The organism is Stenotrophomonas sp. TWI377 (assembly GCF_039674525.1).
Lineage (GTDB): Bacteria > Pseudomonadota > Gammaproteobacteria > Xanthomonadales > Xanthomonadaceae > Stenotrophomonas.
In genome coordinates this window covers 1-113,474 of sequence record NZ_JBDJNT010000005.1, presented here as the reverse complement: position 1 = coordinate 113,474, position 113,474 = coordinate 1, and the positions used below count along the sequence as shown (strand labels likewise).

The window sequence follows — 113,474 nt, the reverse complement described above, 5'->3', positions numbered from 1 at the left end:
AGCAGCCAGTCGTCGATCGGCCCGAGCGTGTCGACCTCCGCCTCCAGTGGTGAGGCCAGGAAGAACGGATAGGGCTGCTGGCGATCTTCCGGCCGCTCTTCCGGGGACAGCAGCGCCGCCAGCAGCCCGGGCGTGGGTACCCAGCTGCCGAGCATGCGCTGGGCGATGCGCGCGATATCCAGGCCCGACCATTCGGCCAGTGCCTGTTGCACCAGCCGCTGCGATACGCCCACGCGCAGCGCGCCGGTCAGCAGCTTGTTGAACACCAGCCGCTCGTCGAAGGCAAGCTGTTGCCACGCCTGCGTGATCGCGGCGTGGCGCACCGGTTCGGGTTGATTGGCGACCGGCAGCAGCTTCTGCTCGATCCAGTCGGCGAGCGCGATATCCGCTCCGGCCTGCACCGGGTCGTCCATCAGCAGGGTGAGGGTCTCGGCCAGATCGCCGACCTGGTCATAGCTGTCGTCCACCAGCCACGCCGGTGTGTCGGACATCTCGGCCACCCACGTGCGCAGTTCGGCGTTGCCGGCGATCTTCTGCCGCGCACTGGTGACCTTGCCGCCGGCCAGCAGGAACAGTGCCCATGCCGCGTCGTGCGGTGGCGCCTGCTGGAAGTAGCGCACCAGCGCAGCGCGCTTGTCGCCGGTAGCGGTGCTGCGGTCGAGTTCGCTGTAGAGCGCGGCGAAGCGTTTCATTCTTCGTCCCCGTAGCCGGTGGCGAACGCTTCGGCGGCGACACCGCGCTCGCGCAGGAACCGGATCAGCGCATCGGTATTGCCGTGGGTGGCGATGACGCGGCGGGCACCGGTCTCGGCGATGGTGCGCAGCAGGTCGGGCCAGTCAGCATGATCGGAGACGACGAAGCCACGGTCGTAGTTACGGCGGCGGCGGTTGCCGCGCACCCGCATCCAGCCGGAGGCAAAGCCCAGCTGCGCACGCTTGAAGCGGCGCATCCACGCGCTGCCCGCGGCCGAGGGCGGGGCAAGAATCAACTTGCCGGCGAACTCGGCACCGCGCGCCTGTTCGCTGACCGGCTCGGTCGCCAGCATCGGAATCCCGGCTTCGCGGTACACCGCCACGCCGGTGGCGATGGCGCCATGCAGCAGTGCAGGCTGGTCATCCAGTGGCAGCAGCTCGGCGAGGATCCGCTGCGCCTTGCCGAGCGCGTAGCACAGCAGCACGGCCGCCTCGCCGCGCGCTTCGCACTCGCGCCGCCAGGCCACGATGTCGGCGGCGACCTGCGAGGTGTCCGGCCAGCGGTAGACCGGCAGGCCGAAGGTCGCTTCGGTGATGAAGGTGTCGCAGGGCACCACCTCGAACGGGTCGCAGCTCGGATCGGGCTGGCGCTTGTAGTCGCCCGAGGCCACCCATACCCGGCCTGCATGGGCGATACGCACCTGGGCCGAGCCGAGCACATGCCCGGCCGAATGCAGCGAGACCTCGGTGTCGCCCAGGGCGAAGCGCTCGCCGTACGCGTGCGCGGTGCAGTCCACATCGCCCAGGCGCCAGCGCAGGATCGGCAGGGTCTGCGTGGTGCAGTGGTAATGGCCCATGCCGTTGCGCGCGTGATCGCCATGGCCGTGTGTGATCACCGCACGCGGCACCGGCCGCCACGGGTCGATGTGGAAATCACCGGCCGGGCAGTACAGCCCCTCGGGCCGGAGCACCACCAGATCGTCGTTGTCGGCATCGGTGTTCATGCCTGCACTGTGCCGCCGCGCTCGTGCAGGAGGTGAGAATCCGCATGAACGGCGGCCTGCAGGGGGATGCGGCAGAATCGGTGCATCTGTCTGCAAGGAGGTCGCCGTGATGACGTCTGCATTGCCCGCGTTCGAAACACACCAGGTGAGCAACCAGCCGCCACCTTTCGGGGGGCGCAATCTGTGGGCCGACGACGTCGCGCTGGCCGAGGCAGTACAGCGCGAAGGCGGCGCCGCGTTCGCGGGCCAGTTGGCGCGCTATGGCGGTCTCGCCGGCGATGAGCTCTATCGGATCGGCTTCGATGCCAATCGCGATCGCCCGCGTCTGCGCACCCACGATGCACAGGGCCATCGCATCGATACCGTCGAGTTCCATCCGGCATACCACCAGCTGATGACGGCGGCGAAAACGCATGGCGTGGCCGGGCTGTCCTGGCACGATGGTCGCCCCGGCGCGCACGTGGCACGTGCGGCGTTGAGCTACCTGCATCACCAGGCCGAGGCGGGCACCAGTTGCCCGTTGACGATGACCCACGCTGCGGTCGCCGTGTTGCGCCAGGATCCGTCGCTCGCCGCCTGGGCGGACAAGGCGGCAGCGCCTCACTACGACCCGCGTGACGTACCGATTGCCGACAAGGCCGGGATCACCCTGGGCATGGGCATGACCGAGAAGCAGGGCGGTTCGGACGTACGCAGCAACACCACGCGGGCCGAGCCCCAGGCCGATGGCAGCTATGCGTTGGTGGGTCATAAGTGGTTCTTCTCCGCGCCGATGTCCGATGGCTTCCTGGTGCTGGCGCAGGCGCCGGGCGGCCTGAGCTGTTTCCTCATGCCGCGGCGCCTGGCCGATGGCCACCGCAACGCGTTCCGTCTGATGCGCTTGAAAGACAAGCTTGGCGACTGGTCCAACGCTTCCAGCGAGGTGGAGTTGTGCGGGGCCTGGGCGCAGCGGGTGGGCGAGGAGGGGCGCGGGGTGGCGACCATCATCGGCATGGTCATGATGACGCGGCTGGACTGCATGCTCGGTGCCGCCGCCGAGATGCGCATGGCGCTGGCGCAGGCGCTGCATCACACCCGGCATCGCAGCAGTTTCGGCACGCGGCTGAGCGAGCATCCGCTGATGGCCAACGTACTGGCGGACCTGGCGATCGAATCCGAAGCGGCCACGGTGTTCGCCATGCGCGTGGCACGGGCGGTGGATCAGGCCGGGACGGATCCGCAGCAGGCGGCATTCGCGCGCATCACGACGGCAGTGGGCAAGTACTGGGTGTGCAAGCGCGCGGCCGTGTTCGTCAATGAAGCGCAGGAGTGCCTCGGCGGTGCCGGCTATGTGGAAGAGTCGATGCTGCCACGGCTGTATCGTCAAGCGCCGTTGAATTCCATCTGGGAAGGCAGCGGCAACATCCAGTGCCTGGATGTGCTGCGTGCGCTGTCGCGCGAACCACAGGTGCTGCAGGCGCTGGACGCCGAGCTGGATGCGGTGGCCGGTGTGGATGCGATCTATGACGCCGCCCTGCGGGCGTTGCGCATGCAGCTCGCGGCAACGCCGGAACAAGCACAGGCCCGCCGTATCACCGAACGCCTGGCGCTGGTGTTGCAGGCCGCGGTACTGCTGCGCGCGCAGAGCCCGAACGCATCGGCCTTCATCCGCTCGCGGCTGGGTGCCGAGCATGGGATGGCGTTCGGGACGTTGCCGGCCGACGTGGACTTCGCGGCCGTGCTGAGCCGCGCGCTGCCGTGAACGCGCCCCAATGAAAACGCCCCCTCAGGAGAGGGGGCGTTGGTCACACCCGAAGGCGGCGTGAGGGACGCCGGACTCAGCGCTTGGCTTCGTTGGCGTTCTTCTTGGCATCGTCGGCAACGTCGCGCGCCTTGTCGGCGACCTTCTGCGCGGCATCGGCAGTGGAATCGCTGGCGTGGGCAGCCGCATCCTTGGCGGCGACCTTGGCCTCGCCAGCGGCCTCGGAGGTCGCTGCGGCAGCGCGGTCGAGCGCCTGCTGGGTGTCGGCGGCGGCGCGCTCGGAGGCGGCAGCGGCATCGTCGGCGGCAGTGCGGGTGGCGGCCGCGGCCTTGTCGACCGCTTCGCGCGCGGCGGCATTGGTGCTGTCGGCGGCCTGGGCGGCATCACGGCGGGCCTGTTCGGCCTCCGGGCCCTTGCACGCGGCCAGGCCGAGCAGCAGGGAAGCAGCCAGCAGGGAGGTGGTCAGCGGACGGATCTTCATGTGGCGCTCCAGAACGGCGATGGATGGGAGGCCAGCCTATTCATGCGCCTGTGAAGAACCGGTGCGCGGCAGGACATGCACAACACGCGCCCAAAGAAAAAGCCGCTGGCGAACCAGCGGCTTCTTCAGACTTGCTTGAAGAAAGAAGTTATTACTTCTTGGCTTCTTCAGCAGCGTCCTTGGCCTTCTCGGCGGTGCCTTCGGCAGCCTTGGCAGCGTCAGCAGCCTGGTCGGCAGCAGCGTCGGTGGCAGCGCCAGCAGCCTGGGCAGCGGCATCGGCCGAAGCGTCAGCAGCGGTGGTGGCGGTGTCGGCAGCAGCCTGGGCAGCGTCAGCAGCCGGGGCGCCAGCAGCAGCGGCCTGGTCAGCAGCGGCCTGGGCGTCAGCGGCAGCTTCGTTGGCCGAAGCGGCGGCGTCAGCAGCCTGCTCCTGCTTCGAGCAGGCGGTCAGAGCCAGGCCCAGGGCCATTGCGATCAGCAGCTTGTTGATGCTCATTGTTGTGAATCCTCGTCGTTAGATTAGGCAACGCGCTATTGCGCGCCCGGCAACATGATGACAAGCCACGATTGGCTGTCAAGCGATCGCGCATTCAGTTTTGAGAAATGCGCGTTAAATCAAATCAAATCAATTCGATAGCGATGGCGGTTGCTTCGCCGCCGCCGATGCACAGGGTAGCAATTCCGCGCTTGGCGTCACGCTTGCGCAATGCGTTCACCAGCGTGACCACCAGCCGTGCACCGGAGGCACCGATGGGATGACCCAATGCGCAGGCGCCGCCATTGACATTGACCTTGTCGTGCGGAATGCCCAGCTCGCGGATCGGCGCCATCGCGACCACGGCGAAGGCTTCGTTGATCTCGAACAGATCCACCTGGTCCAGCGTCCAGCCGGTCTTCTCCAGCAGCTTCTGGATCGCACCGATGGGGGCGGTGGTGAACCATTCCGGCGCCTGCGAGTGCGTCGCATGGCCGACGATGCGGGCCAGCGGCTGCAGCCCGCGGGCGGCGGCATCTTCTTCGGACAGCAGCACCACGGCGGCAGCGCCGTCGGAGATGCTCGACGAGCTGGCGGCGGTGACCGTGCCGTCCTTCTTGAACGCCGGGCGCAGGGTCGGGATCTTGGCGATGTCCGAGCGGCTCGGCTGCTCGTCCTGTGCGTATTCGACCTCACCCTTGCGCGTGCTGACCTTCACCGGAACGATTTCACCATCGAAAGCGCCATTGGCCTGGGCGGCTTGCGCACGGCGCACCGATTCGATGGCGAAGGCATCCTGGTCCTCGCGGCTGACCTGGTACTTCTCCACGGTGCACTCGGCGAACTCGCCCATGGCTTTGCCGTCATACGCATTGACCAGACCGTCGTGGGCCATGTGGTCGATCACCTGGAAGTTGCCGAAGCGGTTGCCGGTGCGCGAGTTGGGGATCATGTGCGGGGCGTTGGACATCGACTCCATGCCGCCGGCGACCACGATGCTGGCCGAGCCGGCCTTGATCAGGTCATGCCCCAGCATGATGGCCTTCATGCCCGAGCCGCACACCTTGTTGAGGGTGGTGGCGCCGGTGGAGACCGGAATCCCGGCGGCGATCGCGGCCTGGCGGGCCGGCGCCTGACCGAGGTTGGCCGGCAGCACGCAGCCCATGATCACTTCGGAAACGTCCGCAGCCGGTACTCCGGACTGCTCCAGGGCCGCGGCGATCACGGTGGACCCCAGGGTCGGGGACGGCACGCCGTTGAACTGGCCCAGGAAGGAGCCGATGGCGGTGCGCTTGGCGGCGGCGATGACGATGTTGGACATGTGCAATCTCTTTGGTGCGTGAGCGAAGAGCGGAATGGGAACGCGGGCGTTGGAAGCCGACGCATTTCCCGGCAGACTGCGTGGGGGTCGGTCCAGTATAGAGGGTCGGCATTGACTGCCGGTGTCTGCCCGGGGGCAGGCAGGTGGGGAAGGTCCATTCACAAGGGGAGCAGGGATGAAGCAGGTTGTGATCGGCAGGTCGGCCTTGGCCGCGGCATTGGCGCTGGCACTGAGTGCGTGCGGAGGCGGGGGCAGCAATGTCCGCGGGGACCTGGAGCCGTCGCCTCCCCCGACCACGCCCCCGTCGCCGCCGCCCACCACACCGCCTTCTCCGCCGCCGACCACGGCCCCGCCGCCGCAGCCGTCCATCGATGCGCACCTGAGCATCGTCCAGGCGGGCCCGGCGCAGTCTGCCGGCTGGACCGGGTCCGGCGTGCGCATCGGCGTGGTCGATTCGGGCGTGAACCGCGAGCACCCGGCACTGAACGGGCGGGTGCTGGCCAATTACACCTATGTCGATCCCCGCGTGAACAATGTCAATGTGGATGACGTGGTCGGTCACGGCACCGTGGTGGCCCAGCTGGCGGCCGGCGCCAGGGTCGGCAGCTGGCCGGGTGGTGTGGCCAGCGAAGCGCAGATCGTCTCGGCGCGCATCATTGCTGACAAGCGCCCCGTCGATGACGGTTCGGGCAGTGGCAACGAGATCACCGGTGCAGTCGGTCTGGACGGTGTGCATCAGGATCTGATCGCCGCCGGCGTCAAGATCATGAACAACTCGTGGGGCGGCCTGTACTGGACCAACCCCTCCGCCACCGCGCCGATCGCCCAGGAATACCGCCCCTTCATCCTCAGCAACGGCGGCCTGGTGGTGTTCGCCACCGGCAACGAGAGCAAGCCCAATCCGTCCAGCATGGCGGCGCTGCCCAGCCAGGTCGGCCCGGGCGGCAGCCTGCCCGCTGCGGATCTGGAACGCGGCTGGCTGAGCGTGACCGCAGTGGACACCGCCGACCCGAGCAAGCTGGCTTCGTATGCCAACGCCTGTGGCGTGGCGGCACGCTATTGCCTGGCCGCCCCGGGCACGGTGGCCTACGTCGATCCCGCCAGCAAAGGGGGCACGCCAACGTACTTTTACGGTTCGGGCACGTCTTACGCGGCGCCGCTGGTCTCCGGCGCGGCCGCCCTGGTGTGGCAGAAGTACCCGTATTTCACCAATGATCTGGTGCGCCAGACGCTGCTCGGCACGGCCACCGATCTCGGTGCGGCCGGCGTGGACAGAACGTTCGGCTATGGCCTGCTCAACATCGCCAAGGCGATCAACGGTCCGGCCAGGCTGGACTGGGGCGATACGACGGTCAATGTCAGCACGCCGGGGCTGAATTCGGTATGGAGCAACGACATCAGCGGCAGCGGCGGACTGACCAAGCAGGGTACGGGTGCGTTGACCCTGGCCGGCGCCAATACCTACACCGGTGACACGTTCATCGAGCGCGGCACCCTCGCGCTGCGCGGCGGTGCGTCGCTGCGTTCCAACGTGCTCATCGTGCCGCAGGCCGGTGACCCCAACGGCGCGGCGCTGCAGTTCATGAACGGCACCACGCGGGTGAGTGGCAACGTGGACAACGGCGCCAGCGTGATGCTGCGCAGCGACAACATCGATGCGGTCATCGAAGGCAACTACATCCAGCGTGCCGGCGCGCAACTGGTCGTGGCACTGGGGGCCAACCCGCTCATGGTGAACGGCACCGCCACGCTGGCCGGCACGGTCCGTGTGGACAGCATCATCGCCGGCTACGTGCCCCGTGACGGACGCACGCAGCCACTGCTGCACGCCGATGGTGGGGTGGCCGGCACGTTCGCCAGCGTCACCAACGGACTGGCACCCGGCAGCCTGCTCCAGGCCAGCCTGCTGCACGCCAACAACGACGTCACCATGGTCATCGATCGCATCAGCGTCACCAGCGCCAGCCTCCAGGCCGGCCTGGGCGGCACGGCGCTGGCCTCGGCAGCGCGGGTCGAATCCGCGTTTGAAGTGCTGGATCGCAACGGTGCGGCACTGGACGGGTTTGCCGACGGGGCCGGGAAGCTGCAGCAGGTGGATGGCGCCAGCGCCTTGCAGGCCAGCCTGGACAGCCTCTCCGGCAAGGCGCATGCCCTGGCCACGGCAGCGACCTTCGACAGCATCGACATGAACCGTCGTGCGCTGTCGGCACGGCTCGGTGAGGTGCAGGCCGTGCCACGCCTGCGCGGTGCCTGGCAGAGCACGCTGGGCGAGGCGGGCCAAGGCAGTTTCGCCGGCAACGGCGTGGCGACCCGCGGCTGGATGATGGGCCAGGACATGGCGTTGGGCAGCCACGGCATGCTCGGTGTCGCGTTCGGTGAAACGCGCAGCTACGGCAGCCGCGAGTGGGGCAGTGACCGCGGCCGCGACCGTCAGTCGCAGGCGCAGGTGTATGCCGGCTGGGGCACCGGCCGCGCCTATGCGATGGGCCAGGTCGGCGCGGGCCAGTTCACCCGTGAGATCGATCGCCAGTTGCTGCTCGGTGCGGGGCAGTACGGCGTCAATGCGCGCTATGGCGGCAGCTTCAGTGCGGCCAGCGTGGAGTCGGGCTACCGTTTCGGCAGTGCCACCGCCTCGCTGACGCCTTACCTGGGCGCCGAGTACGCCCGGGTGGACAGCGATGGTTTCAGTGAAACAGGCGGCATGGGTTTCGGTCTGCGCGCGCGCGATGCCGTGAGTACGCGCAGCCAGGCGTTGGCCGGCCTGCGCGCCGAGCGGCGCTGGGGCGGCTGGTCGCTGCGCGGCTATGCCGAATGGCAGCAGCATCTGTCCAGCGACGGCCTTTCGCTGGATGCCAGCTTCGTCGGTGTCGAGGCCTGGGCGCCGGTGGCCGGGGTGCAGCCGGCCCGCTCGGGCGGGTTGTTCGGGCTTTCGCTGGAGTCATGGTTGAGCCGCAACAGCCGCCTGGCATTCGGGTACGACCAGCGCTTTGGGCCACGCGGCGATCTGCGTCAGGCGCAGCTGCGGTATTCGGCTGGGTTCTAGACGCGGGCCTGGCCGCGACGCACGAAAAAAGAGGGCGCGATCGATGATCGCGCCCTCTTCGTTTGTCAGCGCAGCGGCTCAGTTGCCGCGCAGGCTGCCCCGGCGCGGCGTGCTGCGGCCCAGCGGCATCTTCAGTTTGCCGATCGACAGGATGCGCGATTCGGCGATCTGGTCGGCGGCGCGCTGCGGGGCGATGCCCTCGCTCTGCGACAGCGCGAAGATGCGGCCGAGGTTGTGGTAGATGCTGCGGATCAGGCGCATCGCGCGCTCACGGTTGTAGCCGTCGATCTCCAGCGAGACGTTCATGACGCCACCGGCGTTGACCGCGTAATCCGGTGCGTAGAGGATGCCGCGCGCGTGCAGTTCATCGCCGACCTCCAGGCTGGAGAGCTGGTTGTTGGCGGTACCACAGACGATCTTGCACTTCAGGCGCGGCAGCGTGTCTGGATTGATCGCGCCTTCCAGCGCGCAGGGCGCGAAGATGTCGGCGTTGACGTCGTAGATGTCTTCCGGCTTGACCGCCTCTGCACCGTATTCGGTGACAGCGCGATCCACGCGCGTGCTGTCCAGGTCGCTGACGTACAGCTTGGCGCCACGATCGCGCAGCAGCTTCACCAGCTCCATGCCGATATGGCCCAGGCCCTGCACCGCGATGCTGGCCTTGCCCACTTCCTCATGGCCCAGCTTGTGCTGCATCGACGCCATCAGCGCCTGCAGCGCGCCGTATGCGGTGAACGGTGCCGGGTCACCGGAGCCGCCATGCACCTGGTGGACGCCGGTGACGTACTCGCTCTCCAGGTAGATGTTCTCCATATCGTTGACATCGGTGCCGACGTCCTCGGCGGTGATGTAGCGGCCACCCAGCGAATCGACATAGCGGCCGAAGGCGCGGAACAGCACTTCGGTCTTGTCGCGCTTCGGGTCGCCGATGATCACCGCCTTGCCGCCACCCACGTTGAGGCCGGCCAGGGCGTTCTTGTAGGTCATGGTGCGGCTCAGGCGCAGCGCATCGGCCAGGGCCTCGTCGGTACTGGCGTAGGGACGCATGCGCACACCGCCCAAGGCCGGGCCGAGGGTGGTGTTGTGGATGGCGATGATCGCCCTCAGACCGGCGTCGCGGCTGTGGCAGAACACCACTTGTTCGTGACCGGTGGTTTCGAGGGTTTCAAATAACATGGTGGCTCCGATGGTGCGAACGGTGGCGAACAGCGGCGAACGCGCCAGCAAAAGGTGGGTTGTAAAACAAAAAAAGCGACGTCGTCGGGTCTCGGACGGGTCGCGCGGCGCCATTCTAGTGCATTCCGACGGACGGTGTTGTCAGGGGTCTTGCGCCCCACGGCCATTAAAGTTGCTGAAGCGCAGGCCGATGCCGTGGCAACGGTGTGGATGGCCGGTCATCGCAGGAAGGATCACGTGGGCGCAGTCGCAACAAGGCAAGTGCGGGACCCGGCGCGTCCAGGGCCATGGGCATGATCGGCGCTGTAGTTGTCGGCGCCGCCGTGCTGGCGCTGCTTGGCATGGCCGCTGTGCTCCGTCACCGGCGTGCCGTGGTGGCGCCGTCGATGGCCCGTGGCACTGCCACGCACGGGCGAGCCGCGGCGTTGCCGGTTGCCCCGGTAGCGCCGGGTACCGATCCGGTGGGGGTGCTGCAGGCCGGGCTGCATACCCTGGCACTGGTGCCGCGCAGTGGCGATGCCGCCGACGCCGCGGCCCCGCGCACCGTTGAACTGCGTGATGCCGTCACCGCCTCGCTGCTGGCGCGGGACTGGTCGGCCAAACACCTGCCCCGCCGCCCGCAGCTGCTGCCGCAGCTGATCCAGACCGTCAACGACAGCGACGCCTCGGCGCGCGCCATGGCCGGGATCATCGGCCAGGACCCGGTGTTGACCGGCAATCTGCTGCGCATCGCCAACAGCCCGGTCTACCGGGTGCAGGCGCGCCCGGTGGAGACCCTGCAGCGTGCGGTCACCCTGGTCGGTACCGATGGCATCCGCCAGATCATCAGCGCGGTGCTGGTGCAGCCGGTGATGCAGCTGCAGTGCGATGCCTTTCCCCAGTTCAGTGCGGTGATCTGGGAGCATGCGCTGCTGGCCTCGCGTGCTGCCGCCGACCACGCACGCACGGTGACCCATGAAGATGGCTTCGCCGCGCAGTGGCTGGGCCTGACCCAGGGCCTGGGCGCGGCGCTGGTGATGCGCCATCTGCTCGATGCCTGCGCGCAACAGGCGCTCGCCGCCCCGCCGCGCGCGCTGGCGGCGGATCTTCTCGACAGTTGGACCCTGCCGGTGGCCAGCCGCATCGCCGCGGCATGGGAGCTGCCCAAGGCCGTGCACGATGCCTTGATCCGCCAGAGTGGCAGTGGGCTGGCGGCCAGCCTGCGCTTTGCCCGTGCGGCGGCGGCGGCCAGCCTGCTGTGCCGCCATGGCCAGATCGGTCAGGTCCAGGCCCTGGCGTTGCTGGAGCAACTGGACGACACACCGCCGCACGCACTGCAGTGGATCTGGCGGCGCGTGCACGGGCGCGCCGTGGAAACGCTGGAGGGCGACGAGGCCGAGCGCGACGTGGCCCAGGCCGGCTGAGCTAGAGCTGCGACTCCAGCGGCAGCCAGCTGATCGCGCGTGCGCTGGCCCGCAGCCAGAACCCGGTGTCCGGTTCGGTATACAGCCAGTGCGGCGGCTGCGCATCGCGCTCCAGCCACCGCACGTCGCCGTCCGGTCCCAGGGCCACCCAGTAGCTCTGGCGTGGGCTGGCCAGGCGCAGGTACTCCTCGCGCAGCTGCGCGGCGAGCACCGGATCGTTGAACAGCACGCCCATCTCGGTGTTCAGATACGCCGAGCGCGGGTCCAGATTGAATGAGCCGACGAAGCCGCGCTGGTCGTCGATCATGAACGCCTTGGTGTGCAGGCTGGCGCCACTGCTGCCGAACAGACCGCCGCCATCGACGTTGCCGCGCGATTTGAGCTCGTACAGCTGCACGCCACTGCGCAGCAACGGTGCCCGGTAGTGCATGTAACCGCTGTGCACGGCGGCCACATCATTGGCAGCCAGGGAGTTGGTGATGACCGCGACCTGGGCCCCGCGCGCGACCATCGCGCCCAAGCCCTCGGTGCCGTCCTCGCCAGGAACGAAGTAGGGCGAGATCAGCAAGGCTTTGTGCTGTGCGCTTTCCAGCTCCTGCACCAGGCGCGTCACCAGCCAGTCGGCCTGATCGTCGCGGCGGTGCTTCATCGGCGGGTCCGAGGCGATCTCCACGTGGTGTGACCAGTGCAGATCCAGCGCATCGCGGTAATACGATTTCGCCGCCTGCGAGCGCGCCACGCGTTCGAGATAGGGCTTGGCACTGTCCAGGCGCGCTTCGTGCTCGCTTTCGCGGATCAGCAGGCGCAGCTGCGGTTCGGTGTAGAACGCCAGCGCACGGATCGGCACAGCGGTATCGCTGTTCCAGTAATCGTCGAAGATCGTGTTGGCCTGCTGCACCGCTTCGCCGGCGACCAGCAGGTCCAGGTCGCGGAAGTTCACATCCGGGCGTGCGCTGAAATACTCCTCGCCGATGTTGCGGCCACCGACGATCGCCACGCGCCCGTCGGCGATCCATGACTTGTTGTGCATCCGGTGGTTGACGCTGAAAACGCGCTGCACCATCTCGACCAGCCGCCAGAGTCCGTTGCGGTTGCGGAACGGGTTGTACAGGCGGATCTCGATGTTGGGGTGCGCATCCAGCGCCATCATCAGCGCGTCCTTGTCCTGCGCGTTCATGTCATCGAGCAGGATGCGTACCCGCACGCCGCGCTCGGCCGCGCGGTACAGCTCGTTGGCCATGAGATGGCCGATGAGGTCGTCGTGCCAGATGTAGTACTGCAGGTCCAGGCTGCGCCCGGCGTGCTGGGTGATCACCGCGCGTGCGGCGTACGCGTCCAGCCCGTCGGACAGGAAGGCCACACCGGTCTGGCCGGGGTGCTCGGCCTGCAGGCGGACCAGCTCGCGATCGATCGGGGTCTGGTCGGCCTGGGTGGGCAGCACCGTCGAACGCTCGCCCACGGCCTGCGGGGTGAGGTGGTCGGCCAGCAGCAGGCCGCTGAGGACCAGCAGGATCAGCAGGGCGACAACGATCCCCAGCCAGCGCAGCAGCCGGCGCCAGAACGGTTTTTTCTCGGTCATGCCCCGATCGTAAGCGGCCGGGGCGTGCAGGGCGAGTGCTGGCGCGGTTTAGAAACGCTCGTCCGGTGCCAGGTAACGCCACTGGCCCGGGACCAGCTTGCCCATCGCCACGCGGCCGATGCGCAGGCGGCGGATGCTGATGACCTCCAGCCCGACCTGGGCGCACATGTCGCGCAGCTGGCCCGGATGCACCGGCTTGATCGCAAAGCGCAGGCGGGTTTCGTTCTGCCAGCTCACCTTGCACGGTGGCAACGGCCAGCTGCGGAAGCTCAGGCCGTGCGCGAGGCGCTTCATGCCGTAGGGCGCCAGCTCGCCACTGACTTCCACCAGGTATTCCTGCTCCAGCGTTGCGCCGCGATCCTTCAGGTGCGAGATCACGCGCCCGTCCTGGCTGACCACCACCAGGCCGCTTTCGTCGTCGGACAGCGGCATCACCAGCTGCAGGGCGTGGAAATGCCGCTGCAGCAGGGTCACCCCGGTGGCGTCGAGTTCACTGCGGCTTTCCGGGGTCACCAGGGCGCACAGTTCGTCCGAGCGCATGCCGGCCGGCTTGTGCAGCAGCATGCTCACGGTCTCGGTGCGGGTCGCCTCGGCGTTCTCGCGCAGCACGATGTCCTCGTCGGTGACCATCGTCTGCGGCTGTTCGACCACCTGGCCGTTGACGGTCACCCAGCCGCCCTCGATGTAGCGCTGGGCGTCGCCACGGGAGCAGCCGATCAGGCTGGTCAGGCGTTTGTCGAGTCGGATCGGGTCGGTCATGGGGCAGGCAACATAAAACGGGAAACGGGCGGGGAGTGTACTGGCTGGGGCCCGGCGCTGCGCGATGAGGGCCGCTGCGGCTCAGGCCGGCGTGCGTTCCAGGTGGGTCAGGTACAGGCGCAGATCGAACTCCAGCTGGTGATAGTCCGCTTCCATGTGGGTACACAGCTGGTAGAAGGCCTTGTTGTGGTCCGATTCCTTCAGATGGGCCAGTTCGTGCACCACGATCATCTTCAGGAACGGCGCCGGTGCCTCGCGGAACACCGTGGCGATGCGGATCTCGCGGCTGGCCTTGAGCCGGCTGCCCTGCACCCGCGAGACCGTGGTGTGGGTGCCCAGCGCGTGCTTGAGCACCTGCAGCCTGCTGTCGTAGATCACCTTGGACAGCGGCGCGGACTGGCGCAGGTAGCGCTCTTTCAGGCCCTGGGTGTAATCGTAGAGCTGGCGGTCGTTGCGGACCGTATGCAGTTCGGCATAGCGCTGCTCCAGCCACGGCCCCAGCCGGTCGCCCGCGATCAGCTCGCGCACCTGCTGCTGCAGGGCGTCGGGATAGCCGGCGAGGTACTTCAGGGCGGTCATCGGGCGGTTGGGGCGGGACGGGCAGACCAGTATGATGGCCTCCGGAATCCCGCAACAACAGATGCTAGGCGTATGGCGAAGGCAAATCCCCTGCAGGAGCAGCTGCTCAAGGCTGGGCTGGTCAAGAAATCCCAGGTCTCCCAGGCCGCCCGTGAACAGGTGAAAGCCCGTCACGGCAAGGCCCCGGCCGCGCCCAGCGAAAGCCAGCGCGAGGCCGAGCGCCTGCGCGCGGAAAAGGCCGAGCGCGATCGCGCGCTGGAAGCCGAGCGCAAAGCCAAGGCCCACGCCCAGGAACTGCAGGCCCAGGTCCGCCAGATCGTCGAGGCACACAAGGTCAAGCGTGAAGGCGAGAGCGAGTACCGCTTCAACGATGGCACGCTGATCCGCACCCTGCTGGTCAACAACGTGCTGCGCCGCCAGCTGGCCTCGGGCAGCCTGGTGATCGTGCGCCATGGCGACGGCTTCGAACTGCTGCCGCGGGCGGCGGCCGAGAAGGTCCGCGAGCGCGATGCCAGCGTGATCGTGCTCGACAACAGCCAGCCCGGCAGCGAGCCCAGCACCGGCAACGCCGAGGACGATGCGTACTACGCCCAGTTCCAGGTGCCGGACGACCTGGTCTGGTAAGCCCCGTCTGAAGCGTTCACCCGGCGCCGCGGGCGTTCAGCCCCACGTCGGCTCGGCGTCGTGGGCCGGGTCTATGCTGGTGGCCTGACACCGGCATGGGAGACACATCATGGCGACAGGTTGGGCAGGCGACGGCGCCGTCCAGGATCAGATCGACGCCACCGTCGATGAGGCCATCCAGCGGGCCCGCGCACAGTTGCGCGACGGCCCCGGATTGACCCACTGCGAGCACTGCGACGCGCCCATTCCCGAGGCGCGGCGGAAGGCCGTGCCCGGCGTACGACTATGCGTGCGCTGCCAGGAAGAAGAGGACGCCGCCCAGCAGGAGGGCAGCGGCTACAACCGCCGCGGCAGCAAGGACAGCCAGCTGCGCTAGGTATCGATCCCGCAGCGGGCATTGCCTGGCCGACGGCGGCGGGACTCAGCCGTCCCCTTGAATCCCGCCCGGCGCCTGCGAAGGATCGCGCCAACGGCGCACGGTGCGTTGGAAAAACATGTTGTTGGGCATCTGCAGGACCGTGCCTTCATGCCCACTGCCGGTTTCCTGCAACGTGGTGTAGATCAGATTGATGTCGATCACGCGGCCCTTGAGTCCAGGCTTCTCACCGTTTTCCAGCAGCTCGATGTAATCGTGCAGGCGGAACGGCCGCGTGGTGAAGATCAGCAGCGTGCAGAAGATGTTGGACAGCACGCTCCACGCGGCGAAGAACGCCACCGCGCCGACCGCGGCGAACCCGGTGAAGGCGGTCCACAGCACCGTTGCCGAGACGCCCACGATGTTGAGCACGATCAGCAGCACGGTGAAATACACCAGGAAGGTGAACACCCGACGTGCGCCCATGATCATTTCCGGCGGGAGTGTGTAGTGCTCACCGACGCGGCGGATCAGCCGCCGGGCAACCAGCCGCAGCAGCCAGGCCACCAGCAGGGTCACCAGAATCTGCAGGGCAGGGACCCCGTAGTGCAGCCATTCGTGGGTCCAGGCGGGCAGATGGTCTTTCATGGGGGCGGAATTCCTTTGCAGCGATAGTGCCGATCCCGCCATGGTAATGCCGATGCGCCTCGCCGCATCGTGGTGTGCGCTTACGGCCGCGGGCTGCCGTACACATCGAACGCAGCGATCATCGCCGAGGCGCACAGCGGCGCGTTCTGCGCGTACTGCAGGCAGACATCCGGCGCTTCGGGCGCCAGCGTGAGCCGGATCTGCAGCGGACTCCACGGCAGCGTGCAGCCGGTGGCCAGTGAGAGCAGCACGGCCAGGCAACTGGATGACATGGGGATACTCCTTGGCGGGCGCCGGTAGTGACAGAGGATTGGATGCCGCGTCGGCCAGGAAGGTTTAAAGACCGCAGAAATAATCCGCCTTGCCGCACGCGTGCCACACGCGAGTCCCGTAGCGGCCGGTAGGCCCCTGGGCAAAATCAAGGAGGAGGTCGTCGCCTTCAGGCGGCGGCCGGGGGACATTTGCCGAGGGCCCGCCGGTTGCTACGGGGCCCTCACGCTCGCGGCAGCCCCAAGCGGAGGCACCTGAAAAGAAAGTCAGAACGGGCTTAAACCTTTTCCATGCCCCCCGCATCCAACGGATATGCTCGACACGACCATGCCCGCCTCCAGCGCCACGAACCAGGCCGATGCCGCCGACGACCACGCCCTGGTGCGTGCCGCAGCCGCCGGTGACGTGACCGCGTACGAACGCATCTACCGACGGCATGCGCCGCGTGTGTACGCCGTGCTGTGGCGGCTGTGCGGCGGCCACGCGGCCCGCGCCGAGGATGCCCTGCAGGAGGCCTTCCTGCAGGCATGGCGCGCCCTGCCGGGCTTCCGTTTCGAAAGCAGCCTGGGCACCTGGCTGCACCGCCTGGGCGTGAATGCAGCGCTGATGGAACTGCGCGCCAACGCCACCGGCGATGCACGCGATGCCGGTGAGGAAGGCTGGGAGTCGCTGGCGATGCTGCCCGCCCAGGACCGCTGCGCGGGCACCTCGATGGACCTGGAGCGCGCGCTGGAAACACTGCCGCCACGGGCCCGCGCGGTCCTGGTCCTGCATGACATCGAAGGGTGGAAACACCAGGAAATCGCCGACCAGCTGCAGATGGCCGTTGGCAGTTCCAAAGCACAGCTGCACCGAGCGCGCGGCCTGCTGCGTGCACGCTTAGGAGAAACCGCATGAACCCCCATGATTCCGAACACGACGAACTGACTGCACGCCTGCGTGCCTTGCCTGCCGAGCGCGTTCCGCCGGCACGGGTCTGGCAGGGCATCGCCGCACATTTGCCGGCCCAGGCCCACGCCCCGGCGGTTGCCGTGGCAACGCTGCCGACACGCCGCCGGCGGGAGCGCTGGCCGCTGCGCATCGGGCTCGGCCTGGCCGCCGCACTGGCGCTGCTGATGGTGGTGCCCACGCCGGTTCCGCATACGCCGGCACCGTCGCTGCTGCAGCGCCAGGCCGATGCGATGGCCGGCGAATACCAGCAGGCGATTGCGGCCTTGCCCAGTGCCGATGTCACCGATGCGTGGCGCCCGGCCCTGCATGAACTCGATGCCAGCGCGGACAACATCCGCGCGGCCATCGCTGAAAATCCCCGCTCGCGCTATCTGCTCGGGCAACTGCAGCGTACCTATGCGCTGCGGCTGGAACTCACCCAGCAGGCGGTGCTGTCCGCCGGCCTGCCCACTTGAAGGAGAACCCCATGCGCATTCCTCTGTCCCTGATCGCCGCCCTGGCCCTGTGCCTGCCGCTCGTCGCCCACGCCGCCACCAACGTCAATGAGCGCCACCCACTGGGTGCCGGCGGCCGCGTGGAAATCAGCAACATCGCCGGCAAGGTCACCGTGCGCGGCTGGGACCGCAACGACGTGGCATTGACCGGTTCGATGGCCGATGGGCTCACCCTCAAGCAGGACAAGAGCAGCAACCGTGTGCGCTGGGAAGTGGAGTACCCGCGCGGCCGCAGCAATGGCGGGGCGACCCTGGAACTGCGCGTGCCGCGTTCGGTGGAAGTGCAGCTGGGCACCGTCAGCGCCGACATCGACGTGGCCGATATCGACGTGCGCCGCCTGCAGGCCAACAGTGTCAGCGGCAGCATCACCGCGGCCGGGCGCAGTGGCGAGACCACGTTGAACACGGTCAGTGGTGGCATCCGCTCGCAGCTGCAGACCGCACGCCTGGATGCGCGCACGGTCAGTGGCCAGTTGCTGGCCGGCGGGGGAGCGTCAGGGGAAGTAGCGGCCGAATCGGTCTCCGGCCGGGTCAACGTCAATGCCGGGCGGATCCAGCGGCTGGCGGTGGAAACCGTCTCGGGCAGCCTGGATGTGAGCGCGACCGGCATGGCGCCGGGCGGCAAGGTGACGATGCAGACGGTCAGCGGTTCGGTCGCGCTGAAGCTGCCGGCCAATGTCTCGGCGCAGTTGAACGTCAAAACGTTCAGTGGTGGGATCCAGTCCGACGCCGGGCAGGTGGAGAAGCCGCGCTACGGCCCGGGCCGTAGCCTGGATGCGCGTCTGGGGTCGGGCGATGGGGATATTTCGATCAACGCCCATTCCGGGAGCGTGCGGGTCAGCCTGGGCCGCTGAGTGCGGCCACCGCACCGGCCAATGCCGGTGCGGTCGGCAGCAACGTCAGCCGGCTTTCTTCAGCGCCAGGGTATTGCCCAGCACTTCGATCTTGCCGCCACCTTTACGGAAAGCAGCCAGATCCGCAGCGATGCTCTGGCTGCTGACGGCGGAGTTGGACCCTTGCTTGCGGTCGACGCGAACGGTGTTGCTTGCCTTGGGGGAGGTCTTTGGCGTACGAGCCATGGATGCTCCTGCTATGGATGAAGCGTGGAAGAAAACGTCGACAGATCCTGCTGTTGTCGACGGTAGTCCTGCCGCACGAGGCGGCAATCATCGCCGCCCATGTCGAACTGGCGGCAGATCGCGGGTCGCTGCGAGTAGATCGTGCAGCGCAGGTGATACGGGTCGATCGCAGCGCACCAGCCTTCTTCGTTGCGTGCCATCACCGTGCCGCCACGCGCATCGGTATCCAGCAGGTAGCCGGGCACGTTGTCGTCAGGCATGACGGTGACGGTGAGCCGACAGCACACCGCGTCGCAACGACGGCAATCGATGGGGTCGGGCTCGGACGATGTAAGAAGTGCAGCCAGGCGTTCGCCCAATCTGAGTGTCTCTTGGCGGCTCGGGGTGCAGCAGGCTGTGAACGAGCCGGATCACAGCGATGAGCGATACCGGCACCGCGGACAGGTCCGGACGGTGGCAGCATCGAAGAGGACGGTGGCCTGGGAGGCCAGGAAGATCGTGCTGGTTGCGTCAAGCGCATTGCGCTTTGAAGCCGAAAGATGATAGCGCTTTCGGCGTAACGTTTTGTTAATAAGGGCGTTCACACCTCTTCAGGCCTTGTGGGACAAGGCCTGGCGTTGCCGGTGGATCAGTTGGCGGCGGCCAGTGCCAGCCCGTGGACCACACCGAACGACGGATTTCCGCGGACCAGGGTCGAGCCCGGGAAGGCGTTGGCCACGGCCTGCTGCAGGTAGCCGGCGCGCGACATGCCACCGGTCAGGAACACCGCTGCCGGGTCGTGGCCGATGTCGCTGCGCACCTGCTCCAGCAGGGCGGTCAGCTCGCCCAGATACCCGCCGGCGGCGGTTTCCAGCCGCGAGGCATCGATCTGCATCTGCAGGCCGCGTTCGATGAAATCCAGCGCGCTGTCGTGGCTGGCCACGCTGCTCAGGGCGATCTTGCAGCGCTCGACTTCACGGTACAGGCGCGCGGTATTGCCGGTGTCCTGCAGCGCGGTCAGGCGCGGCCCGAACGGCGCGTCCACATCGCGGTAGGTGTGCTGGCGGAAATCACGCTGGCGGGTCATGTCCTGCACCATCGCCGCTTCCACGTAGTGGTGCGCCGGCACGCGGGTGATGCCGCGGCCGAACAGCGGCATGTAGCCGCCCAGGCTCAAGGCCAGATCGATATCGGTACCGCCCCGGGCGATACCCCAGGCACGGTGGATGGTCGGGGCCTGGCCGCCGCCTACGCGCGCATGGGCAACGTCGGTGGTACCACCGCCGATATCCACCACCACCGCGTCGTGCTCCTGCGGGCTCTCGGCGTGGTAATGCATCGCGGCGGCCGCCGGCTCTTCGAGGAAATCGATGCTGTCGAAGCCGGCTGCGATCGCCGCGCCGTGCAGGATCTCCAGCGCCTGCGCGTTGCCGGCCTCGCCGATCGAGCTGCGGAACTGGACCGGGCGGCCCAGCGTGGCGGTGCGGATCGGCGTGTCCAGCTGGCGCGAGGCGGTCAGGCGGATGTGCTCGAGGATGTGCGTGGCGATGCCGGCAATCGTCTGGCGCGCACGCGGGTGCAGGTTGTAGCCGAGCATCGACTTGGGGCTCTGCACCAGGTTGCCTTCGTTCTCTTCGAAGTAGGCCTCCAGCGCGTCATCGCCATAGACCGCGTTCTGCAGCAGGGTGGTGGAGCTGAGCGGGGCGCGCATCTGCTCTTCCATCCACTGCCGGCGCACCACGCGCAGGGCCTCGCGGCGCAGCGCATCGGGGGTGCGTTCCTGGCCGGCGGCGCGGGCATCGCGCGCGGCCGCGTCGACCAGCCGGGCCAGGTCGTGCTCCAGCGCCGGGGTCAGTTCGAAGTCGTTCGGGTCGCGCATCACCTCGGGGAAATACACCGTGGTGCGGAACTGTTCGGCCTGGCCGAACTGGATCGGCACGACCTTGCCGTCGATCACCACGGCGGCGGCGGAGTTGCTGGTGCCAAAGTCGATGCCGAGTTTCATGCGGGGGGCCGGGCCGGTGGTCAGGGGGCGCGCACTTTGCGGCAACGGGACCGCCGACGCAAGGGCAGCCGGTAACGGGCGGTTACACTAGCGGCCGTTTCGTAACCGAAGAGCTGTCGATGTCCGCCATTCCCGCCTGCCCGCAGTGCACCCTGGAAAACACCTATGCCGATGGCGCGCTGTTCATCTGCGCGGATTGCGGCCACGAGTGGGCGGCCGGTGACGGTGGCGGCGAGGCCCTGGTGGTACGCGACAGCAACGGCAACGTGCTGGCCGCCGGCGACACCGTGACGGTGATCAAGGACCTGAAAGTGAAGGGCTCCTCGATTCCCCTCAAGCAGGGCACCGTGATCCGCAATATCCGCCTGGTCGAGGACGATGCCGAGCACATCGAAGGCAACTCGGAAAAGATCAAGGGCCTGGTCCTGAAGACCTGCTTCCTCAAGAAGGCCTGAGCCGGCTCAGTTGGCGTTGGTGCCGCGCTGGCGCCAGCGCTGCAGGCTGTCCAGCTTGGCCTGGTAGCGGGATCTGAGGGCGTCGCCGTTTTCGCCGGCCAGATCCCGCGCGCGCTGCATTTCGATCGAGGCCCGGCGCGCATCGCCGGCCAGGAAGTAGCTCCGGGCCAGCGCGAAGTGGAAGGGATGGGCGGTCTCGTAGAGACGCACGGCCCGGCGGTAGAAACGCACCGCCGCGGCGTAGTCCCGGCGCTGCTCGGCCTGGGCGCCGAACATGTACTGGGCGAAGGGATCGTTGCGTTGTACGCGCGCCAGCCGGCTGGCCAGCAGGCCGGCCTGGTGGGTGTCGCCCATGCGCCGGTACAGCGCGCTGGCATTGCTCAGGCTGGCGCCATGCCGGGGTTGCAGGCGCAGGGCGGTTTCATAGTCCTTGCGGGCCTGGTCCAGCGCGCCGATGCGCGCGTCCAGAACGCCCAGGTTGTTCCAGGCGGCCACGAAGTCCGGCGCCATGCCCAGCGCGGCCCGGAAGTAGGCGCGGGCGCCCCCGGTATCGCCGGTGGCCATGTGGTCGGCGCCGCGGTTGTTGTAGAAGTGCGCCAGCGTGCGTTGCCGGGTGATGCGCTGCGGGCCGAGGGGGTCGTACAGCACGCTGTGGTCCAGATCGACCGTGCCGCTGCGCCCGTCCAGCACGATGCCCGCATTGACGTGGCCCACGCTGTAGATCACCCCGGAGGCCTGGTACCAGCTCACCACCTGCGCCACTTCCTGGACATGCGCATCGATGCCGGCGAGGTTGGCCAGCGTGACGAACAGCAGGGTGAAGGACAGGCAGTTGGCGCGCCGCGTCTGCCACGTTTCCGTGATGGTGTGGGTCGCGTCGGGGTCGTAGGCCAGGTGCAGCCCGTGTTCGTCGAAGATCATCTCGACCAGCCGCTGCAGGCGGCGCTCGCGCGAGTAGCCCGGGTCGATGACCCGTTCGTGCAGCAGGGCGAGCAGCGGGGCGGGCACCTCCAGGATCTGCGCCGGCGTGGGCAGTGCGGTGGCGCTTGGCGCAGCTGCGGCCGGCGGCGCCGTGTCGGCCGCCCAGGCCGGCGCGGCGGCCACGGCCATCCACGCGATCAGGAAAAGTCTGCATGCGGTCATCGCCGTCACCTCGCGAGGCGTTGGGGTCCGTCCGGTCCAGTCTAGGCGGGTCGTCGGGCGCTGGCATGCCGTTCATCGGCGGATAGCGCCATCCACAGGGGATGTGGATCAGCGGTCGACAAACATGTGGATAACCGGGCGCACCCACTGCGCGGCAACGGTTCTGTGAGGGTGGTCAAAAAACCACCGCCCGGCTTGCCAGCGTCGCTGCGACGGCCAATCATGCGTGCATGCACGTCGAACCGATTCCGCTGCCCGCCGGGCAGCTTGCCGAGCTGGAAACCGCCTACGCCGTGCCGCCGCGGGCGTATCACAACTGGTCGCACGTGCAGGCCGTCCTGCAGCACTGCCGCACGGTCGCCGAGGCTGGCCCGGGCTGGCTCCGGCCGCGTGAGGTGCAGTTGGCCGCGCTCTATCACGACGCCATCTACGATGCGGGCCGCGGCGACAACGAAGCGCGCTCGGCCGAGATGGCACGCCAGGCCATCGCACGCTGGCTGCCGGAGGCCGGGATCGATGCGACGCGGGTGGTCGAGCTGATCGAACTGACCGCGCGCCACAGCAAACTCGCGCCCGGCGATGTCGATCCGGAAGCGGCGCTGTTCCTGGATTGCGACATGGCCATTCTGGGGGCGCCGGCGGCGGTGTTCGATGCGTACGACCGCGGGATCGCCGAGGAGTATGCCGGGCACGTGCCGGGCTTCCTGTTCCGGCTCAACCGTCGGCGCTTCCTCAAGCAGGTGCTGGGGCAACCGCGGATCTTCCTGAGCGACTTCTTCCACCAGCGGCTGGATGCGGCCGCGCGCGACAACCTGCGCCGGCGGGTTGAGCGCTGAACCACGCCCGCTACACTGTGCGCGCTGTTTTCCCTACGTGTGTCGCCATGTCCGTATCCGTTCCAGATCCCGATCCGCGTCCGCAGCCGCCGGAAGAACCCGGCCCCAACGAGTGCTGCGGCAGCGGCTGCCCGCTGTGCGTGCTGGATCTGTACAGCGATGAGCTGCAGCGCTACCGCGCCGCCTTGGCCGCGTGGAAGCAGCGCCACCCCGAGGCCGCCGACTGACCCCAGGAACTGCGATGTCGCTTTCCCTGCCACGCCCTTTCCGCTGGCCCGCGCAGCAGCACGCACGCGTTGCCCTGCTCACGCTGGTGGCGCTGGCGCTGTTCGTGGCCATCGCGTTGTGGACGCAATGGGCCCGCGATGACCTGGACTGGGTGCAGGCCACGCTGAGCCTGTACCTGCATGGCCCCTGGGGGCTGGCGCTGCGCACGGCTTACTGTGTGCTGGCGCTGGCGATCATGCTGCTGGCCGTCGCGCTGCATGCCAACAGCCGATCACCCCGGCGCAGTGCGGCCGCGCCGCTGCTGTTCTGGGTGGCCGCGCTGGGATTGATGGGGGTGGCGATCGGCGACAGTTGGCTGCCCGAGCGCGCGCCGCTGCTGGCACCGCTGGTGCACGGGCTGTCGGCCAATACCGCGTTCCTGTGCGTGAGCGTGGCGATGCTGCTGCAGAGCTGGTACCTGCGCGCCGATCCGCGCTGGCGCACGTGGGCCGGGCCGGCCTGGTGGTGGGCCTGGCTGTGCTTCGTGCTGCTGTGGCTGCACGTGCTGTGGCGCGGCCCACCGCGCGGCGCTGGGCAGAAGCTGGTGATTGCCGTGGTGCTGGTGTGGCTGGTCTCGGTGGCCTGGCAGCTGTGGCGGCAGGCGCGTCGCGACGCGCGCTGAGCGTCCGGCCACGCTGTGTACATGCCCTTGGCAGGGCAGGGGCGTATCGTTGGCGCACTAGTCATGGGATGCGCGACGATGCGGCGAGCCGGTTGGGGGATGATGCTGGGGGTGGTGCTGGCGGGGATGTCCGGACAGGCGCTGGCCGCGCCGCCGCAGCAGCTCAGTCACGGGCGTTTCGAGAACGTGCCGGTGTACCTGCCCGACGGTCGCCCGCAACGGGTGGTGGTGTGGTTTGACGGTAGCGCCAGCCATGCCGACAGCCAGCAGCGCATCGATGCCTTGCGTGCCGAGGGCGCCCTGGTCGCCCAGGTCGATGTCGCGCACCTGCGCCAGGTGCTGGCCCGCGAGAAGAGCGGTGATTGCGCCTTCGGTGCCGGCGATGTGGAGAATTTCTCCCGCTGGTTCCAGGCCTATCTGCACGTGCCGGGCTATCACCTGCCGCTGATCGGCGGCGATGGCGAGGGCGCGGCGCTGGCCTACGCGGTGGCCGCCCAGGCCGATACCCAGGTGTTCGCCGGGCTGCTCACCACCGGCTTCTGCCCGTCGGGCGTGCGCGAGCGCAAGGTCTGCGGCGCCGGCAGCAGCCACGGCCGCCTGCAGCCGGCCGACCTGAACTTCCCCTGGTTGAACGCCGCCGGCGATGTGCATTGCCCGGCCGGCGAGTCGGCTGCGTTCGTGCGCCAGGTCGGCATGGGCCGCCAGTTCGAGCGTACCGCGCGGGGCGACGCGTTGCCCGGCCTGCTGGCCGCGGCCAAGGTGATCGGCGCGCAGAAGGGCGTCAGCCTGGCGCCGCCGCCGGATGACCTCAAGGGCCTGCCGGTGGTCGATATGCCGTCGAGCAAGCCGGGCGACACCTTCGCCATCTTCATCTCCGGTGATGGCGGCTGGGCCGGGTTGGACAAGGAAGTGGCCGCGTCGCTGAGCGAGGCCGGGGTGCCGGTGGTCGGGGTGGATTCGTTGCGCTACTTCTGGACCGCACGCACGCCCGACGGCTTCGCCCGCGATCTGGAGCGCATCGCCATGCACTACAGCCGCCAGTGGCAGCGCCGCAACGTGGTGCTGGTCGGTTTCTCGCAGGGCGCCGATGTGCTGCCGGCGGCCATCAACCAGCTGTCACCGGCTACCCGTGAATCGGTCTCGATGATCGCGCTGCTCTCGGTCGGCAAGACCGCCGACTACGAGTTCCATGTCAGCAACTGGCTCGGCGGTGGTGGCGATGGCCTGCCGATCGCGCCGGAGGTGGCCAAGCTGCCCGCCTGCAAGACGTTGTGCGTCTACGGCGAAGACGATGGCGACGCGCTGTGCCCGTCGCTTCCCGTCGGCGGCAATGCGCAGGTCATCAAGCTCCCCGGCGACCATCACTTCAAGGGCGATTACGACCGCCTCGCCGACACCATCGTCCAGCATCTGCCGGCGCGCTGAGCGTAGCCGGCCCCGGCCGGCACAGGCTCAATCGTGCCGGCGCGGGTCCAGTGAGATCAGCCGGGTCGCATCGAGCAGGGCGGCGGGCAGGTGCACACCGCCCGGCGCGGCCAGATAACGTGCGCGCCAGACCGGGGCGAACTTCGACTTGAAACGACGCAGGCCGCTGAAGCCGTAGAAGCGTTCGCCATGCCGCGCGACCACGTTGGCGAAGCGGTTCCAGCGCCCGGCGAGGCGATGTTGGGCCAGCCCGGACAGCGGTGCCATGCCCAGCGAGAACCGGTGGAAACCCTGCTCGCGGCCCCACAGGAACAGCTCGATGAACAGGAAATCCATCGTGCCTTTGGGCGCATCATCGACGTGCCGCATCAGGTCGACCGACAGCTCATTGCCCGCCGGCGCCTGCCACAGATTGGCGAAGGCCACGATGCGCCCTTCGGCTTCCACCAGGGCGACCGGAAAGCGTGACAGGTAGGCCGGATCGAAACTGCCCAGCGAAAAGCCCTTCTCATCGCCGGCCTTGTCATCCAGCCACTGCTGGGAGACCACCGATAGTGCCGGCAGCAGCGCGGGGACTTCCTCGGGCGGCGCAACCCGGAAGCTCAAGCCACCGCGCTTGCCGCGGTTCCAGGCCTGGCGCAGGTCCGCGCGATCGCGGCCCTCCAACGTGAACGCCTGCAGCGGCACCATCGCCTCTTCGCCAAGCTTGACCAGGGTCAGGCCCAGGTCGAGATAGGTCTGCCAGTGCGCCTCACCAACCTGGTAGAACACCGGGCGCAGGCCGAGCCGATCGGCTTCCTCACGGAAGCGCCAGATCAGCGCACGTACCACGTCGGGCGGGCCGACCGGATCGCCCATCGCGATCAACGAGCCGCCGTAGCGCTGCATCATCACGAAGCCTTGCTGCGCCTCGTCACGCAGCACCGCCTTGTCCGCGGTGAGCACGAGGCAGGCCTGGGTGTCTTCGGCCGCTGCCAGGATCGGCGCGAGCGCGTCCAGCGTGGACGCATCAGCGGCCGGCAACGGGCTGCGCGTGCTGTGCAGCAACCGCGCCAGGCCGAAGATGGTCAGCGCGATCGCCACCAGCAACAACGCACGCAATGCACGCGGCGCGTTGCCCTGCAGCGCGAACTGCCACCACAGCTCGTTCTGGTATTCCACGTGGCTGTAGACGAAGAACAGCAGCCAGATCACCGCGACCAGCACCAGCCCGAGGTTGCGGATCCACGGCCATGACCAGGCCTCGTCCAGCAACGCGCCCTGGCGATAGAACTCACGGCGCGAGGCCCACAGCGCGGCGGCCACCAGCAGCGCTGACAGCGCGATCAGCACCTGCCCACCGCGCAGCCAGATCGGCAAGGGCGAGAGCACACAGATGCCAAGCGCGAGCATCCACGCGGCGTGGCTGCGCCGCTGCAGGCCCTGGCCGATCAGCAGCAGCGCGACACCGGCCAGACTGCCAAGCAGGTGCGAGGTTTCCAGGATCGGCAGCGAGGCGGTGATCAGGTGCCGGCGCGGCGTCGGCAGGGTGCCATCGATCACCAGTGCCGCGCCGACGCTGAATACCGCCAGCGCGATGATCTGCGGCAGCCACGGGCGCAGCGCGGTCCAGCCGACCCGGGTGGCACCGGCACCGGCACGCAGCGGGCGGCGCAGCGCCGGCGCGACCGCCAGCACCGTCGCCAGCAGCAGCGGCAGCACGTAATAGGTCACGCGGTAGATCAGCGCCGCCGCCAGCACCGCAGCGGGTGCGACCTGCGGCAACAGCTTGAGCAGGCTCCACTCGAACACGCCCAGGCCGGCCGGCACGCTGGAGATCAGGCCGGCCAGCACCGCGACCAGATACAGCCCGACGAAACCGGGCAGGCCGGTTGGCGTATCCATCGGCAGCAGCACATAGAACGCCGCACTGGCCAGCACCAGTTCGACCACGCTCAGCGCAGTGACACCGAGCATGGTGCGGCGGTCGGGCAGCCACAAGGCGTGCCCGCGGATCTGGAAGCTGCGGCCTTCACGCCCCACCAGCAGCACCGTGCCGACATAGGCCAGCAGGCCGAGAACGCCGATGACCCGCACCGCCTGCACCGGGATCGGCAGCGCCAGCGCGGCAGCGCCGGGTTCAAGCAGGAAGGCCAACGCCAGCAGCAGCCACGCCCCGAACACGAAGCCCAGTGTGCTCATCAACACGACCTGGCCGATCTCGCCCAGGCTCAGCCCGGCACGGCCATAGCCACGCAGGCGCACGGCACCGCCGGTGAGGGCGGCAAAGCCCAGGGTCTGCCCCAGCGTATGCGCCAGGAACGCGGTGATGCCGACCCGCGCCGGATGCAGGCGCTTGCCGCTGCGGCGCAGACCGATCGCATCGAAGCCGATCAGACAGGCATAACTGGCCAGGCCAAGCAGCACGGTCAACGCGATCTGGCCGGCGCCCAGATGCCGGAACGCCTCGCGGATCGCGCGGTAGCCATGCTCATCGAATTCGTTGGCCAGGCCACGCAGGGCCAAGGCCAGGATCACCAGCGGGATGACGACGGTTGCGGCGCGGCGCCAGGGGGCGCGGGCCGGCGTGGGAGCAGGGGCGGTGTCGGTCATCGGTACAGCGTGCTCCGGGGTGGGCGATGAAAGAGTCAACACAGGCGTGGCCGCCTGACCGGCAAATCGTGCGCCTGATGCCGGCGCTTGCCAAGCGGGTGCGCTGTGCGTGCTGTGGCTGCTTTGCGCACCGGGCCGGGCAGGCGCACGCCGCATCGGTGACAATGCGGTTTCATCCAGAGGAGTAATCGCCATGTTGGAACGTTTCGACGTTGGTCCGCGCATGTCCGAAATGACCGTGCACAACAAGGTCGCCTATCTGTCCGGGCAGATCCCCGAAGACACCAGCCAGGACATCACCGGCCAGACCCGTCAGGTGCTGGAAGAGATCGACAAGCTGCTGGCGCTGGTGGCCAGTGACAAGCAGCACATCCTGCGCGCGGAAATCTTCCTCGCCGACATCAACGATTTCGCCGGCATGAATGCCGCGTGGGATGAGTGGGTGGTGGCCGGCATGACCCCCGCCCGCGCCACGGTGGAAGCCAAGCTGGCGGATGCGAGCTGGAAAGTGGAGATCGTGGTGACGGCGGCATTGCCGTAAGCGCACCGCGGAACCGCTGGGCGCCATGGTGATCGACGCATCGCCGTGCGCCCAGACCCTGCCGCTACCGCGAGGCGCATGGCGCCCGGCACGAGGGTCAGGGCGCGCGGACCAGCTCGATGCAGTCCACCGGGCACGGCGGGATGCACAGCTCGCAGCCCGTGCACAGATCGGCGATGACGGTGTGCATGAACTTGGCGCCGCCGACGATCGCATCGACCGGGCAGGCCTGGATGCACTTGGTGCAGCCGATGCAGTCGGCTTCGATCACCACCGCAACCTGCGGTGCCTTGTGTGCACCGCGCGTGCGGTCGAATGGCAGCGCCGGCACACCCAGGACGTTGGCCAGGGCGCGCGCGCCGGCATCACCGCCCGGCGGGCAGTGATCGATGCCCGCCTCGCCGCGTGCCATCGCCTCGGCATACGGGCGGCAGCCGTCGTAGCCGCACTGCCCACATTGGGTCTGTGGCAGAAGGCGGTCGAGGCGTTCGGTGAGGGTATCGATGGGGAGGCTCATGGCGTGGCGGTGGCTGCGCGGTGGGACATCAGGCCCGGCTGTCCCGCGCCGGTGGGAGGGGCGCCGGTGGATTCCGACGCGGCGTCATGGGCTTGCCGCGATACCAGCGCTCGTGGGCGAGCGCGAGCATCGGGCGGTCTTCGCCGCTGTCGCCGTAGGCGTGGATGCGCAGGTAGCGCGCGAGGTCGTAACGCCGGCGGATGTGCTCCACCTTGTGCGGCGCGCAGTCGCCCTCGGCGTAGCGCCCGGTGAGGCGTCCGTCGCGGCTCTCCAGCCGGTTGCAGATCAGGTCCAGCCCCATCGCCTCGCACCACGGGCGCAGGTACAGGTCCAGCGAGCCGGACACGATCACCACGGTGTGCTGTTGTTTGAGATGCCAGTGGATCTGCTCGAGCATCTCCGTCCGCATCACCCCGGGCAGCACATCGCGCGCGTAGCCGGCGGCCTGTGCGGTGATGTCCTCCAGATGGCGGTCGGTGAAGGTCAGGCGGGTGACGCGGGCGCGGATGCGTTGCGCGGAGATCAGCTTGAGGCGATAGGCCAGCAGCCACGGACCGACCTTCCACCACGCCTGCGCGAGCTGCTCCGGTGTGGCCACGCGGCGCAGGAAACGCCCGTAGGTATCGCAGGTGGTGACCGTGTGGTCGAAATCGAACAGCGCCAGTTCCAACCCACACCTCCAGGCAGACGAGCGTGGCAGGGCGACCCGGTGGCCGCCCTGTCGCAGCGATCAGCGGACCGGCATGCCCGGCAATGCGGCGCTGTCGGCATCCAGCAGCGCCAGCGCGCCGCCGTCGAAGCCGGCCGACAGGATCATGCCTTCGCTCAGGCCGAAGCGCATCTTGCGCGGGGCCAGGTTGGCGATGAAGACCACGCTGCGGCCGACCAGCTGCGCCGGCTCGCCGTAGCTGGCGCGGATGCCGGAGAAGATCTGGCGCTTGCCCAGGTCACCGGCGTCGAGTTCGAAACGCAGCAGCTTGTCCGACCCTTCCACGAACTCGCAGACCAGCACCTTGCCGATGCGCAGATCCAGCTTGGCGAAGTCGTCGATGCCGATGTAGGCCGGTGCGGCCTCGCCATCGGCCGCCGCGACCGGCGCCGGTGCGGCAGCGGGCTTGGCCGGTTTGGCCGGGGCGGCGGGGGCCGGGGTGGCGGCCTGCAGGGTGTCCTTGGATGCGTCGGTCATGGCGTCGATTTTTTTCGGGTCGATACGGGTGAACAGGGGCGCGTACACCGCGATGGTGTGCGCGGTCAGCGGGGCGGCGATGTCGGTCCAGGCGTGCACGGGCGCGGCCAGGAAGGCCTCGGCCTGCGCGGCGGTGGCCGGCAGCACCGGCTTGAGTGCGGTGACCAGCACGCGGAACAGGTTCAGCCCCTGGGTGCAGACCGATTGCAGCTGCGCGTCGGCGCCGTCCTGCTTGGCGATCACCCACGGCTTTTCATCGTCGATATAGCGGTTGGCTTCGTCGGCCAGCGCCATGGTCTGGCGCAGTGCACTGGCCGGATCGTTGCGCTCGTACGCCTCGCGGATCGGCGCCAGCGCGGCGACGAAACGGTCGTATTGGGCGGCATCGGGCAGCGTGGCGGCCAGGCGGCCCTCGAAGCGCTTGCTGATGAAGCCGGCGCAGCGGCTGGCCAGGTTGACGAACTTGCCGACCAGATCCGCGTTGACGCGCGCGATGAAATCGCCCAGGTTCAGGTCGAGATCGTCCACGCCGCCGGAGGACTTGGCCGCGAAGTAATAGCGCAGCGCTTCCGGCTCCAGCCCGGCATCCAGGAAGGTGCGGGCCATCACGAAGGTGCCGCGCGACTTGGACATCTTGGCGCCATCCACGGTCAGGTAGCCGTTGACGTGCAGGCGGGTCGGGGCGCGGTGGCCGGTGCCGTGCAGCACCGCCGGCCAGAACAGGCCGTGGAAGTTCACGATGTCCTTGCCGATGAAGTGGTGCAGCTCGGTGCTGGTGCCGGCGCGCAGGTGCGCGTCGAAATCTTCGCCGGTCTTCGTGCACAGCGCCTGGAAGCTGGAGAGATAGCCGATCGGCGCATCCAGCCACACGTAGAAGTACTTGCCCGGGTGACCCGGGATCTGGAAGCCGAAGTACGGCGCATCGCGCGAGATGTCCCACGCGCGCAGGCCACCCTCGGCATTGAGCCACTCACCCAGCTTGGCCTTCACGCCCGGCAGGGCGACGTCGCCGGCCAGCCACTCGCGCAGGAAGCCTTCGAAGCCGCCGACCTCGAAGAAGAAATGCTCCGAATCGCGGATTTCCGGCGTGGCGCCGGAGATCACCGATTTGGGATCCTTCAGGTCGGTCGGGCTGTAGGTGGCGCCGCAGACCTCGCAGTTGTCACCGTACTGATCCGGCGTGCCACAGTTCGGGCAGATGCCCTTGATGTAGCGGTCCGGCAGGAACATGCCCTTGGCCGGGTCGTAGAACTGGGCCACGGAGCGGCGCGCGATGTGCCCTTCGGCCTCGAGCTTGAGGTAGAAGGCTTCGGTCAGCGCCTTGTTGGCCGCCGAGTTGGTCGAGTCGTAATGATCGAACGCCACGCCGAACGCGGCGAAATCACGCTCGTGGCTGGCCTGGATGTTGGCGATGAAGGCCTCCGGGGTCACGCCGGCCTTCTCGGCCGCAAGCATGATCGGGGTGCCATGGGTGTCATCGGCGCAGACGAACCAGGTCTTGCCGCCGCTCATTCGACGCGCGCGCACCCAGATGTCAGCCTGGATGTAGCCGACCAGGTGGCCCAGGTGCAGCGGGCCGTTGGCGTAGGGCAGGGCGGTGGTGACGAGAGCGGTGCGGGTCATGATGAGCGCTGTTGCCAGGGGAACCGGGGATTATCGCACGCCAAAACGCAGTAACCCGGCCGAAGCCGGGTTACGGGGGGTCAAAAGCAGCGCCAGGCTTACTCGCGCACCCAGGTCTGGGCGCGGCAGATGAAGGCCACGCAGCCGGACACGTCGAGCTTGGCGCCGCCGGTCTGCAGCTTCATCTTGGACTTGTAGGTCTTGCCGTTGCCCGGATCCAGGATGGTGCCGCCGGACCAGGCGTTGGTGCCGTCGGCCTTGAGGTTCCACAGGATGGTCATGCCCTTGACCGGCTTGTTCTTGTTGGCACCCTCGCAGCCGTCGCAGACCGGATTCGGGCCCTTGTCCGAGTGCAGGATGTCCACGACCTTGCCGGTCAGCGTGCCGTTGGTGGCCTGGGTGATCTCCACGATCGACTTCACCTTGCCGGTCTTGTCGTCGATGGTCTTCCAGCGGCCGACGGCGCCGTCGGCGGCGCTGGCCGACATCGCGGCCATCATCAGCGGCAGCGCCAGCAACAGGGTCTTGAAGATCTTGCGCATGTTCCCCTCCCAGGGATGTCCGTGAACGCCGGCGCAGGCGGCCGGTACAAGGCCGACTGTATACCCATTCGCTCCGGTACGGAACGTGCCCGGCGCACGGTTCAGCCGGCGTCGGCCGGGATCTCGTACAGCTCCAGCGGCAGGTCGTCCGGGTCGGCGAAGAAGGTGAAGCGGCGGCCGGTGTATTCGTCCACCCGGATCGGTTCGCAGGCCACCCCGGCCGCGGTCAGGCGGGCGATCATGGGCTCCAGCGTGTGCACGCGGAAGGCCAGGTGGCGCAGGCCCTGCGCCTCGGGGCGGCTGGGCCGTGTGGGCGCGCCCGGGAACGAGAACAGCTCCAGCTGGCTGCCATCGGGCAGGGCCAGATCGAGCTTCCAGGAGTCGCGCGCCGCGCGATGGTTCTCGGCGATCACCTGCAGGCCGAGCACGCGGGTGTAGAAATCTCTGGAGCGGACGTAATCGGCGCAGATCAGGGCCACGTGGTGGATGCCGATCAGTGGGGAGGCGTCAGAAGCGTTCATTGCACGGTGTCCAGCCAGCGCCGGGCGATCTGCAGCGCCAGCGGATAGGGTTCGGGGGCGTTGCGGTTGCTGAGTACGATCACGGTGAGGCGCTGCGCCGGATAGCGCAGGATCACGTTGCGGAAGCCGATGCTCTCGCCGCTGTGCCACTGCGCGCCACCGTTGAGCCGCCAGCCGAAACCGTAGAACGGCACGTCCGGCTCGGCGGTGGGAGTGGCAGGGGAGAACATCTGCTTCAACGATGTCGCCTTCAGCAGGCGCTGGTCATACAGCGCCGCATCCCAGCGCGCCAGGTCATCCAGTGAGGAATACACTCCACCATCGCCGAGCACCGCGCTGGTCGGGCTTTGGTCGGTACGCTGCCAGCGCCCGTCGCGCTCGCTGTACCCATAGGCGCGGCGCGCGATATCGTCCACGCCGTCCTGATGGGCCACGCTGTCGCGCATGCCCAGCGGCAGGAAAATCCGCTGGTGCAGGAAGGTCGCGAAATCGCTGCCGGAGGCCTTGCCGACCACCAGCGCCAGCAGCGCGTAGCCGCTGTTGCTGTAGCGGTAGGCCGTACCGGGCGTGAAGTACGTCCGGTCCTGACCCTCCAGCAGATGCAGCACATCCGGGTCATGCACCTGCGCGGTCGCGTCGGCGGCCATCAGGTCTTCGTAGTCGAGCAGGCCGCTGGTGTGGCTGAGCAGCTGGCGCAGGGTGATGGCATCGGCGGCTGCGGGCAACGAGGGCAGCCACCGCTTGAGTGGATCATCCAGGCTCAGCGCGCCGTCTTCGGCCAGCAGCAGGATCGCCGCGGCGGTGAACTGCTTGCTGACCGAGGCCAGGCGGAAATTGGTCTGCGCGGTCACCGCGGTCCGGTCTTCCAGCACCGCCAGGCCGTAGCCGCGCCGGAACACCGGCTGGCCATCGTGCAGGACCAGCACCGCGGCGCCGGGAACCTGGCCGTCGTAGCGCTGCATCAGCCCATCGATGCCCGGATCCGGGGGCGTCAGCACCGGCGCTGCGATGACGGCGCCGCTACCGCTCCCGGCGATGCACATCGCGCTGATCCACACACGCAGATGCCGGACGATGTGCATGCTCGGTTTCCTTCAGGGCTCAGGGCGCGGGCGTGGCCGCGCCACTCTGGTTGGCGATCCAGCGGGCGATCTTGGCATCGAGGATGTCCAGCGGCATCGAACCATCGCGCAGCACTTCCTCATGGAAGCGACGTGCGTCGAAACGCGGCCCCAGTGCCGCCTTGGCCTTGTCGCGCAGCTCCATCATCTTCAGTTCGCCCAGGCCATTGGCCAGGGTCTGCCCGGGCAGGGCCATGAAGCGCTCCACTTCGGCGGTGGCATCGCTGGCGCTCATGTCCGCGGTCTTGACCAGATAGTCCACGGCCTGGCGCTTGCTCCAGCCCTGCGCGTGCACGCCGGTGTCGGCGGACATGCGCGCGGCACGGGTCAGCGCGGCCTGCAGATAGCCGATCCGCTCGTAGGGATCCTGGTAGACGCCCAGTTGCTCGCCCAGCGACTCGGCATACAGGCCCCAACCCTCCACGAAGGCGATATCGCCGCCCAGACGGCGGAAGCGTGGCAGCTTGTCCAGCTCCTGCTGCAGGCCCAGCTGCACGTGATGGCCGGGGATGCCCTCGTGCAGGAACTGCATCGGTGCGGACCAGCGGCGGCGGCTCGGCAGATCGCCGGTGTTGATGTACAGCACGCCCGGGCGCATCCCGTCCGGCAATGGTTGCTGGTAGCTCACCGCGCCGGCGGTGGCCGCGCGTTCCGGCTCGACCGCGCGGATCTCCATCGGGGCCTTGGGCAGCGTGCCGAGCAGCGTCGGCAGGCGGGCGTTGACCTGGCGCTGCAGCTGCTTGTACCGGTTGAGCAGCGCATCGGCGTTGGCGTACTGGAAGTCGCGGTCGGTGCGCATGGTGCGCAGCAGTTTCTGCTGCGAGCCACGGATCTTGTTGTCTTTCATGATCGTGGCGATCTGCGCCTGCAGCGTGGCCACGCGTTGTTCGGCCAGGGCATGGATCTGTTCGGGCGTCAGCGTGGATGCGGTGCTCTGCACGATGGTCTGTGCATACCAGGCCTTGCCGCCGGGCAGGCCGGCCAGACCATCGGTGCTGCGCGCGGCCGGCAGGTACTCGGTTGCGATGAAGCCGCGCAGGGCGCGATAGGACGGCATGATGCGGAACTCGATCATGCGCTTGTATTCGGCCGTGATGCGCGCCTTGTCGGCCGCCGGGAAATCTTCGGGCAGGTTGCGCACCGGCGCCCAGAAGATGCTCTCTTCCGCGGTCGGCTTGATCACCGCATCCAACTGCGGGAGTACTTTTTCCATCAGGTCACGCGGTTGCACCACACCGGCGGCCATGCCTTGGCGCATGTTGGCGATGGCCTGCTCGAACAGGGCCGGAATGCCCAGCGAGCGGCGCGACCAGCCATCGTAGTCCTGCACCGTGTTGAACGGCTGCGCACCGGAGCCGGAGCCGAGAATGGCCATGATGCTGCCGAGGTTGTAGTACTGGCTTACCGGTAGCATCCAGCCAGGGAACTGCTCGGCGGCCAGCGACATGCGCGCGTCGCGAACGAAGATTTCGTAGCTGAGCAGATCCTGGCCGGTCAGGCCGTCCGGCCCGATCTTCTCGACCTTGCCCAGCCACTCCACGGTGAAGTCATGCGACTGCTGGCGGTAGGCGGCAGAGAGGATGTTGGGCAGCTGATCGTTGTGCCGGCTGTCGCCCTGGAAGGTGGCCTGCAGCGGATTGAGCCGCATCGAGGCATCCCAGTACTCATCGTAGATCCGGTCCAGCTGCGCGGCCTTGGTCTGCTGGCGCACCAGCGGCTGGCGGGCCGGGGCGGCGGCCGGGCGCGCACGCGGCTTGGCCTTGGGCTTGGCGGCGGGCCGGGACTGCGTCGCGGCGGGCCGGGTGGCCTTTTTCTTGGCAGCTTCGGCCGGAGCGGCAGCGCTGAAGGCCATCAGTACGGCGATGGCAAGCGCCAGGGCGCGGGCGGGGTGGGGCATCGGCTGTTTCCGTAAACGCACAGACACGGGAGCTTGCCCGATTCGCCTGCGTACGGCCAGCATCGGCCCCCGGTCAGGTTTGTCATGTACGGCGCCCAGTCAGCTGCGGCAGCATGCTGCTGCCGCGATGCTCAACGATCGCCGGCGCGGGTGAACGGCATGGTTTCCGGGGCGACCGCGCCGCCGGAGATGATGAAGCTCATCGCCTGGTCCACGGTCCAGTCGGTGGGCGTGAGCAGCTCCACCGGCACGATTTCCAGATAGCCCGAGGTCGGATTGGGGGTGGTGGGTACGTATACCGCGGCCAGCTCGCGGCCGCTGCCTTCTTCCTTCATCACCCGCGTCACCAGGCCAACCGACTTCATGTCGCGATGCGGGAAGTCGATCAGCACCACACGCTGCGTGCTGCCCGGTTCGGTCTGCAGCATGTCCAGCAGTTTCTTGGCGCTGTCGTAGATGATGCTGGCCAATGGAATGCGTTTGATCACCGCACCGAACCAGCGCAGCAGGCGCTGGCCGATCACGCGGCGGCTGAGTACGCCCACCGAGAGAATCACCAGCAGCGTGGCGGCCAGGGCGATGATGTCCTGCATCCACTCGACCTTGATCCAGCCCAGGTAATGCGGGAACGAGGCGGCGATCTGCTCGGAAAGCGGCACCACCAGCGGGCTGGAAATGCCCGAGAGCAGCACGAACACGAATTTGACCACCACCCAGGTCAGCCAGATCGGCAGCAGGGTCAGCAGGCCGGTGAGGAACAGGCGCTGCAGGGAGGGACGCGGAACGAGTTGGGGGGCTTCGGGCGACATCCGCGCATTGTAGCGGTGGCGATGCCCGGTTTACGCTGCCCATCCCCGCAGGACGCGGGGTCTGGGGAGAATGCAGTGGTGAGGAATGGACTGAAATGGGTGGGCATCTCGATCCTGAGCCTGGTGCTGGCCGTGGCGGGGCTCTGGGCGGCCTCGCGCTTCTGGCCGCTGCCGGCCGAGCAGCGTGAGGCGATGCGGCTGCTGCAGGCGCCGCTGCCCCGGCCCGGTGAGAACGGCTTCAGTGCGTTGTGGACCCTGCGCTACGACGGCCTGGATGCCCGCGGGCGCGAGGCCCTGATGGCACAGGATGTCGAGCGCTGGCGAAACGGCACGCCTGGCCAGCGGCCGGTAGCGTCCAGCGCGGAAGGGCGGTTCCCTGCGGTCCCGCTGCCGGCGCTGGCGCGTTGTGGCCGCCGGGGTGTCGGTTGTCTTGCAGCGGTGCGTGCGGACCCTGAGGGGTTCGCCGCCACGCATGCCGGCCACGATGCGCTTCACCAGCGCGTGGCCGCGCTGGCCGGCTACGGTCATTTCGTCTCCCCGTTCGAGCCGTTCGGGACCGACCCGATAGTGCCGCTGCCCGTCTTTCAGCCGGTGCTCGATCCGCTCTCAGCCCACGCACTTGCGCATGTGCGGGGCCACAGTGGCACCGCACTTGCCGGTGCCTGCGCGGACATCCTCAGTGGTCGGGCGATGACGGGGCAGGGCGATACGCTGATCACCAGCATGATCGGCGCGGCGATGGTGGAGAGCAACGCGCGGCTGCTGGCGGACATGCTGGTTGAACTGCCCGCCGACGCTGCACTGCCTGCAGTCTGCGCGGCGGCACTGGCGCCGATGACGGCCGGCGAGCAGAGCCTGTGCACGGCGATGCGCGGTGAGTTCGCGTTGGCTGGGGCGGGCGTGCGGCCGTCCACTGGCAACCCGGACGGCCATCGCCTGTTGCTGGATGTGCCGCGCACTCTGGCGCGCATGGCGCCCCGCTATGCGTGGGCGTGCGCCGCCAGTGCAGAACTGGTGGCAGCGCGCGACGCGCCCACGCCCATTCCCGGGCCCGCGCAGGATCGCTTTGCCTGCATCGCCAATCCACTGGGCTGTGCCGTGGCCAACATCGGCGGGCCGGACATGCGGCAGTACGCCGGCCGGCCGCAGGACGCCGCGGCGATGCTGCGCCTGGTCGCCGCGCAGCGCTGGCTGCGGCAGCAGCCCACGACGTCGTCGGAGACGCTGAAGCGCTTGCCCGAGGCGCTGCGTTCGCCCACCCGCACGCCGGTGCTCAGCGACGATGGCCAGTGGCTGCAGGTGGAGCGGCGCGTGGTGATGGATGAGGTCGGGCCGACGCTGCAGGTGCCGATGCGCGCGCCCGCACGATAAGGGGCGTGCGGCGACGCGGTGCTTACCGATCCTGCGCCGGGGCGAAGGGGTCGAAGTCGCTGCCATCGCCCACCGTCTCCAGCGTCCAGCGGCGTGGCGAGGTGAGGGTCTCCCAGCGCACGGTGTCCTGGTCCGATTCGATGCTGCCTTCGGCATGGCGCACGCGGCGGGTCGAGTAATTGATGCTCAGGCTTTCGGTCTGACCGGAGTTGCGCATCATCGAGTCGCGGTCATAGCCGATCAATGCGAAGGCACCGTTCTGCCAGCGGAAGGTGTAGCTGGCAGAACCGGTGGACCAGCTGCCAGCGTTGGAGAAGAAGAACAGCGTGGTGCGCAGTGTGCCGCCCACGATCGAGACGCCGTCGCCGTCTTCAAACACATCCGACAGGTTCGGCGCCTCGTGACGGGTGATCAGCGTGTGGTTCTGCGCAGCGAGCGTGTAGCCGGCCGGCGTGGCCCAGGCGATGGCGAGCATGCGTGGATTGCTGTCCAGCGGGCTGATGCCGAAGCCATCGTGTTCGACGATGTTGCGCGCGTCCTGCTGGCGCAGCACCAGAACGAGATCATCGCGCCTGTCGCCGTTGAGATCGCCACGCAGCTGCTGATCGATGCGCCAGCCGGACGGCACGAAGCCCTCGGCTTTGGCCGCGTGAGCCGGCAGGACCGGATAGTCGACCGGCGGGATCCGCAGCTCCTGTGCGGCGGCGGGCAGGACGACGAACAGCAATGGGCTCAGCAGCAGGCGCAGGCGCATGGTCTTCCGTGGCGTGAATCCGGCGCGCGAGCATAGCAGCGCGCCAAGTCTCACCCTGCGCGCTGGCGCGCCTCGGGCTTGAGACGCAGGTACACCTGCTTGCGCACGCGGGCGATGACCTCGCCGTTCGCATCGACAATGTCATTGCTGAACCAGTGCAGGTACTTTTCCCCGCTGGCCGTGGCGGCACGCAGTTGATCCAGCAGCGCCTCGTCCAGCCGGAACTCGGCAACCATCGTCCCGCGGCCGGGCTTGAGGAATTCGATCTCCCCCGCACGGTCCCAGACGTAGTAATCGCGCCCCAGGTTCTGCATCACGGTGAGCATCCAGAACGGATCGGTCATCGCGAACAGGCTGCCACCGAAGTGGGTACCCACGTAGTTGCGGTTCCACGGGCGCATGCGCAGTTCGACGCGCACATGGCGATAATCCGGACTGACCGTTGTCACGTGGATGCCCGTGAACAGGAACGGCGGCCACAGGTTGAGGCCAAGGCGGAAGACGGAGGCCTTCATTCGGAGTGCATCTCAGTGCTGAGGGTGACGGGAGTCTACCATTCGCCTGCGTATGGGGGCCGTGGGCGTATCAGCCCAGCCCGCCATCATCGACCGCATACCCATTCCGTCCGGCGGCCTTGGCCTGGTACAGCGCGGCATCGGCGCCTTCGAAGAAGTGCCGCGGCTCGGTGCCGGGCGTCGGCACCCGGGTGAACACGCCGACGGTGACCGTGATGTGCGTGGTCGTGCCGCGGCCGGCGGGAATTTCCAGCGCCTGCGCCCGTGCGACCAGGTCCTGCACCACCTGCACTGCGCCTTCCGGCGTGGTGTCGGGCAGGATCAGCGCGAACTCGTCGCCGCCAAAGCGCGCGGCCATGTCGCGCGGCCGGCGCGCGTGCGCCCGGATCTCCTGCGCGATCCGGCGCAGCACGGTGTCACCGGCCTGGTGACCAAAATCGTCGTTGTGGCGCTTGAAGTGATCCACGTCGATCAACACCAGGCTCAGCGGCCGTCCGCTGCGGCGGCCGGCATCGTGCTCGGCCTGCAGGGTCTGCTCGAAGCGCAGCCGGTTGCCCAGCCCGGTGAGTGCATCGCTGTTGGCCTGGCGGCGCCAGGCGCTGACCCGCCACAGCGTCCAGGACAGGATCACCGCCAGCATGCCGATCAAGGCGGCGGCCGGCGCGAACCACAGGTTGCCGGCGCGCAGCAGCACGAAGCTCGACAGCAGCGTCAACGGCAGGGCGAGCACGCCGCTCAGCCACGCCCGCGGCAGGGTCAACAACAGGCAGCACACGGCCACCAGCAGCCCGGAGAGGGCGCTATGCCATGCCAACGGCAAGGGATGGATCACCTTGTCGGCGAGCAGCATCGAGGCGACGTTGGCCTGGTACTCGCTGCCACTCATCCAGCGCTCGCGGGTGGTCGGGGTCAGCAGGCGCGTCGCGATGCCGCTGGCGGTCATGCCGACCAGCACCAGGCGGCCGCGCAGCAGCGCCGGATCGACCTCGCCGTTGAGTACATCGGCGTAGGAGACCTGCGGGAAGCGTTCGGGCGGACCGGCGTAGCGCAGGCGCACGTAGTGGTCGCGGCGCCACTGGTACGGCGACACCAGGTCTGGCTGATCATCGTGCAGCCCGGGCAGCGGGCCGTGCGTGCCCGCCAGCGCCAAGCCAAGCGCCGGCCAGTGCGGTGAGCCGATGCCGGCAGTGAGGTACAGGCCGCGGGCGACGCCATCGCCGTCCACTTCGATGTCGCTGTGACCCAGACTCGCCGCGTTGGCGGCGATCAGCGGAATCGGCAGCAGCTCTTCGGCCATGCGCGGGCCACTGGCGGGCGCGGCCAGCACCGGCAGCACCACTTGCCCGTTGCGCCGGATCGCCGCGGCCAGTTCGGCATCCTGGGTACTGTCCTGGCGGTCCGGTTCGGACACCATCAGGTCCAGCACGACGCGCGCGGCGCGGGCGTCGGTCAGCCGGTCCAGCAGGCGCGCGTGGGTACCGCGCGGCCACGGCCACTGGCCCAGCTGCTGCAGGCTGTTGTCGTCGATGGCCACGATCAGCAGGCGCGCATCGGGCGTGTATTCCCAGCCGCCGACGTAGGCGTCGTAGACCACCTCATCCTGTTTCCAGAACCACTGCCAGTGACTGGCCACGACCGCCAGCGCGCCGACCAGTGCGGCCAGCGCGATGCGTTGCGGCCAGGGCAGGTGCAGGGGCGTCACAGCAGCAGCCACAACAACAGCGCACCGCCCCCGGTGGCGTAACAGGTCCGGCACGGCAGGTCGATCTGCTGGGCCGGCGAGAAGGGACCGGCGTAACCGTCCTCATCGATGTACTGCACGCGCACGTGCAGCGTGCCGCGCCAGGGGCGCTTGATCGAGACCGCCGGCTGGGCCAGTTCCTGATCGAGCAGCGGGGCACGGAAGTCGCCACGACGGTCCAGCTGCACGCGATAGCGCTGGCCGGGTTCGCCGGCCTGCCAGCGCAGCGTCAGCTGGCCGTTGGCGGCCTCGGGCGGCTGCAGCGCCGGGTCGACCGGTTCGTCGGTGATGGTCAGCGGCAGCGGCTGCCCGAAACGCCCGCGGTCGCCGTTGCGATCCACCGATGCCACGCGCCACACATACTCGCCCGGGGGGAGGTCCAGGACGGGACGCAGGTGGGTGGCGCGGGTGTCCTGTTCGAGCAGGAGAGGGAGGAACTGCGGATCGCGGGCGATCTGCAGCACCGTGCGCTCGGCCCCGGCCACCCGGGTCCATTCGAAGCGCGGCCGCGCGCTGTTGAGGGTCTGGCCATGCAGCGGCCGCACGGTCAGCGGCGCGACCGGCTGGTCACGCACCTGGAACGCCTGCTCGGCATCCAGCCCTTCGACCTGTTCGGCGCTGACCGCGCGGACCAGCAGGCGCAGCTCGCCCGGCGGCAGATCGGGCAGGGTGAGTGCGGTGGTATCGGTATCGCGCGCGAACAGCAGGACCTCCGGCTGGTCGGCGCGCACGACCTCGACCCGGTACCCGGCAGCCTCTGGCACCGGCTGCCAGGCCAGCGCCGCGGGCAGGGTGGCCAGCCGCTGCGGCTCGCTGGACAACACGGGCGCGGGCAGCAGCGCCTCCAGGCCGGCGGGGCGTGCATCGAGCGAGGGACTGCGAGTGGCCTGGCCGCGGCTGACCAGGCGCTGGCCGCGGCGGTTGCCGACCTGCACGCGGCCCTCCAGCACTTCGGTGGCCGCGCCCCGGCCATCCTGGCCGGCGCTGACCCGGAACACGGTGCCACGTACGCTGCTGGTCGCCGTCGGCGCATCGATGATGTAACGCGAGGCCGGGCCGTTGGCCGGGGTCACCCGGTTGCTGGCGCGCCCCTGTTCCAGGCGCAGGCGGGTATCGACCATGCCGGTGCGGCCGTAGCGGGAGAGCTGGTCGAAGCGCAGGCGCGAACGCTCGCGCAGCTGCAGCCGCGAATCATCGGCAAAGACCACGGTGACGCTGGCATCCTCGCCGGTGACCAGTTCCTGCCCGATCCGCAGCAGGTCGCCTTCGATGACCTCGCGAAGGGGCTGGCCGTCGGCCTGGCTCTGCACCGGGCCACGTACGGCCAGTACCCGCGCCGGGGCGGGCTGCACCTGCAGCCAGGCGACGGGGAAACGCAGCTGGCTGCCGGGCGGCAGGCGGTAGGGATCGGCGATGCCGTTGTGCGACTGCAACTGCTCCCAGGCGATGGACGGCTTCAGGTAGCGGGCACTGAGGTCCCAGATCGTGTCGCCGGGGCGGACCCGGTAGGTCCAGTCCTGCGCCAGGACCGGCGCGGCAGACAGCATCATGGCGGCCAGCACCAACAGGCGGGCGGCCATCGGGAAGCGGAGGAATCGGGTCAATCTCACGGTCATTCACGGCCCTGCAAGGCGGGGCGCAGCCAAGTAGGCCGCCATGGCCCAGACCTCATCCTCCCCGATGGATCGCAGCCTCCAGTGGCCGCGGCGGCATTATTGCCCGGGAGTCGTGCAGGGTTTCTGAACGTGACTCACGTCACACATCGAAGTTGCCGGTCTGTATGGACGGCTTCGTTGGGCCAGCGCCCCGAAAGGCGCTGGCCGGGGCCGATCAGAACAGCAGCGAGGCCATCCGGCGGCGGTACTGGCCGACCAGGTCTTCATCCTCGATCACCTTGAAGGCATCGATCAGCAGCTTGCGCGGGCGGCCGTCGTCGTAGCTGCGGTCGCGGCGCAGCATGTCCAGGAACTGCTCCAGCGCGGCAGCATCCTGCCCGGACAGCAGCAACTGCACGCCGCGCAGGTGGCGTGCCTGCAGATCGTCGCCATTGGCCGCGATGCGCGCCTCCAGCACCTCGGGAGCCGGGGCGTCCTGCAGGGCGCTGGCGAAGTCCAGGCGGGCGCGGGCGCGCACGGCGCGGTCATCGGTGGAGAGGTTGGCCGGCAGCGCGTCGATCAGGGCAGTGGCCTCGGCGGTGGCCCCGGTCTGCAGCAGGGCCAGGGCCAGGTCGAGCTTGAGCTCTTCCTTGTCCGGTTCGGCGGCAATCGCCGCACGCAGCACATCCACCTGGGCCTGCGGATCGAGCGGCGGCGCTTCGACGGTTTCCGCTTCGTCCGGGGCCGCTTCAAGCGGGACCACGCCGTGCTGGGTCAGGAACTCGCGCAGCTGGCCTTCCGGCACGGCGCCGGGGAAACCGTCCACGATCTGTCCGCCCTTGACCAGGAACACGGTCGGCACCGAGCGGATCTGGAACGCCGCGGCGATCTGCTGCTCCTTGTCGACATCGACCTTGGCCAGCTCGAAGGCGCCGTGGTATTCGCCGGCCAGCTTTTCCAGCATCGGGCCCAGGGTCTTGCAGGGGCCGCACCAGGTGGCCCAGAAATCGACCAGCACGGGGGTCTGCAGGGATTTCTGCAGCACCTCGGTCTCGAAGGTCTCGGTGGTGGCGTCAAAGACGTGGGGCAGATCGCTCATGGTTTCAAATCAACGGGAAACTGGAGAGGAAGTGTATGGTGCCGCCCGCGGCCGGACGCAACCCCACCGGGCGGATTCGCGTTGGAACAGCGACAATGCGGGCCTTCAGACGCAGCCGGGTGAGCAGCATGCAGGGAATCCAACGTTGGGAAGGTGGGCTCGGCATTGCCGCCGCCGTGTTGTTCGTGGGCGCGGTGCTGGGCTTCGGCGCGGCCCTGCCGCTGTTCGATCCGGTCGGCCATCCGGTCGCGCTGCTCGGGGCGATGGACGTGCCGCATGCGCGGGCGTTCAACATTCTCGGTTTCGCGCTGCCCGGCCTGCTCGCCAGCCTCGTCGCGCTGCGCCTGCTGCTGCGGGTGCCGCGCACCGCGCCGTGGTCGATGCGGGTCGGTGCGCAGTTGCTGATGCTGGCCGGGGTCGGCTTCACCGCGATGGGCGTGCTGCCGTTGGATACCCGCGATCTGGAGAACCCGGCCAGCCAGTACCACGCCAGTGCCTGGATGGTGTGGGTGCTGGCCTTCGTGCCGGGCGCGGTGATGTCCGGGATCGGCGCGCTGCGGCTGCCGGCATGGCGTGCCGTGGGCGGCCTGCACCTGGCCTGCGGGATGGGCGTGCTGCTTGCCGCGTTCGCGCTGCAGGCCCTGCTGCCGGCCCCGATGGCCCAGCGCGTGGCCTTCGGGGTATGGCTGGTCTGGCTGGTGGCGGTGCTGCCGTTGGCCCCCTCCACGCGTCGCGCCTGAGCACAGCCGCCGCCGTTGCTGCGCCCCGGCCCGCGCCGTGGCGCGCGGCGCGGGCTGACGTATTTCACCAATCCCCAGTCAATTCAATGAGATGACAGGTTTGGTCGCGACGGTGGGCCGCGTCGATTGGAGCCCTTTGCCGCACTGCGGTACCCTGTGCCGCTTTGCCGCCGCACTAGCGTTTTTATGACCAGCGTCGAACCCAACGTTTACGATCCGCAGCAGGTTGAATCCGCCGCCCAGCAGTACTGGGATGCCACCCGTGCCTTCGAGGTCACCGAGACTTCGGAGAAGCCGAAGTTCTACTGCCTCTCGATGCTGCCGTATCCGTCCGGTGCGCTGCACATGGGCCACGTGCGCAACTACACCATCGGTGACGTGATCAGCCGCTACAAGCGGATGACCGGCCACAACGTGCTGCAGCCGATGGGGTGGGATGCCTTCGGCCTGCCGGCCGAGAACGCGGCGATCAAGAACAAGACCGCGCCGGCCAAGTGGACCTACGCCAACATCGAGCACATGCGGGGCCAGTTCAAGGCCATGGGCTATGCGATCGACTGGTCGCGCGAGTTCGCCACCTGCACGCCCGAGTACTACGTGCACGAGCAGCGCATGTTCACCCGCCTGATGCGCAAGGGCCTGGCCTACCGCCGCAACGCGGTGGTGAACTGGGACCCGATCGATCAGACCGTGCTGGCCAACGAGCAGGTCATCGACGGCCGCGGCTGGCGGTCCGGCGCGCTGGTGGAAAAGCGCGAGATTCCGCAGTGGTTCCTGCGCATCACCGATTACGCCCAGGAACTGCTGGACGGCCTGGATGAACTGCCGGGCTGGCCCGATTCGGTCAAGACCATGCAGCGCAACTGGATCGGCCGCTCGGAAGGGCTGGAGATCCAGTTCGACGTGCGTGACGCCGACGGCAGCACGCTGGACCCGCTGCGCGTGTTCACCACCCGTCCCGACACCGTGATGGGCGTGACCTTCGTGTCGATCGCCGGCGAACATCCGCTGGCCCAGCACGCGGCCAAGTCCAACCCGGCGCTGGCCGCGCTGCTGGCCGAGATGAAGCAGGGCGGCGTGTCTGAAGCCGAGCTGGAGACCCAGGAAAAGCGCGGCATGGATACCGGCCTGCGCGCCATCCATCCGGTCACCGGCGCCCAGGTGCCGGTGTGGGTCGCCAACTTCGTGCTGATGGGCTACGGCACCGGCGCGGTGATGGCCGTTCCCGGTCACGACCAGCGCGACAATGAATTCGCCAACAAGTACGGCCTGCCGATCCGCCAGGTCATCGCGTTGAAGTCGCTGCGCAAGGAAGAAAGCGCCTACGACGCCACGCGCTGGCAGGACTGGTACGGCGACAAGACCCGCGAGACCGAGCTGGTCAACTCCGACGAGTTCGACGGCCTGGATTTCCAGGGGGCCTTCGAGGCACTGGCCGAGCGCTTCGAGCGCAAGGCCCAGGGCCAGCGCCGCGTGAACTACCGGTTGCGTGACTGGGGCGTCAGCCGCCAGCGCTACTGGGGGTGCCCGATCCCGGTGATCTACTGCCCCAAATGCGGCGCCTTGCCGGTGCCGGAAGAGCAGCTGCCGGTCGTCCTGCCGGAGAACGTCAACTTCGTCGGCACCGGTTCGCCGATCAAGGCCGATCCGGAATGGCGCAAGACCACCTGCCCGGACTGCGGCGGCGCGGCCGAGCGCGAGACCGACACCTTCGATACCTTCATGGAATCGAGCTGGTACTACGCGCGTTACACCTCGCCGGGTGCCCGTGACGCGGTCGACAAGCGCGGCAACTACTGGCTGCCGGTGGATCAGTACATCGGCGGTATCGAGCACGCGATCCTGCACCTGATGTACTTCCGTTTCTTCCACAAGCTGCTGCGTGATGCGCGCATGGTGGACAGCAACGAGCCGGCGCAGAACCTGCTGTGCCAGGGCATGGTGATCGCCGAAACCTACTATCGCCCGAACCCGGACGGCTCCAAGGACTGGATCAACCCGGCCGATGTGGATGTGCAGCGTGACGAGCGCGGCCGCATCGTCGGGGCGACCCTGATCGCCGACGGCCAGCCGGTGGTGATCGGCGGCACCGAGAAGATGTCCAAGTCCAAGAACAACGGCGTGGACCCGCAGGTGATGGTGGGCAAGTACGGCGCCGACACCGTGCGCCTGTTCTCGATGTTCGCCGCGCCGCCGGAACAATCGCTGGAGTGGAACGAAGCCGGCGTGGATGGCATGGCCCGTTTCCTGCGCCGCTTGTGGGCCCAGGTGCAGAAGCATGCCGCTGATGGCGCCGCCCCGGCGCTGGACGTGGTCGCGCTGAACGCCGAGCAGAAGGCGCTGCGCCGCAAGACCCATGAAACCATCGGCAAGGTCGGCGACGACTACGGTCGCCGCCACAGCTTCAACACCGCGATCGCCGCGGTGATGGAGTTGATGAACGCGCTGGCCAAGTTCGATGACGTCAGCGAGCAGGGCCGTGCGGTGCGCCAGGAAGCGCTGCGCGCCACCGTGCTGCTGCTCAACCCGATCACGCCGCATGCCAGTCATGCGCTGTGGCAGGTGCTGGGCCACGCCGAGGAACTGCTGGAAGACCAGGCGTTCCCGGAGGCCGATCCGGCGGCGCTGGTGCGCGATGCGGTGACGCTGGCGGTGCAGGTCAACGGCAAACTGCGCGGCACCATCGACGTCGCTGCCGATGCGCCGCGTGATCAGATCGAAGCCCTGGGCCTGGCCGAGCCGAACGCGGCCAAGTTCCTGGAAGGGCTGACCGTGCGCAAGATCATCATCGTGCCGGGCAAGATCGTGAACATCGTGGCGGCCCCGCAGGGCTGATCCTGTCGTGCCACCGGGGGCCTTGCGCGCCCGGTGGCACCGATCTCCATGGGCCGATGGCGGGCACGCCCCGTGGGCCGTCCGGTATCAAGTCCTGTTCACGCGGCATCCGGCACGATCACTGCTTGTTGCCGCGACCGCCCGGCTCCTACAGACTGTATCCATGACCCGATTCCTGCTAGCCCTTGTCCTGACCGCAACCCTTGCCGGGTGCGGCTTCCATCTGCGCAACAAGTTGATGCTGCCGGCCGATACGGCTGCGGTGCAGGTGGTCTCCACCGCGCCCTACAGCGAACTGGTCAAGTTGCTGCGCCGTGGCCTGCAGGCCTCCGGGGCGCAGCTGGCCGATCCGGACAGCACGGGCCCGGCGTCGCAGCTGCAGGTGTTGTCCGAGCGTTGGGGCGATCTGCCGATCGCGATCGATGCCCAGGGCCGTGCCCAGGAGTACAGCCTGCGCTATGCGGTGATCTTCATCTTCCGCCGCGAAGACGGCAGCGAGCTGGTGCCGCAGCAGGTGATCGAACTCTCGCGCGATTACGTGTCGCCGCCGACCGACGCCACCGGTACCACGACCGAACGCGAAATCCTCGCCGACGAACTGCGCCGTGAGATGTCTGCGTCGATCATGCGCCGTATCGACAGCGTGGTCCGCGCCGAACTGGAGCATGGCCGCGCCCCGGCCAAGCCCGGTACGACCCCGGTGGAAACGCCGGTTGAGATCCCGGCGGCGACCCCGGCAAGCCCGACCTCGACGACCCCGACGCCGGCGGTCCCCGCCGTCGTCCCGCAGGGGCGCTGAGCCCGGTCCGCCTGCGGATCGGCCTGCCCGGATGGAACTGCGCCCCGAACAGCTTGCCAGCCAACCGGCCAGCCAGCCGTTGGCCCCGGTCTACCTGATCGCCGGTCCGGAAACGCTGCGCGTGCTGGAAGCGGCCGATGCGGTGCGGGCGCGGGCACGCGCCGATGGCGTCAACGAGCGTGAAGTCTTCGATGCCGATGGCCGTGACTTCGACTGGCACCAGCTCGATGCCAGCTTCAACGCGCCCAGCCTGTTCAGTGCACGTCGCCTGATGGAACTGCGCCTGCCCAGTGGCAAGCCGGGCAAGGAAGGCGCCGAAGTGATCAGTCAGTTCTGTGCCAACCCGGCGCCGGACGTGATCCTGCTGATCACCTGCAATGAATGGAGCAAGGCGCACCAGACCAAGTGGGCCGATGCCGTTGGCCGCGCCGGGGTGATCTCGGTAGCCTGGGCGATCAAGCCGCACGAGCTGACCGAATGGATCGAACGCCGGCTGCGTGGCAAGGGCCTGCGCGCCGACCCGCAGGCCGTGCAGCGCCTGGCCGAACGGGTGGAAGGCAATCTGCTGGCCGCCGCCCAGGAGATCGACAAGCTGGCGCTGCTGGCCGACGGCCAGACCCTGGATGTGGACACCATGGAATCGCTGGTGGCCGATGCCGCCCGTTATGACGTGTTCCGTCTGGTCGAGGCGACCTTCTCGGGCCAGCCTGCGGCCGTGCTGCGCATGATCGCCGGCCTGCGTGCCGAAGGTGAAGCGGTGGCGGCGCTGACGCCGATCGTGATCCGCGAGCTGCTCTCCACCGCCGGTCTGGCGCGGGTACAGGCGCGGGGCGGCAACCTGGCCGCGGAGATGAAAAGCCGCGGCATCTGGGAATCGCGGCAGGCGCCGTTCAAGCGCGCGCTGCAGCGCCATCCCGAGGTCAAGCGCTGGGAGCGCTTCGTGGCCGAGGCCGGGCTGGTGGACCGCATTGCCAAGGGGCGCGCTGACGGCGATGCCTGGCTGGCGCTGGAACGGCTTCTGATCGCCGTGTCCGAAGCCCGCGCCGTGCGCCTGCTCGCCCGGGCCTGAGCCCATGGGGCTGCGCATCTATTACGGCGGGACCTTCGATCCCGTCCATCTGGGCCATCTGGCCATTGCCCGCGCCGCACGCGACCAGTTGCAGGTCGCCGTCCGCCTGCTGCCCGCCGCCGATCCACCGCACCGTGCCGCCCCCGGCGCCGATGCCGCGCAGCGCCTGGCCATGCTGGCCCTGGCCATCGGCGATGAGCCCGGCCTGCTGCTGGACCGGCGCGAGCTGGACCGGGCCGAGCGCCAGCCCGGTGTGCCGTCCTATACCGTCGATACCCTGCGCGAGCTGCGCGCCGAGCTGGGCCCGCGCCAGCCGATCGCCTGGCTGGTCGGTGCCGACAGCCTGTTGGCCCTGCCCAGCTGGCACGAATGGGAGGCGCTGTTCGAGCTGGCGCATTTCATCGTCGCCGATCGCCCCGGCAGTCCCCTGGCCGCCGCTTGCGACCCGGTGCTGGCGCAGGCCCTGGAAGGGCGCTGGGCCAGTCACGAGCGTGAGCTGTTCAGCGCGCCGGCCGGGCGCCTGATGCGCCTGCAGGCCCCATTGCGCGAGGAATCGGCCACCGCGGTGCGCGCGCAGATCGCCGCCGCCGGGCCTTGGCAGCCACTGCTGCCTGAGGCTGTCGCGGGCTACATCATCGACCACCGCCTGTACGGCGCGACACCGTCGTGAATACGCGCGGGCGCGCCGCCCCGTATAATCGGCCCCACATTTATCGAGTTGACCCGCTTTGAGCAACCAAGCCCAGCCCCAGACCATCAAGGTCCAACTGCCCAATCCGGCGCCCTCCGTTCTGCAGCTGCTCGAGTGCGTGCGCGGGGCCACCGAAGAACTGAAGGCCAAGGATCTCGTTGAGATCGACGTCATCGGCCGCTCCAGCGTCGCCGATTACATGGTGATCGCGTCGGGCACCTCCAGCCGTCACGTCAAGTCGATCGCCGACGAAGTGGTGAAGTTCGCCAAGAAGCTGGGCGTGATGCCGCTGGGTGTGGAAGGCGAGCGCGAAGCCGAGTGGGTGCTGGTCGACCTGGGCGACGTGATCGTTCACGTGATGCTGCCGCGCGTGCGTGAGTTCTACGCGCTCGAGCGCCTGTGGACCGTGGGCGACCAGCCGCCGATCGAACTGCTCGACGATGCGGACGACGACTACGACGCGCGCTGATCGCAGCGTGCCCGGTCACGACAACGGCGCCGATGGCGCCGTTGTCTTTTGCGGCGCCGCCTGTGGTGGCTGCGGAGGACAGACATGAAAGCCAGGCTGATCGCCACCGGTGAGCGCGCGCCCTCCTGGGTTGCGCAGGGCTTTGCCGAGTACCAGAAGCGGCTCTCGCACTGGTTGCCGTTCGAGCTGGTCGAGATCGAGCCCGGCCTGCGCGGCAAAGGCCGCGATGCGCGCCGCGCGACCGATGACGAAGGCAAGCGCGTGATCGCCGCATTGCCGAAAAATGCGTATGTGGTCGCGCTGGATGTGCCCGGACGCCAGCTCAGTTCCGAACAGCTGGCGCAGCGCCTGGAACATTGGCGCGGGCAGGGCAGGGACCTGGCCTTCCTGATCGGTGGGCCGGAAGGGCATTCGGCCGAGGTGTCGGCGATGGCCGACGAGAAATGGTCGATCGGCCCGCTGACCCTGCCGCATATGCTGGTGCGCCTGGTGGTGGCCGAGCAGCTGTACCGCGCCGCGGCGATGCTGGCCAACCATCCGTATCACCGCGCGTGAAATAGTTGTCGCCAGACGGGTTACATCTCGCGAAAAACGGGCTACAATGCGCACCCCGCCCGAATAGCTCAGCCGGTTAGAGCACTTGACTGTTAATCAGGGGGTCGTTGGTTCGAGTCCAACTTCGGGCGCCAAGATTTGAAAAAAAGCCTCGCAGCGATGCGGGGCTTTTTTTTGTCTGCGATTTACCCGCGTGCCGCGATCCAAACAAAAAGCCCGGGCACTGCCCGGGCTCCTTGTTCCCCAAGTGCGGCTACCTCATTCGAAGGTGTACTTGGCACCGACGGTGAAGTAACGGCCGATCGCGCCACTGAAGTGCAGCGGGTTGTAGTTCACGCCACCGTAGGTGGTCGGATCCAGCGGAGCGATGCGGTCGAACAGGTTCTGCACCGATGCGTTCAACTCGAAGGCCTCGGTGATGTTCCAGCGACCGGACAGGTCGAAGGTGGTGAACGAGGAGATCTTCTCGACGTCGGTACCGTCGGCGTAGGCGAACTGATACGAGCCATCGGGACCGCGGAAGTCGGTGTTCTCCATCTTGGAGATGTAGTTGGCCACGCCGCTGACGCTCCACGGACCCTGCTTCCAGGTGGTGCCGAAGTTGACGCGGTCCTTCGGGGTGCCGATGCAGTTGGTGACGTCGCAGTTGCCGTGCGTGCCGGCATAGTCGACGGTCACATCGGCATCGGTGCGCTCGAACTTGAGCACATGGCTCCACTGCAGGTCCATCTCCAGCTGGCCCGGACCGATGTCGAAGGTCTGGCGGATGTCGGTATCGATACCGCGGACGCGGGTCGATGCAGCATTGATGTACTGCGTATTGACCGCCAGGATGCTGCCGGTACCGGGAACACCGTTGAGCAGGTTGTTGTCACGCAACACGTTGCCCGCGGCAATCGCTTCGGCAGTACTGCCCTGGGCGATTTCGTTGGTGCGCTTGATCTGCCAGGCATCCACCGTCATCGAGGTGCTGGAGGTCGGCTGCAGCACCAGACCCACCGAGTAGCTCTTGGACTCTTCCGGCTTCAGGTCGGCATTGGGGCGGGTGATGATGGCGACCGGCAGTGCGCCGCAATCGTCATCGTTCGCGCCCGGCGCCGGGTTGCCGCCGGGGCAGCGCACGGGATCGGCAGCATTGGAGAACGCTGCCAGGCCGCCGTCGCCGTTCTCGGCCGGGTTGGGGGCACGGAAGCCTTCGGCATAGCTGCCGCGGACTGCGATCCAGTCGGCCGGGGTCCACTTGATGCCGACCTTCGGCGTCGCCTTGCCTTCGCCGCTCTCATACTTGTCGTAGCGGACCGCGCCGGACAGTTCCAACTGCTCCAGCACCGGGGCGGACAGTTCGACATAGCCGGCGTAGACGTTCTGCGTACCGTCGTAGGCCGAGTAGCCCAGCCCGATGATCTGGCCCTGGTCGGTGAACGTCTGCGGGGTCAGGCTGTTGCTGGTCTTGCGCCATTCGGTACCCAGCGCCAGGCCGAGCGGGCCACCCTTCAGGTCCATCAGGCTGCGCGACACGGTGAAGTCGAACATGTCCAGGCTGGATTTGGCGCGTGCGCTGATGTCCGGCGAGATGTAGTCATACAGGGCCTGTGAGTTCAGCCCCGCGTTGTCGCCGATGCGCCACACGCCTGCCGGGCAGGCCGGATTGCCGAGCACGCAACGCACGGCGTCGTAGTTCAGGAAGCCGGTACGCTTGTTGACCAGGTCGGTGCCCGAATGCAGGTAGGCCGTGTCGTAGCTCCACTCGCCCCAGTTGCCCTTGACGCCCACCAGGAAGCGGTTGAACTCGTTGGTGTTCTCGGTCACACGCGGGCCGACATCCCAGGCCGAGTAACGCAGGCGCGAGGCCTGGCCCGGGATCGGGTTGTCCGGGTGGGTCGGGCTGAGCACCGTGGCACCGTCGCCGCTGTTGGCGTTGACCGGGCCGCCGGGATAGCCCCAGCCACCGGATACGCCGGAGGGCGTGTTGCTGAAGGTGGTTTCCTTCTTGGAGTAGCCGATTTCGGTGTAGATCTCACCGCCCTCGCCGAAGGCGAAGCTGGCGCGACCAAACACGTTGACGTACTTCTCTTCCGGGGTCAGGTCACGGTACAGCTGGGCCGGATCCCACAGGCAGCCCTGCTGCTGGGCAGTGACATCGTTCTGGCCGGGGATGGTGGTCAAGCCGGCGCAGCCTGGCAGCGCGACGAGGAAGGCCGGATCGTCATCCGTCACCGCACGGTCGTCGAACACCGAACCGTTCGGACCCACACCGCCACGGGTACCGCCAGAGAGCGCGGCGCCACCCAGGAACTGGGCGTTGTTGCCATAGCCCCACGGGCGGATATCACCGGTGCCGATCCACTTGCGGTTCTTGCGGTCGCTGATCTTGATCGCGTCGGTCTTGCCCACGTCCAAACTGAAGAACGCGTTCCAGCCATCGGTGGCCAGGTCGCCGGTACCGGCGGTCAGCGTGGCCTTCTTGGCGTCGCCATCGCTATCACCGGACAGGCCGTAGGAGGCGCGCAGGATCGCGCCATTGAAGTCGCTGCGCAGGATGATGTTGACCACGCCGGCGATGGCGTCCGAGCCGTAGATCGCAGAAGCGCCGTCCTTGAGGACTTCAATGCGCTCGACCGCATCCAGCGGAATGGTGCTCAGATCGGTGAAGACCTTCTGGCCGTCATCGGCCAGGCCATAGGTCGCCATGCGGCGGCCGTTCAACAGGACCAGCGTGGAGCCGGCGCCCAGGCCGCGCAGCGAGATGCCTGCGCCACCGCCGGCAAAGCCGTTGCCGAAGGTCTTGGGAATGGAGCCCGACCCGTCCGCGGTCAGGGTCTGCAGATACTCGGCGACCGTGGTCTTGCCGGTACGGTCGATTTCCTGGCGGGTGACCACCTGGACGGGGGAGGGGGTTTCGGTGTTCGTGCGGGGGATGTTCGACCCGGTGACGGTGATCCGGTCAAGGTTGGTCGCCTGCTCCTGCGCGAACGCGGAGGACGACGCCATGGCCCCTACCAGCAGCAGCGCGCCGCTGGTCAGGATCGTGGAAATGGAATGGGCCAGGGTATTGCGGCGGCTGTCGTCGCGGCGTTGGGTCGGGTGTTTCACAGCTTCTCTCCTGACTGGGAAAACCTAGATGTCAATAAGTCGACACCAGAACGGTGGCAACGGCGCCAATCTAGGTTTCCGTCGTGTGACGCAAGAGTGAAAAATTGCTTAATTGGGAAAAGATGCTGTGCGTCTCAGTTTGTGAATGGGGAGCCCCCTGACGGGGCTCCCATTCACTCAGCGCGGTAACGAAAAATCGACCGGAACCAGGCCATCGGCGGCGACGGCCTGCCCATCGACGAGGGCTGGCACGAAACGCCAGTGACGCAGCACCTGCTGGCGTGCGGCCTGGTCGAGCACGCGCGAGCCACTGCTCTTCTCGATACTGGCCGCAACCGGGTTGCCCTGGCTGTCGACCCGGATACGCAGCAGGACCGTCCCCTGCTGGCCCAGGCGGATCGCCGCGACCGGATACGGTGGCGGCGGCGCGCTGCGGTACTGCAGTTGGGCCCCGGCGGCGGGCGACGGCGTGGCCGGGGCCGGTTCCAGCGCCGGTGCGGCGGTCTCGCTGGCGGGCATCGATGCCACTGCGGGCGCCTCGTCGAGGGTGGCGGTGGGGCTCGGCAGCGGTGCCGGCGCGCGTTGCGTGGTCACGGGCACCACCGGGGGGAGCCGCGGTGGGTCTGCCGGCGGATGACGGATGATCTCCGGCGGCGGCGGAGGCAGTACCCAGGTCACCTGCATGCGTTCGCGCGGTGCCTTGATCAGGGGCTGGGTAGCCGGGATCAACAACAGCATCAGGGCCAGCGCGTGGACCGCGATGGCAGTGCTCCACCCGAGCACGCGGGACGCTTCGATAGGCAGCGGGACAACCGGGGACGGGGTACGGACCATGCTCCACTCTCCTTGCCAGATGTGCGGGAACATCAACGTGCCTGCGCGCCGCGTGGGGTCAGGCGGGGCCGCGCAATGACAGCAATACCCGAGCCCGGCACGGGCCGGAAGTCAGGGGCAGGGTGGGGAGTTGGCTGGCAGTCAGGATCCGGCGGCGAACAGCATGACGGCGCCCGCAGGCGCCGTCATGTCTTGGCAGGAGCGGACGGCTGGTCCGCTCTGCTGCGAAGTGTTACCGGCCCAGATCGAACACCACGTCCAGGTTGACCGACACGGTCGATTCGCCCGGCGACACCGGCGTGGATACATCAGCAGCCATCGGCGCGGCCGCCGCACGCATCATCACCGGGCGGAAGTTGCCGCCACCGCTTTCGGAGATGCTCACGATCCGGCGCACGCGCAGGCCCAGCGACTTGGCATACGTTTCGGCGCGGGCCTGGGCCTTCTTCAGCGCGGCCAGGCGGGCTTCGTCGTAAACCGGCTCGGGCTGGTCGATCTCGAACTGCGGGCCGTTGATCTGGTTGGCGCCCTGGGCGGCCAGTGCATCAAGCACTTTGCCGAGCTTGGCGATGTCGCGCACCTTCAGGCTGACCGTATTGCTGGCCTGGTAGCCGGTGATCTTCGGCGCTTCGTTGTCGGCGTAGCGATACTGCGGGCTCAGGTTGACCCCGCTGGTCTGCACATCCCGCTCGGCGATGCCGGCGGCCTTGATCGCGGCGAGCACCTTGGTCATCTGCTCGGCGTTCTGGCGCATGGCGCTGTTGCCGTCCACGGCCTGGGTCACCACACCGGCCGAGAGCGTGGCCACGTCCGGCACGCGCTTGGCCTCGGCATTGGCCGAGATGTTGAGCAGGGTGCCGTCAGCCGGCACGGCGATGGTGGGCTGGGACTGGGCGTGGGCGGTCATCGAAGCTCCCAGGGCAAGGGACAGGGCGAGCAGCAACGGGGACAGGGACGGGCGGCGCATGTACATCTCCTTGTGAAGACGTTGAGGTTGGTGTCGGGGCGATGAACGCGTCGTGAGGTTTGATGGGGTTGAGCACGATTCAAGCGTGTTGCTCGCGATTCAGACAGTAGGCTCAGGTTATGCTTCCTCGATGCTTTATCTTGCCTCTCGATCCCCCCGACGAAACGAACTGCTTGCGCGCCTGGAACGACCGTTCCAGGCGCTTGAGCTTGACGTGCCCGAAGTCCGTGCGCCCGAAGAATCCGCCGCCGATTACGTGCAGCGGGTCGCCGCCGACAAGGCGCGCGCCGGGTGGGCGCTTGTCGCCCATGACCCCGAGGCGGTGGTGCTGGGCTCGGACACCGAAGTCGTGCTCGACGGGCGCGTGTTCGGTAAACCGGCCGATGCGGCCGACGCCTGCGCGATGCTGCGTGCGTTGGCCGGGCGCACCCACCAGGTGATGACCGCCGTGGCGCTGGTCGCTGCTGGCCGGGAACAGGGCGTGCTGGTGGTCTCGGAGGTGACGTTCGCGGCGATCGATGAGGATCGGATCGCCGCCTACGTGGCCAGTGGCGAGCCGATGGACAAAGCCGGTGCCTATGCGATCCAGGGGGGCGCTGAACGATATATCCGCCATCTGGCGGGAAGCTATTCGGGTGTGATGGGTTTGCCCCTGCAACAGACCGAGCAGTTGCTGCAGACGTTTGAACTGAAGGGAGTCGCCCATGTCTGAAGAAATCCTGGTCAATGTCACCCCGCGGGAAACCCGCGTCGCCGTCATCGAGAACGGCATGCTGCAGGAACTGCATATCGAACGTGGCTGGCGCCGTGGCGTGGTCGGCAACATCTACAAGGGCAAGGTGCAGCGGGTCATGCCGGGCATGCAGGCGGCCTTTGTCGAGGTCGGGCTGGAGCGCGCGGCGTTCCTGCACGCCAACGATGTGATCCGCCCGGCCCCGGTGGCCAGTCCGGATACCGAAGGCACCACGTTGCCGCCACCGTCCTCGGTGCCTATCGTCGAGCTGCTGCGCGACGGCCAGGACATCGTGGTGCAGGTGGTCAAGGACCCGATCGGGACCAAGGGCGCGCGGCTGACCACCCAGATCAGCATTCCCTCGCGCTACATGGTGCTGCTGCCGCAGTCCAAGGTGGTGGGCGTGTCGGCCCGGATCGAGGACGAGGCCGAGCGCGCCCGCCTGAAAACCCTGGTGACCGAACTGTCGGCCCAGCACGGCGGCTACGGCTACATCGTGCGCACCAATGCCGAAGGCCAGCCGGCCGAGGCGATCGCCGAAGACGTGGCCTACCTGTCGCGGGTCTGGAACGTGGTGGAGCGCCGTGGCCGCGATGCCGCCCCGCTCAGCGTGATCTATGAAGACCTGAGCCTGCCGCTGCGCTCGGTGCGCGATCTGATCCGCAAGGACGTGGACAAGGTCAAGGTGGATTCCAAGGAGACCTTCAACCAGTTGCAGGCGTTCGTGGCCAAGTACATGCCAGTGCTGGCCGAGAAACTGGAGCTGTACAGCGGTGATCGCCCGATCTTCGACATGTTCGGGGTCGAGGATGAAATCGGCCGCGCGCTGGACAAGCAGGTCCCGCTGAAGTCGGGCGGCTATCTGGTGATCGACCAGACCGAGGCGATGACCACGATCGATGTGAACACCGGTTCGTTCCTGGGCCAGCGCAACCTCGAAGAGACCGTGTTCCGCACCAATCTGGAGGCCGCGCAGGCCGTGGCACGCCAGCTGCGGCTGCGCAACCTGGGCGGCATCATCATCATCGACTTCATCGATATGGACGATGCCGAGCACCGCCGCCAGGTCCTTCGCACGTTGGAGAAGGCGCTGGCCCGCGACCACGCCAAGACCACCGTCTACGACTTCTCGCCGCTGGGCCTGGTCGAGATGACCCGCAAGCGCACCGTGGAAAGCCTGGAGCGCCAGCTGTCCGAGCCGTGCCCGGAGTGCAGCGGGCGGGGTTCGATCAAGACCGCCGAAACGGTGACGTACGAGATCTTCCGCGAAATCACCCGGGCGGTGCGTCAGTTCGATGCGGCGCGCCTGCTGGTGATCGCCTCCTCGAAGGTGGTCGCGCGCATCACCGACGAGGAATCCTCGGCGGTGGCCGAACTGGAGGAGTTCCTGGGCAAGAGCATCCGCTTCCAGGCGGATGAGCAATACCTGCAGGAGCAGTTCGATGTCGTGCTGCTCTGATCGCGGCCGGTCCGGCATCCCCACGTTCCGATGAGCACACCGCTCCGCCTGCGCCTGCGCCGGATCCGCCGCCATGCTGTGTATGCGGTGGCGATCCTGCTCGTGGGCGTGGCCCTGCTGGTCGGCACTGCCAGCCAGCTGCTGCCGCTGGCCGAGCGTCACCCGGACAAGGTGGCGGCGTGGTTGAGCGCGCGCGCAGGCCAGCCGGTGCGTTTCGATGCATTGGATACTGCCTGGACACGGCGCGGCCCGCTGCTGCAGCTCAAAGGGCTGCGCATCGGTGAAGGGCAGGGCCTGCGCATCGGCGAGGCCGAAGTGCTGGTGTCCATGTATGCCGGCCTGCTGCCGGGCCACTCGCTGACCGAGCTGCGCCTGCGTGGCGTGGCGCTGGTACTGCAGCGCGCCGACGATGGCCGCTGGTCCGTGCAGGGCCTGCCGCAGTCCAGTGCAGGTGACCCGCTGGAAACACTGCGCCGCCTGGGCGAGCTGCAGGTGATCGGTGGCCGCTTGAAGGTGGATGCGCCCTCGTTGGGCGTGAACGCCGTGCTGCCGCGGATCGACCTGCGTCTGCGCGTCAACGGCCAGCGCCTGCGGGTTGGGGCGCGTGCGTGGGCCGACCCGTCCGCACAGCCGCTGACGGCGGTGCTGGAATTCGAGCGCAAGCGCGGCGATGGTCAGGCCTGGTTCTCGGCCGCCCCGGCCGACTTCCGGGCGTGGGCCTCGCTGCTGCAGTTCGGCGGCATCGGCCTGCAGCAGGGCACCGGTGAGTTCAATGCCTGGGTGGACCTGCGCGATCACCGGGTGGTGATGGTCACCACCGATGCGGACCTTCAGAACGTACAGGTGCGCGGCGTGACGCTGGCCGACGGCACCCACCCGCAGCTGGCGTTGGACACGCTGGAACTGCGTGCACGCTGGCGCTGGGTGCAGGGGGGCTGGCGCGCCGATGCGCCACGGTTGCGGATTGGCATGGAAGGCAGCACCCAGCAATTGGACGGGCTGCTGCTGGCCGGCGGGCAGCACTTCGCGCTGGCTGGCGACAACATCGATGCCACCGCGCTGCTGCGGGGGCTGGCGCTGACCGACCGGATCGATCCCGGCCTGCGCGAGTGGCTGCATGAGGCCGCACCGCAGGTGCGCATGACCCGCGTGCGGGTGGCAGGCGAGCAGGGCGGCCCGCTGTCGGTCGAGGGGGATCTGGAAGACATCCGCTTCGCGGCGGTCGGGCATTCGCCCGGGCTCAGCGGTGTGGGCGGGCGCTTCAACGGCGATGCCGATGGCTTCACCCTGGATCTGCAACCGCAGCAGGTGATGCAGTTCGATTGGCCGAGCGGCTTTGGCGAGCGCCACGACGTGCGCCTGGCCGGCCGACTGGTGGGCTGGCGCGACGAGGCCGGCGGCTGGCGGATCGGGACCCCGGCGCTGCGCGTGCAGGGCACCGATTACGCCGCCGATGTGCGCGGCGGCATCTGGTTCCAGAACAACGGCACGCGCCCCTGGCTGGAACTGGCGGCCAAGATCGACGATGTGCCAATGACCGCCGCCAAGCGTTTCTGGATCCACTCCAAGATGAGCAAGGCCGCCACCGATTGGCTGGATGCTGCCCTGGTCTCCGGGCAGGTGCGTGGCGGGGTGGGCCTGGTGACCGGGGATCTGGAAGACTGGCCGTTCGACAAGAACAACGGCCGCTTCGAGGCGACCGGCCACATCGACGCCGGCAGTATCCGCTTCCAGCACGACTGGCCGGCGATGAACAAGGTCGATGCCGATATCGCCTTCATCGGCCCGGGCTTCGAACTGCATGGCAAGGGCGACCTGGCCGGGGTGGCGGTGGACCACTTCGATGCCGGCATTCCTGATTTCGGCGAGACCGATCTGTACGTCAAGGCCAGCAGCCGCAGCGATGCCGGTGCACTGCTGGCCATGCTCAAGCAGAGCCCGTTGCAGGCCACCTATGGCGAGACGCTGGACAATCTCACCGCGAAGGGACCGGCCGCGGTCACCTTCGACCTGCTGCAGCCGCTGCACCACGACGAAGGCCGCGGTCACCTGCAGGGCACGGTCGATCTCAATGGCGCGACCCTCACCGAGAAGCGCTTCGACCTGGTCTTCGACAACATGCGCGGTACGGCCCGTTATGGCCATGGCGGCTTCGATGCGGAGCACCTGGCGGTACGTCACCAGGGCCAGGACGGGCTGCTCAGCCTGCGCGCCGGTGAGTTCGTGCGCGATCCGCAGCAGGCCTTCGAATCCGAACTGACCGCCTCGCTGGAGGCGGGGGCGCTGTTGGACCGCGCCCCGGAATTGAACTGGCTCAAGCCTTACATCCAGGGCACCTCGCGTTGGACCATCGGGGTGACCCTGCCCAAGGTCGCGGCCGGCAGCAAGGTCGAGCCGCCCACCGTGCTCAAGCTGCATTCGGATCTGGTCGGCACCACCCTGGAACTGCCGGCGCCGCTGGACAAGCCCGCCGCTACGCCGTTGGCGACGGACGTCACCGCACAGCTGCCGATGGGCAGCGGACGCGTTGATGTCGCCTTCGGCCAGCGCCTGGCCCTGGCCGCGCGCACGCATGACAACCAGACCGGGGTGCAGGTCACCCTCGGCAGCGACCGCGTGGATCGTGATCCGCCGGCCAGTGGGCTGGTCGTGAACGGGCGCAGCGGCTCGCTGGATGCGCTGGAGTGGATCGCGCTGGCCCGCTCGCCGGACGGCGGCGACGGCAAGGACCCGATGCCGCTGCGGCATGTGGACGTGCAGGTCGGCCAGCTGCTGCTCGCCGGTGGCGTATTCCCGCAGACCCGGCTGCAACTGCGGCCGACCAGCAGCAGCGTGGACGTGCGCCTGGACGGCCCCTCGCTGGTGGGCGGCCTGACCGTGCCCAATGCCGAAGGCGGCACCATCGTCGGCAAGCTCAGCCGGGTGCACTGGCAGTCGCTGCCGACGCCCGTCAAGGCGCCCAGCGATGGCGCTCCGATCCTGCTGCCACCGGACGTGGCCCTGCCGGCGCGGGTCCAGGCCAGTGCCAATGACACCAATCCGGCCAAGATCCCGCCGCTGTCGCTGGATATCGATGACCTCCAGTTCGGCAAGGCCAAGCTCGGCCAGGCGGTATTGCGCACGCGGCCCATGGCCAACGGCCTGAGCGTGGATCAGCTGCAGTTCCGCGCGCCCAAGCAGGCGATCGACGTCAATGGCCGCTGGATGGGCATGGGCGAGGCCGCGCGCAGCCAGTTCAACGTGCAGGTCAAGAGCGAGGACCTGGGCGGGCTGATGCAGAATCTGGACTATGGCGGCCAGCTGCGTGGCGGCCAGGGCCAGCTGACCATGAGCGCCGGCTGGCAGGGCGGCCCATCCGACTTCCAGCTCGGTGCGCTGCAGGGCCAGCTCGACGTGCAGGCCCGCAACGGCCAGTTGCTGGAACTCGAACCCGGTGCCGGGCGCGTGCTCGGCCTGCTCAGCGTGACCCAGCTGCCGCGCCGGTTGATGTTCGATTTCCGCGATTTCTTCTCCAAGGGCTTCGCCTTCAACCAGGTCGAGGGCAGCGTGGCGTTCGCCGATGGCATGGCCACCACCGACAAGGTGCTGATCGAAGGCCCGGCGGCGAACATCACCATCCGCGGCAAGACCGACCTGCGCCAACAACGCTTCGATCAGACCATCGACGTCAACCCGCGTGCGGGCAACCTGCTGACGGTGGTCGGCGCGGTCGCCGGCGGCCCGGTGGGGGCGGCGGTCGGCGCGGCCGCCAATGCGGTGCTGTCCAAGCCGCTGGGCGAGATCGGCGCCAAGACCTACCGCGTGACCGGCCCCTGGGCCGAACCCAAGGTCGATGTGATCGACCGCGACGCAGCGCCCAAGCCGGCCCCGGCCGCACCGCCGGCGCGCTGATCCCTTTCCCGCGCCCGGGTTGCGATTGCGCCCGGCGCCCACAGATCAAAGAGCATGAACAACAACGCACTTTCGCTGGCCACCGACCGTCTGCTGCTGCCCGCCGGGCTGGATGCGAACGGTCTGGAACGCACGTTCGGCACCCTGTTGGGCCCGGGCATCGATTTCGGGGATCTCTATTTCCAGCACGCGCGCCGCGAGAGCTGGAGCGTGGAGGACGGCATCGTCAAGGACGGGGCGCATTCGATCGAGCAGGGCGTGGGCGTACGCGCCATCGCCGGTGAGAAGACCGGCTTCGCCTACTCCGACGACATCCACAGCGACGCGCTGCTGGCCGCGGCCAACTCGGCCCGCGCCATCTCCCGCGAGGGTGGGGCGCAGTCGGCCCGCTCGCTGGTGCGGGGCAGTGGCCGCGCGCTGTACCCGGCACTGGACCCCATCGATGGCATGGGCAACGAGGCCAAGGTCGAGATGCTCAAGCGGCTGGACCGCTACCTGCGCGCCGCCGACCCGCGCGTGCAGCAGGTGATGGTCAGCCTGTCCGGCGGCGTGGATACGGTTTTGATCGCGCGCAGCGATGGCGTGCTTGCGGCCGACATCCGCCCGCTGGTGCGCTTGAACGTGCAGGTGATCGTCGAGCAGCATGGCCGGCGCGAGTCCGGTTACTCCGGTGGCGGCGGCCGCTACAGCTATGAAGAACTGTTTGCCGAGGGGCGCCCGGAAGGCTTCGCGCGCGAGGCCCTGCGCCAGGCGCTGGTGAACCTGGAGGCGATCCCGGCCCCGGCCGGGGTGATGACCGTGGTGCTCGGCCCGGGCTGGCCCGGCGTGCTGCTGCATGAAGCGGTCGGCCATGGCCTGGAAGGCGACTTCAACCGCAAGGGCACCAGCGTCTACGCCGGCCGGATCGGCGAGCGCGTGGCCGCGCCGGGCGTGACCATCGTTGACGACGGCACCCTGGACGGACGCCGCGGCTCGCTGAACATCGATGACGAGGGCCACCCGACCCAGTGCACCACCCTGATCGAGGACGGCATCCTGGTCGGCTACATGCAGGATTCGCTCAATGCGCGCCTGATGGGCGTGGCCCCCACGGGTAACGGCCGCCGTGAATCGTTCGCGCACATGACCATGCCGCGCATGACCAACACCTACATGCGCGCCGGCCAGCACGATCCGGAAGAAATGATCCGCTCGGTCAAGCGTGGCCTGTACGCCGTCAACTTCGGTGGTGGCCAGGTCGACATCACCAGCGGCAAATACGTGTTCTCGGCCACCGAGGCCTACCTGATCGAAGACGGAAAAATCACCGCGCCGGTGAAGGGCGCCACCCTGATCGGCAATGGGCCGGAAACCATGCAGAAAGTGCGCATGATCGGCAACGATCTGGCCCTGGACGAGGGCGTGGGCATCTGCGGCAAGGATGGCCAGAGCGTGCCGGTCGGCGTGGGCCAGCCGTCCCTGCTGATCGATGGCATCACCGTGGGCGGCACCCAGGCCTGAGCCGGGATGCATTCGCCTGCGCTGCCTGATCATGCGGCCGCCAGCAGGGTGCTGGCGCCGCCGCGCGAGCGCCGGGACTCAGTCCTCGGCGTTCTCGTCGCTGTCGGTGTCCGTGTCGACCGCGTCGTCCAGCGCGTCTTCGGAGGCGGCATTCACGCCTTCCAGACCGAGCGCGGCCGGCAGCAGCAGCGTACGCAGGACCTGGAAGATCTCGCGGTAGGCGCGCGGCGGCTTGTTCTTGGCCTTTTCGGCCTGGGCGTTGCGGACCAGCGTGCGAAGCTCCTGGCGGTCGGCATGCGGGTATTCGTCCAGCAGCGCGCCCAGCGCCTTGTCGCCGTCCTTGAGCAGGCGTTCGCGCCAGTCTTCCACGCGGTGCATGGTCGCCACTTCACGGCGCGAGGTCTCGCTGTTGGCATCCAGCGCATCGCGGATCGCATCCAGCACGGCGTCGTCTTCGCGACGCATGTGCTTGGCCAGGAACGCCAGCTGGCGCTTGTGGGCGATATGCGCGGTGATGCGCTTGGCCTCGGCGATGTGCGGCAGCAGATCCTCGGGCACCGGCAGGCGCGCCAGCTGGGCCGGGGTCAGCGAGACCAGCTTCTCGCCCAGGGCCAGCACGTCCAGCGCCGCCCGGCGGTTCTGGCTGCGGCTGATATCAAGGAATTCACCGGTTTCTTCGTCGCGTCCGCGCATCGTCTTATTTCCACATCCGTAAACTGTGCCGGCGTCGCGCCGGGCACTCACCTGTACAGGATAAAGCATTGAACGTGATCTCCCCTGAAGTCTCCCCGGCCGACGACAGCCTGCAGCGCCTGGAGCAGCTGGCCGACATCTCCCAGCGCCTGCTGGAGCGGGCCAAGGCCCTGGGCGCCAGCCAGGCCGAGGTCAGCTGCAGCGATGAGCGCGGCCTGGATGTGAACGTGCGCCTGGGCGAGGTCGAGACGGTCGAGTCCACCCGCGACCGCGGCATCGCCGTGACCGTCTACTTCGGCCAGCGCAAGGGCAGCGCCAGCACCGCCGACCTGCGCGAGAGCAGCCTGGAGTCGACCGTGGCCCAGGCCTGCGCGATCGCCCGCCACACCGAGGATGATGAGGCGGCCGGCCTGGCCGAGGCGGCCCTGATGGCCCGTGAATTCCCGGATCTGGACGGCTGGCACCCTTGGGAACTCAGCGCCGATGCGGCGCTGGATCTGGCCCTGGCCTGCGAAGCGGCCGGCCGTGAGGCCGACACCCGCATCAGCAATTCCGACGGTGCCTCGGCGGCGACCGCGCAGAGCCTGTCGGTGTATGCCAACTCGCACGGCTTCATCGGCCGCGAGCGCAGCAGCCACCACTCGATCGGCTGCGCGCTGATCGCCGGGCAGGGCGATGGCATGCAGCGCGACGGTTGGTACAGCAGCGCACTGGCCCGCGAAGATCTGGACGATGCCGCCTCGATCGGCCGCCGCGCCGCCGAGCGTACCGTGGCCCGCCTGGACCCGCGCTCGATGACCACGGCGCAGATGCCGGTGCTGTATTCGCCGGAGGTGGCCCGCTCGCTGATCGGCCATCTGCTCGGTGCCGTGTCCGGCGGAGCGTTGTACCGCCGCGCCAGCTTCCTGCTCGACAGCGTCGGCACGCGCCTGTTCCCGGACTGGTTCGGCATCGAAGAGCTGCCGCTGCTGCGCCGTGGGCTGCGCTCGGCAGCCTTCGATGGCGATGGCGTGGCCACCCGCAATTCTGCGCTGATCCGCGATGGCGTGCTGGAGCGCTACATCCTGGGCAGCTACTCGGCACGCAAGCTCGGCCTGCCGACCACCGCCAACGCCGGTGGCGTGCACAACCTCAAGGTCACCGCCAACGCGGGTGATCTGGTCTCCATTGCCCGGCAGATGGGCAATGGACTGCTGGTCACCGAACTGATGGGGCAGGGCGTCAACAGCGTCACCGGTGATTACTCGCGTGGTGCCGGCGGCTTCCGCGTGGAGAACGGCGAGATCAGCTACCCGGTGGACGGCATCACCATTGCCGGCAACCTCAAGGACATGTTCGCCAGCATCGAAGCGGTGGGCACCGACATCGACACGCGCTCGCACGTGCACACCGGTTCGATCCTTGTAGGACGAATGACCGTTGCCGGTAACGATTGACGTATTCTATGGAGGCTGCCCTGGCAGGCGGGGAGCCTGCCGCGTGCAATACCCATTACCTCGAACAAGGAGTTTCACGTGAGCGATTTCGATAACGTCACCACCCCGCCGCCGCCGGTGAGCGCACCGGCCCCGGCCGAACAGCGCACCATGGCCCTGGTGGCCCACCTGCTGGGTATCTTCACCTGGTTCCTCGGCCCGCTGATCATCTGGCTGATCAACAAAGACGACAGCAGCAAGCGCTTCGTCACCGATCAGGCCAAGGAAGCGCTGAACTTCCAGATCACGATCACCATCGCGATGCTGATCTGCATCGTGCTGACCATCGTCATCATCGGTGGCCTGCTGGCACCGATCGTCGGCCTGCTCAACGTGATCTTCTGCATCATCGCAGCGGTCAAGGCCAACAACGGCGAAGCCTACCGCTACCCGTTCGCACTGCGCCTGATCAAGTAATCGATCCGCAGCGCTGGAACGAAAAAACGCCCGGGATTCCCGGGCGTTTTTTTGTGTGCTGGCGCTGTAGAGCCACGCCATGCGTGGCTGACTGCACTATCGCTCAGTGATCCCGCTCAACCGCCAGCCTGGCCAGCGCACGCAGTGCATCGGCCGCCTCGCCATAGCCGGCCAGACCGTCGAACATCTGCTCGCTCAGCGTGCGCAGATGCGCCTTGGCACCGTCCATGCCCAGCAGCGCCGGGAAGGTCGATTTGGCCTGTGCTTCGTCTTTGCCGGCGGTCTTGCCGAGCTGTTCGGAACTGGCTTCGACATCGAGGATGTCATCGCGCACCTGGAAGGCCAGGCCCAGCGCCGAGGCCACCGTATCCAGCGTCGCCAGATCCGCGGCAGGTGCCTGGCCACACAGCGCGCCCATGCGCACCGCGGCGCGGATCAGCGCGCCGGTCTTGAGCGCATGCATGCGTTCCAGCGCTTGCAACGGCTGCTGATGGCCAGTGGCGTCGATATCCAAGGCCTGGCCGCCGCACATGCCGGCCGCGCCGGAGGCGTGCGCCAGGGTCTGCAGGCAATCCACGCGCAGCTGCGCCGGCAACGCCGCGTCGGCGATCAGGCTGAACGCGCGCGTCTGCAGGGCATCGCCGGCGAGGATCGCGGTGGCTTCATCGAAGGCGATATGCGTGGTCGGCCGGCCGCGCCGCAAGGCGTCATCGTCCATCGCCGGCAGATCATCGTGCACCAGCGAATACGCATGGATCAGCTCCACCGCCATTGCCGGTGCATCCAGTGCGTTTTCGTCGGCGCCGAAGATCCGGCCGCCGGCATACACCAGCAACGGCCGCATGCGCTTGCCACCCCCGAGCACCGCATAACGCATCGCCTGATGCAGCCCGCGCGGGGCATCGGACGGGGAAGGCAGGCTGGCGTCGAGTTCGCTTTCGATACGGTCGCGCCAACGCGCGAACGTGGCCTCAACCGTCATGGCTGGGCGGGTCGAACGGTACGGCGGTGTCGGGCTGGGCCGGATCGCTGAGCAGGCGCACGCGCAGTTCGGCCTGTTCCAGCGCCTGCTGGCACTGGCGGTACAGGCCGACGCCACGTTCGTAGGCGCTGAGCGATTGTTCCAGGCTCAGTTCGCCGGTTTCCATCTTCTCCACCAGCTGCTCAAGCTCTTCCAGCGACTGCTCGAAGTGGGCGACCGGGGAGGTTTCATTGGGGGACTTCTTTGCCATGCGCCAAGTGTGGGCTGCTGGCCCGGCGGGGTCAATTCACGCCGCGCCCGGGGTCCACTGCAACTGCGCATGATGGGCCTGCAACCACGGTTGCAATGCCGCCCCGATGACCCGGTCGCCTGCGGCCAGCAGGGTGTCTTCGTCGAACAGGAGCGGCAGCTGACGGCGCTGCCACGGCGGCAGGCCCTGCTGTTGCAGCAGGTCCTTGAGCGCATGGGAATGTGTGCGCCCGGGCAGCTGGATGCGTTCGCCGCCGCGGCGCGCGCGGATCTGCACGGGGCTATCGAAACCGGCGTCCGTGCCGAGCAGGCGCAGCTCGCCCCCATCGGGCAATGCCAGCGGCGCGCGGCCATCCCAATGCACGCTCCAGTCGGCTGGCAGGGCCAGGCTGGCCGAGAGCAGGTGCAGCTGCCCGCGCCAACGGCGGATACGCGCACCCTGCCAGGCGAACTGGGCATCGGCATGGTGCGCAGCCGGCAACAGTTCGCGCTCGACCGCCTCGACCCCGGCGGCTGGCAGCGGTGGCAGGCCACTGCCGCGCACCCAATGGCGCAGCAGGCGCGCACGTCGTTCCACCGGCTGGCGCATCAGCCGCGCGCAGTCGATCACGCCGGGGCCGACGCTGCAGCGTTCCAGCGCGTCGCGGTCGGCACTGTCGAGCAGATGTTGGGACTGCGCGCACAACGCCGCGCTGCGCGCGAAGGCGGCATCGGCCTGCGCCCAGCGCCGGCGAAGCTGCGGCAGTACCTGCAGGCGCAGGAAATTGCGGTCGGCATCGTCACTGGCGTTGCTGGGGTCTTCGATCCACTCCAGGCCTTCGGCCTGGGCATGCGCACGCAGGGTGCTGCGCGGAACCTCCAGCAACGGCCGCCATACGGTGCCGGCACCAAATGCGCTGGTGACCTGCATGGACGCCAATCCATCCACCCCGGAGCCACGCAGCGCCCGCAGCAGGAAGGTCTCGGCCTGGTCGTCGCGATGGTGGGCCAGCGCCAACTGTTCGCCCGGAAGCAGCTGCGAGGCGAACGCCTCACGGCGTGCATGCCGCGCGGCAGCTTCCGGCCCTTGTCCCTGGTTGCGTTGCACCTGGACACGGAGCACCCGCAGCGGAATGTTCCAGCGCGCACACACCTGCGTGCAGTGCACGGTCCAGGCATCGGCCTGCTCCTGCAGGCCATGATGGACATGGATGGCGCGCAGCCCCGCGGTGCGCTGGGCCGCCGAGGTGGCCAGCCAGTGCAGCAGGACGGTCGAATCGAGCCCGCCGCTGAAGCCCACCAGCACGGGGCGGACGACAGAGGGCGGTGGCGGCAGCAGGGACGTCATGGGCAGTGCGATCTCAGGCAGACCGGCAGTATCGGTGCTGCGTGGCAACGATGCCACGCGCGGGGATCACGGCGCGTCGGCATCCATCGCCGGACGCCCCTGCCGATCGATGCGGTACCAGGTGCCACCGACCATCGCAATGTGGCCATGATCGTCCGGCGTGCCTGGTCGGCAGCCTTGGCAGACCCGGGCCACCCCGTCATCGAACGCCCAGCCGAAATCGAAGGTCGCCGGGAACACCTGGCGCAGCTGGGTATCGAAGTAGCCGATGCGCGCGCCCACGCGGCCGCGCACCAGCCCTTCCACCACGTAGTCCGGGCCGTTGTCGAAGATGATCACCGGCAACTGGCGGCCATCGGCACGGACATAGTGGAAGCCACCGCCGGCGTAGACGGCAGCCAACCCGTCCTGGTCGTAGGGCAACGCCGCCAGCGCCGTGGCATCCAGCGCCAGACGCCCATCGCGCCACTGGCAACCGGCCAGCGGTTGCAGGCCATCTTCCTCGGTAAGCACGGTGCACGCGCCGCCGGTGCCCCACGCCATGGCGGAGGCCAGCAGGCCGGCTGCCAGCAGCAGGAGCCGCACGTAGCGGCCCCTCTTCGTCGTGTTGCAGGTCGGCAGACGCATTACTTGCTGTCGCCGGCCTGGCGCTCGAACGCGGTCGGCTTGGGCAGCTCGACCGGCACGCCCTTGGCGTCGCAGGTGCCGGCCTCGCACAGGCGCTGGCGCAGGCGCGGGGTGGCCTGCACGATCATGTGGTAGATCGCGTTCTGCTCCATCGTGCCGCGCACTGCCTTGCTGCCCGGGCCACGTGCCCAGATGCCGACGTCTTCGCCGCCATGCGATTCGCTCTTGGCGGGTACCAGCGCTTCCTGCATGTAATCAGGATGCTCGGTATCCACCGCGGTCAGGTCCGGCCGGCCGGTGCTCGGATCGAAGCTGCTCGGGTTGTGCGGGTACCGTTTCGGGCCGACCGGCTGTTGGTTGGTGGCACCGGTGTAGCCCGGGCCGTTGGCGTAGGTCAGGGTGGTGTAGGGCAGGCCCAGGCCATCGCGGGCCAGGTCCAGCTTGCCGGCACCGTCTTCGCCGCCCTTGTCCTTGACCTTGCCCAGGATCGGGTTGCCACGTGCCGGGTAACCGACGAAGTTCAGCGTGTGCGAATGGTCGGCGGTGACGATGATCAGCGTGTCCTGGTCGGAGGTCGCCTCGACGGCCGCGCGCACCGCATCGGACATCGCCACCGTATCGGTCAGTGCGCGGTAGGCGTTGCCGCTGTGGTTGGCGTGATCGATGCGCGCGCCTTCCACCATCAGCACGTAGCCTTCCTGGTGGCGCGACAGGTTGGCGATCGCCGCCTGGGTCAGCTCGGCCAGGCTCGGCTCACCGGCCGGGTCGTCCTTGCGCTCGGCCTCGTAACGCATGTGGTCCGGCTCGAACAGGCCGAGGATCGCCGGGGCGTTCGCGGCGGCCTGCAGCTGTCTGGCGTTCCACACATAGGCACCCTGCGGGTGCGCCTGCTGCCACTCGGTCACCAGGCTGCGCCCGTCCAGGCGCTGGCCGACCTTGTCGTCATACTCCGGATCGCGTTCTTCGACCGTGGTGAATTCACCGCGGCCGCCGCCGAGGGCGACCAGCGGGCCGCGCCCGAAGCGCGAGGTCGACAACAGCTGCTGGGCGATATCGCGGCAGCCGGCGGCCTTGGCCTCGTCCGGCACGTCGGTGTCGTTTTCCCAGTTGCGCTCCGGCGAGTGTGCATAGGTCGCCGCCGGGGTGGCATGGGTCAGGCGCGCGGTGGAGACCACCCCGGTCGCCATGCCGGCGCTGTCAGCCAGCTGCAGCCAGGTCAGCAGCCCCTTGTTCAGGCTGTCGGCGCAGTCGTTGCGGGTGCCGGCACTGACGCCGATCGCGCCCATGTGGGTCTTCACGCCGGTGGTGATCGCGGTCATGGTGCCGGCCGAATCCGGCGTCTGCGAATCGGTGTTGTAGGTCTTGCTGAACGCCGTGGCCGGGAAGCGCTCCCAGGACAACAGGTTCTCCTCGCCCGGATGCCCGTTGCGCTGCCCCTCGAAGATGCGCGCCGCGGCCACCGTGGTCAGGCTCATGCCGTCACCCAGGAACAGGATGACGTTCTTGGCCTTGCCGTCCATCGCACCTGTGCTGGCCGCGCGCGCCGCACCGCTGCGGTACCACCACTGCGGGGTCTCCCCGGCGGGGTGGGCAATGGCCGGCACATCGACCTGGACCGCGCCGGCAGAGGCGCTGGAGGAGGGAGCGGTAGTGGCGCAGGCGCCAAGCAGCAGGGTGGTGACGGCAGCCACCAGAGGCGTGAAACGGGACATGGATGAATGCATCTCACATGTGAAACGGGCGTTCATTATGCAGAACGCCGCAAGGCACGCCGATGACACGCTGATTTTCCGTGTACGCCTCGTGCCACGGCCCCGCTTGGGCTAAGGTGCCTAGCTGTCAAATCATCTCTGGAACGCACATGAAGCTGGTCTCTGCCTGGCTGCGGATCCCCTTCTGGCAACGGGTCCTCGGCGGCTTCGTGCTGGGCGCACTGGCCGGCTGGCTGCTCGGCCCGGCGGCCGAAACCTGGTTCGGCCCGCTCGGCGATCTCTACGTCACCCTGATCAAGATGATCGCGGTGCCGCTGGTGTTCTTCGCCGTGATCAACGCCATTTCCTCGCTGCACGGGCAGAAGTCTGTGGCGGCCCTGGGCGGGCGCACCTTCCTGTGGTTCATCATCACCGCTGCCCTGGCCGTGTGCGTGGGCCTGGGTGTCGGCACCCTCATGCAGCCGGGCAGCGGCGCGCTCAGCCTGAGCATGGACCACGGCTACACCCCGCGCGAAGTACCCAGCGTGATCAAGGTGCTGATGGATGTCGTGCCCTCCAACGTCTTCTACGCGTTGACCGGCATCGGCACCCGTATCAATGGCGCCGGTGAAACCGTGCTGGCCGCGGGCCGCGGCTCGATCCTCCCGGTGATCTTCTTCGCCGGCCTGCTCGGCTTTGCCATGGTCAAGCTCGGCGACAAGGTCAGCGAGGCACGCAAGCTGACCGGGCAGATGAGCGAGATCATGATCCAGGTGACCCGCTTCGTGCTGGAGATCACCCCGCTGGGCACCTTCGGCCTGATCGCCGGCCTGGTCGGCAGCTACGGCTTTGAGAAACTGCTGCCGCTCGGCAACTTCGTGCTCGCCCTGTACATCGCCTGCGCCCTGCACATCGTCGTGGTCTACGGCAGCCTGCTGCTCATGCACGGCCTGAACCCGCTCAAGTTCTTCCGCGGCGCCGCCCCCGGCATGCAGGTCGCCTTCGTCAGCTCTTCCAGCTTCGCCGCCATGCCCGCCGCGATGCGCTCGATCACCCACAACCTCGGCGTCAACAAGGACTACGCCTCCTTCGCCGTCCCCCTCGGCGCCAGCATCAAGATGGACGGCTGCGGGGCGATCTATCCGGCCCTGTGCGCCGTCTTCATCGCCCAGTACACCGGCGTGCCGCTCACCCCCGAGCAGTACATCGTGGTCCTGATCGCCTCGGTCCTGGGCAGCTTCGGCACCGCCGGCGTCCCCGGCACCGCCGTCGTGATGGCCACCGTCGTCCTCAGCGCCGCCAATCTCCCGCTGGAAACCATCGGCTACCTCTACGCCATCGACCGCATCCTCGACATGATGCGCACCATGACCAACGTCACCGGCCAGATGCTGGTCCCGGTCATCGTCGCCAAGGAAACCGGCCTGCTCGACCGCGAGATCTACGACAACCCATCCACCAACCTCGGCGTGGATGAAGGCGAAGAACGAACGTCCTGATGCAGGCACGGACGCAGCACCCAAAGACCGGCGAGAGCCGGTCTTTTTTTGCTTGTGTGCAACTGCTTTCGCATCGTCGCTTCTTCCTGCCGAACAGGCAGATGTCTGGCGGGCTGGCGAGGCTTGGCATCGCCGGCCCTCACGACAAAGCGACTGGCTGAGGCTTTACAAGCAAACCCGGGGCGAGCCTGAATCCGCACCGTAACCCCCTGTATCACCCGGTGTAACACCCGTGATACACCCGCACCCCGCTTGCCTCTCAGCGCAACGCCGTCCATCGCCAAACCTATTCATACGCACAAACGCTAACGCCGCTGTAACAGCAATGTTGCGTGCGATTAACCCGCGCCGCACGAAAACCCCGGAAACACGGCCATTGGGAACTTGGCACGAATGCTGCTCCAACCCTCCGCATGTAATCGGGAGGTCGCCATGGACAGCGTTGCCGCACACCGCACACGACACACCACACTCTGGCTGCTCGCCGCCGCACTCATCCTGCCGGCCGCCGCCAACGCCTCCGGCGCACGCCAGGGCGTCAAAGCACAACCCGGCGAAATTGTCCTCCTGCGTGACGTCTCCGCACGGCCTGCGTACCGTCCTGCGCCCCCCGGCATGGCGCTTATCGCAGACCCCTCACCGCGCCGCGAAATCGGCCATGCCCTCGACACCTCCACCGGCATGGATGAACTCAGCGATGACGATTACGCCTCGCTGGGCTCCAACACCGGCGCCGGCATTCCCCGCAACGCCACCACCATCGAACGCGTCACCGGCCATACGGTCAACGGCACGCTCGGCAAAGTGACCGACAGCGGCATGCTCTCCAGCGGCCAGTTCAGCAACACCATCGGCGGCCCCATGGGCGCCGTCGGCAACGCCACCCGCGGCATTGGCGACCAGGTGCGTGGCGCACTCGCCCAGTTCCCGCTCGGCCAGCCCGCAGGCGGGCCCGGCAAATGAACACCGTCCTGCGCATGGCACTGTTGACCAGCCTGGTGCTGGCTCCCTGGGCTGCACACGCCCAGCAGGGCAACGACTACGCCGCGATGCTCTCCTATCTCAACCAGAGCCGCATCGACGGCCGCACCCTGGCCGGCGCCGATGGCGCCATCACCGTCAACATGGCTGCCGGTGACCTGAACCAGCAGGCCAACCTGATGGGCATCGCCAACGGCCGCAACGCCCATATCCAGGTGGATGCACGCCAGCAGCAGTCCAACAACGTCAGCCTCGGCGACACCGCCATGGACGCCAGCGCCACGCTCGGTGGCCAGGCACTGAACGGCGCCAGTGGCGTCGCATCAATCAACCAGGCCAGCGGCAATGGCAACGCGACGCTCAACGTCGTCACCGCCACGCTGGCGCAACAGGGCATACGCGAAACGAACGACGAGGCTTTGGCCGCGTCGGGCGCACTCGCGTCAGCAGGGGGGCAGGGGGCCGTCAACAGCGGTCGGTCGGCCGGAACTCGCAGGGTGGCGGTCGAAGCCTCCGCGCTGCAGGGATTCGACGGCGTCCTGCAACTCAATCAGATCGCGGGATCCGGCAACGCCACCGCAAACCAACTGAGCATTTCGGTGCAGTCCACCCCGTGAGTAGTCACATCCACCCGATTGTCTGTGATGAGAGAGAGGGCACCATGAACACCAACATGAAACGGACCGTACTGGCCATCGCCGTCGCCGCTGCATCCGCCTCCGCCGGCGCCAATGGCTGGGGCAATGACCGCGACAACCAGAACCAGAGCGCCAACATCAACCACCTGCACAATGTGGCTGAAACGCGCACCAATACCGATACCAACACCGAAACCAATACCACCACCAACACCGATACCGATTCGCGCACCTGGAACCGGACCTGGAACAACACCCGCAACAACAACAGCACCACCAACACCACCATCAACGACAACGTGACGAGCAACACCAACGTCACCAGCAACCGCGACGTGACCAGCAACCGCAACGTCACCGAGAACGTCAGCAAGACCAGCAACATCCAGGCCGACGAACGCCAGGAAAAGAACAATCACGGCGTTGACGTGAACATCGAAAAGGACCTGCGCCTGAGCTCGGACATCAGCTTCTCGGGTGATCCGGAAATCACCGGTTCGATCGACATCGATTCGGCCGCCATCGCCGTCATCGACAACCGCCAGTCGGTCACCAACAATCTGGCCGGCAACACCCTGGTGACCAACAGCGCCTCGATCGCCGACGACGTCGGTGCCGATGCCTCGGGCAACCTGGGCTTCAACGTCGCCGCCGGTGACAACAACGCCCAGGACAATGCGGCGTCGCTGTCCGCGGCCGATGCGTCCTTCAGCTTCGGCATGGCCGATGCGGAAGTCTTCGTCAACCAGTTCGGCGGTGGCAACACCACCCTCAACTCCGGCGTGACCAACGCCGCGGGCCTGGGTGGCAATGCCTTCAGCGGCGCGTCCGGCAACATCGGTGCCAACGTCGCCTCGGGCAACAACAACGAGCAGAAGAACGCGCTCGCCGCCTCGGTCGCCACCAGCGCCTATGCGACCTCGAGCATCAGCTCCAACCAGGTGTCCTCCGGCAACACCGTCAGCAACGCCGGCTACCTGCAGTCGATGACCGACACCGTGGACGTGAACCTGAGTGGTCGCGTTGCCGGTGCCACATTGGCCGTGGGTGCGGGCCGTTACAGCGGCACGGGTAGTGCCTACCAGAAAGACAACTACTACCTGGATACCTGGAGCGGCGCGCTGGATCACCCGAGCGGCAGCGAAACCGGTCATATCGACATGGATAGCGATATCCAGAATGCCACCGCCAACCCGAATCGTCCGGGCGTGGGCGGCATCGCGTTCGATACCGATGAGCGCGGCACCAGCCAGTTCGTTGAACTGGGCGTGGCCGATCTCTACGCGAGCCTGAGCGGCACCGTCTCCACCACCCGTTGGGTGAACGTGGATGCGACCAACACCGCGGCGCTGTCCGGCAGTGCGTTCTCCGGCGCCTCCGGCAACATCGGGGTGAACGTGGCCTCCGGTACCGGCAACCTGCAGGCCAACAGTCTGGCCCTGGCGGTTGCGCAGCCCTCCACCGGCGGCGGTGGCGGTGGCGGCGGTCCGGAACAGTAAGGTTGTCCGTTTTCGCAAGCAGTACGCGTTGAGCGCAACAAACCCGGTCATCCGCCAATGACCGGGCTCCCCGGGAGCCCCTGTCCCTTCTCCCCCTTGGGGCAGGGGCTCCTTCCTGAGCCGGAGTACTACATGTCCAGTCGTATGCGCACGTGGATGCTGGTGTGGGCCTTGTCGGTGCTGATGATGCCGATGGGCATCGTGCGTGCCGGCGACGTCGGCTTCAGTGGTGTGCTGCCCAACGGGGCGGTCCTCACCCAACGCGTGGAAAGCATGCAGGAACGGCGCTTCCGCAATGTCGTACGGCAACACACCGATTACAGCTGTGGCGCAGCTGCCCTGGCCACGATCCTGCGCTATGCCTACCACCTGGAGGCCGATGAGAGCACGGTGATCGAAGGGATGATGGGGGTCTCGGATCCACAACTGGTCCACCAGCGCGGTTTCTCGCTGCTGGACATCAAGCGTTACGTCGAATCGATGGGCATGCGTGGGCGCGGCTACCGCGTCAATGAAGAGCGCCTGCGCTCACTGCGCGTGCCCGGGCTGGTGCTGATGGATGTGCGGGGCTTCCGCCACTTCGTGGTCCTCAAACAGGTCCGTGGCGATCTGGTGGATGTGGCCGACCCGATTCTGGGCAACCGCAGCATTCCCGTCAGCGAATTTCTCCAGGCGTGGCCGTCGCGCGCCGTGTTTGTCGTGATCGGCAGTGACTTCGATCGCAACACGGCGTTGCTGCAGCCCGGTGAACGGCCGAGTGCCCGTTCGCTGTACGCCAGGCAGGGGCCGATCACCGATGCGGAACTGGTCGATTTCGGATTCACCCATGCCGATCTGTTTTAAGGAGGCACCATGAACATCGCAACCTGGACGCCCGGCATCGTGTTGCTCGCCCTGCTGGGCATTGCGCCGGCGCATGCCGACGAGAGCCGGCCCGGCAAGGGATTGAGCGAAATCCCCGATCCGGAATTGAACCTCATGCGGGGCCGCTACACCGTCGGTGGCAACACCGTGGCGTGGTTCGGCGTCACCATGGTCTCGCAATGGCAGACCGCCGGCGGGCAGTCGGCACAGAGCGCGCTGAAGCTGGGCATGGACTTCAGCCACGGCGGCAGCACACCGAAGATCAGCTTCGCACCGAGCGTGAGCGTGACCGCTGCCGATGCACCGCTGCCGGTGACACCGGGGCGCAGTGTGGACTCCAGTGGCCTGCAGAACGTGGCCGGCCTCAGCCAGAGCATCCAGGTGGCCGGCGACGGCAACCTCGCCAGCAACGCCACCCAGCTGACCGTGCGCGATGGCGTGGCACCCACGCCCACCGGCGAGGGCGTGAACCTGGCCAGCGTGCAGCAGGGCGGTGTCAGTGCGCTGGCCCAGCTGGAAGGCAACACGGCCAAGGTGCAGTTGCAGATCGAGGGTGTCGGTGCGGTCCAGCAATGGATCCGCAATGGCAGCGTCGGCCAGAGCATCGCGCTGGGCAGTGATGGACAGTCGGTCACCAACCGGCTGCAGATCGACCTCGTGAGGCAATCGCTGGCCAACAACGTTCCGCTCAACCAGAACGTGGCGCAGGCGATGACGCTGGTACGCGGCGTAGGCATGGGGCCGGGCCAGTGATCCATCGGCCCGGCAGGGGGAGCGACAACACAACAGTGGGCCAAGGCAATGCACACGATGATCCGCGTAACACCGCTGGCGCTGGCGGCGCTGGCACTCATGGCGGCTGCGTCCGCCCAGGCACAGGCACAACAGCCGGCGCCCGATGACGCAGCCGACGTCAAGGCCTTGATGGCGCAGCTGGAAAGCCTGAAAGCCAATTACGCGCAGGAAGTACGGCGCCTGCGCGAGCTGGACATGCAGGTGCAGGCCATGCAGGCGCGGCTGACCGGCAAGACCGCGCCCGTCGCCGGTGCCGCACCTCCACCTCAACAGGCCTTGCCGGCTGGCACGCCTGCAGCGCCGGCCAGCGCCGACGGTTACGCCAGCTCGGCGGCCGAAGCGCAGCAGGCCAAACAGGAATCGCGGCGCAGCGTGGATGACGTCAAACAACAGCAGGCCGCGCTGTTCAGTCGCCGCTTCACGATCGAAAACAGCCTGTCCTACGCGCGCTATGACCGCAAGCAGCTCAGCCTCAACGGCTTCCTGGCGCTGGACGCGATCTTCCTGGGCAACATCGCCATCGAGAACGTCGAGTCGGACACGCTGACCTACAACCTGGCCGCGCGCTGGGGTGTCAGTCCGCGCCTTACCTTGAACCTGGATGTGCCCTACCTGGCTCGCAAGACCGTGTTCCAGAAGGGCGGTGCCGGCGGATCTGCCGCGGCCATCGCGCAGGAAGAGACGACCGGCAACGGCATCGGCGATGTTGGCGTGAGCGCCAACTATCGGTTGTTCGCCGAGCGGGGGCGGCTGCCGGAAACGGTGTTGACCGTGGGGGCGACCGCGCCGACCGGGCGTGCGCCGTATGGGCTGGACTGGAAGGTGCTCGAGCGTGATGACGATGACTTCATCCGCTTCGCCGTGCCCGAGCAGCAGCCCACCGGCAACGGGGTGTGGCAGGCCAACGTCGGGCTTTCCGCAGTGAAGACCGCCGATCCGGCGATCCTGTTCGCCAACATCGGTTACATCCATTCCTTCCCGCGCAGCTTCGATGACATCGACGCCAACCCGGATACCACCAACCCGGGGGATGTGAAGCTGGGCGGCTCGTACTACTTCGGTGCCGGCGTGGCGTTCGCCTTCAACGAGCGCACCAGCCTGAGCATCTCCTTCAGCGACAAGCTGAGCGCGCGCGCGTCCACGCGCTACAAGAACGGCCAGTGGCTGAAGGTGATCGGCAGTGACGCCAACGCGGGCACGCTGAACCTGGGCATCACCTACGCCCTCAACCAGAAGACCACCTTGGTGAGCCTGCTGGGTATCGGCCTGACCCCGGATGCACCGGACTTCACTCTGGCGTTCAAGGTGCCGTACAGCTTGTAGGCGCGCTGCGGAGGCTGCGACGCCACCGCTGAAGGTCAGCGCAGTTCGGGAAGCGCCAGCTGGTGCTTGCGGCACAGCCGGTAAACGGTCACCCGCGAGACCTGCATGTGGCGGGCGCAGGCGGTGATGTTGAAGTCGTTCTGGCGCAGGGCATGCAGCAGGGTTTCGCGTTCGGCGACCTGCTTTGCGCCGTGCAGGCCGTGCGCGGTGATGGGCAGCAGCGGCTGGCTCAACTCCAGGTCCGCGGCGGTGATCAGTTCGGCATCGCTGACGATCGCTGCACGCTGCACCCGGTTGAGCAGCTCGCGCACATTGCCCGGCCATGCAAAGCGCTCCAGCGCCTGGACGGCATCGGCGGTGAAGCCGCGCGCCCGGGTGACGTGGCGATGCCGGAAGCTGGCGAGAAAATGGTGGGCCAGCATCGCGATATCCGTGCCGCGCTCGCGCAGCGGTGGCAGGGGCAGGCGCAGCACGTTGAGCCGATAGAACAGATCGCGCCGGAAGTGGCCCTGTTCGACCGCGGCTTCAAGATCGACGTGAGTGGCTGCCAACACGCGCACATCCACCGCCAGCGGCCGGTTGCTGCCGACGCGTTCGACGGTGCCTTCCTGCAGTACACGCAGCAGATTGGTCTGCGCATCCAGCGGCAGGTCGCCGATCTCGTCCAGGAATACGGTGCCGCCACTGGCCGATTCGAACAGGCCCAGGCGCCGCGTTGCCGCACCGGTGAAGGCGCCCCGCTCGTGGCCGAACAGCTCGGACTGGACCAGCGCGGCCGGGATGGCGCCGCAGTTCACCGCCAGGAAGGGACGCGCGTGGCGCGCGGACAGTGCGTGCAGCGCCTGCGCCGCGAGTTCCTTGCCGGTGCCGGTTTCGCCGGTGATCAGTACCGGCAGGTCTACCGGTGCGTACTTGCGGATGGCCGCGCGGGTGACCTGCAGGACCGCGCTGTCGCCGATCAGGGACTGCGGGCCATGGGGCGCGGGCAGGGAGTCGGCGCCCGCCAGTTGCTGCAGCCGCTGTACGACGCGCGGCAGATCGATCGGGGCGGTATAGGTATCCACACAGGCGGCAAGCAGCGCATCCAGCACCGGCGAGGCGCGCAGCGGAGCCGCCGGCAACAACGCCAGCAGGCTCATGTGGCGGTGGTCGACCAGCAGCTGCTGCAGGTGGGCCAGATTGGCCGGGACCACGGTACGCAGGTCCAGCAGGCCGACGACCTGGTCGCTGCCGCGCATGCCGATGCCGGCGCACTGCTCGGGGGCGACGCCGCGCACCTGCCAGCCGGCCGCAGCCAGCGTCGCGCGTTCAAGCGCGAGGGGTTGCCCAAACCAGATCACACACCGGGCAGGAAAATCGGGGACAGCCGCCATGCGTCACCTTGTCGACGAGGATCACGGGCGGTGTCTGCTGCCTGATCGGTTGCCCAGGACGTGCCGCCCCACGTCCGGGTCCGTCCCCCGCCGCGGCGCGCGTGCGCCGGGCGTGTCGCCCGCTGGAAAACAGGCGGTGACAGAGAAAGGAACGCGGGTTGGGCCGGTCAGCGGCCATCGCCGGGCCCAACAAAAAAGGCCGCTGCAGGGCACCGGCCTTCGATCCATGCGTTCAGCAGGGCCCGTCAGAGATCGACGCGGCGGGCCTGCATGAACTTGCCGCCCCAGTAGCCGCTGACCAGGCTGTCGACGCGGACGTCCTTGCCGGTGCTCGGGGCATGCAGGAAGCGACCTTCGCCGACATAGATGCCGACGTGGTCGACCCGGCCCTTGCGGCCGAAGAACACCAGGTCGCCAGCCGCCAGGGCGTTGCGGTCATTGATCAGTTCGGCAGCGCCGTCATGGGCCATCTCGCGCGACACGCGCGGCAGCTCCACGCCCAGCGCGGTACGGAACACATAGCCCACCAGGCCGCTGCAGTCGAAACCACTGTCCGGCGAGGTGCCGCCCCAGCGGTACGGGGTGCCGAGCAGGGTCATCGCACGGCGCAGCAGGGACTGGACCTTGCCGTTTTCGGCGGCGTCGCCGGCCACTGTAATGGCGCCGGTGCTGGCGTCGTAGTTGGCGAGCAGGCGGCTCAGGTCACCGGCGAACATCGCCGAGCGATCCATGAGCGGGATGGTGTCGTTGGCCGCCAGGTGCGGAAGCAGGGCGGCGAGGGTGGCGCTGGCAGCGGCATCAGCCTTGCTGCGGGCCGGCGCATCAGCCTTGGGCTTGGCCGGCGCGGAAGAATCGGGGGTGACAGTGACGGGGGGTGCAGCAACCTCGGGAGCGGTCGTCGGTGCGGACTGCGCCCAGGCCGGAAGGCTGGCCAGGCAGAGTGCTGCAGCGAGGAAAGCGGGGCGGGCGCGTCGCCGGGTGGCGGCGGTCTGGCCTTTGCACGTCAGGTCGTCTGTCGTCACGCGGCGGTCACTGAATAAAAACGATGGGTGATGATGCCGTGTAAGCGCAGTGATTAGGTACAAATTCCGTTAATTTTTCGTTTACAACTATGTGATGTACGTCACAAATTTGGACCTTACCCCTGTTCAGGTTAGTCAAGGACGCGTTTCGCCCCGGTGTAGTGGTCCTTCCAATAGGGACCGCCGAGCGAGTCCAGACGGACCGTGCCGCCGGTGCTGGGGGCGTGCACGAAGCGGCCTTCACCGACATAGATGCCGACATGGAAGACGTTGCCCTTGTTGCCGAAAAACACCAGATCGCCCGGCGCCAGGCGCTTGGGATCGATCTTCGGCCCCTGCACGGCGGCCAGATCGCGCGAGGTGCGCGGCAGCCGCAGATCGAGCATCTCGCGATAGACATAGGCTACCAGGCCGCTGCAGTCGAAGCCGGACTCCGGGGTGTTGCCGCCATAGCGATAGGGGGTGCCGACGAGTCCGATGGCGCGCATCAGCACCGCGTTGGCGGCCTGGGGGTCGTTCGGGGTCACGCTCGGCCATACCTGGGGGGAGGCGGGCGGCGGGGCCGGGCGGGTGGTCTTGCCGCCGCCACAGGCGCTCAGCAGGGCGATGATCGCCAGCAGGGCCAGGCGGCCGGGCAGGCGGGTCAGGCGCGAAACTGGCGTCATGTGCATGTTGTCCGGATAATGCGCGACCTTAGAAGGCCGTCATGATGGCGGCGTATCCGGCAGGCCACAACCCGCCTCACCCGTCTGCCCTCGGCAGTCTCCAGACCAGAGTTGCGCATGAAGATCGAAAAAGACCGCGTCGTCCGTTTCCATTACACCGTCGCCGAGCAGGGCCAAGAGCCGATCGAGAGCTCCAAGGACCGTGATCCGCTGGCGATCCTGATCGGCCACGGCAACATCATCCCGGGCCTGGAAAACGCCATGATGGACAAGGAAGCCGGCGCCACTTTCGAAGTGGACGTCAAGGCGACCGATGCCTACGGCGAGCGCCGCGAAGGCCTTACCCAGCGCGTGCCCAAGAAGCACTTCGGCACCAGCAAGCTGGTCCCGGGCCAGCAGGTCGTGCTGCAGACCAACTTCGGCCCGCGCGCGGTCACCGTTGAGAAGGTCGGCATGAGCGTGGTCGATGTCGACCTGAACCACCCGATGGCCGGCAAGGACCTGCACTTCAACGTCGAGATCGTCGACGTGCGCGAAGCCAGCAAGGAAGAAATCGAGCACGGCCACGTGCACGGCGACGGCGGCCACCAGCACTGAGTGCTGCAACCCCTGGTTGATCCAACGGCCCGCTTCGGCGGGCCGTTTTCGTTTGTGCGGCAGGCCCTCGTGCGCACGGCATAATGGCGGCCCTGGTCAGCGGATTGCCTGTGAACGCAGCTTCTTCTCCTTTGCAGCCGGTGAGTGCCCACGAGCGCATCGCCGTCATCGACATCCTGCGCGGGTTCGCGCTGCTGGGCATCCTGCTGATGAACATGGAGGCGTTCAGCGGTCCGCTGGACCTGTCCTTCACCGGCATCGATCCGCATTGGCAGGGCGCGGACTACTGGGCCGATGCGGCCATCTACGTGCTGGTCCAGGGCAAGTTCTTCACCCTGTTCTCGCTGCTGTTCGGCGCGGGGTTCTCGGTCATGGCGCAGCGCGCCGAAGCGGCCGGGCGCGCATTCGCACCGTTCTATCTGCGCCGCAGCGTGGCGCTGCTGCTGATCGGCCTGTGCCACGCGCTGCTGGTGTGGTCCGGCGACATCCTGGTGATCTATGCGTTGATCTCGATGCTGTTGCTTGCCTGCCGCGAGGCGCCGCGCAGTTGGCTGCCCGCGATGGGCGCGACCAGCTATCTGGGCGCTGCCGCCCTGGTGCTGGTGCTGGGGGCGTTGATGAGCTGGATGGCCAGCATGGAGCACACGCAGGAACCGCTGCGCGAGGCCATCGCCCAGGCCCAACGCACGATCGAGCTGCAGCGCCAGGCGTACGCGCATGGCAGCTGGGGGCAGGCGGTGGGACAGCGCCTGCGTGATCTCGGCGCGATGCTGTCGGGCATCTTCGTGATCGGTCCGGAAGTGCTGGGCATGTTCCTGATCGGCAGCTGGTTCGCGCGCAGTGGCGCGCTGGCCGAGCCCGAGCGGTTCGCGCGGCTGTATGCACGGCTGCGCTGGGTCGCGTTGCCGGTCGGGCTGGTGCTGATGCTGGGCAGCGCGATCTGGCACCCCTATCAGGCGCCCGGCACGCTGGACCTGCGCGGCGGCGTGGCGTATGCGGTCAGCGCGCTGGCCGGGCTGCTGATGTGCCTGGGCTATCTGGCCTGGATCGTGCACTGGCGCGCACGCCTGCAGGTGCTGGCGCCAATGGGGCGGATGGCGCTGACCCATTACATCGGCCAGTCGCTGGTCTGTACCTGGGTGTTCTATGGCTATGGACTGGGCGCGTTCGAAACGATGCCGCGCCTGTGGCAGATTCCGTTCGCGCTGGCCCTGTTCGCGCTGCAGGTGGCGATCAGCCATGCGTGGCTGCGGTACTTCCGGTTCGGGCCGCTGGAGTGGATCTGGCGCGCGATGACCTATCTGCAGTGGCCGCCGCTGCGCCGGGCCTGACACGGCGGTGCCACGCACCCTCACGTCTGGATCGCAGCCGGTCGTGGCATGCTGGGCACGAGCATGAGCGTCGGCTCCGGCCAGTTGATGGCAGACCTGATCAACGGCCGCGCGCCGGCGATCGATCCTGCCCCTTACCGAGTTGAGCGATGCCAATGACGACGCAATACGACTATGACCTGATCGTGCTGGGCGGTGGTTCCGGCGGCCTCGCCGCGGCCTTCCGCGCGGCGCAGCACGGCCAGCGCGTGGCGATGCTGGAGCCGGGCGAACTGGGCGGCACCTGCGTCAATGTCGGCTGCGTGCCGAAGAAGGCGATGTGGCTCGCCGCCGATCTGTCCGGACGCATCGGCCTGGCTGCAGCGATGGGATTCGACGTGCCAGTGCGCCCATCACTGGATTGGAAAGAGCTGGTGGTGCATCGTCAGGCCTACATCGCCAACATCCATGCCAGCTATCTCAAGCGCCTGGATGAAAACAAGGTGGTGCGGGTGCCGCGTCGTGGCCGCCTGGTGGATGCGCACACCGTGGAGTGCAGCGATGGTGTACGGATCAGCGCCGCGCACATTCTGATCGCGACCGGTGCCCATCCCCAGCGCCCGGACATTCCCGGTGCCGAACTGGGCCTGGTCTCCGATGATTTCTTCAACCTGTGCGGCGCACCGGAGCGCGTGGCCATCGTCGGCGGTGGCTATATCGCGGTGGAGCTGGCCGGGCTGCTGCAGGCGCTCGGTAGCCGCGTGACGCTGCTGGTACGTGGCGAGCGGCTGCTGGAGCGCTTCGATGCAGAACTGACCGCACAGCTTGCCGAGAACCTGCGCCACCAAGGCGTACAGATCCATTTCGGTTACCGCCTGCGCGAGCTGCAGCGTGACGGCGATGCCGTGGTCGCGCTCGGCCATGATGGCCCGGCCGACGGTCATTTCGATGCGGTGTTCTTTGCCACCGGGCGACGCGGCAACAGTGCCGATCTGGGGTTGGAAGCGCTCGGCGTGGTGATCGGTGACAAGGGCGAGGTCGAGGTCGACGCGTGGCAGACCACCGCGGTACCCAGCGTGCACGCAGTGGGCGACATTGCCGGCAAGGTTGGCCTGACCCCGGTGGCGATCGCCGCGGCGCGCAAGTTGATGGACCGCCTGTTCGGTGGCCAGCCGCAGGCCAAGATGGACTATGAGAACGTGGCCAGTGTGGTGTTCTCGCATCCGGCCTTGGGCGCGGTGGGGCTGAGCGAAGAAGAGGCCTGTGCGAGATACGGTGATGTGCGCGTGTATCGCAGCAACTTCCGCCCGATGCTGCAGGCCTTGGCCGATGGCACCCAGCGCAGCCTGTTCAAGCTGGTCTGCGTGGGCGAGGAGGAGCGTGTGGTCGGTGTCCACCTGCTGGGCGAGTCTGCCGATGAAATCCTGCAGGGGTTTGCACTGGCAGTGAAGATGGGCGTGACCAAGGCCCAGTTCGACGACACCGTGGCAATCCATCCAACCTCCGCAGAAGAAGTCGTACTGATGCGCTGAAAGCGCATCAGCGGCGTGCAGCCGCCGAAGCCTCGGCAGGGATCCGGTGGTGCCACGCCATGCGTGGCAACCGCGCACCGCGCGGCACACCCTTCCGCAGGCGAACGGCTCGGCGGCCTGCGCTGTCCTTTCCGCAGTTGAAACAGGATCGGAGCGCCGTTCCCGCAGTGTCTGCCGGCGCAAAACACCCGCCGCACCGCATGCGACAATGGCCGCCCCCCACCTGACCAGCCGCCCCCGCGCGGCTGTCCGTCGTCCTGATGACTTCACCCGCCTCCTCGCTGCCCACGTCCTCCAGCCGCATCGCCGCCGGCGGCATCGCACTGGCCGCGATTGGCGCGATCGCGGCCTCGGGCAAGGCGGTCATTGTCAAACTCGCGTATCGGCATGGCGTGGATGCCACCACACTGCTGGCGTTGCGGATGCTGATGGCGTTTCCGCTGTTCGCGGTGCTGGCGGTATGGTCGGCGCGGCGCGCGCCGGCATTGTCATGGGGCGACCGCGGGCGCGTGGTGTGGCTGGGCTTCACCGGGTATTACTTGTCCAGCCTGCTCGACTTCCAGGGCCTGCAGTACATCAGCGTCACCCTGGAACGCCTGATCCTGTACTTGAACCCGACCCTGGTGCTGCTGATCAGCCTGGTCCTGCTGAAAAAGCGCCCGGGTCGCTGGCAGGTGGCGGCACTGGTGCTCAGCTATCTCGGCGTGCTGCTGGCCTTTGGCCATGACCTGCAGCTGGAAGGCGGGCGCATCGTGCTGGGCAGTGCGCTGGTGTTCGCCAGTGCGCTGAGCTATGCGCTGTATCTGTTCGGCAGTGGCCAGGTGGTGGCGCGGATCGGTGCGATCCGCCTGACCGCCTATGCCAGCTGCGTGGCCTGCGTGCTGTGCGTGCTGCACTTCGCTGTGCTGCACCCGATGTCCGCGCTGGGCCAGGCGCCCACGCCGGTGTACTGGCTGTCGCTGATCAATGCGACGGTCTGCACGGTGCTGCCGGTGATGGCGATCATGCTGGCGGTGAAGCGGATCGGCTCGTCGCTGGCCGCCCAGGTGGGTATGCTCGGTCCGGTCTCCACCATCGTGATGAGTCTATGGCTGCTCGACGAACCCATGGGGCCGTGGCAGATCCTCGGCACGGCCCTGGTCCTGCTCGGCGTGCTGCTGGTCAGCCGGGTCCGCGCGTGAACGCGGCCGCCGTGGGCGATGACCCGGCGGCGCAGGCGCGTGCACGGATTCTGGCAGTGATCCGCGCGATCCCGCGCGGGCAGGTGATGGGCTATGGCCAGGTCGCCGCCAAGGCGGGGCTGCCGGGCAGGGCGCGGCTGACCGCACGCGTGCTTGGCATGAATGACGACCCGGAACTGCCGTGGCACCGCGTGCTGCGCTCGGACGGGCGCATCGCGATGCCGGAAGGCTCGGCCGGGTGGAAAGAACAGAGCCAGCGGCTGCGCGCCGAGGGCGTGGCGATCGAGCGGGGGCGGGTCAAGGGCATGCCGGTGGCCGGTGCCAATGATCTGGATGCCGCCCTGTGGGGACCGGGCTGACGCTGCCTGCGCGTTGAATGCCCGCGCTGGCGCGCAGATCGCGGCCGGGTGCTGCGGCTATGATGGGCGCAGTTCCAAAGGATGCCCTCATGTTTCCGCGCCTGCCCACTGTCACCAAAGCGTTGCTGATCGCCAATGCCCTGCTGTTCCTGCTGCAGCAGCCGTTCCTGCTTGGCAATGCCACGTTCGAGCCCTTCATGCTGCAGCCTCTGGGGGGCGGCTTCGATCCGTTCTCGCCGGGCGGCAATTTCCAGCCCTGGCAGCTGCTGACCTATGGCTTCCTGCATGGCAGCTTCGGCCATCTGTTCTTCAACATGCTCGCGCTCTTCATGTTCGGTGCGCCGCTGGAACAGACCTGGGGCGAAAAACGCTTCCTGACCTATTACCTGGTGTGCGTCGCCGGTGCCGGCCTGTGCCAGCTGCTGGTCGGCATGATGCTGGCCGACCCGGCCACGGTGCTGGGCGCTTCGGGTGGCGTGTTCGGCCTGTTGTTGGCCTACGGCATGCTGTTCCCCAACCAGCGGGTGATGCTGCTGTTCCCGCCGATCCCGATGAAGGCACGTACCTTCGTGATCGTGTTCGGCGCGATGGAACTGATGCTGGGCGCCACCGGCTGGCAGCCTGGCGTGGCCCACTTCGCGCACTTGGGCGGCATGCTGTTCGGCTGGCTGTTGATCCGCTACTGGCGCGGCCAACCACCGTTCAACAACCGACGTCCGCCGGGCCCACCGAAGCGTCCCAACCACCTGCGCAGCATTAAATGAGGCCTTAAACTCGTGCAATGCACCTTGGCGGTCTCAAGGAGCAAGCGCAACACGTGATCTGAATTCGGCGATCTCTTTGTCCATCACTTCGGCGGGCGTTTTCCAGCCCAGCGTCTGTCGCGGACGTGTGTTCAGGAGCATCGCAACGTGATTGAGATACTCCTGGCTCGCGCTCGACAGATCAATGCCCTTGGGCAGGAGCTGCTGAAGCAGTCCGTTGGTGTCCTCGTTGCTGCCGCATTGCCACGGCGCGTGTGGATCAGCAAACCACACGTGGATATCCAAGCGGTCCATCAGCTCTGGGTAGCACGTCAGCTCCGTGCCTCGATCGTAAGTCAAAATGGTGCGCATGGATTCGGGCAGCTTCTTCAGTTGGCAACTGAAATCCTCCATTGCCGCTTCCGCTGTGCAGCCGTCCATCTTGCGGAGGATCACAAAGCGCGTCTTTCGTTCGATTCTTCGCTGACCTCGATCCCAGCCACGCTCCATTCCCGCCGCGCAAGGTCAAAAGTCGGCGCGCTGGATAGCGGGAGGATGTGCTCCTTCAGCCGTTCGAAGCTGTGAGATCCATCTTTTGCGTTCATATGTTCATTCGCTTCCCTGCGTAGCCCACCCCAGCATGCCCCGGCACACCCCTGCTATATCAAGGTCGCGGAAGATCAACAGAAACAACGACTGAGCCGATCACCCGCGATCAATGGCAGCCTCCGGAAATCAACGGCTTGCCTCTGCCTTGGGGTCAGTTTGGGGTCACCTATAAACGCCAACCCTACCTTTACAGCAACTTGCTAGCTTCCCTTCTCCCAGCACCTTGATCGTCCCCTGCCCCTGCGCCTATACAACTCATTCAACGAGGCGGCCAGCTGTTCCTCAGGCGTGCGGGTGTCGCGCACCAGAAGGTGGCGCAGCCCGGTGCCAGCTTCGTGGGGTCCGGGCGGTCACGTCGAGCTGGATTGTCGGAGGCATCGTCCACACATGCAGGATTTGTGATGCCATGCGCATAGCCACGTCCACACATGCAGGATTTGTGATGCCATGCGCATAGCCACGCTTGCGGGCGCGAGGCGCTATGCGACGATGCCCGTGCAGGCCAATAAACAGGACACGGCCGGCTAACATTTTCCAAGGAGAACAACAGATGCGAATTGGAATTCCGCTGTTTTTGCTGTTTGGCCTGCTGGGGAGCGCACCCGACGTACACGCTGTTCCGCTTACAGCAGTCACCACCCTCTACTTCGACGCTAATAACAATCTGATCGGCCAGAGCATGCGTTACTGCAATTCCAACACCCAGCATCAGGGAGTTGCCTCGCGGACCAATGCCCGATGGATCCAAGTGTCCTACGCCTGTGAGGGCAGCTCGACGCACGTAGGCTACGGAGGTTGGGTTCCCACCGACCTGAAGCGGGACTTCTGTTTGTTGTATGAAGCGTGTACGTCGCTGATGCCGTGGCCGGAGTCCACGCTTCCCGGGCCGTTGAGCCGGGGCTTGTACTCAGACTGAAATCACAAGCATCATCGTCTCCGGCGACGCAGCAGCGGTCGCCGGAGATCGCATGGGGCCGCCGTGCCTGGCCCATAAAAAACCCCGGCAACGGCGCAGCCGTTACCGGGGTTCTGAACGCTGGAGCGGGCGAGGGGAATCGATCCCATGTCAGTAGCTTGGGAAGCTACGACATTTACCCGCAAATTCAAGACGTCAGACAATAATATCGCTCCGCAATCCGATAGGAATAGAGCATTAGAACCCCCTAAATTTTGGAGGACTTTCCGCGATTGCGGAGCGAGGTTGAGCTCAGACTTGAACTGCCGTTATGGAGGACAGAGCTGGAGGTTCTGATTGACGGGGGAGCTTACGAATTCAGGACGGGTCATGGACACAAAAAAGGCGCCCCGGGGGCGCCTTCTTCGTCAGCCGCTGCGGCTCAGCGCAGGTCGGGCAGGGGACTCAGCGCCAGACCTTGATCTGGTCGTTGTCCACGCGCTGCATCGGCTGGCCGGGCTTGCAGGTGAACGTGGCACCGAACGCCGGCAGGTTGGACAGCGGGCCATTGGTGCGCCAGCGGCCCGGGGCCAGGATGTCCGAGGTCACGCGCTGGGCGGCCACGTTCGGCGACAGCTGCTGCGGCCACAGGCTCGCCCACGCACGGAAGAAGCCCTGCTGGGCGGCCGGCTTGGCCGCCGGTTCGACAGCCTTGTAAGCCTCCCACGCCAGTTCCAGACCGGCCAGGTCGGCCAGATTCTCTTCGCGGGTGAGTTCACCATTGACCTTGGCACCCTTCACGCCCGGGTAGTCGTAGCCGCTGTACTGGGCGGCCACGCGGTTGCCGAACAGGGTCCAGGCGGTCTTGTCGGCCGGGGTCCACCAGCTGCGCAGTTCGCCCTTGGCATCCACCAGCGCGCCCTTGGCGTCGATCGCACGGGTCAGTTCGTGCGCGACGAGCGCGCCGTAGCTGCCGAACAGGTCGGCGGTATCGCCCTTGGCATTGAACACCGGGCCCTGCAGCACGGCGGCGGTGACGATCAGGCGGTTCTGCGCGATGTCATAGGCCAGTGCCGGCTGCTGCGGCAGCACGTCCCAGCGGCGGTCGGCGTTGCCCTTGCCGATGCGCTTCATTTCCTCGCGGTGGCGCCAGGTGGAGGCGATCAGCATGTTGCCGCCGAAGCTGCCGCGGCCCATCGGCTGCACCGTGTAGTCCAGATCGCGCAGCGGGGTGCCGATCTCGATCTTCAGCGCAGCCAGCTTGGCCTGTGCTTCGGTCTTGGCCTCATCGCTCATCCAGGTGCTGCGCTTGACCGCATCGATCTGCACTTCGCGGATCTTGTCCACGACCAGCGCTGCCTTGCGACGGTCGTCGGCCGACAGGTGCTTGGCCGCATATTCGCGGCCGACCATCGGGCCGGCAGCCACGTTGATCGCATCCAGAACCTGCTCCCAGCGCGCCGGCGGCAGGGTCTGGCCACGCATCACACGGCCACGGAATTCGAATTCGGCATCGCGGTAGGCCTTGGACAGGTACGGGGCCATCGCATCCCCCACGCGCCAGCGCAGGTAGACCTTCCACTGTTCCGGCTTGAGCCGGGTGACCATGCCGTCGAGTTGCTTGAACAGCGCCGGATCGGACAGCGAGACCAGGTCGTCATTGACGCCCTGTGCCTTCAGGAAGGCCTCCAGCTGCAGGTTGCGGTAACGGCTGTTGAGCTCCTTGGTGGAGATCGGCGCGTAGTTGTTGAACGGATTGTTGATGCCGGCCAGCGACTGCGCATTGCGCGCCAGCTCGGTCTCCAGCGCGATCACCGACTGCGATTCGGCATCGAGCTTGTCAGCCGGGGTACCGGTCAGCGCCAGCACCTGCTTGACGTAAGTGCGGTAGCGCGCCATCAGCGCGACGGTGTCGGCATCGGTACGGGTATAGAACGCCGGGTCCGGCAGGCCCATGCCGCCCTGCATGAAGTAGCCGATGTGGCGGTCCAGCGCCTTGAGGTCGACGTCCGGGGCGAAGTTGAAGGCCACCGGAATGCCGACCTGGTGCAGCGCGGCGATCGAGGCCGGCACGTCCTTGGCCTTCTTGATCGCGTTGATGCGGGTCAGCAACGGGGCGATCGGGTTGGAACCGTCGGCTTCCACCGCGGCCTCGTCCAGGCCGCTGGCCCAGAAGTCGCCGAGCAGCTTCTGCACGTTGCCCTGCGGTGCGGTCATCGCCCCATCCAGCAGTTCACGCTGCTGCTGGCGCGCGCGGTCGGCCAGCTGGCCCAGTGCGGTGGTGGCACCGGTCTGCGGCACCGGATTGGCTTTCAGCCAGGTCGCGTTGGTGGCCTCGTAGAAGTCGCTGCACTGGGCGCTGACGGCCGGCGCGCGGGCGGCGGCCTTCTTCTTCGGCGCGGCGTGCGCATCGGGAGCAGTGACCAGGGTGACCAGGCTGATGCCCAGGGCGATGGCAAGCGGACGGAAGTTGGGCATGTAAAGCAAATCCATCGAGGATTGAAGATCGCGCGAGTGTATCAAGCCGCGACGCATGGCGGCATGCAGGAAGGGGGGGCGGAGGGCGCTGCGGGCCACGGGGCGGCGCCGGTACAAAAAAGCCCCGCCGGAGCGGGGCAGGAGAGAGCACGGGCAGGCCAACCAGGGCCCGGCCAGATGGCCGGGCCCTGCAGGGTGGATCAGAAGTCGTATCGAGCGCTCAGGCGAACCTGGCGCGGCGAGCTGTAGTTCAGCGGCTGGTTGTAACGTGCATCCGGGGTCACCCGGTCGGTCGCGTAATTGCTGTAGTAGGACCCGGCAATCTGGCGATTGAGCACGTTCAGCACGTCCGCCTGCAGGTTCAACTTGTTGTCCGCCCAGTTCGGCGTATAGGCCAGTGACAGGTTGAGGTTGAAGCCCCACGGCGTGGTGCCGTTGTCGCCGCGTGGCGAGAACCGGTAGTCAGCCGAAGGCGGGATGTAACCGGCGCTCCCCGGGGCGGTGCCGCTGCCGGCCAGGCCGCAGAAGTGGTAGTACGCGCCGTTGTACAGGCCCTGGTCCGCAGTCGGGTAATAGCTGGTGCAAGAGCGCGGGCGGCCGGAGTCGATCAGCAGGGAACCACCGACGCGCCACTCGGGCGTGATGCTGTAAGAACCGTAGGCCTTGATCTGGTGCGCACGGTGGTTCGGCAGCGGACCGTTGGCGCCGACCATCAGCTGCGGCAGATCCCAGTCCTGGGTCACCGAAACGTCGGTCTGACCGCCCGTGCCGGTATCAAGATCCGATGCCAGCTGGCCTTCGGTATTGCCGTAGTTGCGTGCGAAGGTGTAGTTCACCTTGCCGTAGAACCTGTCACCTATCGAGCCTTCCAGGAACAGGTCAAGCGCGTAGTACCGGCGCTTGAGCTTGGGCAGATCGAGTTCAGCGGCGGAGTAGGTGTGCTTGGCCAGCGTACCGTCGGCCTGCTCCTCCCAGAACGTGTTGCTTTCACCCGGATTGAAGATGAAGCAGCCGCCCCCCAGTGCCGGCGTGCAGGTGTCATCGATCGCACTCTTGAGGTCGCGGTAGGTCACCTTGGCCCCCCAGATGGCGTTCTCGCCCCAGGCCTGTTCCATACCGACGATGAACTCATCCTGGTAATGCGATTTCAGGTCGACCGCGGCAACCGTGCGCGGATCGGGTGCATCGCCGCACTCCAGGTTGGAGGAGATGGCATTCGGGTTGCCCGGGCAGGTGTATCCCAGGCTCGGGTCGACCGAAACGTTGACCAGCCCGGTCGGCGTGCCGTCCGCAGCAACGCCGGTATACGTGAAGTACTCCATCGTATACAGCGAGCCGGACGCGGCGCGGACGGCCACGTTGTTGGGCAGGGCCAGGTGATAACGTCCCGCGTTGGCGAACAGCTTCAACGAGGCATCGCCATGGACATCCCATACGCCACCCAGGCGCGGTGCCCACTGGTTGTCCTGCTTGACGTACACCTCATCGGCGCTGGTGAAGTTCTTGAAGGTCTCGTTGCGCAGGCCCAGCGTCAGCAGGACGTTGTCGCTGACCTGCCAACGGTCCTCGAGGAACTGCGCGGACTGTTCGGTTTTCACCTTGGCGATCTGGGTGTAGTACTGCTGGCGAACGTAGTAGCCCTGGCTGCCCAGGCCACCGGCCGAGGCCGGCGAACCGACGCCGTGTGAGGCATCGATGGCGGCATTGGCGTTGTTGGAACGGCTGTAGACCCAGATGAAGCCGCCGCCGTACTCGCTGCCGGTGAACGACTCCGCTTCCATGACGTCCAGGCCGGCGCGCAGGTCATGGTTGCCCAGGCGATAGCCGACATCCAGGCGCCAGCCCTTGGTTTCATCGTAGGCGCCGGGGACGTTGACCGTGGCAGCCGTCCAGCAGCCGGCATAGTTGGCGGCGGGAATGCCGGGTGCACGTGCGGTGGCCGCGGCGGACGTGCGCGGGCAGGCCGGATCGTAGCCCCACGGATTCTGGCTGTGATCGATCTTCTGGGTGCCGTACAGCGCCGACACCGTGAGGTCATCGGTCAGATAGCCGGTGTACTTGCCGATGTACAGTTTGGCCTTGTCCTCGTTGTTCGTGCCCGCGTTCTGCTCGTTGCCGTGGGTGAAATCGGCGTAGTTGAAGGTATAGCCGGCGCTGTCGTACTTGGTGACGTCGGAGATGCCGGTGAACTCAAGCAGGTGGTTGTCAGTGATGTTCCAATCGATCTTCGCTGCCCAACGCGGATACTCGTAGGAGTATTCCTGCCATGCGTTGGTGGTCGTTGCCGCGGCTTGGCTCGTCGATGACACGCCGGCACCCTCACGCTTGGTCACCTCGACGTTGGCGTAGATGAACAGCTTGTCCTTGACGATGGGGCCGCCGACATACGCGCCGGTGGTCTGCGTCCAGCTCTGGTTCTTGTTCCGCAGCTGGTACAGCTGGCCATCCGTGCGCTTGGTCGGATCAGGATTGTCCGCACCGTAGAAGCCGGTATCGGCAAAGTAGCTGTTGCGCGGGTTTGCACGCAGTGCCTCCGGGCTCCAGTAGGCGTAGCCGCCGCCACTCCATTCATTCGTGCCGCGCTTGGTGACGATGTTGACCACGCCACCGGTGGCGCGACCAAACTCGGCACCGTAGCCGCCGGTCAGGATCTGCTGCTGCGAGATCGCATCGAAAGGCAGGGTGGTGGAGCCGATCGACGACAACGGGTTGGTCACCGCGTAGCCATTGATGTAGAACGCGTTTTCGGACGATGCGGCACCGCCGAAACTGGGGACCGTGACGCCACCGGAGGTGTAGCTCGCGTTGGAAATCACGCTCGGCGCCAGCAGTGCCACGCTGGCGATATCACGGCCGACCGCGATCTGCTTCAACTGTTCGGAGGTGAACACCGTGCGGGTGTCGGTCTGGCTGACGTCGATCTTGGGCACGGCCGTCGCCCTGACCTCGATGCGGTCCAGCTCCTGGACCCCGGTGCTGGAGAAGGAAACCTCGGTGCCGCTGGCGATCACGACCTGCACCCGTTCGCGGACGGCGATCACCTGGCCCTCTTTCTCCACGGTCACCTTGTAATTGCCGTTCGGCAGATCGCTGGCACGGTAGCGACCATTGCGGTCGACGGTCACGGTACGGCTGGTACCGGTATCCAGGTTCTGCACGCTGATGGTGCTGCCAGGTTCGCCGGTACCGTAGATGTTGCCGGTAACGGACTGCGCGTGCGCTGCCCCGGCCAGGCACAGGCCCAGCGCGATGGTCAGTGTGGCCCGACGAAGCGGCATGGCTTGCTTGATCATCAACTTCCCCCATTTGATTGAAAGAATTAACGGGTGCTTAATGAAGCCCCGATAACTGAATATCAAATAAACGGTCGCGTTGCAATAATTCCGTCATTTCGTTTTTACATCAGAGACACACAGATCCAGTTGTTGCTTTCCTGAAAAGTGAGGGCACTGAACGACGAAGGCCCGGGTTTCCCCGGGCCTTCGAATGGTCAGACGCTCAATGAAGGGCAGTCGTTACCAGATCACCACCTGCTGGTCTCCTGCGCGCACCATCGGCGAACCGGCCTTGCACTGGAACGCCGCGGCGAAGGTCGGCAGGTTCGACGGGGCACCCATCGCGCGGAACTGCGCCGGGGCATGCGGGTCGGTCGCCAGACGGACCTTCATGTTCTCCGGGGTGTACTTGGTGCGCCACACGGTGGCCCAGTTGAAGAAGAAGCGCTGGTCACGGGTGAAGCCGTCGACCTTCGGGTCTTCCTTGCCGGCCGAGGCCTTCTGCAGGGCATCGTAGGCGGTGGCCAGGCCACCCAGGTCGGCGATGTTCTCGCCCAGGGTCAGCTTGCCGTTGACCGGCTGGCCATCCACCTTGTAGCCATCGAACTGCTTGATCAGCTTGCCGGTCAGGCCGCTGAAGTTCTTGGTGTCGGCCTCGGTCCACCAGTTCTCGAAGTTGCCGGTCGGCCCGAAGCGGCTGCCCTGGTCGTCGTAACCGTGGGTCATTTCGTGGCCGATCACCGCACCGATGCCGCCGTAGTTCAGCGCGTCATCGGCCTTCGGGTCGAAGAACGGCGGCTGCAGGATGGCGGCCGGGAACACGATCTCGTTCTGCAGCGGGTTGTAGTAGGCATTGACGGTCTGCGGGGTCATGCCCCATTCGGTCTTGTCCACCGGCTGGCCGATCTTGGACAGCGCGAACTTGTAATTGAACGCGTTCGCCGCGCGCACGTTGCCTAGGTAGCTGTCGCGGCCGGTGGTCAGGCCGCTCCAGTCACGCCACTTGTCCGGGTAGCCGATCTTCGGGGTGAAGGTTTCCCACTTGGCGATCGCCTTGGCCTTGGTCTCGTCGCTCATCCAGGTCAGGCCCTGGATGCGCTCCTTGAGCGAGGCGGCCAGGTTCTTGACCAGTTCTTCCATCTTGGCCTTGGCTTCCGGCGAGAAAGCGACCTTGACGTACAGCTGGCCGAACGCATCACCGGCATCGTTTTCGATGGTGCCCAGCACGCGCTTCCAACGCGGCTTCTGCTCCTTCTGACCGTTCAGGGTCTTGCCGTAGAAGTTGTAGTTCTCATTGACGAACGCATCAGCCAGGTACGGCGAGGCGCCGTCCACGGTGTGGAAGCGCAGGTAGGCACGCCACACCGACGGATCGGTGTCGCCCAGTGCCTTGCTCACTTCCTGGTGGAAGCTCGGCATGGCCAGCGAGAACTTCTCCGGGGCGGCGATGCCCTGGGCCTTGAAGAACTCGGTCCAGCTGAAGTTCGGGGTCAGCTTGTCCGCATCGGCCACGGTGACCGGGTTGTAGAACAGCGAGACATCGCGCGAGAGCTCGACGCTGGACTTGGAGGCCTTGGCCAGGCGCGTTTCGAACTTGACCACGTCGGCGGCCTGCTTCTCGGCATCGGCCGTGGCCACGCCTGCCAGTTCCAGCACCTTGGCCACGTGGGCCTGGTAGGCCTTGAGTTTGTCGGCGTTCTTGGCGTCGGTGTAATAGGTGGTGTCCGGCAGGCCCAGGCCGCCCTGGCTGGCATAGGCCAGGTTCATGCTGGAATTCTTGAAGTCCGCTTCCGGACCGAAGCCGAACAGCACGTTTTCGCCCTTGGCCGCGCTGGTGCGCAGGTAGTTGGCGATCGCGTCCTTGTCCTGCAGGCCGTCGATGGCGGTCAGGTCGGCCTTGATCGGCTCGATGCCCTGGGCATTGATCTTGGCCTCGTCCATGCCGGTGGCCCAGAAGTCGCCGACGATCTTTTCGATGCCGGCCGGATTCTTGACCGCCGCGACCTGCTCGGCGAGCTGGTGCTGCACGGCGACCGAGCGCTCGTCCAGGATGGTGAAGGCGCCCCAGCTGGTACGGTCGGCCGGGATCTCGTTGGCGGCCAGCCACTTGCTGTTGACGTAGTCACCGAACGCACCGCAGGCGTCCATGCTGGTGTCCAGATCGGACGGGTGGAAGGCGTTGTAGGCCGGCAGCTTGCTCTCGTCGAGCTTGTACTCGGTGGCGGCCGTGGCGGCCGGCGCGGCGGTGGAGGCTGCGCTGTCCGTCGCCGGGGTTTCGTTCTTGCCGCAGCCGACCAGCGCGGCCGAAACGGCCAGGGTCAGCAGTACCAGTTTGGGTGTACGAGCGATCACGTGATTGGCCTCCAGGCCGGAAAGTCATGCAGGAATGGCCCCGAAGAGCCTGTGGGCCAGACGATACGCCGCCGGCCCGGCCTGCAAGGGTGTCGAAGGTCATGGCCGATGGCAAGAGGCCCGATCCGGTCAACTCCGGACGTGGCCCTGGCCCGGGGCGGCCAAGGAAAAGCCCCGCCTTGCGGCGGGGCTTGGGGGTGTCATCCCGGGTGCGGCTTAGTTGGTCTTGGTGCCGAAATCGTACTTGGCCTGCACGTACACCGCGCGGCCGTACGGGTTGTAGATGCTGCTGTTGTACGGCGAGGCGATGTTGCCGGCGTAGCTGTGGGCCTGGCCGTCGGGCATCTTGTTGAACACGTTGTTGACCATCACCGAGAGGGTGAGGTTGTCCAACGCCCGGTAGTTCACGCTCAGGTTGTAGGTGGTGTACGAGCCCCACTTGCCGGCCTTGTAACCGGACGGGTGGACGTAGTCGAAGCTCTCGCCCAGGTAGGACATGTAGTTCGGCGTCTTGCCGATGTAGTTGAAGTACAGCGTGGTGGTCCAGCGGTCCTTGGCCCAGCCCACCGAACCATCGGTACGGACCTTGGCGTAGGCATCGTAGTACCACATCGCATACGGGTCGCGCAGCAGATCCAGGTAGTCATCGCCCGGTTGCGGCTGCAGCTCGCGCTTGAGGATGTTGGTGTAGTTGCTGGCGAACTGCAGCGAGCCGAAGCGGCCGATGTCCTGCACGTACTTGAAGCTGGCCGTCAGTGCCTGCAGGTTCTGGCGCGCGACGTTGAGCTTGGGCGTGAAGATCTGCTCGATGTTGCCGGCGGCATCGCGGGTGATCCAGTCCGCAACGTTCTCGCAGCTGGCCGAGGTCGGGTTGCCCTGGCCATTGCGGCAGTAGTATTCCGCGCGCAGCAGCTGGTCCGAGCTCAGGGTGTCGACTTCGTTGTCGATCTTCCAGTTGTAGTAGTCCACCGAGATCGACAGATTGTTCATCGGTGCCCAGACCACGCCGGCATTCCAGACATCGGCGGTGATCGGTTCCAGCTCGGTGTTGCCGGCCTGCACGCCGAACACCGATTCGTTGCCGTAGGGGCAGGCGAGGGTATCGGCCGGAGCATAGCCGAGCTGGCCGCAACGGTAATAATCGACTGCGCCGTTGGCGTAGTAGCCGCTCTCGCCCTGGAAGGCATCGGGCAGGGTCGGTGCACGGAACGCAGTGCCGTACTTGCCGCGGAACAGCAGGCTTTCGATCGGACGGAACTCCACGCCGACGCTGTAGGTGGCCTTGTCGATGGTGTTGTCGGCGATCTTGTAGGCGTCATAGCGACCCGAACCGGTGACGGTCAACGAGTCGATCAGCGGCAGGCGCAGCTCGGAGGTGACGGCGTAGTTGCTGCGATGGCCATTGCCGGCTACCGAGGTGGTGCCCCACACGCTGCCATCCATCAAGCGCTCGTCCGGGCGGTAATCCCAGCCTTCGCTGCCGGCTTCGGCGACCACGGCGAAACCTGCATCGCCACCGGGCAGGGTGAACAACGAGCCGTTGGTGATCTGGAAGCGGCCCAGGTTCTGCCAGGTCTTGCTCTGGTTGTAGGTGTAGCCGGTGAAGCTCTGGAAATCACCGGCCGGCAGCTGCGAATAGAACGCGCCCCAGTTCGGGCTGTAGATGTTGTAGCCGTCATCGGTGGTGCCCAGCACCGGGCCGAGCACGCGGTCTTCGAAGTAGCTGTCGATGTCATCGGCCCAGCGCACGAAGCCGCGCTCGGTGAGCTTGTACTCGCCGCGGCTGAAGCTGGCGCTGTAGTCCCAGTTGCCGAACGTGCCACGCCCGCCCAGGGTGACCTGGTAGGCCTTGTTGCGGTCGGTGTTGAGGATGTCCTTGTAGCCGTTCGGCCCGATGTCTTCAGGCGCGAACGCGCGCTGCAGGTTCATGTACTGATCGGTGTCCTGGTCATAGAACGCGCCGAAACTCAGGTCGCTGCCCCAGAACGTATAGCCCGAACCCGGGGTGTACTTGACCTCTTCCAGGCTGTACAGCGCATCGGCGAACAGGGTGAAGTTGTCGTTCACATCGAACGTCATCGAGCTGTAGAACTGGCTGCTCTCCTTGTCGTTCTTCAGGGTGCGGTAGCCGGCGCCGTAGGCCGAACCGCAGGACTCGCCGGCCGCGCGGGTGCCCAGCACGGTGGTGCCGCCGAACTGGCCGGCGACGCTGGCGCAGCGGGTCGGATCCATCATCACGAACGCGTTGTTGTCCGCCGGCAGGTAGACCAGGAAATCATTGGCCGGCACCTGCGCGCTGTAACCGACGCGGTTGTTGGTGCGGGTCAGGTCGCGCTGGTAGCCCCAGATCGGGTTGCTCTTTTCGTACTGCACATTGACCAGTGCGTTGAAGCGGTCATCGGCGCTGTTGAAGCCCCTGGCGCCGCTGACGCGGATGTTGTTGCCGCCGCCTTCGGTGGTGGCGCCCCCGCGGACGTTGAGCACGCCGCCGTCCATGCGTTCTTTCAGGATGATGTTGACCACGCCGGCGATCGCATCCGAGCCGTACAGCGAGGACTGGCCGCCGGGCAGGATCTCGATGCGCTCGACGATGTCGATCGGAATGCCGCTGAGGTTGTTGAACGCGTCGCTGCCGTTGTACAGCGCCGGGTACTGCAGCATCGGTCGGCCGTTGATCAGGTATTTGGTGTAGCCCGGGTCCAGGCCGAACATGCCGGCCGCTTCGGCGCCCTGGGTGAACGAGGCGGCGGTCTGGCCGCCCTGCAGGCCACCGGTGGTCAGCGAAGACTGCTGCAGGACTTCGGAGATGCTGGTGAAGCCGCGGGTCTGGATGTCTTCGGCGGTGACAGTCAGGACCGGCGTGTGGTTCTCGATCTCGGTCTGCGGGATCAAGGACCCGGTGACAGTGACACGATCGAGATTGGTGGCGGCGTTGTCCTGTGCGAAGACGGTGGCGCTGGTGAGCAGCAGGCCGGTGAGGACGGCGGCGGCAAGCGGATGACGCGAGATCGAATTACCTTGGCGAGACATGTGCAACCCCATGTAGTGGTGATGTCGTGGCTTTCCCTTCCGTGGGACTTCTTGACTGCGTTCAACAGCGAGCCGGTATCAGGCCTGGCCGGCCATCCTTGGTAGTTTCATTCTGCGTTCAGTTGAAACCGGCGTGCGGCGAACGTAACACACGCTTAACGTGAAATACGCTGAATGGTCATCGTCGATAAGGGCTGTGCATTGACGCAAACTGAAAGGCGTTGAAAAACAATTGCCTGGGCCTAAATGAAATTTTATTTATGTTTCGTCAATGAGTGAATGCTGAATATGGCGCGGAATTAACAACTGAGATCGGTGTGCGTATGGCTGTCCCATAGACGCATCGCACCATCAGAACGTCGGACATGCACATGCCTCTCTCGCGGCGACGCGTGTCGTTGCATTCAGGGCGGCGGACGGGCATCACGCCGGTTGCAAGGGCACAAACGCGGAACGCCCCTTTCGGGGCGTTCCGGTTGGCGAACCGGCAGGGCAGGGCCCTGCACGGTCGCCGGTGCTGCCTGCGGCGATTACTTGCCGAAGTCGTACTTGGCCTGGACGTACACGGCACGGCCGTACGCGTTGTACAGGCCGGTGTTGTACGGCGCACCCGAGGTGCCCAGGTAGCTGTAGGCCTGGCCGTCGGGCATCTTGTTGAACACGTTGTTGACCATCAGCGAAAGCGTCAGGTCGTCCTGTGCGCGATAGTTCACGCTCAGGTTGTACGTGGTGTACGAGCCCCACTTGCCTGCGGCCTTGCCCGATGCCGGGTGGACGTAGTCATAGCCATTGATGCCGGCCAGGTAGTTCGGGGTCTTGCCGATGTAGTTCGCGTACAGCGTGGTGGTGAACTTGTCGACCGACCAGCCCACGGACGCATCGCTGCGGACCTTGGCGAAGTTGTCGTAGTTCCACATCGCGATCGGGTTGCCCAGCAGATCCTGGAACTCCTCGCCCGGCTGCGACTGCACTTCACGCTTGAGCATGTTGGTGTAGTTGGCCGAGAACTGCAGCGAGCCGAAGCGGCCGATGTCCTGCAGATACTTGAAGCCGACCGTCACGGCCTGCAGGTTCTGGCGAGCCACGTTCATCTTCGGGGTGTACAGGCTGCTCAGGTTGCCGGCGGCGTCGCGCACGACCCAGTCGGCCACGTTCTGGCAGCTGGCCGAAGAGCCGTTGGGCAGGCCGTTGCGGCAGTAGTACTCGGCCAGCAGCAGCTGGTCGGTGCTGGCCGTATCGACTTCGTTCTCGATCTTCCAGTTGTAGTAGTCGGCCGAGATGGAGAGGTTCGGCATCGGTGCCCAGACCACGCCTGCATTCCAGACGTCGGCCGTGATCGGCTCCAGGTCCGGGTTGCCCGCGCGCTCGGAGTACACCGAGACGTTGTCGTGGTAACGGCAGTCGGCGGTGTTGCCCGGTGCATAGCCCAGGGTGCCGCAACGGTAGTAGTCGGTCGAGTTGGCCGCGTAGTACCCGCTCTTACCCTGGAAGGCATCGGACAGGGTCGGTGCGCGGAACGCCGTGCCGTACTTGCCGCGGAACAGCAGGCTGTCGATCGGGCGGTATTCCAGACCCAGGCTGTAGGTGGCCTTGTCGACGGTGTTGTCGGCGATCTTGAACGCGTCATAGCGACCCGAAGCGGTCACCGTGACCTGCTCCAGCACCGGCATGCGCAGTTCGGAGGTCACCGCATAATTGCTGCGGTGGCCATTGCCGGCCACGGCCGAAGAGCCCCACACCTGGCCGTCCAGCAGGCGCTGGTCGGGCGAGTAATCCCAGCCTTCGCTGCCACCTTCGACCACGACCGCGAAGCCGGCGTCACCGCCCGGCAGCGAGAACAGCGAGCCATTGGTGATCTGCACGCGGCCCAGGTTCTGCCAGGTACGGCTGCGGTTGGTCGCGTAGCCGGTGAAGCTGGCGAAATCTTCCGGCGAGATCGGCGAGTAGAACGCGTCGTAGTTCGGGTTGTAGATGCCCCAGCCGTCGGCCGTGGTGCCCAGCTGCGGGCCCAGCACGTGTTCGGCGAAGTAGTTGTTGATCGGGTCCTTCCAACGCATGAACTTGTTCTCGGTGAGCTTGTACTCACCGCGGGTGAAGCTGGCGCTGTAGTCCCAGTTGCCGGCCATGCCCTTCGCGCCCAGGGTCACCTGGTAGGAGCGGCTCTCGTCACTGTTGAGAACGTCGTTGTAGCCCTGGCCACCGATGTCTTCCGGGGCGAACGCGCGCTGCAGGTTCACCACCTTGCCCGAGGACTGGTCGTAGAAGCCGCCCATCCCGCTCTTGGTGCCCCACCACAGGTAGCTCGAGCCGGAGGTGTACTCGGTCTTTTCCTTGCTGTAGAGCACGTCGGCGAACAGCTGCAGGTTGTCGTTGACGTCGAAGGTCATCGCCGAATAGAACTGGCCGCTGTCCTTGCCGTTCTTCAGCGTCTTGTAGCCGGCGCCGAAGTAGGTGCCGCACGACTGGCCGGTCGGGCGATTGCCCAGCACCGTGGTGCCACCGAACTGGCTGGCCACGTTGGCGCAGTTGTTCGGGTCCATCATGTACAGGCGGTTGGTATCGGCGTCGATGACGGCGAAATCATTGCTCGGCAGCTGCGCGGTGTAGCCGTTGGCATTGGTGGTGCGGGTCAGGTCGCGCTGGTAGCCCCAGATCGGGTTGCTCGACTCGATCTGCACGTTGACCAGTGCGTTGAAGCGGTCATCGAACGCGCTGAAACCATGCGCGCCGCTGAAGCGCACGCTGTTGCCGCCGCCTTCGGTGTAGGTGCCGCCACGGACGGAGATGCTGCCGCCGTCCATGCGTTCCTTGAGGATGATGTTGACCACGCCGGCGATGGCGTCCGAACCGTACAGCGACGACTGGCCGCCCGGCAGGACTTCAATGCGCTCGACGATGTCGATCGGAATGCCGCTGATGTTGTTGAACGTATCGCCGCCGTTGTACAGCGCCGGGTACGACATCATCGGACGGCCGTTGATCAGGTACTTGGTGTAGCCCGGATTCAGGCCGAACATGCCCGAGGCTTCCGCGCCCTGGGTGAAGGACGCCGAGGTCTGGCCGCCCTGGAGGCCGCCGGTGGTCAGCGAGGACTGCTGCAGGACTTCGGCCACGCTGGTGAAGCCGCGGGTCTGGATGTCCTGCGCGGTGATGGACATCACCGGGGTCTGGGTTTCGATATCGGTCTGCGGAATCAGCGAGCCGGTGACGGTGACTTTGTCCAGCGTCGTGGCTTTATCCTGTGCCATGGCCGGAGCGGCTGCAGTGGCGATCAGGGCGGAGAACAATGCAGCGGCGAGCGTGTTGCGACGTGCGGTGGTGCTGTAATTCATTGATAGTCCATAGAACAAAACAGAAAAGCACTGACGCCAATGATTCCCTCCCGAAACGCGCGGAAAACGCTCAACGTAGTGCGTTTCGACCGTAACATGAACTTAACGAAAATTGCATGGTTTCGTAGCAACTGGGATTCTCAGTCAGGTGCAGTCAAGGTTGTATAGTGTTGCGTCCCCTTGTTGTGTTTCCGGAGTGCCCGCAGTGAGTGCCAGCCAGACGCGTCGTCCCCACGCCAGTCAAGTGCAGAAGGGGTTGTCACCGCATCCGCGCGTGCGCAACGTGATCGCGGTGGGGTCAGGCAAAGGCGGGGTCGGCAAGTCCACCACCGCGGTCAACCTGGCTGTCGCACTTGCCGCGCTCGGCGCGCGCGTGGGCCTGCTGGATGCCGATATCTACGGCCCCAGCGTACCGGCAATGCTCGGCCTGAGCGGTCGCCCGGAGAGCCCGGACAACAAGTCGATCGAACCGATGCGCGCGTTCGGGGTGGAGACCATGTCGATCGGTTACCTGATCGAGGACGAGACGCCGATGATCTGGCGCGGCCCGATGGCGACCTCGGCGATGACGCAGTTCTTCAACGATACGTTGTGGGACGACCTGGACTACCTGCTGATCGATCTGCCGCCGGGCACGGGCGACATCCAGCTGACGTTGACCCAGAAGATCCCGCTGGCCGGGGCGGTGATCGTCACCACCCCGCAGGACATCGCCACGCTGGATGCGAAGAAGGCGCTGAAGATGTTCGAGAAGGTGGAAGTGCCGGTGCTGGGTATCGTCGAGAACATGGCCGTGCACACCTGCAGCAACTGCGGCCAGGTCGAGCATCTGTTCGGCGAGGGCGGCGGCGAGCGCATGGCCGCCCAGTACGGGGTGCCGCTGCTGGGGTCGCTGCCGCTGGAGATCGGCATCCGCGAGCAGGGCGATGCCGGTACGCCGATCACCGCCGCCGCGCCGGCGTCTTCTGCGGCCCAGGCCTATCTGCGCGCGGCCGAGCGGCTGATCGAGGAAGTGGCCAAGCGGCCGCGGGCCAGCATTCCGATCCTGTCGTCGCTGATCTGAGCGCGAAAACCTCCCCCGTATCCTCCAGGCCCGGCCCCCGCCGGGCCTGTTCGTTTCCAGGCCGCAATGGCCAGGCAGTTGCCGCGACGGCGTCGACGCTGGTCGCGGCCGGGGCCGCTGTTTAGAATCGACACCCGGGCGCCCATTGGCGGTGCCGTTGTTCCTTCCGCACCCAGGACCCCCCATGAGCATCAAGAGTGACCGCTGGATCCGTCAGATGGCCGAGCAGCACGGCATGATCGAGCCGTTCGAAGCTGGCCAGGTCAAGCAGGCCAACGGCCAGCGCATCGTCAGCTACGGCACCTCCAGCTACGGCTACGACGTCCGTTGCTCGCGCGAGTTCAAGGTGTTCACCAACATCAACTCCACCATCGTGGACCCGAAGCACTTCGACCCGGGCAGCTTCGTGGACATCGTGGGTGATGAGTGCATCATCCCGCCCAACAGCTTCGCGCTGGCGCGCACCGTGGAGTACTTCCGCATCCCGCGCGACACGCTCGTGGTCTGCCTGGGCAAGAGCACCTACGCGCGCTGCGGCATCATCGTCAACGTGACCCCGCTGGAGCCGGAATGGGAAGGCCACGTCACGCTGGAGTTCAGCAACACGACGCCGCTGCCGGCGCGCATCTACGCCAATGAAGGCGTGGCGCAGATGCTGTTCTTCCAGGCCGACAAGGACGATATCTGCGAGACGTCCTACAAGGACCGCGGTGGCAAGTACCAGGGCCAGACCGGCGTGACCCTGCCGCGGACCTGATGATCACGCGGGTGGCGCGGCGCACCTGATCGATCCCCGGGCGTGCTGCCGCGTCCGCGCCTGGTAGAGCCGACCGTTGGTCGGCTGCTTCTGTGGTTACCGTTACCCATCAAGGGGCGACCACAGAAAAAGCGCGGAGTACTCCGCGCTTTTTTTGTGGCTTGGTCCGACGTGCGGCGTGGTGACCAAAAGCAGCGCACCCAAAAGCAGCGGACCGAACAGCAGCGGACCAACGGTCCGCTCTACTTGCCGCGGCCGAACAGCAGGCCGATGCCCACCGCTACCAGCACGACCGGCCACCAGGTGAGGATCAGCTTCCCCATGTTCATGTTGGTCCAGCCGAGATTGCTGGCCAGCAGGAACAGGCCGACGAGGATCAGGACAATGGCGGCGACAAGGTTGGAGCGCATCAGGGGCAGGGTCCGCTAGGGCTGGGGCGAATATCCTAGCCGTTCCTTCCAGAGTGCGACACGCTCGGCCAGCACCTGTGGATCAAAATGGTGTGCCTGCCCCTGGCCCCAGACCGGGCCCGGCCATGCCGGATCGCCGACATGGCGCCCGATCACATGGAAATGCAGCTGGCGCACGATGTTGCCCAGCGAGCCGATGTTGATCTTCTCGACCCCATCGGTGCCCTTGAGCGCCTTGCACGCCCGGTTCAACTCGGTCCGCAGCTTGTCCTGCTGCTCGCCATCCAGGTCGATCCATTCGGTCACGCCACTCAGGCGTGGCACCAGGATCAGCCAGGGATACCTTTCATCGTTCATCAATCGCACTTGCGATAACGGCCCTTCTGCTACCAGTACGCTGTCGGTGGCCAGGCGTGAATCCAGTTCGAACTCGCTCATCCAAGATGCTCCGCAAAGAAGTCCAGGGTGCGTTCCAGCGCCAGGTGGGCGCTGTCTGGATCATACGCATGTCCGACGCTGCGGTTGAAGGCGTGATCGGCCGGGTAGACGAAGGTGGCCATCTGCGGCAGCTTCTCGCGGTGGGCTTTGATCGCCTCCGGCGGGATGCTCCTGTCCTGCGCGCCGAAGTGGAACATGACCGGCGCCTTGGGCGTCTCGTCCAGGTATTTCACGTTGCGGGCCCCGTAATAGCTGACCGAGGGCAGGCCCAGGCGCAGCGCGGAGAGCAGGGCGATGCTGCCGCCCCAGCAGTAGCCGACGGTGCCGACCTTGCCGGCCGGAGCCAGCCGCGAGGCGGCCGCACGCACGATCTCCAGCGCCTTTTCGACCCCGAGCTCGTCGACCATGGCCAGGCCGGCGGCCACGCCATCGCTGTCGTAAGGCAGCTCCGGCGGTTCGGTGCTGTCCGGGGCCGACTCGGCCAGATCGAAGAACGACGGGGCCAGCACCGCATAACCCTTGGCGGCGTAATCGTCGGCCACTGCGCGGATGTGCGGGTTGGCGCCGAAGATCTCCTGGATCACTACCAGGCCCCCGCGCGGCTTGCCTTCCGGCGTCGCCTGCCAGGCGCGGACCGGTCCGTAATGCGTATCGAGTGTGATCCACTCACCCATGGTGCGAGACTCCCGTTGGTTCAGGCATTCATTATCGGCCCCGCGCCGGTTAGCGCGATGTCAGGGAGCATGCCGGATCTGGCGGGATCAACCCGATCCGGTTCAGGGGCGTGGGCTGAACGCCGGTATACTTGCCGCCGTTTCCGGCCCCAGGTCCCCCACGCCATTCCGGCATGGGCCCAGGCCCCCAGAGTCCTTGCGATCCATGTCCCAGCTGAACCCCAAAGTCGGCTTCGTCAGCCTTGGCTGCCCGAAGGCCCTTGTCGATTCCGAGCGCATCCTCACCCAGCTGCGGTCCGAGGGCTACGACATCGTTCCCTCCTACGACGCGGCCGACGTGGTGGTGGTCAACACCTGCGGCTTCATCGATTCGGCCGTGACCGAGTCGCTGGATGCGATCGGCGAGGCGATGAACGCGAACGGCAAGGTGATCGTCACCGGCTGTCTGGGCAAGCGCCCGGAGCAGATCCGCGAGGCCTACCCGAACGTGCTGGCGGTGTCGGGCCCGCAGGACTACATGAGCGTGATGGAGGCCGTGCACGCCGCGCTGCCGCCCAAGCACGATCCCTTCGTGGATCTGGTGCCTGATTACGGCATCAAGCTGACCCCCCGCCATTACGCGTATCTGAAGATTTCCGAAGGCTGCAACCACAAGTGCAGCTTCTGCATCATCCCCTCGATGCGCGGCAAGCTGGTCTCGCGCCCGGTCGATGAGGTGCTGCGCGAAGCAGAGCGGCTGGTGCGGGGGGGCGTCAAGGAACTGCTGGTGGTCTCCCAGGACACCTCGGCCTATGGCGTGGATGTGAAGTACGCCGAGCGCATGTGGCGCGACAAGGCCTACCAGACCCGCTTGAAGGCGCTGTGCGAAGGCCTGTCCGAGCTGGATGCGTGGACCCGCATGCACTACGTGTACCCGTACCCGCACGTGGACGAGATCGTGCCGCTGATGGCCGAAAACCGGATCCTGCCGTACCTGGATATTCCGTTCCAGCACGCCAGCCCGCGCATCCTGAAGCTGATGAAGCGCCCGGGGGCGGTCGACAAGACCCTGGAGCGCGTGCAGCGCTGGCGTCAGCTGTGCCCGGATATCACCGTGCGCTCGACCTTCATCGTCGGCTTCCCGGGCGAGACCGATGCCGAGTTCGAGGAGCTGCTGAGCTTCCTGGACGAGGCGCAGCTGGACCGCGTGGGCGCGTTCGCCTATTCGCCGGTCACCGGCGCGACCGCCAACGATCTGCCCGGTGCGGTGCCCGAAGAAGTGAAGCAGGAACGCCTGGCACGCTTCATGGAGCGCCAGGCGGAGATCTCCGCCGCGCGCCTGGAAGCCAAGATCGGCACCGTGCAGCAGTGCCTGGTCGATGCCATCGAAGACGGCATCGCGGTGGCCCGTTCCAAGGCCGATGCGCCGGAGATCGACGGTCTGGTGCATATCCAGAACGCGGAAGAAGCCAAGCTGCGCGTGGGTCAGTTCGTCGATGTGGAGATCACCGAGAGCGACGACCACGATCTGTTCGGTGATGCGATCCTCGCCACCGAAGCGCGCAAGCCCTTCGATCTGCAGGTGCTGTGATCGCAGTGGTGACGGCTGCCGATATCGGTGGTCGTCGCCGTTTCATCGCGCCGCCGCGTGAGGCGGTGGATGCGGCCTGCTTCGCGCAGCCGATCTACGCCGGGCTGAGCGACATGCAGGACCTGATGGTGGCGCCGAGCTGGCCCACCATCGCAGCGCTCGATGCACGCCTCGCGTTGCCAGACAAGCATCTTGCCGAGCAGGACGAGGCATTGCTGGCCGACGGCCTGCACTATGAAACGCGCATCGCCGGGCGCGGCCAGATCGCCACGCGTGCAGACAACTGGCATGACCTGTTCAATGCCCTGGTCTGGGCGCGTTACCCCACCATCAAGCGCGCGCTCAACCGGCAGCAATGCCGGCACATCGCGGCGATGGCGCCAGGGCAGCGCAACCGTGCGCAGGCCGCGTTGACCCAATTCGACGAGAGCGGCGTGATCGTGCGTGTGCGCGAACCGGCGCTGCTGCGCGCGTGGGACCAGCATGATTGGCAGGCGCTGCTCTGGGATGGGGCAGGGCAGTGGCGACGGGGCGACATTGCCGTCGCGGCGGTGATCGGGCATGCGCTGCTGGAGCAGGCCTTGGTGCCGGAGCGCCTGCTGGTCGGCAAGTGCGTGGTGGTACAGAGTGATGATGATGCCACTGCGGTCGCGGCAGTGGCGCAGGCCATCACGGACGGCGCGCTGCTCAATGACCCCCTGGAGTTGCGGCCATTGCCGTTGGCGGGGATTCCCGGGTGGCACGCGCGGCAGGAGGCGGCCTTCTATGCGCGGGCCGACTACTTCCGACCGCTGCGCCCGGGGCGCGTGTATCCCGCAGCGCTGGGGTGATCCGGCAGTGGCGCCATCCCCGCGGGTTGCCGGCGTCACGTGTAGATCCACGCCATGCGTGGAGGCACCCTGTCAGCCGGGGTACGCCACGGACAGAATCGCGAACCCATGGCGGCCGCTGGGCAGCTCCACCTCGAACTCATCGTCCACGCGTTTTTTCAGCAGCGCGCGCGCCAACGGCGAATCGATGCTGATCCAGCCCGCACCGGCGTCGGTCTCGTCCGGGCCGACGATGCGATACACGTGGATGTCGCCCGAGTCGACGTTCTCCAGCTCGATCGTCGCGCCGAAGAACACCGCGTTCGGATCGGTCGGCGCGGTATCGACAATGCGCAGCGCCTCCAGTCGCTTGGTCAGGTAGCGTACGCGCCGATCGATCTCACCGAGCTGCTTCTTGCGGTAGGTGTACTCGGCATTCTCGGAGCGGTCGCCTTCCGCAGCAGCGGCGGCCAGTGCCTTCACCACTTCCGGGCGCTTGTGCCGCCACAGCTCATCCAGTTCGGTCTTCAACCGCTGGTGGCCCTGTGCGGTGATCAGGGCCGTGCTTTTTTCCGCGGGGGGACGCCAACGCGACATCAGGTCTGCTTGTGCTCGTCAAAAGGTGCCGCGCCACAGGGCGCGACACGAAGTATCAGCGCTTTCCGCCGAAAATACCGCCCAGCAGGCCACGCACGATCTGGTTGCCCAGCTTGGTGCCGACGGTACGGGTGGTCTGCTTGGCCATGGTTTCGATCATGCCCTGGCGGCGCTTGGTGCCGAAGATCGCGTCCTTGATGCTCTGGCCAAAGCCGCCCTCCTGCGCTTCATCCTGCTGGCGGGTGCGGGCTTTGGGCGCATCGGCCTGCTCGACCGCCTTCTGCGCGCGCTGCGCCAGCCGTTCCGCCGCCGATTCGCGATTGATCGCGGTGTCGTAGCGGGTGCCGACCGGGCTGCCGGCGCGCACCTGCGCACGTTCGGCCTCGGTGATCGCGCCCATCCGGCAACGCGGTGGCGCGATCTGGGTCTGCTGCACAGGCGAGGGGATACCCTTGTCCTGCAGCGTGGACACCAGCGCTTCACCGGTACCCAGCTTGGCCAGCGTGGCGGCCACATCCAGCTTCGGGTTGGGCACGAAGGTTTCGGCGGCGACCTTCACTGCTTTCTGGTCGCGCGGCGTGAACGCACGCAGCGCATGCTGCACGCGGTTGCCGAGCTGGCCGAGAATGTTGGCCGGCACGTCATCCGGGAACTGTGAGCAGAAGTAGACGCCCACGCCCTTGGAGCGGATCAGCCGGACCACCTGCTCGATGCGCTGCACCAGCGCCGGCGGTGCGTCATCGAACAGCAAGTGCGCCTCATCGAAGATGAAGACCAGCTTCGGCTTCTCCAGATCGCCCACTTCCGGCAGCGTTTCGAACAGCTCCGAGAGCAGCCACAGCAGGAAGGTGGAATACAGCCGCGGCTTGAGCACCAGCTGGTCGGCGGCGAGGATGCCGATCACGCCGCGGCCATCGTGGTTGACGCGCATCAGGTCGGCCAGCTCCAGTGCAGGCTCGCCGAAGAACGCTTCGCCACCGTCCTGTGACAGGCGCAGCAGCGAGCGCTGGATCGCCGCCACCGTCTGCGCACTGACCAGGCCGTATTCGGTGGAGATGTCCTTGCGCTCCTCGGCGACCAGGCCGAGCAGGGCGCGCAGATCGTCCAGGTCGAGCAGCAGCAGGCCGCGGTCGTCGGCGAGCTTGAACACGATGTCCAGCACGCCGGCCTGGGTGTCGTTGAGTTCCAGGATGCGCGCAAGCAGGGTCGGGCCCATCTCGCTCACTGTGGTGCGCACGGGGTGGCCGAGCTTGCCGTACAGGTCCCAGAAGATGGTCGGGCTGGCGGCGGGCGCGTAATCGGCCACGCCGAGATCGGTCGCGCGCTGCAGCAGCGCCTCGGTCCCGGCACCGGGCACGGCCAAGCCCGACACGTCACCCTTCACATCAGCCAGGAACACCGGTACGCCGATCCGCGAGAAGCCCTCGGCCAGCGTCATCAGGGTGACGGTCTTGCCGGTGCCGGTCGCGCCGGCCACCAGGCCGTGGCGGTTGCCCAGCCGCGGCGACAGGGTCACGGGGATATCGTCGGTGATGCCTTTGCCGAGCAGAATCGGATCCATGGTCAACTCGCAGTGTGAATAGGCGGGATTCTAAACGTCGGCGTTGGCCGGCCGGCAGACGGGTTGCCCGGATGCAAGCGGCGCGGCTACTCTGCCCCATCGTTCGCACACAGTGCCAAAAATGCCCGTTCCTGTCTTGCTTGTCCGTGGTTGGCCGCTGTTGGCCGTTGCCGCGATGCTGTCGATCGTCCCCGAGGCCCATGCCCAGCGCGTCTCCGCCCGCGACAAGGCCAAGGTGGAGGCGCTCGACCAGCGCATGACAGCCGCCGAAAAGCGCTACAACGCGGCGCTGGTGCTGGTGAACAATGCCGACCCGAAAGGCACCAACGAGGCCGACGCCGCGCTGGAGGACATGGAGGATGTGATCAGCGCCTGTGTGGCCCAGAAGGGCTGCCAGGTCAGCAACCTGCTGCCGACCTACAAGCGCCTGCTCAAGAGCAACGCCGACAGCCAGCAGGACAGCGAGGACGGCACGGCCATCGCCGACGGCACCTTGCTGGAGGCCGACCCGGACCATGTCGGCCCGCTGGCCGCCGATGTGCCGGAAGCCGCCCGCGCTGCAGCGCTGCTCAACGACAAGCGGCACGCCTTCGACACCATGGTCGAGTACAACCCGGCCGTGCAGGCCGGCATCCGCCGCTGGTTGACCGACATGCGCCCGGCGCTGCTCACCAGTTACGAGAACTACCAGAACCTGCGTGCGGTGATGTGGCCGGAGTGGGAAAAGCGCGGCCTGCCCGAAGCGCTGCTGTTCGGGATCATGGCCAAGGAATCCAACGGCCGCGTGCACGCCTCTTCGCGTGCCGGCGCCGCCGGGCTGATGCAGTTCATGCCCGCCACCGGGCGTCGCTTTGGTCTCGGCCCGGACGGCACCGGCTTTGATACGCGCTTTGATGCCCGCAGCGCGGCCGAGGCCAGCGCGACCTACCTCAACGAACGTATGCGTGAGCTCAACAACAGTGTCGAGCTGTCGCTGGCCGGTTACAACGGCGGTGAAGGCCGCGCCATCCGCGTGTTCCGCCAGTACCCGGGGCAGGGCTTCTGGACCGACAGCGTCTACAACCAGTTCCCGGGCGAGACCAAGGACTACGTGCCGATGGTGATCGCCGCGGCGTGGATCTATCTGCACCCGCAGCAGTACGGCGTGGAATTCCCGAAGATCAGCGCGCAGCCGGCGACCATCCGCCTGGCCAAGTCGACCACGATCTACGAGCTGACCATCTGCCTGGGCAGCACCGGTACCCGTGACGGCTACATGCGCGCGCTGCGCAACCTCAACCCGCGCTATGAGGCCGACGGCTGGATTCCGGCCGGCACCATCATCAACGCGACCACCCGCATCGCGGGCCTGTACAACCGGTTCTGCGTCAGCGGCCCGCGCGCCGATCTGGCCCGCACCCTCATCACCGCCGACCTCAATGCGGCGATCGTGCGGCCTACGGCGGTCAGCTACACCGGCAACGTGGCGGTGGGCAGCGTGGTCCCGGTCGCCCAGGCGCAGGCCATGCCCGCGGTGACCCCGGCCGCGCCGGTAGCCGTCCCGGCCGCCAAGCCCAAGGCCAAGCCGGCCCGCAGCTACAAGGTGGGCAAGGGCGAGACGCTGGGCAGGATCGCGGCCAAGTTCCAGTGCGATGTGCCGACCCTGGCACGGGCCAATGGCCTCAAGGCGCCGGCCTATTCGCTCAGGCAGGGCCAGAGCATCAAGCTGCAGGGCTGCGACAAGTAAGCCATAACCGGGTAGGCTCGCCGGCATCACGCCTGTGGCCGCCCGGCCCAGCACATCCATCGCAGCGTCGGCCACGTGCCGGCGCTCACCGCAACACGCATACAGGACACCCAGATGGATATCACCGCAATCAACGAGATGTTCGCCAACATCCGTGAAAACACCGATTGGGACCTCAACGGCCCGATGCTGTGGGGCTACTTCTTCGTCAACACCACCCCGGAGCCGTTGCACGGCCTGGGCGAGAAGCTGGTGGAACTGGGGTACACCCTGGTGGAAGTGTTCGAACCGGACCTTGAAGAAGGCGAAGACCCGTACCACGTGCTGCACGTGGAGCGCGCCGAGGTGCACACCGAAGCCTCGCTGGATGCCCGCAACCATGAGCTGCAGGCCCTGGCCGAAGCGAACGGCGTGGAAGACTACGACGGCATGGACGTCGGCCCGGTCGAGATCTGATCGCAGCGGAACATCTCACACAAAAAACGCCCCGGTTTCCCGGGGCGTTTTTTATGGGCGGGAGCCCCAGGTAGTGGCGGGGCGGGGGGGGGGGCCCCCCCGAGCGGGGGGTGGGGGCCCCCCGGCGCCCCGACGCCC

General features: G+C 67.1%; 99 protein-coding genes, 1 tRNA gene and 2 pseudogenes (1 of these 102 running past the window's edge). 49 read left to right on the top strand and 53 right to left on the bottom strand.

All coding sequences use genetic code 11. The annotated features are described in order from the left end of the window. Positions 1-692 carry the start of an ATP-dependent DNA ligase gene (locus tag ABE546_RS07005; RefSeq protein ID WP_313211368.1) on the bottom strand. The gene continues 913 nt to the left of window position 1, outside the view, so the window shows 692 of its 1,605 coding nt (coding positions 1-692); it begins with the start codon at positions 690-692; its stop codon lies beyond the left edge, outside the window. After that, positions 689-1,696: a ligase-associated DNA damage response exonuclease gene (locus ABE546_RS07000; RefSeq protein ID WP_313211369.1), complete on the bottom strand. Its 1,008-nt coding sequence runs from the start codon at positions 1,694-1,696 to the stop codon at positions 689-691. The genes ABE546_RS07005 and ABE546_RS07000 overlap by 4 nt, the downstream gene beginning before the upstream one ends. 109 nt (positions 1,697-1,805) lie before the next feature. On the opposite strand from ABE546_RS07000, the gene ABE546_RS06995 reads away from it, so the two are divergent. After that, positions 1,806-3,437: an isovaleryl-CoA dehydrogenase gene (locus tag ABE546_RS06995; protein WP_346463026.1), complete on the top strand. Its 1,632-nt coding sequence runs from the start codon at positions 1,806-1,808 to the stop codon at positions 3,435-3,437. A gap of 76 nt (positions 3,438-3,513) precedes the next feature. On the opposite strand, the gene ABE546_RS06990 is transcribed toward ABE546_RS06995, so the two are convergent. The 3 genes from ABE546_RS06990 to ABE546_RS06980 all read right to left on the bottom strand — a co-directional run bounded on the left by ABE546_RS06990 (position 3,514) and on the right by ABE546_RS06980 (position 5,711). Further along, a complete protein-coding gene (locus ABE546_RS06990; RefSeq protein WP_152154110.1) occupies positions 3,514-3,918 on the bottom strand; it encodes a hypothetical protein in 405 nt (134 codons plus the stop codon). A 151-nt stretch (positions 3,919-4,069) separates the two neighbouring features. Next, entirely contained in the window at positions 4,070-4,411 is a 342-nt protein-coding gene (locus ABE546_RS06985) for a hypothetical protein (RefSeq protein WP_088434503.1), read from the bottom strand. 124 nt (positions 4,412-4,535) lie between these two features. Next, positions 4,536-5,711, bottom strand: a complete 1,176-nt coding sequence (locus ABE546_RS06980; RefSeq protein WP_121038700.1) for a thiolase family protein — start codon at positions 5,709-5,711, stop codon at positions 4,536-4,538. 175 nt (positions 5,712-5,886) lie between these two features. On the opposite strand from ABE546_RS06980, the gene ABE546_RS06975 reads away from it, so the two are divergent. Beyond that, complete coding sequence (locus ABE546_RS06975; protein ID WP_313219060.1) at positions 5,887-8,754, top strand: S8 family serine peptidase; 2,868 nt, start codon at positions 5,887-5,889, stop codon at positions 8,752-8,754. A gap of 78 nt (positions 8,755-8,832) precedes the next feature. On the opposite strand, the gene ABE546_RS06970 is transcribed toward ABE546_RS06975, so the two are convergent. Next, the gene (locus tag ABE546_RS06970) at positions 8,833-9,930 is read right to left on the bottom strand and encodes a Glu/Leu/Phe/Val dehydrogenase dimerization domain-containing protein (protein WP_121041184.1); all 1,098 of its coding nucleotides are present in this window, start codon (positions 9,928-9,930) and stop codon (positions 8,833-8,835) included. 287 nt (positions 9,931-10,217) lie between these two features. Here ABE546_RS06970 and ABE546_RS06965 point away from each other — a divergent pair, with 287 nt between their 5' ends. Continuing rightward, complete coding sequence (locus ABE546_RS06965; protein ID WP_346463025.1) at positions 10,218-11,333, top strand: HDOD domain-containing protein; 1,116 nt, start codon at positions 10,218-10,220, stop codon at positions 11,331-11,333. A gap of 1 nt (position 11,334) precedes the next feature. Here the strand turns inward: ABE546_RS06965 and ABE546_RS06960 are convergent, their stop codons facing one another. From ABE546_RS06960 to ABE546_RS06950, 3 genes are all read right to left on the bottom strand, one after another. Then, entirely contained in the window at positions 11,335-12,912 is a 1,578-nt protein-coding gene (locus ABE546_RS06960; RefSeq protein ID WP_346463024.1) for a phospholipase D family protein, read from the bottom strand. A 48-nt stretch (positions 12,913-12,960) separates the two neighbouring features. Then, complete coding sequence (locus ABE546_RS06955; RefSeq protein WP_121038691.1) at positions 12,961-13,671, bottom strand: rRNA pseudouridine synthase; 711 nt, start codon at positions 13,669-13,671, stop codon at positions 12,961-12,963. 81 nt (positions 13,672-13,752) lie between these two features. Then, positions 13,753-14,250, bottom strand: coding sequence for a M48 family metallopeptidase (locus ABE546_RS06950; RefSeq protein WP_313211374.1), 498 nt, complete (start codon positions 14,248-14,250; stop codon positions 13,753-13,755). 72 nt (positions 14,251-14,322) lie between these two features. Between ABE546_RS06950 and ABE546_RS06945 the strand changes: the two genes are divergently transcribed. Further along, positions 14,323-14,874: a DUF2058 domain-containing protein gene (locus ABE546_RS06945; protein ID WP_313211375.1), complete on the top strand. Its 552-nt coding sequence runs from the start codon at positions 14,323-14,325 to the stop codon at positions 14,872-14,874. A gap of 109 nt (positions 14,875-14,983) precedes the next feature. Then, positions 14,984-15,250, top strand: coding sequence for a DksA/TraR family C4-type zinc finger protein (locus ABE546_RS06940; protein WP_121038682.1), 267 nt, complete (start codon positions 14,984-14,986; stop codon positions 15,248-15,250). A 45-nt stretch (positions 15,251-15,295) separates the two neighbouring features. On the opposite strand, the gene ABE546_RS06935 is transcribed toward ABE546_RS06940, so the two are convergent. Together ABE546_RS06935 and ABE546_RS06930 are read right to left on the bottom strand one after the other, a co-directional pair. Continuing rightward, a complete protein-coding gene (locus tag ABE546_RS06935; protein WP_313211376.1) occupies positions 15,296-15,877 on the bottom strand; it encodes a mechanosensitive ion channel family protein in 582 nt (193 codons plus the stop codon). A gap of 80 nt (positions 15,878-15,957) precedes the next feature. Next, positions 15,958-16,149, bottom strand: a complete 192-nt coding sequence (locus ABE546_RS06930) for a hypothetical protein (protein ID WP_313211377.1) — start codon at positions 16,147-16,149, stop codon at positions 15,958-15,960. Positions 16,150-16,459: 310 nt separating this feature from the next. Here ABE546_RS06930 and ABE546_RS06925 point away from each other — a divergent pair, with 310 nt between their 5' ends. From ABE546_RS06925 to ABE546_RS06915, 3 genes are read left to right on the top strand one after another with little or no spacing between them, the layout of a single operon-like run. Next, the gene (locus tag ABE546_RS06925) at positions 16,460-17,044 is read left to right on the top strand and encodes a sigma-70 family RNA polymerase sigma factor (RefSeq protein ID WP_313211378.1); all 585 of its coding nucleotides are present in this window, start codon (positions 16,460-16,462) and stop codon (positions 17,042-17,044) included. Then, complete coding sequence (locus ABE546_RS06920) at positions 17,041-17,553, top strand: hypothetical protein (RefSeq protein WP_346463023.1); 513 nt, start codon at positions 17,041-17,043, stop codon at positions 17,551-17,553. The genes ABE546_RS06925 and ABE546_RS06920 overlap by 4 nt, the downstream gene beginning before the upstream one ends. Before the next feature lie 11 nt (positions 17,554-17,564). Next, positions 17,565-18,446 carry a DUF4097 family beta strand repeat-containing protein gene (locus ABE546_RS06915; RefSeq protein ID WP_313211380.1) on the top strand — a complete coding sequence of 294 codons (882 nt, stop codon included), beginning with the start codon at positions 17,565-17,567 and terminating at the stop codon, positions 18,444-18,446. Between the two features lie 45 nt (positions 18,447-18,491). Here ABE546_RS06915 and ABE546_RS06910 read toward each other — a convergent pair whose 3' ends face one another. The 3 genes from ABE546_RS06910 to ABE546_RS06900 form a co-directional block, all read right to left on the bottom strand. After that, a complete protein-coding gene (locus ABE546_RS06910) occupies positions 18,492-18,671 on the bottom strand; it encodes a hypothetical protein (RefSeq protein WP_019183415.1) in 180 nt (59 codons plus the stop codon). An 11-nt stretch (positions 18,672-18,682) separates the two neighbouring features. Beyond that, entirely contained in the window at positions 18,683-18,982 is a 300-nt protein-coding gene (locus tag ABE546_RS06905; protein ID WP_080114834.1) for a YkgJ family cysteine cluster protein, read from the bottom strand. Positions 18,983-19,299: 317 nt separating this feature from the next. After that, positions 19,300-20,655, bottom strand: a complete 1,356-nt coding sequence (locus ABE546_RS06900; protein ID WP_121038664.1) for an Hsp70 family protein — start codon at positions 20,653-20,655, stop codon at positions 19,300-19,302. Positions 20,656-20,774: 119 nt separating this feature from the next. Between ABE546_RS06900 and ABE546_RS06895 the strand changes: the two genes are divergently transcribed. After that, on the top strand, positions 20,775-21,110 hold the full coding sequence (locus ABE546_RS06895; protein WP_019183411.1) for a zinc ribbon domain-containing protein YjdM: 336 nt from the start codon (positions 20,775-20,777) through the stop codon (positions 21,108-21,110). Between the two features lie 6 nt (positions 21,111-21,116). On the opposite strand, the gene ABE546_RS06890 is transcribed toward ABE546_RS06895, so the two are convergent. Further along, complete coding sequence (locus tag ABE546_RS06890) at positions 21,117-22,253, bottom strand: tetratricopeptide repeat protein (protein WP_313211383.1); 1,137 nt, start codon at positions 22,251-22,253, stop codon at positions 21,117-21,119. Between the two features lie 230 nt (positions 22,254-22,483). Here ABE546_RS06890 and ABE546_RS06885 point away from each other — a divergent pair, with 230 nt between their 5' ends. The 4 genes from ABE546_RS06885 to ABE546_RS06870 all read left to right on the top strand — a co-directional run bounded on the left by ABE546_RS06885 (position 22,484) and on the right by ABE546_RS06870 (position 25,403). Next, positions 22,484-23,089: a hypothetical protein gene (locus ABE546_RS06885; RefSeq protein WP_313219055.1), complete on the top strand. Its 606-nt coding sequence runs from the start codon at positions 22,484-22,486 to the stop codon at positions 23,087-23,089. Between the two features lie 47 nt (positions 23,090-23,136). Further along, positions 23,137-23,316, top strand: coding sequence for an oxidoreductase-like domain-containing protein (locus ABE546_RS06880; RefSeq protein ID WP_313219053.1), 180 nt, complete (start codon positions 23,137-23,139; stop codon positions 23,314-23,316). 14 nt (positions 23,317-23,330) lie between these two features. After that, the gene (locus ABE546_RS06875; RefSeq protein ID WP_346463022.1) at positions 23,331-23,978 is read left to right on the top strand and encodes a DUF998 domain-containing protein; all 648 of its coding nucleotides are present in this window, start codon (positions 23,331-23,333) and stop codon (positions 23,976-23,978) included. Between the two features lie 78 nt (positions 23,979-24,056). Continuing rightward, entirely contained in the window at positions 24,057-25,403 is a 1,347-nt protein-coding gene (locus tag ABE546_RS06870; protein ID WP_346463021.1) for an AcvB/VirJ family lysyl-phosphatidylglycerol hydrolase, read from the top strand. Between the two features lie 27 nt (positions 25,404-25,430). Here ABE546_RS06870 and mprF read toward each other — a convergent pair whose 3' ends face one another. Continuing rightward, entirely contained in the window at positions 25,431-27,995 is a 2,565-nt protein-coding gene (mprF, locus tag ABE546_RS06865) for a bifunctional lysylphosphatidylglycerol flippase/synthetase MprF (RefSeq protein ID WP_313219049.1), read from the bottom strand. 193 nt (positions 27,996-28,188) lie between these two features. On the opposite strand from mprF, the gene ABE546_RS06860 reads away from it, so the two are divergent. Next, the gene (locus ABE546_RS06860) at positions 28,189-28,536 is read left to right on the top strand and encodes a RidA family protein (RefSeq protein ID WP_121038644.1); all 348 of its coding nucleotides are present in this window, start codon (positions 28,189-28,191) and stop codon (positions 28,534-28,536) included. A 97-nt stretch (positions 28,537-28,633) separates the two neighbouring features. Here ABE546_RS06860 and rnfB read toward each other — a convergent pair whose 3' ends face one another. From rnfB to ABE546_RS06820, 8 genes are all read right to left on the bottom strand, one after another. Continuing rightward, on the bottom strand, positions 28,634-29,053 hold the full coding sequence (rnfB, locus tag ABE546_RS06855) for an Rnf electron transport complex subunit RnfB (protein ID WP_313219047.1): 420 nt from the start codon (positions 29,051-29,053) through the stop codon (positions 28,634-28,636). Positions 29,054-29,081: 28 nt separating this feature from the next. After that, entirely contained in the window at positions 29,082-29,723 is a 642-nt protein-coding gene (locus ABE546_RS06850; RefSeq protein ID WP_313211390.1) for an HAD family hydrolase, read from the bottom strand. 60 nt (positions 29,724-29,783) lie between these two features. After that, positions 29,784-31,862 (bottom strand): methionine--tRNA ligase, encoded by a 2,079-nt coding sequence (metG, locus tag ABE546_RS06845; protein WP_346463020.1) that lies wholly within the window; start codon positions 31,860-31,862, stop codon positions 29,784-29,786. Positions 31,863-31,960: 98 nt separating this feature from the next. Further along, complete coding sequence (locus ABE546_RS06840; protein ID WP_346463019.1) at positions 31,961-32,404, bottom strand: DUF2147 domain-containing protein; 444 nt, start codon at positions 32,402-32,404, stop codon at positions 31,961-31,963. Between the two features lie 101 nt (positions 32,405-32,505). After that, complete coding sequence (locus ABE546_RS06835) at positions 32,506-32,925, bottom strand: VOC family protein (RefSeq protein WP_313212532.1); 420 nt, start codon at positions 32,923-32,925, stop codon at positions 32,506-32,508. Continuing rightward, positions 32,922-33,968, bottom strand: a complete 1,047-nt coding sequence (locus ABE546_RS06830) for a serine hydrolase domain-containing protein (protein ID WP_346463062.1) — start codon at positions 33,966-33,968, stop codon at positions 32,922-32,924. Before ABE546_RS06830 ends, ABE546_RS06835 begins: the two co-directional genes overlap by 4 nt. Positions 33,969-34,026: 58 nt before the next feature. Next, on the bottom strand, positions 34,027-35,943 hold the full coding sequence (locus ABE546_RS06825; RefSeq protein WP_313212533.1) for a DUF885 family protein: 1,917 nt from the start codon (positions 35,941-35,943) through the stop codon (positions 34,027-34,029). A gap of 131 nt (positions 35,944-36,074) precedes the next feature. After that, complete coding sequence (locus ABE546_RS06820; RefSeq protein ID WP_070425632.1) at positions 36,075-36,752, bottom strand: DUF502 domain-containing protein; 678 nt, start codon at positions 36,750-36,752, stop codon at positions 36,075-36,077. Between the two features lie 99 nt (positions 36,753-36,851). Between ABE546_RS06820 and ABE546_RS06815 the strand changes: the two genes are divergently transcribed. Next, the gene (locus ABE546_RS06815; RefSeq protein WP_346463018.1) at positions 36,852-38,123 is read left to right on the top strand and encodes a hypothetical protein; all 1,272 of its coding nucleotides are present in this window, start codon (positions 36,852-36,854) and stop codon (positions 38,121-38,123) included. 22 nt (positions 38,124-38,145) lie between these two features. Here the strand turns inward: ABE546_RS06815 and ABE546_RS06810 are convergent, their stop codons facing one another. From ABE546_RS06810 to ABE546_RS06785, 6 genes are all read right to left on the bottom strand, one after another. Further along, positions 38,146-38,877 carry a hypothetical protein gene (locus tag ABE546_RS06810; protein ID WP_346463017.1) on the bottom strand — a complete coding sequence of 244 codons (732 nt, stop codon included), beginning with the start codon at positions 38,875-38,877 and terminating at the stop codon, positions 38,146-38,148. Positions 38,878-38,927: 50 nt separating this feature from the next. Then, complete coding sequence (locus ABE546_RS06805; protein ID WP_346463016.1) at positions 38,928-39,392, bottom strand: DUF4442 domain-containing protein; 465 nt, start codon at positions 39,390-39,392, stop codon at positions 38,928-38,930. 70 nt (positions 39,393-39,462) lie between these two features. Then, positions 39,463-41,094 carry a CHASE2 domain-containing protein gene (locus ABE546_RS06800; RefSeq protein WP_313212537.1) on the bottom strand — a complete coding sequence of 544 codons (1,632 nt, stop codon included), beginning with the start codon at positions 41,092-41,094 and terminating at the stop codon, positions 39,463-39,465. Beyond that, positions 41,091-42,713, bottom strand: coding sequence for a FecR domain-containing protein (locus ABE546_RS06795; protein ID WP_313219230.1), 1,623 nt, complete (start codon positions 42,711-42,713; stop codon positions 41,091-41,093). Before ABE546_RS06795 ends, ABE546_RS06800 begins: the two co-directional genes overlap by 4 nt. 250 nt (positions 42,714-42,963) lie before the next feature. Then, entirely contained in the window at positions 42,964-43,827 is an 864-nt protein-coding gene (gene trxA / locus ABE546_RS06790) for a thioredoxin (protein ID WP_313219037.1), read from the bottom strand. 4 nt (positions 43,828-43,831) lie between these two features. Next, the gene (locus tag ABE546_RS06785) at positions 43,832-43,957 is read right to left on the bottom strand and encodes a hypothetical protein (RefSeq protein WP_346463015.1); all 126 of its coding nucleotides are present in this window, start codon (positions 43,955-43,957) and stop codon (positions 43,832-43,834) included. Between ABE546_RS06785 and ABE546_RS06780 the strand changes: the two genes are divergently transcribed. The 8 genes from ABE546_RS06780 (at position 43,956) to ABE546_RS06745 (ending at position 51,119) form a co-directional block, all read left to right on the top strand. Beyond that, positions 43,956-44,567, top strand: coding sequence for a DUF998 domain-containing protein (locus ABE546_RS06780; RefSeq protein WP_346463014.1), 612 nt, complete (start codon positions 43,956-43,958; stop codon positions 44,565-44,567). The two genes, ABE546_RS06785 and ABE546_RS06780, sit on opposite strands and share 2 nt — an antisense overlap. Positions 44,568-44,753: 186 nt before the next feature. Beyond that, positions 44,754-47,402, top strand: coding sequence for a leucine--tRNA ligase (gene leuS / locus ABE546_RS06775; protein WP_346463013.1), 2,649 nt, complete (start codon positions 44,754-44,756; stop codon positions 47,400-47,402). 163 nt (positions 47,403-47,565) lie between these two features. Beyond that, positions 47,566-48,201, top strand: a complete 636-nt coding sequence (lptE, locus tag ABE546_RS06770; RefSeq protein WP_346463012.1) for an LPS assembly lipoprotein LptE — start codon at positions 47,566-47,568, stop codon at positions 48,199-48,201. 31 nt (positions 48,202-48,232) lie between these two features. Next, complete coding sequence (gene holA / locus ABE546_RS06765) at positions 48,233-49,270, top strand: DNA polymerase III subunit delta (protein WP_123730577.1); 1,038 nt, start codon at positions 48,233-48,235, stop codon at positions 49,268-49,270. A gap of 4 nt (positions 49,271-49,274) precedes the next feature. Further along, entirely contained in the window at positions 49,275-49,940 is a 666-nt protein-coding gene (gene nadD, locus ABE546_RS06760) for a nicotinate-nucleotide adenylyltransferase (protein WP_346463011.1), read from the top strand. A 58-nt stretch (positions 49,941-49,998) separates the two neighbouring features. After that, positions 49,999-50,430, top strand: a complete 432-nt coding sequence (gene rsfS, locus ABE546_RS06755) for a ribosome silencing factor (RefSeq protein ID WP_121038588.1) — start codon at positions 49,999-50,001, stop codon at positions 50,428-50,430. Positions 50,431-50,514: 84 nt separating this feature from the next. Beyond that, a complete protein-coding gene (gene rlmH, locus ABE546_RS06750) occupies positions 50,515-50,985 on the top strand; it encodes a 23S rRNA (pseudouridine(1915)-N(3))-methyltransferase RlmH (RefSeq protein ID WP_019183383.1) in 471 nt (156 codons plus the stop codon). Positions 50,986-51,042: 57 nt separating this feature from the next. Further along, a tRNA-Asn gene (locus ABE546_RS06745) sits at positions 51,043-51,119 on the top strand. A 124-nt stretch (positions 51,120-51,243) separates the two neighbouring features. On the opposite strand, the gene ABE546_RS06740 is transcribed toward ABE546_RS06745, so the two are convergent. The 3 genes from ABE546_RS06740 to ABE546_RS06730 form a co-directional block, all read right to left on the bottom strand. After that, positions 51,244-54,078: a TonB-dependent receptor gene (locus tag ABE546_RS06740; RefSeq protein ID WP_313212544.1), complete on the bottom strand. Its 2,835-nt coding sequence runs from the start codon at positions 54,076-54,078 to the stop codon at positions 51,244-51,246. A gap of 177 nt (positions 54,079-54,255) precedes the next feature. Next, the gene (locus tag ABE546_RS06735) at positions 54,256-54,912 is read right to left on the bottom strand and encodes an energy transducer TonB (RefSeq protein WP_313212545.1); all 657 of its coding nucleotides are present in this window, start codon (positions 54,910-54,912) and stop codon (positions 54,256-54,258) included. 232 nt (positions 54,913-55,144) lie between these two features. Then, entirely contained in the window at positions 55,145-55,879 is a 735-nt protein-coding gene (locus ABE546_RS06730; protein ID WP_313212546.1) for an SIMPL domain-containing protein, read from the bottom strand. Positions 55,880-56,009: 130 nt separating this feature from the next. On the opposite strand from ABE546_RS06730, the gene ABE546_RS06725 reads away from it, so the two are divergent. Genes ABE546_RS06725 through tldD form a run of 4 tightly spaced genes read left to right on the top strand, consistent with a single transcriptional unit; the run spans position 56,010 to position 63,462 of the window. Next, complete coding sequence (locus ABE546_RS06725; protein WP_313212549.1) at positions 56,010-56,591, top strand: Maf-like protein; 582 nt, start codon at positions 56,010-56,012, stop codon at positions 56,589-56,591. Next, complete coding sequence (rng, locus tag ABE546_RS06720) at positions 56,584-58,071, top strand: ribonuclease G (protein WP_123730583.1); 1,488 nt, start codon at positions 56,584-56,586, stop codon at positions 58,069-58,071. Before ABE546_RS06725 ends, rng begins: the two co-directional genes overlap by 8 nt. 30 nt (positions 58,072-58,101) lie before the next feature. Then, on the top strand, positions 58,102-61,962 hold the full coding sequence (locus tag ABE546_RS06715) for a YhdP family protein (RefSeq protein ID WP_346463010.1): 3,861 nt from the start codon (positions 58,102-58,104) through the stop codon (positions 61,960-61,962). A 54-nt stretch (positions 61,963-62,016) separates the two neighbouring features. Next, on the top strand, positions 62,017-63,462 hold the full coding sequence (gene tldD / locus ABE546_RS06710) for a metalloprotease TldD (RefSeq protein WP_046273266.1): 1,446 nt from the start codon (positions 62,017-62,019) through the stop codon (positions 63,460-63,462). A 78-nt stretch (positions 63,463-63,540) separates the two neighbouring features. Here the strand turns inward: tldD and yjgA are convergent, their stop codons facing one another. Next, positions 63,541-64,155 carry a ribosome biogenesis factor YjgA gene (gene yjgA / locus ABE546_RS06705; protein WP_313208921.1) on the bottom strand — a complete coding sequence of 205 codons (615 nt, stop codon included), beginning with the start codon at positions 64,153-64,155 and terminating at the stop codon, positions 63,541-63,543. A 68-nt stretch (positions 64,156-64,223) separates the two neighbouring features. Here yjgA and pmbA point away from each other — a divergent pair, with 68 nt between their 5' ends. Next, entirely contained in the window at positions 64,224-65,591 is a 1,368-nt protein-coding gene (gene pmbA, locus ABE546_RS06700) for a metalloprotease PmbA (RefSeq protein WP_313208922.1), read from the top strand. A 78-nt stretch (positions 65,592-65,669) separates the two neighbouring features. Continuing rightward, positions 65,670-66,047 carry a DUF4870 domain-containing protein gene (locus ABE546_RS06695; protein WP_313208923.1) on the top strand — a complete coding sequence of 126 codons (378 nt, stop codon included), beginning with the start codon at positions 65,670-65,672 and terminating at the stop codon, positions 66,045-66,047. A gap of 103 nt (positions 66,048-66,150) precedes the next feature. Here the strand turns inward: ABE546_RS06695 and ABE546_RS06690 are convergent, their stop codons facing one another. The 5 genes from ABE546_RS06690 to ABE546_RS06670 all read right to left on the bottom strand — a co-directional run bounded on the left by ABE546_RS06690 (position 66,151) and on the right by ABE546_RS06670 (position 70,944). Continuing rightward, on the bottom strand, positions 66,151-67,029 hold the full coding sequence (locus ABE546_RS06690) for a farnesyl diphosphate synthase (RefSeq protein ID WP_346463009.1): 879 nt from the start codon (positions 67,027-67,029) through the stop codon (positions 66,151-66,153). Beyond that, positions 67,019-67,279: an exodeoxyribonuclease VII small subunit gene (locus tag ABE546_RS06685; RefSeq protein WP_313219023.1), complete on the bottom strand. Its 261-nt coding sequence runs from the start codon at positions 67,277-67,279 to the stop codon at positions 67,019-67,021. The genes ABE546_RS06690 and ABE546_RS06685 overlap by 11 nt, the downstream gene beginning before the upstream one ends. A gap of 36 nt (positions 67,280-67,315) precedes the next feature. Then, entirely contained in the window at positions 67,316-68,605 is a 1,290-nt protein-coding gene (gene tilS / locus ABE546_RS06680) for a tRNA lysidine(34) synthetase TilS (protein WP_346463008.1), read from the bottom strand. A 66-nt stretch (positions 68,606-68,671) separates the two neighbouring features. Continuing rightward, complete coding sequence (locus tag ABE546_RS06675; protein ID WP_346463007.1) at positions 68,672-69,232, bottom strand: WG repeat-containing protein; 561 nt, start codon at positions 69,230-69,232, stop codon at positions 68,672-68,674. Then, complete coding sequence (locus ABE546_RS06670; RefSeq protein WP_313208927.1) at positions 69,232-70,944, bottom strand: alkaline phosphatase; 1,713 nt, start codon at positions 70,942-70,944, stop codon at positions 69,232-69,234. The genes ABE546_RS06675 and ABE546_RS06670 overlap by 1 nt, the downstream gene beginning before the upstream one ends. Positions 70,945-71,093: 149 nt before the next feature. Here ABE546_RS06670 and ABE546_RS06665 point away from each other — a divergent pair, with 149 nt between their 5' ends. The 7 genes from ABE546_RS06665 (at position 71,094) to ABE546_RS06635 (ending at position 78,522) form a co-directional block, all read left to right on the top strand. After that, complete coding sequence (locus ABE546_RS06665) at positions 71,094-72,422, top strand: dicarboxylate/amino acid:cation symporter (RefSeq protein ID WP_070470968.1); 1,329 nt, start codon at positions 71,094-71,096, stop codon at positions 72,420-72,422. Positions 72,423-72,854: 432 nt separating this feature from the next. Further along, positions 72,855-73,385 carry a hypothetical protein gene (locus ABE546_RS06660; RefSeq protein ID WP_346463006.1) on the top strand — a complete coding sequence of 177 codons (531 nt, stop codon included), beginning with the start codon at positions 72,855-72,857 and terminating at the stop codon, positions 73,383-73,385. After that, a complete protein-coding gene (locus tag ABE546_RS06655) occupies positions 73,382-74,020 on the top strand; it encodes a hypothetical protein (RefSeq protein ID WP_313219018.1) in 639 nt (212 codons plus the stop codon). Before ABE546_RS06660 ends, ABE546_RS06655 begins: the two co-directional genes overlap by 4 nt. 56 nt (positions 74,021-74,076) lie before the next feature. Then, entirely contained in the window at positions 74,077-75,540 is a 1,464-nt protein-coding gene (locus ABE546_RS06650; RefSeq protein ID WP_346463005.1) for an adhesin, read from the top strand. Positions 75,541-75,696: 156 nt separating this feature from the next. Next, positions 75,697-76,383, top strand: coding sequence for a C39 family peptidase (locus tag ABE546_RS06645; RefSeq protein ID WP_313209011.1), 687 nt, complete (start codon positions 75,697-75,699; stop codon positions 76,381-76,383). A 9-nt stretch (positions 76,384-76,392) separates the two neighbouring features. Continuing rightward, entirely contained in the window at positions 76,393-77,157 is a 765-nt protein-coding gene (locus ABE546_RS06640) for a hypothetical protein (protein ID WP_313208931.1), read from the top strand. Positions 77,158-77,205: 48 nt separating this feature from the next. After that, positions 77,206-78,522 (top strand): hypothetical protein, encoded by a 1,317-nt coding sequence (locus ABE546_RS06635; protein ID WP_313208932.1) that lies wholly within the window; start codon positions 77,206-77,208, stop codon positions 78,520-78,522. Between the two features lie 35 nt (positions 78,523-78,557). On the opposite strand, the gene ABE546_RS06630 is transcribed toward ABE546_RS06635, so the two are convergent. The 3 genes from ABE546_RS06630 to ABE546_RS06620 form a co-directional block, all read right to left on the bottom strand. Then, positions 78,558-79,895 carry a sigma-54 dependent transcriptional regulator gene (locus ABE546_RS06630; RefSeq protein WP_346463004.1) on the bottom strand — a complete coding sequence of 446 codons (1,338 nt, stop codon included), beginning with the start codon at positions 79,893-79,895 and terminating at the stop codon, positions 78,558-78,560. A gap of 245 nt (positions 79,896-80,140) precedes the next feature. After that, the gene (locus ABE546_RS06625; RefSeq protein ID WP_313209012.1) at positions 80,141-80,902 is read right to left on the bottom strand and encodes a C40 family peptidase; all 762 of its coding nucleotides are present in this window, start codon (positions 80,900-80,902) and stop codon (positions 80,141-80,143) included. Between the two features lie 146 nt (positions 80,903-81,048). Beyond that, a complete protein-coding gene (locus ABE546_RS06620; RefSeq protein WP_346463003.1) occupies positions 81,049-81,588 on the bottom strand; it encodes a C40 family peptidase in 540 nt (179 codons plus the stop codon). A gap of 111 nt (positions 81,589-81,699) precedes the next feature. Here ABE546_RS06620 and ABE546_RS06615 point away from each other — a divergent pair, with 111 nt between their 5' ends. From ABE546_RS06615 to ABE546_RS06585, 7 genes and pseudogenes are all read left to right on the top strand, one after another. Beyond that, the gene (locus ABE546_RS06615) at positions 81,700-82,179 is read left to right on the top strand and encodes a peptidylprolyl isomerase (RefSeq protein WP_088433264.1); all 480 of its coding nucleotides are present in this window, start codon (positions 81,700-81,702) and stop codon (positions 82,177-82,179) included. 83 nt (positions 82,180-82,262) lie between these two features. Further along, positions 82,263-83,510 (top strand): DUF418 domain-containing protein, encoded by a 1,248-nt coding sequence (locus ABE546_RS06610; RefSeq protein ID WP_313219012.1) that lies wholly within the window; start codon positions 82,263-82,265, stop codon positions 83,508-83,510. Between the two features lie 15 nt (positions 83,511-83,525). Then, positions 83,526-83,669: pseudogene (locus tag ABE546_RS06605) on the top strand (amino acid dehydrogenase); the annotation flags it as partial. Continuing rightward, the gene (gene gorA / locus ABE546_RS06600) at positions 83,666-85,021 is read left to right on the top strand and encodes a glutathione-disulfide reductase (protein ID WP_346463002.1); all 1,356 of its coding nucleotides are present in this window, start codon (positions 83,666-83,668) and stop codon (positions 85,019-85,021) included. The pseudogene ABE546_RS06605 and the gene gorA, both read left to right, overlap by 4 nt. 260 nt (positions 85,022-85,281) lie before the next feature. Further along, a complete protein-coding gene (locus ABE546_RS06595) occupies positions 85,282-86,202 on the top strand; it encodes a DMT family transporter (RefSeq protein ID WP_123730604.1) in 921 nt (306 codons plus the stop codon). After that, the gene (locus ABE546_RS06590; protein ID WP_226956722.1) at positions 86,199-86,561 is read left to right on the top strand and encodes an MGMT family protein; all 363 of its coding nucleotides are present in this window, start codon (positions 86,199-86,201) and stop codon (positions 86,559-86,561) included. Before ABE546_RS06595 ends, ABE546_RS06590 begins: the two co-directional genes overlap by 4 nt. Before the next feature lie 89 nt (positions 86,562-86,650). Then, positions 86,651-87,325, top strand: coding sequence for a rhomboid family intramembrane serine protease (locus tag ABE546_RS06585; RefSeq protein WP_121038514.1), 675 nt, complete (start codon positions 86,651-86,653; stop codon positions 87,323-87,325). A gap of 33 nt (positions 87,326-87,358) precedes the next feature. Here the strand turns inward: ABE546_RS06585 and ABE546_RS06580 are convergent. The 6 genes and pseudogenes from ABE546_RS06580 to ABE546_RS06555 all read right to left on the bottom strand — a co-directional run. Next, positions 87,359-87,781: pseudogene (locus ABE546_RS06580) on the bottom strand (IS30 family transposase); the annotation flags it as partial. A 1,492-nt stretch (positions 87,782-89,273) separates the two neighbouring features. Then, complete coding sequence (locus ABE546_RS06575) at positions 89,274-91,286, bottom strand: M13 family metallopeptidase (RefSeq protein WP_346463001.1); 2,013 nt, start codon at positions 91,284-91,286, stop codon at positions 89,274-89,276. 200 nt (positions 91,287-91,486) lie between these two features. Then, a complete protein-coding gene (locus ABE546_RS06570) occupies positions 91,487-94,564 on the bottom strand; it encodes a TonB-dependent receptor (RefSeq protein ID WP_346463000.1) in 3,078 nt (1,025 codons plus the stop codon). Between the two features lie 237 nt (positions 94,565-94,801). Further along, the gene (locus ABE546_RS06565; protein ID WP_346463061.1) at positions 94,802-96,910 is read right to left on the bottom strand and encodes a M13-type metalloendopeptidase; all 2,109 of its coding nucleotides are present in this window, start codon (positions 96,908-96,910) and stop codon (positions 94,802-94,804) included. 219 nt (positions 96,911-97,129) lie between these two features. Continuing rightward, complete coding sequence (locus tag ABE546_RS06560) at positions 97,130-99,943, bottom strand: TonB-dependent receptor (RefSeq protein ID WP_313219001.1); 2,814 nt, start codon at positions 99,941-99,943, stop codon at positions 97,130-97,132. Between the two features lie 530 nt (positions 99,944-100,473). Beyond that, positions 100,474-103,275, bottom strand: a complete 2,802-nt coding sequence (locus ABE546_RS06555; protein ID WP_346462999.1) for a TonB-dependent receptor — start codon at positions 103,273-103,275, stop codon at positions 100,474-100,476. 205 nt (positions 103,276-103,480) lie between these two features. Between ABE546_RS06555 and apbC the strand changes: the two genes are divergently transcribed. After that, entirely contained in the window at positions 103,481-104,338 is an 858-nt protein-coding gene (apbC, locus tag ABE546_RS06550) for an iron-sulfur cluster carrier protein ApbC (protein ID WP_313219000.1), read from the top strand. A gap of 184 nt (positions 104,339-104,522) precedes the next feature. Beyond that, complete coding sequence (dcd, locus tag ABE546_RS06545; protein ID WP_019182646.1) at positions 104,523-105,095, top strand: dCTP deaminase; 573 nt, start codon at positions 104,523-104,525, stop codon at positions 105,093-105,095. Between the two features lie 242 nt (positions 105,096-105,337). Here the strand turns inward: dcd and ABE546_RS06540 are convergent, their stop codons facing one another. From ABE546_RS06540 to ABE546_RS06530, 3 genes are read right to left on the bottom strand one after another with little or no spacing between them, the layout of a single operon-like run. Beyond that, a complete protein-coding gene (locus tag ABE546_RS06540) occupies positions 105,338-105,505 on the bottom strand; it encodes a DUF5668 domain-containing protein (protein WP_019182647.1) in 168 nt (55 codons plus the stop codon). 15 nt (positions 105,506-105,520) lie between these two features. After that, complete coding sequence (locus tag ABE546_RS06535) at positions 105,521-105,943, bottom strand: HIT family protein (RefSeq protein WP_313208942.1); 423 nt, start codon at positions 105,941-105,943, stop codon at positions 105,521-105,523. Next, positions 105,940-106,617: a dienelactone hydrolase family protein gene (locus tag ABE546_RS06530; protein ID WP_313218997.1), complete on the bottom strand. Its 678-nt coding sequence runs from the start codon at positions 106,615-106,617 to the stop codon at positions 105,940-105,942. Before ABE546_RS06530 ends, ABE546_RS06535 begins: the two co-directional genes overlap by 4 nt. Positions 106,618-106,822: 205 nt before the next feature. Between ABE546_RS06530 and rimO the strand changes: the two genes are divergently transcribed. Together rimO and ABE546_RS06520 are read left to right on the top strand one after the other, a co-directional pair. After that, the gene (rimO, locus tag ABE546_RS06525) at positions 106,823-108,187 is read left to right on the top strand and encodes a 30S ribosomal protein S12 methylthiotransferase RimO (protein WP_313208944.1); all 1,365 of its coding nucleotides are present in this window, start codon (positions 106,823-106,825) and stop codon (positions 108,185-108,187) included. Next, a complete protein-coding gene (locus tag ABE546_RS06520; RefSeq protein WP_346462998.1) occupies positions 108,184-109,017 on the top strand; it encodes a DUF3025 domain-containing protein in 834 nt (277 codons plus the stop codon). Before rimO ends, ABE546_RS06520 begins: the two co-directional genes overlap by 4 nt. Positions 109,018-109,089: 72 nt before the next feature. On the opposite strand, the gene greB is transcribed toward ABE546_RS06520, so the two are convergent. Continuing rightward, on the bottom strand, positions 109,090-109,593 hold the full coding sequence (greB, locus tag ABE546_RS06515; RefSeq protein ID WP_121038490.1) for a transcription elongation factor GreB: 504 nt from the start codon (positions 109,591-109,593) through the stop codon (positions 109,090-109,092). Between the two features lie 55 nt (positions 109,594-109,648). Then, positions 109,649-111,154 carry a helicase HerA-like domain-containing protein gene (locus tag ABE546_RS06510; protein ID WP_346462997.1) on the bottom strand — a complete coding sequence of 502 codons (1,506 nt, stop codon included), beginning with the start codon at positions 111,152-111,154 and terminating at the stop codon, positions 109,649-109,651. Between the two features lie 121 nt (positions 111,155-111,275). Here ABE546_RS06510 and ABE546_RS06505 point away from each other — a divergent pair, with 121 nt between their 5' ends. Then, positions 111,276-112,880, top strand: a complete 1,605-nt coding sequence (locus ABE546_RS06505; RefSeq protein ID WP_313208947.1) for a transglycosylase SLT domain-containing protein — start codon at positions 111,276-111,278, stop codon at positions 112,878-112,880. 114 nt (positions 112,881-112,994) lie between these two features. Continuing rightward, a complete protein-coding gene (locus ABE546_RS06500) occupies positions 112,995-113,336 on the top strand; it encodes a ribonuclease E inhibitor RraB (RefSeq protein ID WP_121038480.1) in 342 nt (113 codons plus the stop codon). The last annotated feature ends 138 nt before the right edge of the window (positions 113,337-113,474 follow it).

Excerpts from the sequence above, each read along its gene's own strand:
- ABE546_RS06950 (WP_313211374.1), bottom strand. The coding sequence starts at position 14,250 with ATGACCGCCCTGAAGTACCTCGCCGGCTATCCCGACGCCCTGCAGCAG.
- ABE546_RS06930 (WP_313211377.1), bottom strand. The coding sequence starts at position 16,149 with ATGTCATCCAGTTGCCTGGCCGTGCTGCTCTCACTGGCCACCGGCTGC.
- rnfB (WP_313219047.1), bottom strand. The coding sequence starts at position 29,053 with ATGAGCCTCCCCATCGATACCCTCACCGAACGCCTCGACCGCCTTCTG.
- ABE546_RS06540 (WP_019182647.1), bottom strand. The coding sequence starts at position 105,505 with ATGCGCTCCAACCTTGTCGCCGCCATTGTCCTGATCCTCGTCGGCCTG.
- ABE546_RS06990 (WP_152154110.1), bottom strand. The coding sequence starts at position 3,918 with ATGAAGATCCGTCCGCTGACCACCTCCCTGCTGGCTGCTTCCCTGCTG.
- ABE546_RS06935 (WP_313211376.1), bottom strand. The coding sequence starts at position 15,877 with ATGAAAGACCATCTGCCCGCCTGGACCCACGAATGGCTGCACTACGGG.
- ABE546_RS06645 (WP_313209011.1), top strand. The coding sequence starts at position 75,697 with ATGCTGGTGTGGGCCTTGTCGGTGCTGATGATGCCGATGGGCATCGTG.
- ABE546_RS06840 (WP_346463019.1), bottom strand. The coding sequence starts at position 32,404 with ATGCGCAAGATCTTCAAGACCCTGTTGCTGGCGCTGCCGCTGATGATG.
- ABE546_RS06735 (WP_313212545.1), bottom strand. The coding sequence starts at position 54,912 with ATGGTCCGTACCCCGTCCCCGGTTGTCCCGCTGCCTATCGAAGCGTCC.
- ABE546_RS06610 (WP_313219012.1), top strand. The coding sequence starts at position 82,263 with ATGGCGGCCCTGGTCAGCGGATTGCCTGTGAACGCAGCTTCTTCTCCT.
- ABE546_RS06670 (WP_313208927.1), bottom strand. The coding sequence starts at position 70,944 with ATGTCCCGTTTCACGCCTCTGGTGGCTGCCGTCACCACCCTGCTGCTT.
- ABE546_RS06955 (WP_121038691.1), bottom strand. The coding sequence starts at position 13,671 with ATGACCGACCCGATCCGACTCGACAAACGCCTGACCAGCCTGATCGGC.
- ABE546_RS06780 (WP_346463014.1), top strand. The coding sequence starts at position 43,956 with ATGCAGGGAATCCAACGTTGGGAAGGTGGGCTCGGCATTGCCGCCGCC.
- ABE546_RS06895 (WP_019183411.1), top strand. The coding sequence starts at position 20,775 with ATGTCCGCCATTCCCGCCTGCCCGCAGTGCACCCTGGAAAACACCTAT.
- ABE546_RS06825 (WP_313212533.1), bottom strand. The coding sequence starts at position 35,943 with ATGCCCCACCCCGCCCGCGCCCTGGCGCTTGCCATCGCCGTACTGATG.
- ABE546_RS06985 (WP_088434503.1), bottom strand. The coding sequence starts at position 4,411 with ATGAGCATCAACAAGCTGCTGATCGCAATGGCCCTGGGCCTGGCTCTG.
- ABE546_RS06685 (WP_313219023.1), bottom strand. The coding sequence starts at position 67,279 with ATGGCAAAGAAGTCCCCCAATGAAACCTCCCCGGTCGCCCACTTCGAG.
- ABE546_RS06595 (WP_123730604.1), top strand. The coding sequence starts at position 85,282 with ATGACTTCACCCGCCTCCTCGCTGCCCACGTCCTCCAGCCGCATCGCC.
- ABE546_RS06870 (WP_346463021.1), top strand. The coding sequence starts at position 24,057 with ATGCGGCGAGCCGGTTGGGGGATGATGCTGGGGGTGGTGCTGGCGGGG.
- ABE546_RS06535 (WP_313208942.1), bottom strand. The coding sequence starts at position 105,943 with ATGAGCGAGTTCGAACTGGATTCACGCCTGGCCACCGACAGCGTACTG.
- metG (WP_346463020.1), bottom strand. The coding sequence starts at position 31,862 with ATGACCCGCACCGCTCTCGTCACCACCGCCCTGCCCTACGCCAACGGC.
- ABE546_RS06910 (WP_019183415.1), bottom strand. The coding sequence starts at position 18,671 with ATGGCTCGTACGCCAAAGACCTCCCCCAAGGCAAGCAACACCGTTCGC.
- ABE546_RS06715 (WP_346463010.1), top strand. The coding sequence starts at position 58,102 with ATGAGCACACCGCTCCGCCTGCGCCTGCGCCGGATCCGCCGCCATGCT.
- ABE546_RS06875 (WP_346463022.1), top strand. The coding sequence starts at position 23,331 with ATGTCGCTTTCCCTGCCACGCCCTTTCCGCTGGCCCGCGCAGCAGCAC.
- ABE546_RS06995 (WP_346463026.1), top strand. The coding sequence starts at position 1,806 with ATGACGTCTGCATTGCCCGCGTTCGAAACACACCAGGTGAGCAACCAG.
- mprF (WP_313219049.1), bottom strand. The coding sequence starts at position 27,995 with ATGACCGACACCGCCCCTGCTCCCACGCCGGCCCGCGCCCCCTGGCGC.
- gorA (WP_346463002.1), top strand. The coding sequence starts at position 83,666 with ATGACGACGCAATACGACTATGACCTGATCGTGCTGGGCGGTGGTTCC.
- ABE546_RS06630 (WP_346463004.1), bottom strand. The coding sequence starts at position 79,895 with ATGGCGGCTGTCCCCGATTTTCCTGCCCGGTGTGTGATCTGGTTTGGG.
- greB (WP_121038490.1), bottom strand. The coding sequence starts at position 109,593 with ATGTCGCGTTGGCGTCCCCCCGCGGAAAAAAGCACGGCCCTGATCACC.
- ABE546_RS06530 (WP_313218997.1), bottom strand. The coding sequence starts at position 106,617 with ATGGGTGAGTGGATCACACTCGATACGCATTACGGACCGGTCCGCGCC.
- ABE546_RS06510 (WP_346462997.1), bottom strand. The coding sequence starts at position 111,154 with ATGGATCCGATTCTGCTCGGCAAAGGCATCACCGACGATATCCCCGTG.
- ABE546_RS06830 (WP_346463062.1), bottom strand. The coding sequence starts at position 33,968 with ATGTGCATCGCCGGGAGCGGTAGCGGCGCCGTCATCGCAGCGCCGGTG.
- ABE546_RS06925 (WP_313211378.1), top strand. The coding sequence starts at position 16,460 with ATGCTCGACACGACCATGCCCGCCTCCAGCGCCACGAACCAGGCCGAT.
- ABE546_RS06690 (WP_346463009.1), bottom strand. The coding sequence starts at position 67,029 with ATGACGGTTGAGGCCACGTTCGCGCGTTGGCGCGACCGTATCGAAAGC.
- dcd (WP_019182646.1), top strand. The coding sequence starts at position 104,523 with ATGAGCATCAAGAGTGACCGCTGGATCCGTCAGATGGCCGAGCAGCAC.
- ABE546_RS06675 (WP_346463007.1), bottom strand. The coding sequence starts at position 69,232 with ATGCGTCTGCCGACCTGCAACACGACGAAGAGGGGCCGCTACGTGCGG.
- ABE546_RS06970 (WP_121041184.1), bottom strand. The coding sequence starts at position 9,930 with ATGTTATTTGAAACCCTCGAAACCACCGGTCACGAACAAGTGGTGTTC.
- ABE546_RS06660 (WP_346463006.1), top strand. The coding sequence starts at position 72,855 with ATGGACAGCGTTGCCGCACACCGCACACGACACACCACACTCTGGCTG.
- ABE546_RS06960 (WP_346463024.1), bottom strand. The coding sequence starts at position 12,912 with ATGACCGAGAAAAAACCGTTCTGGCGCCGGCTGCTGCGCTGGCTGGGG.
- rimO (WP_313208944.1), top strand. The coding sequence starts at position 106,823 with ATGTCCCAGCTGAACCCCAAAGTCGGCTTCGTCAGCCTTGGCTGCCCG.
- ABE546_RS06890 (WP_313211383.1), bottom strand. The coding sequence starts at position 22,253 with ATGACCGCATGCAGACTTTTCCTGATCGCGTGGATGGCCGTGGCCGCC.
- nadD (WP_346463011.1), top strand. The coding sequence starts at position 49,275 with ATGGGGCTGCGCATCTATTACGGCGGGACCTTCGATCCCGTCCATCTG.
- ABE546_RS06640 (WP_313208931.1), top strand. The coding sequence starts at position 76,393 with ATGAACATCGCAACCTGGACGCCCGGCATCGTGTTGCTCGCCCTGCTG.
- ABE546_RS06810 (WP_346463017.1), bottom strand. The coding sequence starts at position 38,877 with ATGCGCCTGCGCCTGCTGCTGAGCCCATTGCTGTTCGTCGTCCTGCCC.
- ABE546_RS06920 (WP_346463023.1), top strand. The coding sequence starts at position 17,041 with ATGAACCCCCATGATTCCGAACACGACGAACTGACTGCACGCCTGCGT.
- ABE546_RS06915 (WP_313211380.1), top strand. The coding sequence starts at position 17,565 with ATGCGCATTCCTCTGTCCCTGATCGCCGCCCTGGCCCTGTGCCTGCCG.
- ABE546_RS06500 (WP_121038480.1), top strand. The coding sequence starts at position 112,995 with ATGGATATCACCGCAATCAACGAGATGTTCGCCAACATCCGTGAAAAC.
- ABE546_RS06570 (WP_346463000.1), bottom strand. The coding sequence starts at position 94,564 with ATGCCGCTTCGTCGGGCCACACTGACCATCGCGCTGGGCCTGTGCCTG.
- ABE546_RS06900 (WP_121038664.1), bottom strand. The coding sequence starts at position 20,655 with ATGAAACTCGGCATCGACTTTGGCACCAGCAACTCCGCCGCCGCCGTG.
- ABE546_RS06940 (WP_121038682.1), top strand. The coding sequence starts at position 14,984 with ATGGCGACAGGTTGGGCAGGCGACGGCGCCGTCCAGGATCAGATCGAC.
- ABE546_RS06980 (WP_121038700.1), bottom strand. The coding sequence starts at position 5,711 with ATGTCCAACATCGTCATCGCCGCCGCCAAGCGCACCGCCATCGGCTCC.
- ABE546_RS06975 (WP_313219060.1), top strand. The coding sequence starts at position 5,887 with ATGAAGCAGGTTGTGATCGGCAGGTCGGCCTTGGCCGCGGCATTGGCG.
- tilS (WP_346463008.1), bottom strand. The coding sequence starts at position 68,605 with ATGACGTCCCTGCTGCCGCCACCGCCCTCTGTCGTCCGCCCCGTGCTG.
- ABE546_RS06615 (WP_088433264.1), top strand. The coding sequence starts at position 81,700 with ATGAAGATCGAAAAAGACCGCGTCGTCCGTTTCCATTACACCGTCGCC.
- lptE (WP_346463012.1), top strand. The coding sequence starts at position 47,566 with ATGACCCGATTCCTGCTAGCCCTTGTCCTGACCGCAACCCTTGCCGGG.
- ABE546_RS07000 (WP_313211369.1), bottom strand. The coding sequence starts at position 1,696 with ATGAACACCGATGCCGACAACGACGATCTGGTGGTGCTCCGGCCCGAG.
- ABE546_RS06655 (WP_313219018.1), top strand. The coding sequence starts at position 73,382 with ATGAACACCGTCCTGCGCATGGCACTGTTGACCAGCCTGGTGCTGGCT.
- ABE546_RS06885 (WP_313219055.1), top strand. The coding sequence starts at position 22,484 with ATGCACGTCGAACCGATTCCGCTGCCCGCCGGGCAGCTTGCCGAGCTG.
- rng (WP_123730583.1), top strand. The coding sequence starts at position 56,584 with ATGTCTGAAGAAATCCTGGTCAATGTCACCCCGCGGGAAACCCGCGTC.
- ABE546_RS06860 (WP_121038644.1), top strand. The coding sequence starts at position 28,189 with ATGTTGGAACGTTTCGACGTTGGTCCGCGCATGTCCGAAATGACCGTG.
- ABE546_RS06805 (WP_346463016.1), bottom strand. The coding sequence starts at position 39,392 with ATGAAGGCCTCCGTCTTCCGCCTTGGCCTCAACCTGTGGCCGCCGTTC.
- ABE546_RS06725 (WP_313212549.1), top strand. The coding sequence starts at position 56,010 with ATGCTTTATCTTGCCTCTCGATCCCCCCGACGAAACGAACTGCTTGCG.
- leuS (WP_346463013.1), top strand. The coding sequence starts at position 44,754 with ATGACCAGCGTCGAACCCAACGTTTACGATCCGCAGCAGGTTGAATCC.
- ABE546_RS06820 (WP_070425632.1), bottom strand. The coding sequence starts at position 36,752 with ATGTCGCCCGAAGCCCCCCAACTCGTTCCGCGTCCCTCCCTGCAGCGC.
- ABE546_RS06795 (WP_313219230.1), bottom strand. The coding sequence starts at position 42,713 with ATGGCCGCCCGCCTGTTGGTGCTGGCCGCCATGATGCTGTCTGCCGCG.
- ABE546_RS06945 (WP_313211375.1), top strand. The coding sequence starts at position 14,323 with ATGGCGAAGGCAAATCCCCTGCAGGAGCAGCTGCTCAAGGCTGGGCTG.
- ABE546_RS06730 (WP_313212546.1), bottom strand. The coding sequence starts at position 55,879 with ATGCGCCGCCCGTCCCTGTCCCCGTTGCTGCTCGCCCTGTCCCTTGCC.
- ABE546_RS06505 (WP_313208947.1), top strand. The coding sequence starts at position 111,276 with ATGCCCGTTCCTGTCTTGCTTGTCCGTGGTTGGCCGCTGTTGGCCGTT.
- rlmH (WP_019183383.1), top strand. The coding sequence starts at position 50,515 with ATGAAAGCCAGGCTGATCGCCACCGGTGAGCGCGCGCCCTCCTGGGTT.
- yjgA (WP_313208921.1), bottom strand. The coding sequence starts at position 64,155 with ATGCGCGGACGCGACGAAGAAACCGGTGAATTCCTTGATATCAGCCGC.
- tldD (WP_046273266.1), top strand. The coding sequence starts at position 62,017 with ATGAACAACAACGCACTTTCGCTGGCCACCGACCGTCTGCTGCTGCCC.
- ABE546_RS06620 (WP_346463003.1), bottom strand. The coding sequence starts at position 81,588 with ATGCACATGACGCCAGTTTCGCGCCTGACCCGCCTGCCCGGCCGCCTG.
- ABE546_RS06965 (WP_346463025.1), top strand. The coding sequence starts at position 10,218 with ATGGGCATGATCGGCGCTGTAGTTGTCGGCGCCGCCGTGCTGGCGCTG.
- ABE546_RS06585 (WP_121038514.1), top strand. The coding sequence starts at position 86,651 with ATGTTTCCGCGCCTGCCCACTGTCACCAAAGCGTTGCTGATCGCCAAT.
- ABE546_RS06555 (WP_346462999.1), bottom strand. The coding sequence starts at position 103,275 with ATGAATTACAGCACCACCGCACGTCGCAACACGCTCGCCGCTGCATTG.
- ABE546_RS06560 (WP_313219001.1), bottom strand. The coding sequence starts at position 99,943 with ATGTCTCGCCAAGGTAATTCGATCTCGCGTCATCCGCTTGCCGCCGCC.
- ABE546_RS06575 (WP_346463001.1), bottom strand. The coding sequence starts at position 91,286 with ATGCCCAACTTCCGTCCGCTTGCCATCGCCCTGGGCATCAGCCTGGTC.
- ABE546_RS06635 (WP_313208932.1), top strand. The coding sequence starts at position 77,206 with ATGCACACGATGATCCGCGTAACACCGCTGGCGCTGGCGGCGCTGGCA.
- holA (WP_123730577.1), top strand. The coding sequence starts at position 48,233 with ATGGAACTGCGCCCCGAACAGCTTGCCAGCCAACCGGCCAGCCAGCCG.
- ABE546_RS06665 (WP_070470968.1), top strand. The coding sequence starts at position 71,094 with ATGAAGCTGGTCTCTGCCTGGCTGCGGATCCCCTTCTGGCAACGGGTC.
- ABE546_RS06785 (WP_346463015.1), bottom strand. The coding sequence starts at position 43,957 with ATGCTGCTCACCCGGCTGCGTCTGAAGGCCCGCATTGTCGCTGTTCCA.
- ABE546_RS06880 (WP_313219053.1), top strand. The coding sequence starts at position 23,137 with ATGTCCGTATCCGTTCCAGATCCCGATCCGCGTCCGCAGCCGCCGGAA.
- trxA (WP_313219037.1), bottom strand. The coding sequence starts at position 43,827 with ATGAGCGATCTGCCCCACGTCTTTGACGCCACCACCGAGACCTTCGAG.
- ABE546_RS06835 (WP_313212532.1), bottom strand. The coding sequence starts at position 32,925 with ATGAACGCTTCTGACGCCTCCCCACTGATCGGCATCCACCACGTGGCC.
- ABE546_RS06650 (WP_346463005.1), top strand. The coding sequence starts at position 74,077 with ATGAAACGGACCGTACTGGCCATCGCCGTCGCCGCTGCATCCGCCTCC.